This is a genomic window from Adhaeribacter pallidiroseus, assembly GCF_003340495.1.
Lineage (GTDB): Bacteria > Bacteroidota > Bacteroidia > Cytophagales > Hymenobacteraceae > Adhaeribacter > Adhaeribacter pallidiroseus.
Map to the genome: position 1 here is coordinate 4,727,014 of NZ_QASA01000001.1, position 115,343 is coordinate 4,842,356.

General features: G+C 44.3%; 108 protein-coding genes and 1 pseudogene (2 of these 109 only partly in view). 52 read left to right on the plus strand and 57 right to left on the minus strand.

The window, feature by feature from the left end:
* The 4 genes from AHMF7616_RS18840 to AHMF7616_RS18855 form a co-directional block, all read left to right on the plus strand.
* On the plus strand, nt 1-1,125 hold the 3' portion of the coding sequence (locus AHMF7616_RS18840) for an O-acetylhomoserine aminocarboxypropyltransferase/cysteine synthase family protein (RefSeq protein ID WP_115374288.1). 264 nt of this gene lie to the left of the window's left edge; 1,125 of the gene's 1,389 nt are visible here — the last part of the coding sequence; its start codon lies off the left edge, out of view; the stop codon is at nt 1,123-1,125.
* Between the two features lie 256 nt (nt 1,126-1,381).
* Nucleotides 1,382-2,902: an alpha/beta fold hydrolase gene (locus tag AHMF7616_RS18845; RefSeq protein ID WP_115375691.1), complete on the plus strand. Its 1,521-nt coding sequence runs from the start codon at nt 1,382-1,384 to the stop codon at nt 2,900-2,902.
* Nucleotides 2,903-3,132: 230 nt separating this feature from the next.
* Nucleotides 3,133-4,386: a homoserine dehydrogenase gene (locus tag AHMF7616_RS18850; RefSeq protein ID WP_115374289.1), complete on the plus strand. Its 1,254-nt coding sequence runs from the start codon at nt 3,133-3,135 to the stop codon at nt 4,384-4,386.
* A gap of 90 nt (nt 4,387-4,476) precedes the next feature.
* Nucleotides 4,477-5,382 (plus strand): S66 peptidase family protein, encoded by a 906-nt coding sequence (locus tag AHMF7616_RS18855; RefSeq protein WP_115374290.1) that lies wholly within the window; start codon nt 4,477-4,479, stop codon nt 5,380-5,382.
* Nucleotides 5,383-5,592: 210 nt separating this feature from the next.
* On the opposite strand, the gene cysS is transcribed toward AHMF7616_RS18855, so the two are convergent.
* Nucleotides 5,593-7,074 carry a cysteine--tRNA ligase gene (gene cysS / locus AHMF7616_RS18860; protein WP_115374291.1) on the minus strand — a complete coding sequence of 494 codons (1,482 nt, stop codon included), beginning with the start codon at nt 7,072-7,074 and terminating at the stop codon, nt 5,593-5,595.
* Between the two features lie 139 nt (nt 7,075-7,213).
* Complete coding sequence (locus AHMF7616_RS18865; protein ID WP_115374292.1) at nt 7,214-8,248, minus strand: endonuclease/exonuclease/phosphatase family protein; 1,035 nt, start codon at nt 8,246-8,248, stop codon at nt 7,214-7,216.
* A gap of 403 nt (nt 8,249-8,651) precedes the next feature.
* Between AHMF7616_RS18865 and AHMF7616_RS18870 the strand changes: the two genes are divergently transcribed.
* The 5 genes from AHMF7616_RS18870 to AHMF7616_RS18890 all read left to right on the plus strand — a co-directional run bounded on the left by AHMF7616_RS18870 (nt 8,652) and on the right by AHMF7616_RS18890 (nt 15,748).
* Nucleotides 8,652-9,095, plus strand: a complete 444-nt coding sequence (locus tag AHMF7616_RS18870) for a ribosome maturation factor RimP (RefSeq protein ID WP_115374293.1) — start codon at nt 8,652-8,654, stop codon at nt 9,093-9,095.
* An 8-nt stretch (nt 9,096-9,103) separates the two neighbouring features.
* On the plus strand, nt 9,104-10,357 hold the full coding sequence (gene nusA / locus AHMF7616_RS18875) for a transcription termination factor NusA (RefSeq protein WP_115374294.1): 1,254 nt from the start codon (nt 9,104-9,106) through the stop codon (nt 10,355-10,357).
* A 197-nt stretch (nt 10,358-10,554) separates the two neighbouring features.
* Nucleotides 10,555-13,716 (plus strand): translation initiation factor IF-2, encoded by a 3,162-nt coding sequence (infB, locus tag AHMF7616_RS18880; protein ID WP_115374295.1) that lies wholly within the window; start codon nt 10,555-10,557, stop codon nt 13,714-13,716.
* A 201-nt stretch (nt 13,717-13,917) separates the two neighbouring features.
* Nucleotides 13,918-14,685, plus strand: a complete 768-nt coding sequence (locus AHMF7616_RS18885) for a segregation and condensation protein A (RefSeq protein ID WP_115375692.1) — start codon at nt 13,918-13,920, stop codon at nt 14,683-14,685.
* Nucleotides 14,672-15,748 (plus strand): lysylphosphatidylglycerol synthase transmembrane domain-containing protein, encoded by a 1,077-nt coding sequence (locus AHMF7616_RS18890; protein WP_115374296.1) that lies wholly within the window; start codon nt 14,672-14,674, stop codon nt 15,746-15,748. Before AHMF7616_RS18885 ends, AHMF7616_RS18890 begins: the two co-directional genes overlap by 14 nt.
* A 143-nt stretch (nt 15,749-15,891) precedes the next feature.
* Here AHMF7616_RS18890 and AHMF7616_RS18895 read toward each other — a convergent pair whose 3' ends face one another.
* The gene (locus tag AHMF7616_RS18895; RefSeq protein ID WP_115374297.1) at nt 15,892-16,311 is read right to left on the minus strand and encodes a nucleoside-diphosphate kinase; all 420 of its coding nucleotides are present in this window, start codon (nt 16,309-16,311) and stop codon (nt 15,892-15,894) included.
* A gap of 357 nt (nt 16,312-16,668) precedes the next feature.
* On the opposite strand from AHMF7616_RS18895, the gene AHMF7616_RS18900 reads away from it, so the two are divergent.
* The 4 genes from AHMF7616_RS18900 (at nt 16,669) to AHMF7616_RS18915 (ending at nt 19,949) form a co-directional block, all read left to right on the plus strand.
* Nucleotides 16,669-17,688: a DHH family phosphoesterase gene (locus tag AHMF7616_RS18900; protein ID WP_115374298.1), complete on the plus strand. Its 1,020-nt coding sequence runs from the start codon at nt 16,669-16,671 to the stop codon at nt 17,686-17,688.
* Between the two features lie 20 nt (nt 17,689-17,708).
* The gene (locus AHMF7616_RS18905; protein ID WP_115374299.1) at nt 17,709-18,650 is read left to right on the plus strand and encodes an FKBP-type peptidyl-prolyl cis-trans isomerase; all 942 of its coding nucleotides are present in this window, start codon (nt 17,709-17,711) and stop codon (nt 18,648-18,650) included.
* 180 nt (nt 18,651-18,830) lie between these two features.
* Entirely contained in the window at nt 18,831-19,415 is a 585-nt protein-coding gene (locus AHMF7616_RS18910; protein ID WP_115374300.1) for an FKBP-type peptidyl-prolyl cis-trans isomerase, read from the plus strand.
* Nucleotides 19,416-19,424: 9 nt separating this feature from the next.
* Nucleotides 19,425-19,949, plus strand: a complete 525-nt coding sequence (locus AHMF7616_RS18915; protein WP_115374301.1) for an FKBP-type peptidyl-prolyl cis-trans isomerase — start codon at nt 19,425-19,427, stop codon at nt 19,947-19,949.
* Nucleotides 19,950-20,088: 139 nt separating this feature from the next.
* On the opposite strand, the gene recO is transcribed toward AHMF7616_RS18915, so the two are convergent.
* The 5 genes from recO to AHMF7616_RS18940 form a co-directional block, all read right to left on the minus strand.
* Nucleotides 20,089-20,796: a DNA repair protein RecO gene (gene recO / locus AHMF7616_RS18920; protein WP_115375693.1), complete on the minus strand. Its 708-nt coding sequence runs from the start codon at nt 20,794-20,796 to the stop codon at nt 20,089-20,091.
* A 254-nt stretch (nt 20,797-21,050) separates the two neighbouring features.
* Nucleotides 21,051-23,357 carry a type IX secretion system anionic LPS delivery protein PorZ gene (gene porZ, locus AHMF7616_RS18925; protein WP_115374302.1) on the minus strand — a complete coding sequence of 769 codons (2,307 nt, stop codon included), beginning with the start codon at nt 23,355-23,357 and terminating at the stop codon, nt 21,051-21,053.
* Between the two features lie 57 nt (nt 23,358-23,414).
* The gene (locus AHMF7616_RS18930; protein ID WP_115374303.1) at nt 23,415-23,696 is read right to left on the minus strand and encodes a hypothetical protein; all 282 of its coding nucleotides are present in this window, start codon (nt 23,694-23,696) and stop codon (nt 23,415-23,417) included.
* Nucleotides 23,697-23,788: 92 nt separating this feature from the next.
* The gene (locus tag AHMF7616_RS18935; RefSeq protein ID WP_115374304.1) at nt 23,789-24,388 is read right to left on the minus strand and encodes a thymidine kinase; all 600 of its coding nucleotides are present in this window, start codon (nt 24,386-24,388) and stop codon (nt 23,789-23,791) included.
* A gap of 87 nt (nt 24,389-24,475) precedes the next feature.
* On the minus strand, nt 24,476-24,799 hold the full coding sequence (locus tag AHMF7616_RS18940; RefSeq protein WP_115374305.1) for a 2Fe-2S iron-sulfur cluster-binding protein: 324 nt from the start codon (nt 24,797-24,799) through the stop codon (nt 24,476-24,478).
* Between the two features lie 39 nt (nt 24,800-24,838).
* Here AHMF7616_RS18940 and AHMF7616_RS18945 point away from each other — a divergent pair, with 39 nt between their 5' ends.
* The gene (locus AHMF7616_RS18945) at nt 24,839-25,972 is read left to right on the plus strand and encodes a hypothetical protein (protein ID WP_115374306.1); all 1,134 of its coding nucleotides are present in this window, start codon (nt 24,839-24,841) and stop codon (nt 25,970-25,972) included.
* A 74-nt stretch (nt 25,973-26,046) separates the two neighbouring features.
* Here AHMF7616_RS18945 and rodA read toward each other — a convergent pair whose 3' ends face one another.
* From rodA to purN, 7 genes and pseudogenes are all read right to left on the minus strand, one after another.
* The gene (gene rodA / locus AHMF7616_RS18950; protein WP_115374307.1) at nt 26,047-27,321 is read right to left on the minus strand and encodes a rod shape-determining protein RodA; all 1,275 of its coding nucleotides are present in this window, start codon (nt 27,319-27,321) and stop codon (nt 26,047-26,049) included.
* Nucleotides 27,322-27,324: 3 nt separating this feature from the next.
* Nucleotides 27,325-29,166: a penicillin-binding protein 2 gene (gene mrdA / locus AHMF7616_RS18955; protein WP_115374308.1), complete on the minus strand. Its 1,842-nt coding sequence runs from the start codon at nt 29,164-29,166 to the stop codon at nt 27,325-27,327.
* 404 nt (nt 29,167-29,570) lie between these two features.
* Nucleotides 29,571-30,095: a hypothetical protein gene (locus tag AHMF7616_RS18960; RefSeq protein ID WP_115374309.1), complete on the minus strand. Its 525-nt coding sequence runs from the start codon at nt 30,093-30,095 to the stop codon at nt 29,571-29,573.
* Complete coding sequence (mreC, locus tag AHMF7616_RS18965; RefSeq protein WP_115374310.1) at nt 30,088-30,987, minus strand: rod shape-determining protein MreC; 900 nt, start codon at nt 30,985-30,987, stop codon at nt 30,088-30,090. The genes AHMF7616_RS18960 and mreC overlap by 8 nt, the downstream gene beginning before the upstream one ends.
* A gap of 8 nt (nt 30,988-30,995) precedes the next feature.
* A pseudogene (locus AHMF7616_RS18970) lies at nt 30,996-32,020 on the minus strand (rod shape-determining protein).
* Nucleotides 32,021-32,362: 342 nt separating this feature from the next.
* Nucleotides 32,363-33,880 carry a bifunctional phosphoribosylaminoimidazolecarboxamide formyltransferase/IMP cyclohydrolase gene (gene purH, locus AHMF7616_RS18975; protein ID WP_115374311.1) on the minus strand — a complete coding sequence of 506 codons (1,518 nt, stop codon included), beginning with the start codon at nt 33,878-33,880 and terminating at the stop codon, nt 32,363-32,365.
* A 178-nt stretch (nt 33,881-34,058) separates the two neighbouring features.
* A complete protein-coding gene (gene purN / locus AHMF7616_RS18980) occupies nt 34,059-34,640 on the minus strand; it encodes a phosphoribosylglycinamide formyltransferase (RefSeq protein WP_233507646.1) in 582 nt (193 codons plus the stop codon).
* A gap of 301 nt (nt 34,641-34,941) precedes the next feature.
* On the opposite strand from purN, the gene AHMF7616_RS18985 reads away from it, so the two are divergent.
* Nucleotides 34,942-36,177, plus strand: a complete 1,236-nt coding sequence (locus tag AHMF7616_RS18985) for a DUF2264 domain-containing protein (protein ID WP_115374313.1) — start codon at nt 34,942-34,944, stop codon at nt 36,175-36,177.
* 152 nt (nt 36,178-36,329) lie between these two features.
* Here AHMF7616_RS18985 and AHMF7616_RS27230 read toward each other — a convergent pair whose 3' ends face one another.
* From AHMF7616_RS27230 to AHMF7616_RS19030, 12 genes are all read right to left on the minus strand, one after another.
* A complete protein-coding gene (locus AHMF7616_RS27230) occupies nt 36,330-36,473 on the minus strand; it encodes a hypothetical protein (protein ID WP_233507648.1) in 144 nt (47 codons plus the stop codon).
* Nucleotides 36,473-37,183 (minus strand): geranylgeranylglycerol-phosphate geranylgeranyltransferase, encoded by a 711-nt coding sequence (locus tag AHMF7616_RS18990; RefSeq protein ID WP_233507649.1) that lies wholly within the window; start codon nt 37,181-37,183, stop codon nt 36,473-36,475. Before AHMF7616_RS18990 ends, AHMF7616_RS27230 begins: the two co-directional genes overlap by 1 nt.
* A gap of 127 nt (nt 37,184-37,310) precedes the next feature.
* A complete protein-coding gene (locus AHMF7616_RS18995; RefSeq protein WP_106932708.1) occupies nt 37,311-37,505 on the minus strand; it encodes a cold-shock protein in 195 nt (64 codons plus the stop codon).
* 109 nt (nt 37,506-37,614) lie between these two features.
* On the minus strand, nt 37,615-38,109 hold the full coding sequence (locus tag AHMF7616_RS19000) for a KdsC family phosphatase (protein ID WP_115374314.1): 495 nt from the start codon (nt 38,107-38,109) through the stop codon (nt 37,615-37,617).
* A 91-nt stretch (nt 38,110-38,200) separates the two neighbouring features.
* Nucleotides 38,201-39,010, minus strand: coding sequence for a Rossmann-like and DUF2520 domain-containing protein (locus tag AHMF7616_RS19005; RefSeq protein ID WP_115374315.1), 810 nt, complete (start codon nt 39,008-39,010; stop codon nt 38,201-38,203).
* Nucleotides 39,011-39,096: 86 nt separating this feature from the next.
* Entirely contained in the window at nt 39,097-39,690 is a 594-nt protein-coding gene (locus AHMF7616_RS27770) for a hypothetical protein (protein ID WP_317047614.1), read from the minus strand.
* A gap of 8 nt (nt 39,691-39,698) precedes the next feature.
* On the minus strand, nt 39,699-40,982 hold the full coding sequence (gene ccsA / locus AHMF7616_RS27775; protein ID WP_317047615.1) for a cytochrome c biogenesis protein CcsA: 1,284 nt from the start codon (nt 40,980-40,982) through the stop codon (nt 39,699-39,701).
* Nucleotides 40,961-41,686: a cytochrome c biogenesis protein CcsA gene (ccsA, locus tag AHMF7616_RS27780; RefSeq protein WP_317047616.1), complete on the minus strand. Its 726-nt coding sequence runs from the start codon at nt 41,684-41,686 to the stop codon at nt 40,961-40,963. Before ccsA (AHMF7616_RS27780) ends, ccsA (AHMF7616_RS27775) begins: the two co-directional genes overlap by 22 nt.
* 142 nt (nt 41,687-41,828) lie before the next feature.
* The gene (locus AHMF7616_RS19015) at nt 41,829-42,251 is read right to left on the minus strand and encodes a cytochrome c maturation protein CcmE domain-containing protein (RefSeq protein ID WP_115374316.1); all 423 of its coding nucleotides are present in this window, start codon (nt 42,249-42,251) and stop codon (nt 41,829-41,831) included.
* Between the two features lie 85 nt (nt 42,252-42,336).
* Complete coding sequence (locus AHMF7616_RS19020) at nt 42,337-42,612, minus strand: CcmD family protein (protein ID WP_233507650.1); 276 nt, start codon at nt 42,610-42,612, stop codon at nt 42,337-42,339.
* Nucleotides 42,596-43,264 (minus strand): cytochrome c biogenesis protein CcsA, encoded by a 669-nt coding sequence (ccsA, locus tag AHMF7616_RS19025; RefSeq protein ID WP_115374318.1) that lies wholly within the window; start codon nt 43,262-43,264, stop codon nt 42,596-42,598. The genes AHMF7616_RS19020 and ccsA (AHMF7616_RS19025) overlap by 17 nt, the downstream gene beginning before the upstream one ends.
* Nucleotides 43,265-43,415: 151 nt before the next feature.
* Nucleotides 43,416-44,081: a heme exporter protein CcmB gene (locus AHMF7616_RS19030; RefSeq protein WP_115374319.1), complete on the minus strand. Its 666-nt coding sequence runs from the start codon at nt 44,079-44,081 to the stop codon at nt 43,416-43,418.
* A gap of 290 nt (nt 44,082-44,371) precedes the next feature.
* Between AHMF7616_RS19030 and AHMF7616_RS19035 the strand changes: the two genes are divergently transcribed.
* From AHMF7616_RS19035 to AHMF7616_RS19045, 3 genes are all read left to right on the plus strand, one after another.
* Nucleotides 44,372-47,200 (plus strand): TonB-dependent receptor, encoded by a 2,829-nt coding sequence (locus AHMF7616_RS19035; protein ID WP_115374320.1) that lies wholly within the window; start codon nt 44,372-44,374, stop codon nt 47,198-47,200.
* 51 nt (nt 47,201-47,251) lie between these two features.
* Entirely contained in the window at nt 47,252-48,643 is a 1,392-nt protein-coding gene (locus AHMF7616_RS19040) for a T9SS C-terminal target domain-containing protein (protein WP_115374321.1), read from the plus strand.
* Between the two features lie 310 nt (nt 48,644-48,953).
* Nucleotides 48,954-49,451 (plus strand): GNAT family N-acetyltransferase, encoded by a 498-nt coding sequence (locus AHMF7616_RS19045; protein WP_115374322.1) that lies wholly within the window; start codon nt 48,954-48,956, stop codon nt 49,449-49,451.
* Nucleotides 49,452-49,542: 91 nt separating this feature from the next.
* Here AHMF7616_RS19045 and AHMF7616_RS19050 read toward each other — a convergent pair whose 3' ends face one another.
* From AHMF7616_RS19050 to AHMF7616_RS19060, 3 genes are read right to left on the minus strand one after another with little or no spacing between them, the layout of a single operon-like run.
* Nucleotides 49,543-49,971, minus strand: coding sequence for an arsenate reductase ArsC (locus AHMF7616_RS19050; RefSeq protein ID WP_115374323.1), 429 nt, complete (start codon nt 49,969-49,971; stop codon nt 49,543-49,545).
* A gap of 44 nt (nt 49,972-50,015) precedes the next feature.
* A complete protein-coding gene (locus AHMF7616_RS19055) occupies nt 50,016-50,585 on the minus strand; it encodes a DUF6428 family protein (RefSeq protein WP_115374324.1) in 570 nt (189 codons plus the stop codon).
* 37 nt (nt 50,586-50,622) lie between these two features.
* Nucleotides 50,623-50,955, minus strand: coding sequence for an ArsR/SmtB family transcription factor (locus AHMF7616_RS19060; protein ID WP_115375694.1), 333 nt, complete (start codon nt 50,953-50,955; stop codon nt 50,623-50,625).
* Between the two features lie 703 nt (nt 50,956-51,658).
* Here AHMF7616_RS19060 and AHMF7616_RS19065 point away from each other — a divergent pair.
* The 6 genes from AHMF7616_RS19065 to AHMF7616_RS19090 are packed head-to-tail and all read left to right on the plus strand — an operon-like array spanning nt 51,659 to nt 56,254.
* Nucleotides 51,659-52,942 (plus strand): hypothetical protein, encoded by a 1,284-nt coding sequence (locus AHMF7616_RS19065; RefSeq protein WP_115374325.1) that lies wholly within the window; start codon nt 51,659-51,661, stop codon nt 52,940-52,942.
* The gene (locus AHMF7616_RS19070) at nt 52,905-53,189 is read left to right on the plus strand and encodes a hypothetical protein (RefSeq protein WP_115374326.1); all 285 of its coding nucleotides are present in this window, start codon (nt 52,905-52,907) and stop codon (nt 53,187-53,189) included. The genes AHMF7616_RS19065 and AHMF7616_RS19070 overlap by 38 nt, the downstream gene beginning before the upstream one ends.
* On the plus strand, nt 53,150-53,620 hold the full coding sequence (locus tag AHMF7616_RS19075; RefSeq protein ID WP_115374327.1) for a hypothetical protein: 471 nt from the start codon (nt 53,150-53,152) through the stop codon (nt 53,618-53,620). The genes AHMF7616_RS19070 and AHMF7616_RS19075 overlap by 40 nt, the downstream gene beginning before the upstream one ends.
* Nucleotides 53,569-55,101, plus strand: coding sequence for a PQQ-binding-like beta-propeller repeat protein (locus AHMF7616_RS19080; protein WP_115374328.1), 1,533 nt, complete (start codon nt 53,569-53,571; stop codon nt 55,099-55,101). Before AHMF7616_RS19075 ends, AHMF7616_RS19080 begins: the two co-directional genes overlap by 52 nt.
* On the plus strand, nt 55,053-55,919 hold the full coding sequence (locus AHMF7616_RS19085) for a hypothetical protein (RefSeq protein ID WP_147275729.1): 867 nt from the start codon (nt 55,053-55,055) through the stop codon (nt 55,917-55,919). Before AHMF7616_RS19080 ends, AHMF7616_RS19085 begins: the two co-directional genes overlap by 49 nt.
* The gene (locus AHMF7616_RS19090; RefSeq protein ID WP_115374330.1) at nt 55,919-56,254 is read left to right on the plus strand and encodes a T9SS type A sorting domain-containing protein; all 336 of its coding nucleotides are present in this window, start codon (nt 55,919-55,921) and stop codon (nt 56,252-56,254) included. Before AHMF7616_RS19085 ends, AHMF7616_RS19090 begins: the two co-directional genes overlap by 1 nt.
* Before the next feature lie 263 nt (nt 56,255-56,517).
* On the opposite strand, the gene AHMF7616_RS19095 is transcribed toward AHMF7616_RS19090, so the two are convergent.
* A complete protein-coding gene (locus AHMF7616_RS19095) occupies nt 56,518-57,513 on the minus strand; it encodes an AAA family ATPase (RefSeq protein ID WP_115374331.1) in 996 nt (331 codons plus the stop codon).
* A gap of 56 nt (nt 57,514-57,569) precedes the next feature.
* Complete coding sequence (locus AHMF7616_RS19100; RefSeq protein ID WP_115374332.1) at nt 57,570-57,941, minus strand: DMT family protein; 372 nt, start codon at nt 57,939-57,941, stop codon at nt 57,570-57,572.
* Nucleotides 57,942-58,354: 413 nt separating this feature from the next.
* Here AHMF7616_RS19100 and AHMF7616_RS19105 point away from each other — a divergent pair, with 413 nt between their 5' ends.
* Nucleotides 58,355-58,903 (plus strand): DUF2911 domain-containing protein, encoded by a 549-nt coding sequence (locus AHMF7616_RS19105; protein ID WP_115374333.1) that lies wholly within the window; start codon nt 58,355-58,357, stop codon nt 58,901-58,903.
* 354 nt (nt 58,904-59,257) lie between these two features.
* Here AHMF7616_RS19105 and AHMF7616_RS19110 read toward each other — a convergent pair whose 3' ends face one another.
* Together AHMF7616_RS19110 and AHMF7616_RS19115 are read right to left on the minus strand one after the other, a co-directional pair.
* Nucleotides 59,258-59,761: an MOSC domain-containing protein gene (locus tag AHMF7616_RS19110; RefSeq protein WP_115374334.1), complete on the minus strand. Its 504-nt coding sequence runs from the start codon at nt 59,759-59,761 to the stop codon at nt 59,258-59,260.
* Nucleotides 59,762-59,808: 47 nt separating this feature from the next.
* The gene (locus tag AHMF7616_RS19115; RefSeq protein ID WP_115374335.1) at nt 59,809-61,341 is read right to left on the minus strand and encodes a gluconokinase; all 1,533 of its coding nucleotides are present in this window, start codon (nt 61,339-61,341) and stop codon (nt 59,809-59,811) included.
* Nucleotides 61,342-61,717: 376 nt separating this feature from the next.
* Between AHMF7616_RS19115 and AHMF7616_RS19120 the strand changes: the two genes are divergently transcribed.
* The 7 genes from AHMF7616_RS19120 to AHMF7616_RS19150 all read left to right on the plus strand — a co-directional run bounded on the left by AHMF7616_RS19120 (nt 61,718) and on the right by AHMF7616_RS19150 (nt 66,378).
* Nucleotides 61,718-62,941, plus strand: coding sequence for a nucleoside permease (locus AHMF7616_RS19120; RefSeq protein ID WP_115374336.1), 1,224 nt, complete (start codon nt 61,718-61,720; stop codon nt 62,939-62,941).
* A gap of 180 nt (nt 62,942-63,121) precedes the next feature.
* The gene (locus tag AHMF7616_RS19125) at nt 63,122-63,484 is read left to right on the plus strand and encodes a hypothetical protein (RefSeq protein WP_115374337.1); all 363 of its coding nucleotides are present in this window, start codon (nt 63,122-63,124) and stop codon (nt 63,482-63,484) included.
* Between the two features lie 73 nt (nt 63,485-63,557).
* Entirely contained in the window at nt 63,558-64,049 is a 492-nt protein-coding gene (locus AHMF7616_RS19130) for a hypothetical protein (protein WP_115374338.1), read from the plus strand.
* 48 nt (nt 64,050-64,097) lie between these two features.
* Nucleotides 64,098-64,343, plus strand: coding sequence for an AbrB/MazE/SpoVT family DNA-binding domain-containing protein (locus AHMF7616_RS19135; protein ID WP_115374339.1), 246 nt, complete (start codon nt 64,098-64,100; stop codon nt 64,341-64,343).
* Complete coding sequence (locus AHMF7616_RS27235) at nt 64,334-64,474, plus strand: type II toxin-antitoxin system PemK/MazF family toxin (protein ID WP_233507651.1); 141 nt, start codon at nt 64,334-64,336, stop codon at nt 64,472-64,474. Before AHMF7616_RS19135 ends, AHMF7616_RS27235 begins: the two co-directional genes overlap by 10 nt.
* A 213-nt stretch (nt 64,475-64,687) precedes the next feature.
* The gene (locus AHMF7616_RS19145) at nt 64,688-65,662 is read left to right on the plus strand and encodes a Gfo/Idh/MocA family protein (RefSeq protein WP_115374340.1); all 975 of its coding nucleotides are present in this window, start codon (nt 64,688-64,690) and stop codon (nt 65,660-65,662) included.
* A 197-nt stretch (nt 65,663-65,859) separates the two neighbouring features.
* A complete protein-coding gene (locus AHMF7616_RS19150) occupies nt 65,860-66,378 on the plus strand; it encodes a hypothetical protein (protein ID WP_115374341.1) in 519 nt (172 codons plus the stop codon).
* 55 nt (nt 66,379-66,433) lie between these two features.
* On the opposite strand, the gene AHMF7616_RS19155 is transcribed toward AHMF7616_RS19150, so the two are convergent.
* Entirely contained in the window at nt 66,434-66,769 is a 336-nt protein-coding gene (locus AHMF7616_RS19155) for a DUF6249 domain-containing protein (protein WP_115374342.1), read from the minus strand.
* Between the two features lie 341 nt (nt 66,770-67,110).
* Between AHMF7616_RS19155 and AHMF7616_RS19160 the strand changes: the two genes are divergently transcribed.
* Genes AHMF7616_RS19160 through AHMF7616_RS19175 form a run of 4 tightly spaced genes read left to right on the plus strand, consistent with a single transcriptional unit; the run spans nt 67,111 to nt 68,872 of the window.
* Nucleotides 67,111-67,689, plus strand: a complete 579-nt coding sequence (locus tag AHMF7616_RS19160; protein WP_115374343.1) for an RNA polymerase sigma factor — start codon at nt 67,111-67,113, stop codon at nt 67,687-67,689.
* Nucleotides 67,686-68,093: a hypothetical protein gene (locus AHMF7616_RS19165; RefSeq protein WP_115374344.1), complete on the plus strand. Its 408-nt coding sequence runs from the start codon at nt 67,686-67,688 to the stop codon at nt 68,091-68,093. Before AHMF7616_RS19160 ends, AHMF7616_RS19165 begins: the two co-directional genes overlap by 4 nt.
* 12 nt (nt 68,094-68,105) lie before the next feature.
* Nucleotides 68,106-68,423 (plus strand): hypothetical protein, encoded by a 318-nt coding sequence (locus tag AHMF7616_RS19170; RefSeq protein ID WP_115374345.1) that lies wholly within the window; start codon nt 68,106-68,108, stop codon nt 68,421-68,423.
* Between the two features lie 56 nt (nt 68,424-68,479).
* A complete protein-coding gene (locus AHMF7616_RS19175; RefSeq protein ID WP_115374346.1) occupies nt 68,480-68,872 on the plus strand; it encodes a hypothetical protein in 393 nt (130 codons plus the stop codon).
* A gap of 156 nt (nt 68,873-69,028) precedes the next feature.
* On the opposite strand, the gene AHMF7616_RS19180 is transcribed toward AHMF7616_RS19175, so the two are convergent.
* The 5 genes from AHMF7616_RS19180 to AHMF7616_RS27245 all read right to left on the minus strand — a co-directional run bounded on the left by AHMF7616_RS19180 (nt 69,029) and on the right by AHMF7616_RS27245 (nt 73,161).
* The gene (locus AHMF7616_RS19180; protein ID WP_115374347.1) at nt 69,029-70,024 is read right to left on the minus strand and encodes a Hint domain-containing protein; all 996 of its coding nucleotides are present in this window, start codon (nt 70,022-70,024) and stop codon (nt 69,029-69,031) included.
* 360 nt (nt 70,025-70,384) lie between these two features.
* Complete coding sequence (locus AHMF7616_RS19185; RefSeq protein ID WP_262511730.1) at nt 70,385-71,002, minus strand: pyridoxal phosphate-dependent aminotransferase; 618 nt, start codon at nt 71,000-71,002, stop codon at nt 70,385-70,387.
* 17 nt (nt 71,003-71,019) lie between these two features.
* Complete coding sequence (locus AHMF7616_RS27565) at nt 71,020-71,550, minus strand: aminotransferase class I/II-fold pyridoxal phosphate-dependent enzyme (RefSeq protein ID WP_262511731.1); 531 nt, start codon at nt 71,548-71,550, stop codon at nt 71,020-71,022.
* Nucleotides 71,551-71,614: 64 nt separating this feature from the next.
* Nucleotides 71,615-72,454, minus strand: coding sequence for a flavin monoamine oxidase family protein (locus AHMF7616_RS27240; protein ID WP_233507652.1), 840 nt, complete (start codon nt 72,452-72,454; stop codon nt 71,615-71,617).
* Between the two features lie 38 nt (nt 72,455-72,492).
* The gene (locus AHMF7616_RS27245; RefSeq protein ID WP_233507653.1) at nt 72,493-73,161 is read right to left on the minus strand and encodes a flavin monoamine oxidase family protein; all 669 of its coding nucleotides are present in this window, start codon (nt 73,159-73,161) and stop codon (nt 72,493-72,495) included.
* A gap of 336 nt (nt 73,162-73,497) precedes the next feature.
* On the opposite strand from AHMF7616_RS27245, the gene AHMF7616_RS19195 reads away from it, so the two are divergent.
* Nucleotides 73,498-73,962: a RidA family protein gene (locus tag AHMF7616_RS19195; RefSeq protein WP_115374348.1), complete on the plus strand. Its 465-nt coding sequence runs from the start codon at nt 73,498-73,500 to the stop codon at nt 73,960-73,962.
* Between the two features lie 379 nt (nt 73,963-74,341).
* On the opposite strand, the gene AHMF7616_RS19200 is transcribed toward AHMF7616_RS19195, so the two are convergent.
* The 5 genes from AHMF7616_RS19200 to AHMF7616_RS19220 form a co-directional block, all read right to left on the minus strand.
* Nucleotides 74,342-75,673, minus strand: a complete 1,332-nt coding sequence (locus tag AHMF7616_RS19200; RefSeq protein ID WP_115374349.1) for an aminotransferase class V-fold PLP-dependent enzyme — start codon at nt 75,671-75,673, stop codon at nt 74,342-74,344.
* 763 nt (nt 75,674-76,436) lie between these two features.
* Nucleotides 76,437-77,561 (minus strand): FAD-dependent oxidoreductase, encoded by a 1,125-nt coding sequence (locus AHMF7616_RS19205; protein WP_115374350.1) that lies wholly within the window; start codon nt 77,559-77,561, stop codon nt 76,437-76,439.
* Between the two features lie 20 nt (nt 77,562-77,581).
* Nucleotides 77,582-78,022, minus strand: a complete 441-nt coding sequence (locus tag AHMF7616_RS19210; RefSeq protein ID WP_233507655.1) for a hypothetical protein — start codon at nt 78,020-78,022, stop codon at nt 77,582-77,584.
* Nucleotides 78,023-78,069: 47 nt separating this feature from the next.
* Nucleotides 78,070-79,539: a SusD/RagB family nutrient-binding outer membrane lipoprotein gene (locus tag AHMF7616_RS19215; RefSeq protein ID WP_115374351.1), complete on the minus strand. Its 1,470-nt coding sequence runs from the start codon at nt 79,537-79,539 to the stop codon at nt 78,070-78,072.
* Between the two features lie 151 nt (nt 79,540-79,690).
* Nucleotides 79,691-82,888, minus strand: coding sequence for a SusC/RagA family TonB-linked outer membrane protein (locus AHMF7616_RS19220; protein ID WP_115374352.1), 3,198 nt, complete (start codon nt 82,886-82,888; stop codon nt 79,691-79,693).
* 1,346 nt (nt 82,889-84,234) lie between these two features.
* Between AHMF7616_RS19220 and AHMF7616_RS19225 the strand changes: the two genes are divergently transcribed.
* The 3 genes from AHMF7616_RS19225 (at nt 84,235) to AHMF7616_RS19235 (ending at nt 87,792) form a co-directional block, all read left to right on the plus strand.
* Nucleotides 84,235-85,089 (plus strand): UDP-2,3-diacylglucosamine diphosphatase, encoded by an 855-nt coding sequence (locus AHMF7616_RS19225; RefSeq protein ID WP_115374353.1) that lies wholly within the window; start codon nt 84,235-84,237, stop codon nt 85,087-85,089.
* Nucleotides 85,086-86,096 carry a glycosyltransferase family protein gene (locus tag AHMF7616_RS19230; protein ID WP_115374354.1) on the plus strand — a complete coding sequence of 337 codons (1,011 nt, stop codon included), beginning with the start codon at nt 85,086-85,088 and terminating at the stop codon, nt 86,094-86,096. Before AHMF7616_RS19225 ends, AHMF7616_RS19230 begins: the two co-directional genes overlap by 4 nt.
* A 340-nt stretch (nt 86,097-86,436) precedes the next feature.
* On the plus strand, nt 86,437-87,792 hold the full coding sequence (locus AHMF7616_RS19235) for a GH1 family beta-glucosidase (protein ID WP_115374355.1): 1,356 nt from the start codon (nt 86,437-86,439) through the stop codon (nt 87,790-87,792).
* A gap of 381 nt (nt 87,793-88,173) precedes the next feature.
* Here AHMF7616_RS19235 and AHMF7616_RS19240 read toward each other — a convergent pair whose 3' ends face one another.
* Nucleotides 88,174-88,566, minus strand: coding sequence for an endonuclease domain-containing protein (locus AHMF7616_RS19240; RefSeq protein WP_233507657.1), 393 nt, complete (start codon nt 88,564-88,566; stop codon nt 88,174-88,176).
* A gap of 287 nt (nt 88,567-88,853) precedes the next feature.
* Between AHMF7616_RS19240 and AHMF7616_RS19245 the strand changes: the two genes are divergently transcribed.
* The 4 genes from AHMF7616_RS19245 to AHMF7616_RS19260 all read left to right on the plus strand — a co-directional run bounded on the left by AHMF7616_RS19245 (nt 88,854) and on the right by AHMF7616_RS19260 (nt 92,674).
* Nucleotides 88,854-89,414: an RNA polymerase sigma factor gene (locus AHMF7616_RS19245; protein ID WP_233507659.1), complete on the plus strand. Its 561-nt coding sequence runs from the start codon at nt 88,854-88,856 to the stop codon at nt 89,412-89,414.
* A complete protein-coding gene (locus AHMF7616_RS19250; protein WP_115374356.1) occupies nt 89,411-90,217 on the plus strand; it encodes a HEAT repeat domain-containing protein in 807 nt (268 codons plus the stop codon). Before AHMF7616_RS19245 ends, AHMF7616_RS19250 begins: the two co-directional genes overlap by 4 nt.
* 12 nt (nt 90,218-90,229) lie before the next feature.
* Nucleotides 90,230-91,096, plus strand: coding sequence for a DUF4097 family beta strand repeat-containing protein (locus tag AHMF7616_RS19255; protein ID WP_115374357.1), 867 nt, complete (start codon nt 90,230-90,232; stop codon nt 91,094-91,096).
* 747 nt (nt 91,097-91,843) lie between these two features.
* Complete coding sequence (locus AHMF7616_RS19260) at nt 91,844-92,674, plus strand: DUF4097 family beta strand repeat-containing protein (protein ID WP_115374358.1); 831 nt, start codon at nt 91,844-91,846, stop codon at nt 92,672-92,674.
* A gap of 152 nt (nt 92,675-92,826) precedes the next feature.
* On the opposite strand, the gene AHMF7616_RS19265 is transcribed toward AHMF7616_RS19260, so the two are convergent.
* The 4 genes from AHMF7616_RS19265 to AHMF7616_RS19280 form a co-directional block, all read right to left on the minus strand.
* Nucleotides 92,827-93,180, minus strand: a complete 354-nt coding sequence (locus tag AHMF7616_RS19265) for a DUF1572 family protein (protein WP_233507661.1) — start codon at nt 93,178-93,180, stop codon at nt 92,827-92,829.
* Between the two features lie 412 nt (nt 93,181-93,592).
* The gene (locus tag AHMF7616_RS19270) at nt 93,593-94,483 is read right to left on the minus strand and encodes a hydroxypyruvate isomerase family protein (RefSeq protein ID WP_115374359.1); all 891 of its coding nucleotides are present in this window, start codon (nt 94,481-94,483) and stop codon (nt 93,593-93,595) included.
* 286 nt (nt 94,484-94,769) lie between these two features.
* Nucleotides 94,770-95,936 carry an MFS transporter gene (locus AHMF7616_RS19275; RefSeq protein WP_115374360.1) on the minus strand — a complete coding sequence of 389 codons (1,167 nt, stop codon included), beginning with the start codon at nt 95,934-95,936 and terminating at the stop codon, nt 94,770-94,772.
* Nucleotides 95,937-96,248: 312 nt separating this feature from the next.
* Nucleotides 96,249-96,935: a class I SAM-dependent methyltransferase gene (locus AHMF7616_RS19280; RefSeq protein WP_115374361.1), complete on the minus strand. Its 687-nt coding sequence runs from the start codon at nt 96,933-96,935 to the stop codon at nt 96,249-96,251.
* Nucleotides 96,936-97,162: 227 nt separating this feature from the next.
* Between AHMF7616_RS19280 and AHMF7616_RS19285 the strand changes: the two genes are divergently transcribed.
* The 5 genes from AHMF7616_RS19285 to AHMF7616_RS19305 all read left to right on the plus strand — a co-directional run bounded on the left by AHMF7616_RS19285 (nt 97,163) and on the right by AHMF7616_RS19305 (nt 103,758).
* Nucleotides 97,163-97,630 (plus strand): NfeD family protein, encoded by a 468-nt coding sequence (locus tag AHMF7616_RS19285; protein ID WP_115374362.1) that lies wholly within the window; start codon nt 97,163-97,165, stop codon nt 97,628-97,630.
* 125 nt (nt 97,631-97,755) lie between these two features.
* The gene (gene floA, locus AHMF7616_RS19290) at nt 97,756-98,760 is read left to right on the plus strand and encodes a flotillin-like protein FloA (protein ID WP_115374363.1); all 1,005 of its coding nucleotides are present in this window, start codon (nt 97,756-97,758) and stop codon (nt 98,758-98,760) included.
* Nucleotides 98,761-98,812: 52 nt separating this feature from the next.
* Nucleotides 98,813-99,958, plus strand: a complete 1,146-nt coding sequence (locus AHMF7616_RS19295; RefSeq protein ID WP_115374364.1) for a helix-turn-helix domain-containing protein — start codon at nt 98,813-98,815, stop codon at nt 99,956-99,958.
* A 74-nt stretch (nt 99,959-100,032) separates the two neighbouring features.
* Nucleotides 100,033-102,930 (plus strand): M1 family aminopeptidase, encoded by a 2,898-nt coding sequence (locus tag AHMF7616_RS19300; RefSeq protein WP_115374365.1) that lies wholly within the window; start codon nt 100,033-100,035, stop codon nt 102,928-102,930.
* Between the two features lie 150 nt (nt 102,931-103,080).
* Entirely contained in the window at nt 103,081-103,758 is a 678-nt protein-coding gene (locus AHMF7616_RS19305; RefSeq protein ID WP_158546206.1) for a transposase, read from the plus strand.
* A gap of 42 nt (nt 103,759-103,800) precedes the next feature.
* Here AHMF7616_RS19305 and AHMF7616_RS19310 read toward each other — a convergent pair whose 3' ends face one another.
* On the minus strand, nt 103,801-104,232 hold the full coding sequence (locus tag AHMF7616_RS19310) for an OsmC family protein (protein WP_115374367.1): 432 nt from the start codon (nt 104,230-104,232) through the stop codon (nt 103,801-103,803).
* A gap of 154 nt (nt 104,233-104,386) precedes the next feature.
* Nucleotides 104,387-104,908, minus strand: a complete 522-nt coding sequence (locus AHMF7616_RS19315) for a 3-hydroxyanthranilate 3,4-dioxygenase (RefSeq protein WP_115374368.1) — start codon at nt 104,906-104,908, stop codon at nt 104,387-104,389.
* Between the two features lie 242 nt (nt 104,909-105,150).
* On the opposite strand from AHMF7616_RS19315, the gene AHMF7616_RS19320 reads away from it, so the two are divergent.
* The gene (locus tag AHMF7616_RS19320) at nt 105,151-105,615 is read left to right on the plus strand and encodes a GyrI-like domain-containing protein (protein WP_115374369.1); all 465 of its coding nucleotides are present in this window, start codon (nt 105,151-105,153) and stop codon (nt 105,613-105,615) included.
* Between the two features lie 35 nt (nt 105,616-105,650).
* The gene (locus AHMF7616_RS19325; RefSeq protein WP_115374370.1) at nt 105,651-106,439 is read left to right on the plus strand and encodes an SDR family oxidoreductase; all 789 of its coding nucleotides are present in this window, start codon (nt 105,651-105,653) and stop codon (nt 106,437-106,439) included.
* Here AHMF7616_RS19325 and AHMF7616_RS19330 read toward each other — a convergent pair.
* The 3 genes from AHMF7616_RS19330 to AHMF7616_RS19340 all read right to left on the minus strand — a co-directional run bounded on the left by AHMF7616_RS19330 (nt 106,434) and on the right by AHMF7616_RS19340 (nt 111,271).
* The gene (locus tag AHMF7616_RS19330; protein ID WP_115374371.1) at nt 106,434-107,909 is read right to left on the minus strand and encodes a DUF2079 domain-containing protein; all 1,476 of its coding nucleotides are present in this window, start codon (nt 107,907-107,909) and stop codon (nt 106,434-106,436) included. The two genes, AHMF7616_RS19325 and AHMF7616_RS19330, sit on opposite strands and share 6 nt — an antisense overlap.
* A 140-nt stretch (nt 107,910-108,049) precedes the next feature.
* A complete protein-coding gene (locus AHMF7616_RS19335) occupies nt 108,050-108,838 on the minus strand; it encodes an IS5 family transposase (RefSeq protein WP_115373737.1) in 789 nt (262 codons plus the stop codon).
* A 222-nt stretch (nt 108,839-109,060) separates the two neighbouring features.
* On the minus strand, nt 109,061-111,271 hold the full coding sequence (locus tag AHMF7616_RS19340; protein WP_115374372.1) for a S9 family peptidase: 2,211 nt from the start codon (nt 111,269-111,271) through the stop codon (nt 109,061-109,063).
* 183 nt (nt 111,272-111,454) lie between these two features.
* Here AHMF7616_RS19340 and AHMF7616_RS19345 point away from each other — a divergent pair, with 183 nt between their 5' ends.
* On the plus strand, nt 111,455-112,345 hold the full coding sequence (locus tag AHMF7616_RS19345; protein WP_115374373.1) for a hypothetical protein: 891 nt from the start codon (nt 111,455-111,457) through the stop codon (nt 112,343-112,345).
* Nucleotides 112,346-112,506: 161 nt separating this feature from the next.
* Here AHMF7616_RS19345 and AHMF7616_RS19350 read toward each other — a convergent pair whose 3' ends face one another.
* Nucleotides 112,507-114,030 carry an OmpP1/FadL family transporter gene (locus AHMF7616_RS19350; RefSeq protein WP_115374374.1) on the minus strand — a complete coding sequence of 508 codons (1,524 nt, stop codon included), beginning with the start codon at nt 114,028-114,030 and terminating at the stop codon, nt 112,507-112,509.
* A 17-nt stretch (nt 114,031-114,047) separates the two neighbouring features.
* Nucleotides 114,048-115,343, minus strand: the 3' portion of a protein-coding gene (locus AHMF7616_RS19355) for a hypothetical protein (protein WP_115374375.1). It continues 18 nt past the right edge of the window; 1,296 of the gene's 1,314 nt are visible here — the last part of the coding sequence; its start codon lies beyond the right edge, outside the window — the gene reads right to left on this strand; the stop codon is at nt 114,048-114,050.

A 115,343-nucleotide genomic window follows, 5' to 3' on the forward strand; every position in this document is an offset into this window, starting at 1 on the left:
GCCTCACAGTTTATTGCGCTTAACAATATCATGCAGGCCGGCGACAATTTTGTGAGTTCGCCTTTTTTGTACGGTGGCACTTACAATCAATTTAAGGTTGCTTTTAAACGGATTGGCATTGAAGTACGCTTTGCCGATGGCGATAGTCCGGAAAGCTTTGAGAAATTAATTGACGATAAAACCAAAGCGCTTTACCTCGAAACCATTGGCAACCCGGGTTTTAACATTCCGGATTTTGAAGCGATTGCGGATATTGCCGAAAAGCATGAATTGCCGTTAATTGTAGATAATACTTTTGGCGCGGGTGGTTATTTGTTTCGGCCGTTAGAACACGGCGCGCACATTGTGGTGGAATCAGCTACTAAATGGATTGGCGGCCACGGCACCAGCATTGGCGGCGTAATTATAGACGGTGGTAAATATAACTTTAACAACGGCAAGTATCCGCAATTCTCGGAGCCTGCCGAAGGCTACCACGGCTTAGTATTTGGCGATGTTTTTGGGCCTACTGGCCCCTTTGGCAATATTCAATTTATTATCCGGGCGCGGGTAGAAGGCTTACGGGATTTTGGTCCGGCTATCAGCCCGTTTAACTCATTTCTATTATTACAAGGTCTGGAAACTTTATCGTTACGCGTAGAGCGCCACGTACAAAATGCCCTGGAACTAGCCCAATGGCTGGAGCAACATCCGCAGGTAGAAAGCGTGAATTACCCCGGCTTACCGAGCAGCCCGTATCACCAGTTAGCTACTAAATATTTAAAAAAAGGCTTCGGTGGCGTACTTTCGTTTAACATTAAAGGCAGCAAAGAAAGCGCTACTAAATTTATTGACAACTTAAAGCTCACCAGCCATTTGGCCAACGTGGGCGATGCGAAAACGCTTATTATTCAACCATCGGCTACTACGCACCAGCAATTATCGGAAGAAGAGCAAAAAGCAGCGGGAGTTTCGGCTACGTCTCTGCGGGTATCGGTAGGCATCGAGCACATCGATGATATTAAAGCCGACTTTGAACAAGCTTTTGCCCAAATAAACACAGGCGGAGGTTCCGGCAGTTCGGATCTTACTGATGCGGATGGTCCGGCGTCGGAAGTTACCGACAAAATAATTGAATCTGTTTAAATATTGATTGCAAGTTGCAAGTTACAAGTTGTAAGTTTATAAACTATTATCTATCAATAACTTGCAACCTGTAACTTGCAACCTATTACAATCTATAATTATCCGTGAAAAGAAGTAAAAATCAGAGAATATCCGGGCTTGGCGTCGGCAAAAACCAGTGTGGTTGTTGTTTCACCCAGCGGTTTACTCCGGCGGGTAGCGCGAATTCTCCGGCTATAAATTTGGTTTTTATATCTTTGCGGAAATAATGCAGCGCATGAGTCAGGAAATTTTACATTACCCGCAGCCTTTTTTACTGGAATGCGGGAAAACCTTACCCCAACTTCAGATTACCTATCATACTTACGGGACCTATAATCCCGAAAAAAATAATGTTATTTGGGTGTGCCATGCGCTTACGGCCAACGCCGATGTATTTGACTGGTGGAAAGGTTTATTCGGGTCGGGTTGTTTATTTAATCCCGACGACTATTTTATTGTTTGCGCCAATATTTTAGGTTCTTGTTACGGCACCACCGGTCCGCTCGCCGAAAATATCGCTACCGGCGCGGCTTACTTCCAGCTTTTTCCGGACATTTCTATTCGCGACATGGTGGCGGCGCACGAAATTCTGCGGCAGCATTTAGGAATTTTTAAAATTTACAGCTTGATCGGTGGTTCGCTGGGCGGCCAACAAGCGCTGGAGTGGTCTATTCAATATCCTGACCTGATTGAGAATTTACTCATTGTGGCTACCAATGCCAGCCATTCGCCGTGGGGCATTGCTTTTAACGAAGCCCAACGCATGGCCATCCGGGCCGATGAAACCTATAATTTAAACGTGCCAGAAGGAGGTCGCAAAGGTTTAAAAGCCGCTCGGGCCGTGGCTCTACTCAGTTACCGCACCTACCATACCTACGGGCGAACGCAATGCGAAACCGATTTAAACAAAACCGATAATTTTAAAGCCAGCTCCTACCAGAATTACCAGGGCGATAAACTGGTGAATCGCTTTAACGCCTATTCTTACGTATCGCTCAGCAAAACCATGGATTCGCACAACGTGGGGCGCAATCAGCCCAGCATTGAGCAAGCTTTGCAGCAAATAAAGGCCAAAACTTTAGTAATTGGTATTAGCTCCGATTTGTTGTTTCCACCGCAAGAGCAGCAATATTTAACCGAGCACATACCCGGTGCCGTTTACCACGAAATTGACTCTTTTTACGGCCACGACGGTTTTCTAATTGAAACCGAAAAATTAACGCAATTAATCGAAACGTTTTTAGCTGTACCGATTACTCCACAATTAAAATTAGATAAAATGATTTCACAAATAGTAAAAGAAGAATTTTATTTTCGTGGTGCGTTCATGTCTTTATTCATTGACATAGAATTCCTTTTAGGTGATACTATTGCCACCATATTAACAGGCGATAATGAATTGAAGTTAAACTTAATAGAGTTCGTGAACCCAAAATTGATGCTTGAGCCTAAGCTTTCATTACTACATAAGATTCTCAATCAAAAGTACTTTGATTTGTATAGTAAGAAGTATAAGGACGGCATAAATGAACTTAGAAAATTCACAGATTTAAGAAATAGTTTTGCGCACAAACGCATAAGTATCGACAATGGAAATAAAAAACTAAATTTTATTGTAATGGACAATGGTAAGTTGATAGATAACAGCTTTACTTTTGAAAATTTAGAAACTAAATTCACTGAACTTAAAGCTCTTTTGACTTTAGTAAACACTTTACATGATGAAATTGTCAAAAGTCAAACTGATAAGGCTTGAGATATTTCAATAAAATAGTTATTGAAGCATAATGAATGTCGTGCTCTTAAAAACGACTGTGGCTAACAATATTCAACCGTCAGGTAGGTTTTCTTACTGCGGAAGTTATATTACTTTGGATTCAGTCGATATGTACTGCATAGAAATCCCTTAGAAATTATTTAACCAATTCCATTATACCAAGTTGTGTACTTACTACTTACAACTTAGTACATATTACTTAATTAATAATGACAAAAATTCAAAAAATAGGCTTATTCGGATTTGGCTGCGTAGGCCAGGGTCTATATGATGTACTGGCTAATAGCCGGGGCATTAAAGCCAGCATCGAAAAAATTTGCGTGAAAGACCGTAACAAAAAACGCAAACTACCGGCCTCTTACTTCACTTTCGAAAAAGACGAAGTACTGAATAATCCGGAAATTGATCTGATTGTAGAGCTGATTGACAATGCCGACGAAGCTTTTGAGATTGTAGCTACGGCTTTAAAACAAGGTAAAAACGTGGTAACGGCCAACAAGAAAATGGTAGCCCAACACTTAGAAGAGTTGGTAGAGTTACAACACGAACACCAGGTATCTTTATTGTACGAAGCCTCTTGCTGCGGTTCTATTCCCATTATCCGGACCTTGGAAGAATACTACGACAATGAATTGCTATACGCCGTTAGCGGCATTTTTAACGGCTCTTCGAACTACATTTTGTCGAAGATTTTTAATGAAAACCTGGATTACGATCTGGCTCTGAAACAAGCCCAGGATTTAGGTTTTGCCGAAACCGACCCTACCCTCGATGTAGGTGGCTTCGATCCGAAATATAAACTGATCATTATTGCGGCGCATGCTTTTGGCTTATTTTTAAATCCGGACACCATTTTTAACGTGGGCATCCAAAATTTATCGAAATACGACATTCAGTACGCCCGCGAAAAAGATTATAAAATTAAACTGGTACCGCACGTAAGTAAAGTAGACGAAGCAACGGTTACCTTGTTTGTAATGCCGCAATTTATAAGCCGCACCCACCCGCTTTACAACGTAGATAATGAGTACAACGGCGTAATTGTAGAAGCCGCTTTTTCCGAAAAGCAATTTTTCTCGGGGAAAGGTGCGGGCGGTTACCCTACCGGCTCAGCGGTTTTATCTGATATTTCAGCACTGACTTACGGGTATAAATACGAGTACAAAAAACACCTGCAACACATCGAAGTAAATTCTACGAACAACATTGAAGTAGAAGTTTATTTGCGTTACTCGAACAAAGAATTATTAAAAAAACTGCAGTTCGAAAGCATTTCGGAGAAGTTTATTGCCCAGAATTTCAAATATGTGATTGGTTATGTGCGTCTCGACCATTTGTTGCAGCACATTCAGGAAATCCGCGAATTTGATGCTTTTCTGGTGAGTACTGGTAACTTTCAGGCCAGCGCCGCTACTCCGGCCAGCGTACGCGAAACCGCCACCGAAGAATTCGAATTAATTTAAGTTAGCTATCTTCATATAAAAGGTTGTGCCCATAATACGGCTCAACCTTTTTTGTTTATTTATTATTAAAACTACGGTTAATCTCTCCGCATGATTTTTCCTCCGCGCCTGCAACCCGGCGATAAAATTGCCATTTGTGCCTTAGCCCGCAAAATCACTTTAGTTGAAATTCAATCGGCGGTAGATATTCTTACTTCCTGGGGTTTAGAAGTGGTAATTGGCGAGAGCTTAGCCGGCGATTTTCACCAGTTTGCCGGCAACGATGCATTGCGCTTGCGCGACCTGCAAACCATGCTGGATAATCCCGAAATAAAAGCCATCATTTCGGCCCGGGGTGGCTACGGCACTACCCGCCTGCTGGACCAGCTAAATTTTGAAAAATTTAAAAAATCGCCCAAATGGCTCATTGGCTTTAGCGATATTACCGCTTTGCTCTGCCATGTATTAGGAATGGGTTACGCTGGTATTCACAGCATTATGCCCTCGCTTTTTAGCCGTTCTGGTAGCGAAGCAGCCATTGAAAGTTTAAGAAAGGTTTTATTTGGCGAGCCCATTACCTACCAAACTTCGGCGCATGCCTTTAACCGGCTGGGCGCAGCTCAAGGCATATTATTCGGGGGTAATATTAGTTTACTCAATACTATTATCGGCACGGCTTCGGATATAGATTATACTGGCAAAATCTTGTTTGTAGAAGAAATTGACGAGTACCTGTACAACCTCGACCGCATGTTGGTGCAATTAAAACGCAGCGGCAAATTATCCTGTTTAACCGGTTTAATCGTGGGCCACATGACCGATATGCGCGACAACCCCGTTCCGTTTGGTAAAACCGCTTACGAAATTATTCAGGAACACACAGCCGCCTACTCCTACCCTGTTTGTTACGATTTTCCCACGGGCCACGAACCCCACAATTTAGCTTTAATTTGCGGGGCGCAAGTACGATTAGAAGTATCGGGCACCGGTAGCTTTTTGGAATACGTACCGGAGTAATTTTTTAAATTTTTCTTTATAAAACGACGTAAAACTGCTCCAGAATTTAAAATTCTTGGCTTTGAGAATTAAAAATAAACCCCAGCTAATTCTAGAATTAGCTGGGGTTTATTTTTGCTACCATCGTTTGTGTCTTCACAAACGACTTTATGTGCTATTTGCTAAAGTCCTGATATTTATCTTTTCAGGTTGTAAAGGTATAAGCCTTAATTACTCTTCGTAAGCCCAATCAATACCGGTTTTCATGTCTTTAATTACGATACCCAATTTCTTAAACTCAGCCCGGATTTCGTCTACTTTCGCGTAATCTTTCACGTCTTTGGCGTCTTTGTAGAACTTCAGCAGCAAAGCCAGCATCTGATCCAGGTTGTCCGGACGTTCTTCGGTTAAGCCTAAAACTTCGGTTACCAGAGTACGATAGGTATTTTTTAAATTTTGGAACATGCTGCTGCTTAAACTGGTTACCGGTACCTGCCCCATGTACAGGCTGTTGATCTTCTTTAAAACGTTGAACAAAGAAGCAATGGCTTTCGCGGTATTCAAGTCGTCGTTTAAACTGCGGTAGCAATCAGCGAGCAATTTCTCCATTTCCAGGTCTTGGGCACCGGTTTCTTCAGCATCCGAAGGGTAGTTAATTTTATCCAGTACTTTTAAGCCGTTCATTAACTTTAAATAACCTTTACGCGCCGCCAGTAACGCTTCGTTCGAAAAATCTAAAGTGCTGCGGTAATGGGCCTGTAACACAAAAAACCGGATCGTCATGGGGCTGTAAGCGGTTTGCAGCAAATCGTGCTCGCCCGAAAACAACTCGCGAAGCGTAATAAAATTACCCAGCGATTTCCCCATTTTCTGGCCGTTAATGGTAATCAGGTTGTTATGCACCCAATACTTGGCGGCATCGGTATGATTGCTAGCCTGGCTTTGGGCAATTTCGCATTCGTGGTGCGGGAACATCAAGTCCAAACCGCCTCCGTGGATATCAAACTCTGGCCCTAAATACTTGCGGCTCATGGCCGAGCACTCTAAATGCCAACCCGGAAAACCCTCGCTCCACGGTGATGGCCAACGCATAATATGGCTCTCGGAAGCCTTTTTCCACAAAGCAAAATCCAGCGGGGAGCGTTTTTCCTGCTGCCCATCCAGGCCGCGGGTATTAGCCAGTAAATCTTCCACAATCCGGCCCGACAATTTCCCATAACGCTGGTGCTGGTTATAAGCCGGCACATCAAAATACACCGATCCGTTTACCTCATAAGCCAAGCCGTTAGCTATAATTTCCTCAATTAGGGCAATCTGCTCGATCATGTGGCCGGAGGCGCGGGGCTCAATGCTCGGCGATAACACATTGAGTTGCTGCATATCCTGGTGGTAACGAATGGTGTAATGCTGCACCACTTCCATGGGCTCTAATTGCGCCAAACGGGCCTGCTTGGCAATTTTATCTTCTCCTTCGTCGGCGTCGTTTACCAGGTGGCCCACATCGGTAATGTTCCGCACGTAGCGCACTTTGTAGCCAATGTGCATTAAGTACCGGAATAAGATATCAAAAGTAATGGCGGCTCGGCTATGACCTAAATGCGCCTCGCCGTAAACGGTTGGTCCGCACACGTACATGCCCACAAAAGGCGCGTGCAAGGGTTCAAATACTTCTTTTTTACGGGTAAGGGTATTATAAAGAGCTAACGGTTGCATGGGCGCAAAGGTAGTAGATTTAGTTAATAGTCCATAAACGACAGTCCATAGTCTACAAAGTTGAATTACTCAATTATTTTTAAAAAGTCAGCGCGCACGATAAACTATCACCTGTGGACGGTTGACCACGGACTATCGTCTATCGACTAATTTTATAAGTGGCTGTTAGCGGGAAATGATCGGAGAAAGTTACATCGCGGTGCACGGTAAAGTTGCTCACCTCTAAACTTGGGCTAAAAAATTGATTATCAATTCGGAGAAGCGGTAAAATGCCGTTATACGTGCTGCCGATTCCCCAACCGGCGGCGGTATGAGCGTTATTTAATTTGCGGTTCAGCTTTTGGTAGGTATAACTATAGGGCACATCGTTTAAATCGCCGCATACAATTACCGGGTAAGGCGATTCTTTTAAATGGTCGTAGAGGGTGTTTACCTGGTAACTCCGTTTTATAAAACCATTTTTTAACCGCCGGACCAAGTTTTGTAAATCTTTCCCAAAAATATTCTGTTCTTGGTACGTTTTAATAATATCCTGCTCCTCAATACTCATTGATTGCAAATGGAAATTATACACGCGCACGGTATCGCTTTTAATTTTTAAATCGGCGAACATGGCGTGGTTCTGCGTGAGCTTTTCGAACTTAATGGTGCCTTTATTGAGAATCGGATACTTGGAAATAATGGCCATTCCAAACTGGCCATTAGCGCGGTTAATTAAAGTATTAGATATAAAATAATGCTTATCGTATTTTTTTACAATTTTCCGTACCGAGTTGTAAATCGATGAATGCGGCTCGTTGTAAAACTCTTGCAAACAAAACACATCCGCGGGGTTTTCGGCTACCCATTTAATCATGTTCCGGGAGTTAGTATATTCTTTGTCGTGCAAGTGAGCATACGTGTTAAAAATCCGCACATTATAGCTTAATACATCTAAATTGGTTTCTCCGGGTAAGTTTTTGGCGACAGCGTCCCGGGTACTTTCATTATAATGAAATGTAAAACCACGTTCGTAATAAGTCCAGGTAAATACTATTACCAGTATGGGAGCTATAACCCGCCAGGATCGCTGCCAACCCCAGCTGAACAGGAAAAAAAAATTAAGCAATAACGGAATGGGCGTTGTAAAAAGAAAAAAGCCGGTCGGCCAGAAGTAGTAAGATGGAATACGCATTGTTACGATTGCCAGTAGTAACCATATCACGATAAGATAATAAACTGTAACCGAAAATTTTCTACGCACGCTTTAGTAAATCTACAATAACAAACTTACGAATTAAGCCTTAATGTCGGTAATACCCATCTTAATAAAATCAGGTTTTAACCTCCGGAAATCAGTAAATAAATATTATAGATGAAAGCATAACCAGTATTTACGTTTCTTTTTTTCTCTTTAAAAAATTATTATCAAACTATTTATTGGTAAAATATTAAATGAAAAAACCAGCTAAGTTGTTTGCAACATAATTTTTTCGTACATTTGTGCAATTAATTAGATGATCAGGGGGACAGGCGTCCCCTATTTTGTTTGTTAGAAACCAGAATTAATGAGCCTGACTGCCGAAAATATAAGAACAATGATACCCAGTTGCTTGCCTACGGATGATTTATTCGTAGTGAAAGTACAGGTGTCAGATAATCCGGCTAAGCCTAAAGTTACGGTAATACTGGATGGTGATAACGGCATTGGCATAGATGAATGCGCCTTGGTTAGCCGGCGGTTGGCTAATCGCATAGAGGCTGCTTTCGGTGAAGAAGTAAGTTATGTACTGGAAGTAACCTCACCGGGTGCCGATCAGCCCTTAACGTCTAACCGGCAATATAAACGTCACATTGGCCGTAAACTGAAACTGGTTTTAAAAGATGGTTCGGAGAAAATTGGTACTCTGGACGAAGTTACCCCCGAGGGCATAACCATAACCGAAGAAACAAAAGAAAAAAGCAAGAAAGTTACCTTAGCCCCGGCTCAGGTAAACTTTACTGACATAGCGAAGACGAATATTGTAATATCTTTTAAATAAAAAGAAAAATGAACAGTTCAGTCCTGATAGAATCATTTGCGGAGTTCGCCAATCTTAAACATATCGATCGTCCCACCATGATGCGGATTCTGGAAGATGTATTCCGGACCATGATTCGTAAAAGATGGGGCACGGATGAAAATTTTGACATTATCCTGAACGTAGAAAAAGGCGATTTAGAAATTTGGCGTAACCGCGAAATTGTGGACGATAATTCCGAAGATATTTGGGATCACGACAAAATTGCTTTATCCGATGCCCAAAAAATTGAACCGGATTTTGAAGTAGGCGAAGAAGTTTCGGAAGAAATAAAACTAGAAGATTTTGGCCGGCGGGCTGTATTAACGGCTCGGCAAACTTTAATCCAGCGGGTAAAAGATCTGGAGAAAGATTTAATGTACCAGAAATACAAAGATCTGGTGGGTGAAATTATTTCGGGCGAAGTATACCAGGTATGGAACCGCGAAGTAATGCTCGTGGACCAGGACGATAACGAATTAATTATTCCGAAGTCCGAGCAAATACCAAAAGACCGGTATCGCAAAGGCGATGTAGTACGAGCCGTAGTGCATCGCGTAGAAATACACAACGGAACCCCTAAAATTATTTTATCGCGCACGGCACCGGCTTTTTTAGAACGTTTATTCGAGAACGAAGTACCGGAAATTTACGATGGTTTAATATCCATTAAAAATATTGTGCGCGAACCCGGTGAGCGAGCTAAAGTGGCCGTAGAATCTTATGATGACCGCATTGACCCGGTTGGAGCTTGCGTGGGTATGAAAGGCTCCCGTATTCATTCCATTGTACGGGAACTGGAAAATGAAAACATCGACGTTATCAACTATACCGATAACGTTGAGCTATACATTCAACGTTCGTTAAGTCCGGCTAAAATTAGCAGTATCCGGATTAACGAAGAAGAAGGACGGGCTTCGGTGTTCCTCAAGCCCGATCAGGTTTCGTTAGCAATAGGAAAAGGCGGTCAGAATATTAAATTAGCTAGTCGCTTAGTAGGCCTGGAAATTGATGTTTTCCGGGAGCAAGAAGAATACGAAGAAGATATTTCACTCGACGAATTCTCCGACGAAATTGAAGCTTGGGTAATTGATGAACTCAAGCGGATTGGTTTAGATACCGCGAAAAGTGTACTGGCGGTAACACGTGAAGATTTAATTCGCCGGACCGAGCTGGAAGAAGAAACCGTTGATGATTTACTAGCCGTTATCCGTCAGGAGTTTGATACGGATAGCAACGGCTAGTATTTAAACTTGGCTCACTGGAAGAGGAACGAACAATAGCTGTTTCATTGTTACATTATTTAATGACAGTTACCTAATATTTTTTGATTACGCAAAATTTGATAACAGAAACGCTTAATTTAACCTAATTTAGCGCGCAAATTACGGCGATTCAACCGATTACCAATAATTATTAAAAAAGACAGCATATTCCAAGCATGGCAGAAGAAAAAACGATGCGGCTAAAACAGGTAGCAACAACCTTAAACATCAGTACGTCTACGGTGGTAGATTTTCTGGCGGCAAAAGGTTTTGATATCGAAAACAAACCTACTTCCAAGATTACCTCCAAGCAATTCGAGGTGCTAATGAGCGCATTTGAATCGTCGGTTCAGGCCAAAATTGAGGCTGAAAAACTGAATATTGGCAAAAAACCAGCTGCTGCTGTCTTGCCCGAAGTACCCGTTCAGCCAAAAAAACCCGAAATTGTTAATATTCCATCCGAAACTAATAATATACCAAAGCCAGCTCCAGTTTCTCCCGTGGTTTCTCAAACAAATACAGTTACAGAACAACCTTCCGTTGAAACTGGTGTTAAGTTACCAGGTATTAAGGTTGTGGGCAAAATAGATTTAAATGCCCCCAGAATATCAGTTACTAAGCCAGTAGACGTTCCGCAGGAACCCGAAAGTTTTACGGAAGAACCTTTAATACAGGCTGCAAAAGAAGAAAACCCTGAAGTTACTACTCCAGAATCACCCACTCCGGTAGCGGAAGAACGGCAGCCAGAACCCATTATTGTTCCGGAACCAGAAGTAGTAGCGCCTCAGCCTACAACTTTGCCAGAACCAGTTACAGCGATAGTCGATAATTTAGCAGAAGAGGTGCAGCCTCCGGAAAAACAACCTGAGCCTGAACCGCTTGTAGCTGCTACACCTTCTGCTCCAGTACCAGCCCCTGTAGTTAATGAAGTGCCGGAGGTTACCCCTGCAAACAATTCTGTTGCACCAGAGGCTCGAGAATTAACGGATGCTGACGCAGATGAGCCGGAAGTGATTATTCCGGGTAAGGCAGATCCATTAAAAGGTTTAACAGTTCTGGGTAAAATAGAATTACCGAAAGATTTTCCCCGTAAAAAAGGCGGTAAACCGGTTCCGGAAACCAGAAATAGACCGGCCAATGTACCAGTAGCAGGTAACCAAAACCAACCCGCTCCGGCTAATGCGGGTGGTGGTAATGCTAATAACAACAACTCTAACAATAAGAAAAAACGGAAGCGGATTATTGTTCAAAATAATGCTGCTGCGCCGGATACTTCAGATCGTCCGGTAGTAACCAGAGGCGAACGTAAAGATTTTAGTCAGCCTCGGTCGAACCAACCTGGTAATAATAACCGACCTAATAATCGGCCTGGCGGACCAGGAGCTGGTCAAAACAATCGGCCACCTATGGCTGGTGGACCCAAGCCAGAAGTTTCGGATAAGCAGATCCAGGATCAAATTAAAGCTACTTTAGCTCGTTTAAGCGGTAATAAAAATACGCAAACGAACCGGGCTAAATATCGCCGCGAAAAACGTTCGGCCATTGCCGATGCCACTGAAGAAAGAAGACAACAAGAACAATCAGATGCTAAAATTTTAAAATTAACCGAATTTATCTCGGCTAATGATTTAGCCTCTTTGATGAACGTGTCGGTGAATGATGTTATCAAAGTTTGTATGGCTTTAGGCATGTTCGTTTCTATTAACCAGCGCTTAGATGCCGAAGCGATTACCATTATCTCGGATGAGTTTGGCTACGATGTAGAGTTCTTATCGGCCGAAGACGAAGAAGTAGTGGTGGAAGAAGAAGAGGATGCCGATGCTTTAGCCGATCGGGCGCCTATTGTTACGATCATGGGTCACGTGGATCATGGTAAAACGTCCTTACTCGATTACATCCGGAGTTCTAAGGTAACGGCTGGTGAGGCTGGCGGTATTACCCAGCACATTGGTGCTTACGACGTACTAACCGATACGGGCAAACGCATTACCTTTTTAGATACGCCTGGGCACGAAGCGTTTACAGCGATGCGGGCTCGGGGTGCTAAAATAACCGACGTTGTAATTATTGTAGTGGCGGCCGATGATGATGTGATGCCACAAACGAAGGAGGCGCTCAATCACGCGCAAGCGGCAGGCGTGCCTATTGTCATTGCGATTAATAAGATCGATAAGCCATCTGCTAACCCGGAACGCATTCGGGAGCAACTAGCGGCGATTAATGTACTCGTGGAAGACTGGGGTGGTAAATACCAGTGCCAGGAGATCTCGGCTAAATCAGGAGTAGGTATTCCGGATTTATTGGAAAAAGTTTTACTGGAAGCAGAATTACTAGAATTAAAAGCCAATCCGGACCGGAATGCAGTTGGAGCCATTATAGAAGCTTCCCTGGATAAAGGACGGGGTTATGTAACTACGGTTCTGGTACAAACCGGTTCCTTGCACGTGGGCGATGTGATGTTGGCTGGTTCACACTTTGGTCGGGTACGCGCCATGACCGATCACCGGGGTAAGAAAATGAAGGTGGCCGGTCCGTCAACGCCAGTACAGGTGCTTGGTTTAGATGGAGCGCCGCAGGCCGGTGATAAGTTTGTAGTGTACGATACGGAACGCGAAGCTCGCGAAATTGCTTCCAGCCGCCAGCAATTGCAACGTGAGCAAAGCCTACGTACCAAGAAACACATTACCCTGGATGAGATTGGCCGTCGTTTGGCCATTGGTTCGTTTAAAGAACTGAACGTAATTGTAAAAGGTGACGTGGATGGTTCGGTAGAAGCGCTTTCCGACTCTTTACTAAAATTATCTACCAACGAAGTTCAGGTTAATATTTTAAATAAAGGCGTTGGTCAGATTTCTGAATCCGATGTGTTACTCGCTTCAGCTTCTGATGCTATTATTATTGGTTTCCAGGTACGGCCATCGGCTAATGCCCGCAAACTGGCGGAGCAGGAACAAATTGATATTCGGCTTTACTCTATTATTTACAATGCCATTAATGAACTGAAAGATGCGATGGAAGGTATGTTGGCCCCAACCATGCAAGAAGTGGTTATGGCGAACGTAGAGGTGCGGGAAGTATTCCGGATTACCAAAGTAGGTACTATTGCGGGTTGTATGGTTACTGATGGTACCATTACCCGTAACAGCCGGGTACGGTTAGTACGCGATGGTATTGTAGTATTCTCCGGTGAAATACTTGCCTTGAAACGATTTAAAGACGATGTAGCAGAAGTAAGACAAGGTTACGAGTGCGGTATCAGTATCAAAAACTTTAATGATATTGAACAAGGCGATATTATTGAAGCTTACGAAGAACGCGAAGTAAAACGAACCTTATAATTTTAAATTTTTAATCAATAAAAAGAAAGCCTGCTCCTTCAGCAGGCTTCTTTTTTTAAATTTTATCTATGCTGGCCGTAAATTAATGGTTTTTAATAACGTAACTGTTCCTTCACAAATCATTAATGGCACCGTTACTTATTGCTGCATATTTTACCTAATTTTGCAACTAATTTAAAACCAGCTAATTCGTACAAAGGAGTGAGTTTCGAGATAAAATTATCGCTTTTTGAGGGGCCTTTTGATCTGCTGCTATTTTTTATTGAGCGCGACGAACTGGATATTCATGATATTCCGATCTATAAAATCACGAATGATTTTATGACTTACATCACACGTCTGGAACAGTTAAACATGGATGTAGCCAGCGAGTTTATTTTAACGGCAGCAACGCTCATGCGTATCAAAGCTAAAATGTTGCTGCCCCGCACCGAAAAAGACGAACACGGCAACGAGATTGACCCGCGCAAAGAGTTGGTACAGCACCTGCTCGAATACAAAAGATATAAAGCCGTTATTACCGATCTATCGGATATGGAAGACCGGCGCCTGTTACAGGAGACTCGCGGTAATATAGATGATGAACTACAACTAATTGCCAAAAAAAGTAAACTCGACTACGAATTGCAGGATTTAAGCTTGTATAAGCTGATGCGGGTTTTTGAAAAAGTAATTAATCGTTACGAAGAAGAACAAAACCGACCGAAACATACCGTTTATACGTACCCTTATACGATTGAGCAGCAGCGGCATTTTATTCAAACTAAATTACAAACCGTTGGTTCTATTTCTTTCACCGAGCTAATGACAGCATTTCCGGATAAAATTGGCATTATTTTTAATTTTCTGGCCATACTGGATATGCTGCAACTGCAAGTAATCAGCGTTATTATCGACGAAGGCTTTAACAATTTCCGGATTAAAGAATTCGATGAATCTTTACGGGTAGCTATTGATGGATTTGAATAGAAAAAAATTACTGGAAAACTTTTCGACGAAACGAATTTTAATACCAGTATTTATTGGCTTGACGGTAATCGGCTACATGTTTTACCGGAATAATAATCTGGCCAATTTACAACATTTAAAAAATGCCAAACCTTTCTGGTTAGTAATGACCATGGTGGTGCTGGTGGTGCGCGATGCGGGCTACATTTACCGGATCCGGCATATCACCGAGAAAGTACTAACCTGGCGCAAAAGTCTGGATGTGATAATGCTGTGGGAGTTTGCTTCTTGCGTGCTACCGTCAGTTGCCGGGGGTTCTACGGTAGCAGCCTTTATCATTAACAAAGAAGGTATCCCTTTGGGTAAATCGCTGGCCTATGTCATGGTAACGGCCATGCTCGACAATCTATTTTTTTTAATAGCGGTGCCCTTGGTGTTATTATTTACCCAAGGCGAAGTTTTTCCGGATGTAGAAGCCTTGCCCGAATCATTAAAAGCCGGCTTAGAAGTTGCCTTTACCATTAGTTATGTGCTGATTGCTTTTTATGCTTCCTTAATGTGGTATGCCTTGTTCCGGAACCCGAAAGCAGTAAAACGTTTGTTTCTGCGGGTTACCTCGGTTGGTTTTTTAAAAAAATGGCGAGCTGCTGCTTATAAACACGGTACGGAATTAGTATGGGCTTCGCGGCAATTAAAAGGTTATTCTTTTGGCTACTGGAGCCGGGCTTGTTTATCTACTATTTTCGTCTGGACAGCCCGTTACTACGTAATCAATTGCTTAATTGCGGCTTTTACCAATATCGGCTTCCAAGACCACATGCTGATTTTTTCGCGAAACCTTATTTACAAGGTGGTGCTGCTAGTGGCCATTACGCCGGGTGGTGCCGGCTTTGCCGAAATTGCTTTCCCTACATTTTTTGGGAAATGGTTGGGCAGCTTTACTACTGTAATTGTATTGCTTTACCGCATTGCCACCTATTACTTGTATTTAATTTTTGGTTCTATTTTCTTGCCTCGCTGGGTAGCCCGGGTATTTGGTGCGCAGGTAAAACCAGAACTGGAACCAGAACTATCAGCCAAATAGATCCCGGATTACACAGATTAGAATTCTAATAGTCGAGAAAATCTAAAAAAAGAGGCCAACAGATTAAGATTGGCCTCTTTTTTTAAATTTTCTACATTCTTTATGATATTCTTCTGGATAAAAAATCCGCCTAAATATGCGATCTAGAAACGCTCGTCGATGTCAAAGAAAAAGTCACCTTCAATCTGGGCATTTTCATCGGAGTCAGAACCATGAACGGCATTGGCTTCCATTGATTTAGCGAATTTTTTCCGGATAGTGCCTTCTTCGGCGTTAGCGGGGTTGGTAGCGCCAATTAACTTCCGGAAATCCGCTACGGCATTTTCTTTCTCCAAAATCATAGCCACAATAGGGCCGGAACTCATGTATTTTACCAAGTCATTATAAAACGGACGTTCTTTATGCACGGCATAAAATTCGCCGGCTCGCTCCGGCGTTAAGCGTGTTTTTTTCAAAGATACAATCCGGAAGCCGTCCGCTTCCATCATTTGGGTAATACCGCCAATGTGGTTATCCTGCACCGCATCGGGCTTAATCATTGTAAAAGTTTGGTTAGTAGCCATGTATATAATTTTGTTTTTAATCGATAGTCAAAATAGCTCTTAGACGAAAGCCAACAGAGCACATGTTATTAGTGTTAATAGCGGAATTTTTAGATTGTTGTATTGTTTTAAATTTTTTCAACGTAGCAGGTAAAACAACTTTCCAACCTTTTAACCTTTCAACTTTAAACCCACTTGTAACCCAAGAAGCCGGCGCAAAATTAGCAGAGTTCTGCTAAATAAAGCTAATAATTAGTTAGTTTAAACGTTAATTAAGTATGCAGGAGACTGCTGGAATAATTTTTTTGTTTTGAATTATTTTATACCGAATTTTGTGTCTTGCACCTAAATTTTTAAAAAGGAGCTTTTAAGCTAAGAATGCAACAAATTACTGCTCTGAAGGATCTGCTTCAGGAACCAAAAGAGATTCTGATCACCACTCACCATAAACCCGATGCCGATGCATTAGGTTCTTCGCTGGGTTTAGCCGGATACTTGAAAAAGAAAGGCCATGTAGTTACAGTAGTTACACCCTCCGATTATCCGGACTTTTTAAATTGGATGAACGGCAACAACGATGTAATAACCTACGATACAGCTACAAACGACGAACTGGTTAAAAAATTAATAAATCAAGCCGAAGTTATATTTTGCCTCGATTTCTCGTCTTTAAGCCGAATTAACGAAATGGGGCCTTACGTGCAGGAAGCATCCGCTACGAAAGTACTCGTCGATCATCACCTGGACCCCGAAGACTTCGCCCAATTAATTTTCTCTGATACCCGAGCCGCCGCTACGGCCGAGATCGTTTTTGAGCTGATCCGGGATTTAGGTGATCAAGCCTTAATTGATGTGCACATTGGCGAATGTTTATACGCCGGCATCATGACCGATACCGGATCGTTCCGGCACCCGAGTACTTCGCGTAATGTGCATTTAATTATTGCGGAATTATTGCAGGTGGGCGTTAATACTTCCAACATTCACCGGCTTATTTACGATAGCCACACCGAAACCCGCCTCCGTTTTCTGGGTTACGTGTTAAAAGATAAATTAACGGTACTCCGCGAATTCCGAACGGCCTACATTGCCATTACTGCCGAAGAATTAAAAAAATACGATTCTAAAACCGGTGATACCGAAGGTCTCGTAAATTTTGCGTTGTCGATTGAGGGAGTGGTTTTTGCGGCTTTAATCATCGATCGGGTCAACGCCGTTAAAATGTCCTTCCGTTCGGTAGGCAATTTTTCGGTAAATGATTTTGCCCGCAAACATTTTCAAGGAGGCGGCCACCGCAATGCGGCCGGGGGTATTGCGTTTGAACCACTTGCCGCTACTTTATCCCGTTTTCTGCAAATTTTACCGGAGTATCAAGACCAACTATTAAAAGATAATTAATTCGTAAACCTAAATTTAAAATGTTAAAAAAAGTAAACTTTTTCGTACCGGTAATTGCCGGTTTTTGCTTGCTACAGGCCTGTAATAAAAAATCTGTAGATTTTAAGAAAGCTGATAATGGCGTTGAATATAAGTTATTTGCAAAAGATAAATCCGGGAAATTTGAACCTAAAACGGCTCCTGCTAAAACCGACACGGTGGGTAAACCAAAAGAAGGCCAGGTACTTACCATGGAAATGAAGTATTTTACTCAGACGAAAGCAGGTAAAGACACTATATTGTTTGATACCCGCAAAAACGGCTTCCCGGTGCAGATCCCAATTATGAAATCTACTTTTAAAGGTGGTTTAGAAGATGCTTTCTCGTTGGTCAGACCGGGTGATAGCGCCGTTTTCCGGATTAGTGCCGATTCGTTGTTCGCCAAAACCTTCCAACAACCTATGCCGCCGTTTATTAAAAAAGGCTCGCAGTTAACCTTCCATGTGCTGGCGCAAAAAGTACAATCGCAGCAAGAGGCCATGATGGATCAGCAGAAAATGATGATGGAATTCATGGAGAAGCAAAACAAAAAAGATGAAAAAGTTATCCAGGATTACGTTAAAAAAGAAGGCTTACAAGCCCAAAAGACTGCTTCGGGCTTATATTATGTTGTAACCCAACCGGGTTCCGGAGCTCCGGCTAAAGCCGGCCAAACAGTAGCCGTTAAATACAAAGGCACTTTATTAGATGGAACCGTATTTGATACCAGCGATAACCCGCAGTTAGGTGGCAAACCTTTTGAATTTACTTTAGGCCAGCAACAAGTAATCCGGGGCTGGGACGAGGGTATTGCCTTATTAAATAAAGGCGCTAAAGGTACTTTACTCGTTCCCTCTACTATGGCTTACGGTCCGCAAGCACAAGGCAAAATTCCGGCTAACTCGGTGCTGCGTTTCGACGTTGAACTAGTAGACGTTAAATAATTGTTTGTTCTAATAGGATAGTGTAAGATACTGATCCCGAAACAGTTAAAACCTGAGATAAGTTAAATTCAGAATAGGTTGCCGCAATAAACAAATTACACGGCCGTTTTGGATTTAGCTTAAATCCTGCTAAAAGACCGGGGAATTAAATCCTATTTTTAACAAAACCTTATTACATTTATGAACCTTAAAAACACCTTCACCACCTTTACTAGTAATCGTTTACTAACGACTATTTTTATCTTTTTAAGTGTTACCGCTTTTTACAGTTGTAACAACAATAATGAACTGGAAGACGAAGCCCGTCGCCAGGAAGAAGCGTATAAACGCCAATTAGGCATTGATACAGTTTTAATTCAGAGCTATGTGGCTAGTAAAGGCATCCCTAATGTGCAACGTACTCCTTACCAAGGGTTATACTATGCGGTGCAAACGCCCGGTACCGGCGACAAAGCCGAAATCAATAAAACGGTAGTTACCCATTACACTTTAACTAATTTTAAAGGCGACACCTTGGATACCTCCCGCAAAGCTCGTACAGATCCAAGTACTGGTCAAAAAGTTATTCAGCCATTAACTTTTTTACTGAGTCCAAACACCAACATTCTTACTGGTTTTCAACAAGGTGTTTCGCTGATGCGGGTGGGAGAAAAATCTAAATTCTTTTTATCGTCTGGCCTGGCTTACGGAGCACAAGGAAGTGGCAATACTATTCCACCAAACACAAACCTGATTTTTGATATTGAGTTACTGCAAGTAAAATAATCTGATTGTATGCTCCAGACCTTTAAATTTGCCTGGCCTAGTCCGGTGTTTGTTTTACTTGTATTACTCAGCCTGGCGGGTTGTAAAAGTAAAGATCCTTACGAAGAATACGAAAAAAGACAACGGGAGCAAGACGACCTGTTCATTCAGGAATACTTAACCGGTAATAAAATCACAAATTTTACCAAATCTACTACTGGTTTATATTATTTGCCTCAGCAAGTTGGTACCGGTGCTAAAATACAGCTGGGCAATTCCGTTACGATGCATTACATCGGCCGGTTTTTAAATGGTCAGAAATTTGAATCGTCTTACGATACGGGAGTACCCCTTACTTTTACGGTAGGCGGAAATGTGGCTTCTAACGGCACTCCTGTACTGAAGGGAATGAATGAAGGAATTGTTTTAATGAATAATCTGGAAAAGTCTACCCTTATTATTCCTTCGCATTTAGGTTATGGCCGCTCGAATTATGGTTATGTGCCTGCCGGAACCGTGCTAGTTTATGAGCTGACGATATTAGATGTAAAGTAACGAATAACTTCTTATGATTTGAAAGCGCGCTATCTTGCAGAAGGTAGCGTGTTCTTTTAAAATTTGTTGTATCAGAAGAGCTTTATCGATTAAAAGTAATCCAGCGGTTTTATCCTGGTTTTCCGTAGCAGCAGTTAATTTAATCCGAAAGTACTTCGGAGAGTACTTGCAAGGATTTGATTTCGCCGAGTTTTTCTACGTGTAGCTGGTAGTAGCGGATTAAAATCAACAGCAACTCTTTCCGGACTTTGCTGTTCATAAACACCTCCTCGGAGCTCTGCATTAAGGCATCGAAGTAGGCTTCAAACATTTGGAAGTGCAGCACTGAGCCCCGGCTTTGAGTAGCGGCACCCGCCGAAAAAGCTACCTGCGACGTGATATCGGCTCCTGATGTTGGGCCAAAACCTAAATAATGTGATAACTGCAACAAAAAGAATAAATGAAAATTACCAAAACTTTGCTCCTGCCGATCGAAGTAGATAATTGAATCGTATAAAAAGTTAAACAAAGGGGGATTTTCTTCTTCTTCCTGAATGGTGTGGGCCAGCATTTCCGATAAAAACAAAACCATACTGCTTTTAAAAGTATTGAACGGAATGCTGGCAAACGGATAACTGCACTTATACTCCGAGATGCGGGTAATACCTCCTTTGGGGGAAGTATATACCACCATATCCAGCAAAGTAAAAGGTTGGAACAAAGCAATCCGGGCACCAGGTCCTTTCTTCCGGACACTGTTCACAATGTAGGTTTGCAAACCCAATTGTTCGGTATATACTCGCGCAATAATAGAGGTTTCCCGAAATTTTATAAAATTCAGAACAATACCACGGGTTTTTACCAGCACCGTTTGGGAGTTTAGAGTTATAAGTTTAAAGTTATAAGTTAAACGTGTAGTAACCCAGAAGGATTTTACCAAACCAACCTGCTGATACAGCTTTTAGCTAAACTCAGCTTAATTGTAATGAATCGCGTCTTCATTATTACTATACTTAACACTCTATTATTATTTAAAATTTAAATAAATGTTGGGGTAGGAACCAAGCGAAATAATAATCTTTCAATTTTCAAATTTGTAACTTGTAACCTGTAACCTGTAACTCAATCTATCACGGCTATTTTACTTACGCAGCTTTGGCTGCCGTCGGGCGTAGAGCTAAACACGATGTATATCCCGGATTTTACGCGTTTACCCGCCACGTTGCGGGTATTCCAGGCCACGGTACCGCCCGCGGCTTTGGTTTCGTAAACCAGACGGCCAGCACTATCGGTTATTTTAACGTGCGCATTGTTGGGCAATCCCGAAATACCTACCACGCCATCGTACTCGGGTCGCACCGGATTCGGGAAAACCGAAGCACAATCTGGCTTACCTGCTGTAACGGTAGCGCTGCCCCGGTAACTTACCAAACCCGCATCGGTAGCAACAAATACTTCTCCGGTTTTGTGATTAATGCTGATATCCTGGATTTTGTCGGATAGCAAAGGGCTATTTTGTGTGTTAAAGTTAGCCAGCAACTTATCGGCTTCTTCATTAAACAGCCACAAGCCGGCATCGGTACCTACCCATTTGCGGTTTCCGCCATCTACGGCAATTGCCCGCACAATTTGGCCTTCCAGGGCTGGCCGGCCGTTTATAATGGGTAATGTGGCTACAAAATCACTGCTAAAAGCTTGCGCCGGATCATAAAAACCAGCGATTCCGTTATTGGTTCCCACCCAGATGGCATTGTTGCGGTCCCTGGCCAGAGTGTATACGTCCAGACCGGGTAAGTTAACATTGCCGGGAGTCAGGTGTTTAAAATTGTTCGTGGTTTCGTCGAATACCAGCAAGCCTTTTACACTCGTGCCGTTTTTACTCAAAGCCAGCCATTTAAAGTTATTATCATCAATAACAATCCGCTCCAGGTTGCTGCCATCGGCAAACCCCGGAAAAGAAAAAGATTGCCAGGTGTTATCGGGTTTTAGTACGTGCAAACCCGGTAAGTTCGGAAACTGGTGCCGGTTAATAACCCAAGTATTTCCCGAAGCATCGACGGCTACATCCGGCACGCGGGTAAAGTTATTGTTGGTATTAAGCGAGCTAAGTAAAGGACTGTTCGTGGGGTTGTAAATTTTAAAATTTCCCAAACCGCTCCATTCCACTAAGCCGCCGCCGTAAGAGCCCAGGTATAATTTGTTATTTACAGGATTGCGCACAGCTCGGGTTAAATCCGTAAGGGTCGGAAATTGATTCGGATCGGTTTGCACCCAGGCGGTATAGTTGGTCCATTGGCCGTTGGTGTACTCGTAAAAGCCGGCTTTGGCGCCCCGTTGTTCGTACGATTGGTTATAACCGCCTTCTAATACAAAAGTGGATGTATTATCGGAATACACGCTAAAGGCCTGATTCGAGAACGGACCCGCCGGTACGTGGGCCGTATACGTATTATTTTGCAACTGAATTAAGCCGCGGCTAAAATCGGCAAACCAATAGGTTTGACCGGTACTTTGCAGGGCAGCCCGGGGTTGCGCCAGCAACGGATCGTCATACATTTGCACGTTATTAGCCGCATCCAGTAAGAGCACATTAACCGAAGTAGAAATAAGCAAATGATCGGCACTGGCGTTTAACTGAAAAGCTTCCGTTCCAGTAAGGCTAGCTGCCGTGGGCAGCCATTTTTTGCCACTAAATTTTAAAATTTTATCTTGGTTAAGGCCCGCGTAAATGCTACCGGCAAAGGTAGCAATGGTTTTACTGGTGAATGTTTCGGGTAGTCCAGCATCTGTTTTAAAAATACGCCAGCTTTGGTAGTTCAAGAGATTGGTGCCTGTTAAAGCCGCTCCCATTAGGCCATTAGACGTCGCTAAATAAATGCTGTCGTTGAGAGTAGTACTAGCGTACACGTTTAAAATTTGCCCAGCCGGCCCCAGGTTGCTGTAGGTTTCTTTAATTTCCAGTTTTTGCAAATCCAATACTACCACACCAAAAGTGCTGGCCAGATAAGCGAACTTATCTCGAAAAGCAATTTGATGAATAATTTTTTCGCCGGTGATGGGTTTACGGGCAATATCGGTAATGGGGAGTATCTCACCGTTACGTATTAAATCCAGGTGGGCATCTTCGTAGGCGATTACCAGGGTTTGGGTGCTGGGTTCGTAGGCCAGGGTACTAATATTGATGTCATGAAAGCCATCGGATTTGGAAAGGGTTTTTAATTCATTAAATGCGGGATCGAAAGAAAAAAAGCCGTCTTCGGTGGCGCAGTAGATAACTCCATCTGCTTCGGCAATGGCCTTGGCGCGGTTATAAGGCACGTGCACCTGCCATTGCCCAATTTCTAAGGTACTTTGCTGCGCCCCAGCATTTTGGCAAAAAAGCAAACTTAGCACGATCCAGACAAAATATTTACCTCCCTGATTGATCATGCGCTAAAAGCTTCTGGCACTTGGTATAAATTTAAATCAGATAAATAGTATGAGGCCTTAATCTCCCGGAGAAATAAACTGAATTCCGCCAATCCGGCCATCTTTTAAAATATCCAGCACAAACATACCGCGATCGGCATCTTCCAAAATCAAATTTTCTTTAAACTGCCACTCCGAGCCGGGTAAATCCGGATTTTTCGTGTTCACGAAATAGATATAATCTTTTTTCTCCCACACGCCCCGGGTGCATTGCCCGGCCGCTTCTATAATTTCGGGTTTTTCGGGTAGTTGTTCTTCTAACAAAGTAACCAACCAATTCGGGTTATATTTTACCCACATACGTTTTTAAACCTAATAATTACCAACAGCTATTTAAACCTATTCAGGGCTATTTAGTAGCCGCTAACTTTCTTTTTTAAAATTTTTACTTTTTACAACAGCAAACCCTGCTGCTGCATGCCTTCCAGGAAACAATTGCGGCAACGGGCTTCGTAGGCGTCGGTTTCACCGAGTAGTATTTTTTCTTTGGAAGCCGCCACCCGGAAAGAATACGAGGCAATATCGCCGCAGCAAACGCATACCGCGTGCACTTTGGTAACGTATTCGGCTATGGCCATTAAAGCGGGCATCGGGCCAAAAGGTTTACCTAAATAATCCATATCTAAGCCGGCCGCAATTACCCGGATACCCCGATTGGCCAGGTTGTCGCATACTTCAATCAAACCTTCGTCGAAAAACTGCGCCTCATCGATGCCTACCACGTCGCAGCTGCTGCCGAGCAGCAACATATCGTGGGCAAACTGCACCGGCGTAGACCGAATGGTGGTGGCATTATGCGAGACTACATTCTCCCGATGATAACGGGTATCCACCACCGGTTTAAAAATTTCCACGCGTTGCCGGGCAATGGTGGCTCTATTCAGCCGGCGAATCAGTTCCTCGGTTTTCCCCGAGAACATGGCCCCGCAAATTACTTCAATCCATCCGCGTTTAATACTTAGCTTTACTCCAACCCGTGGCTCTATAAACACCTTCTCACTTTTAAATGAATACTTATTCCCAGCTGTTTTAATTAAAATTTTAAAAAAAAATTAACCTAGCCGACTAGCACATCTTTTTTATTGTGAATAACTTATGTGCGGAAACTTGGTTTGCTCGGGGATGTAGCCGCTTACTTCTCCGCCGGGCAACATACACTGGCAAAGCAACCGTTCGTTATCTTTTAACCGGTTTTGATTTCGAAATTTATGCTCTGCAGCAGTTAATGCTGTGAAATGCGCCTCGCCAGCGGTAATTACTAACCGGCAAGTGGTGCAACGGCCTTTTGCCCCGCAAGCGTGCATCCAATCAAGGCCGCTTTCCAGAATGGCTTGCAAAACTGTTTGACCACTAGCTACGTTTATGCCTTTGCCAAACAGGTTTTGTATCCTTAGTATCGGCATTCTTTTTTATCTTTACCAGCCAAACCTAGTCTAGTTGTAATGAAAGACAAATATAATCAAATAAGTGTAGAGCGGTATAGTCGGCAATTAGCAAAAGTCTTCTCGGATCATTACTTCAGTGCTTCCGAAACCGTTAACGGGCAGCAACTTATTCATTTTTCGCCCATTAAACAGGTAAACCTATTTTTAATAAAAGAGTTGTTGCAGCAGTGGAACAATGAGATGGCCAACCTCAAAAGTCCTTATTTCGATTTTGAAAATGAGGACGTAAAAGAAGCGTTGGTGCAGTTTATGAATGTGCTTTCGCGCAAAATATTAATCCGGCGGCCGCATTTTGAGCCGTTACTGGTCAAATCCATCGCCGATACTTTTTACTGGGTTCTGGATCCGGTAACAACCTTTGAACAAAAGTTTTTGCAAACGCCGGATGCCTTATCTTCTGATACGCTTATCTCGCAGATTAAATACCTGAGTCTTGATAAAGAATTAATCCGGGGTTTTATTAATACGCTACCCAAGAAATCAAAAAGCAAGGAATACATTATTAAAGAATTTGAGGAGTACCTGGAGAACCACGCGACCGAAAGAACCAAACTGGAAGTCTTACTCACCGAGTTTAATGCTTTACTGGCCATAAAAGCCGAAGATATTCTGATTGAAACCCCGGCACCGGCCGTACCCACCACTACCCGCACCGTGGATGAAATTACCGTATCGCCGGAGCGTTTTACCCCGCAGCCCCCAGCCGCCGTACCCGTAAGTCAGCCTAAAGCTCCGGAAACCGTGCCGGTTTCGTCGGTTAGCCGGGCCAACGGAGTGGCGGAAGGTAATTTAAACGAACGGTACAAAGCCGAACGCGCTACGCCTACTTTAAACGATCAATTTTTAAAACCCGAGGTGGCGAACATTGCTACCAATCAGATGAGCAAAAAAATTGAATCCTTAAAAGATTCGATCTCGATTAATCAGCGGTTTAGTTTTATAAATGAGTTATTTAACGGCGAAAACATGGAATACTACCAGGCCATACAAGCCTTGGATAAGTTGGAAGACGCTTCGCAGGCTAAAAATTTCGTTACCCAGGATCTGGCCAGCCGCTACAATTGGACCCGTAAAGAAGAACACGTGAACAAATTGCTGCGCCTGATCGACCGGAAATTTGCCGATGCTTAAACAATAAAAATTTAAAAAAAAGAGGTCGAAGATTACCTTCGGCCTCTTTTTTTTAAATTTTTAACAGACTTCTACTAAACCGCCCGCCCTAAATCTTGTTTACGGTGAGTATCCAGCGCTAAAAGTATAAAAAGCAAAATAGTAAACGACCACAGCGAAGAACCCCCGTAACTAAAAAAAGGCAAAGGAATACCTACCACGGGCGCTAAACCAATAGTCATACCGACGTTCACCAGAAAGTGAAAGAAAATAATAGAAGCTACGCAGTACCCGTAACTTCGGCCAAATACCGATTTTTGCCGCTCGGCAATAAAAATTATCCGGGTAAGTAAGGCCATAAACAAAAAAATCAGCAGCATGCTGCCCAGCCAGCCGTGCTCCTCCCCGATGGTACAAAATATAAAATCGGTACTTTGTTCCGGTACAAAATCAAACTTGGTTTGCGTGCCTTGTAAAAACCCTTTGCCTAACATGCCGCCAGAACCAATCGCAATCTTAGATTGAATTACGTTCCAGCCATCGCCCAGCGGATCAGCCTCCGGGTTGATAAAGGCGTTAATGCGGCTCTGCTGGTGCGGTTGCAACACATTGTTCACCATAAAATCAACGCTCAGAATAATTCCTACCGTGGCCGCGTACAACAAACCAATTAATTTAATTTTACGCAGCAACCGTTGGTTTAACCACAAGTAAGTTCCCAGCAACAAAGTAATTACCCCGATAAGGTAAAACTTAGGAAAGATTAAGGTTAAGATAAAAATAGCGCCGGTTACGGCCACCACAATTAATATTAACGGCGACATGCCTTCGCGGAAAAAAGCCAGCAGAAAAGCGCCAAACACCAAGGCCGAACCGGTTTCGTTTGATAAAATAATGAGCAAGGGCGGCAACAACGTAATAGCCGATAATTTGGCGTGATCGCGCCAGTTTTGCTGCTGCAAATCCACGCTGCTCATAAACTTGGACACCGCCAGCGCCGTTGCAAATTTGGCAAACTCAGCGGGTTGCAAACGCAGCTCCCCAATAACCAGCCACGAGCGCGAGCCTTTTATAGGAGTTGCCAGCACCAGCGTAACCAGCAGCATAAATATGGTGAAGGCGTAAATTAAATAAGCAAACGAATCGTACGCTTTGTAATCCACTACCAACAACACCACAATTAAAATTAAGGCGGCGCCAATCCACAGCAACTGTTTACCCGAGTTTATGGTGAAATCAAAAATACTCAAGTGGTTTTCCGGATTGTAAACGGCGGCGTACACATTTATCCAGCCCAAAACTACCAGGGCGGCGTACAAGCTTACGGTCACCCAATCAATGTTGCGCGATATTTTATCTCCCTGCCGCATTTTCTAGTGTTTGGAATGTAAATAGCCTTGGTTAATAATATTTTGTTCCCACCAGGCCCAGTGATTACCGGCAATTTTACCGGTTAAGTATTTCTGAATCATTAAACTAGCCAATGGCGCGGAAGAAGTAGAACCAAAACCGGCATTTTCGATGTAAACCGCAATGGCAATTTTAGGATTTTCCCGCGGGGCAAAAGCGACAAAAACCGCGTGGTCGCGGCCTTTTGCGTTTTGCACCGTACCCGTTTTTCCGCAAACTGCAATGCCAATATCGCTTAAATTGGCATACCACCCGGTTCCCCACCGTGAAGTCATTACCTGCGACATGCCTTGGATGACTGGTTCAAAATGCTTAGGGTTAATGGCCACGTGGTGTTTCTCCTGAAACTCAGGTTGTACCTGATTTTTTTCGCCAATGCCTTTAATTATATGCGGCGTAACGTAGTACCCTTTATTGGCGATAATAGCCATTAAATTAACCATTTGTAAAGGAGTGGCTTCTGCTTCTCCTTGCCCAATACTTAAGGAGTAAATAGTTTTGTACTTCCAGTGATTTTTGCCGTACCGCCGGTCGTAAAAGCTGGAGGCCGGAATATTGCCCCGGGTTTCGTAAGGCAAATCCACTCCTAATCTATTCGCAAAACCAAAGGATAACACTTCGTTGCGCCAATCATCTAAACCTAAGCGCGTATCCGCAAAAATATTGCGGGCTTGCCCCCGGTTTACCAAATTTTTAAAAACCATGTAAAAGTAAGGGTTACACGAATTTTCGATGCCAATAGCTAAATTACTTGGTCGCGGATGATTGTGCGCGCATTTAACCAAGGATTGATTACACGGAAAACCGGTATCGGGCGTAATAACGCCTTTCTCTAAGGCAATCAGGGCTTGTACTAATTTAAAAATAGAACCCGGCGGGTACTTAGAACTTTGCGGACGGTTGAGCAAAGGTTTTTCCGGATTTTTCAACAGGCTCATGTAATTCTTGCCCAGCTCTTTCCCGGTTAGTAGATTGGGGTCGTAAAACGGTGCCGAGATAAAAGATAAAATTTCGCCGGTAGCTGGCTCAATGGCCACTACCGTACCGCGTTTACCGGCCATTAATTTTTCGCCGTATTGCTGCAAGTCTAAATCAATGGTGCTTACCAAATCTCGTCCCGCTACGGCTAAGGTATCGTACTCGCCATTGCGGAAAGGGCCTTTATCAATACCGCGTACGTTCACCATTTTATACTTTACGCCTTTTTTACCCATTAAATACTTTTCGTACTTCAGCTCGATGCCACTTTTGCCAATGTAATCGCCGGGCGTGTAGTCGGCGTATTCGGGTTTGGCCAATTGCGTAGGACTTACCTCGCCAATGTAACCTAAAGCGTGCGATAAACTTTGGTGCGAATAGCCGCGCACGGTACGGGCATTTATGTAAAAACCCGGAAACTCAATTAAGTTATCCTGGATGGCGGCAAATTCCTGGGTAGTAAGCTTGGGTAAAAAAGGCGAAGGTTTTACGTACGAATACGTTTTGGCTTCTTTTATTTTCTGCCGGAAATCTTCGATGGTTATCCGGAATAACTGGCAAAACCGGAGTGTATCAATGCCTTTGATTTCTTTCGGGATAACCATTAAATCGTAAACCGGAATGTTTTGCACCAGCAACTTGCCTTTGCGGTCGTAGATTAAACCCCGGAAAGGATACTGCACAATTTTCTGGATGGCATTATTTTCGGCGGCAAGTTTATACTTGGGATTTAATACCTGGATGTAAAACAACTTAAGCGCAAACACAATCCCTACCGTAAAGAATATTGCCTGAATTACATACTTGCGACTTTCTAAGTATCTCAATTTTTAAAATATTACTCCGATTAGTTATAAAACGTAGCTGCTTTGGCCATAAAACACGCCTGTTTTTATTTAAGTGCAAAGATACTTATCATTTGGTTACAAGTTACAAGTTGCAGGTTGCAAGTTGGGTTAAAAGTTGGAAGGTTAAAACGTTGCAGGTTGGCAAGTTGAAAGGTTGAAAAGTTAAAAAGTTATTTCTAAGTTTTAGGTTGTTATTAATACGATTAAAAACAGTTCACAGAACTACTTACCCCTTAAAATTTAAAAAAGAGCTACCATCTATAGATCATTAGCTATGGATTAAACATCAATCTAAAATTTTCCAAACTTTCAACTTGCCAACCTGCAACGTTTTAACCTTTCAACTTGCCAACCTGCAACTTGCAACCTGCAACCTGTAACACCTACCGACTGGAACGACGGCGCGCAAAGAAAAGCAGTTGAATAATAATCATGACGATACCGGTAAATAAGGTACTGACTATAATTTTGAGTAGCGTGAATCCGATGAGTTTAATACCGGCCAGTTCTAAGAAAAAGAAGGTAAGGTGATGCAGAAAAATTAAAATAAAGCTGTACACCAAAAACCAACGCCAACCCATCATGTGCAGATTTACGGAGTCGTTTTGGTCGTAGCCGTCGCGCGGGGTGAGCAGGAGCAGAATGTAGGGCCGCAGGTAAGCCAGCAACACCGTAGCCGCTGCGTGAATGCCTCCCGTATCGTAAAAAATATCCAGAGAAAAACCGGTTACAAAGGCGAGCAATAGCAGCAATACCGGCGGCATTTGAATCGGCAAAAACAGTAAAAAAGCCAGGTAAATAAAGCAAAAACCCGTATCGAACAGCACCAAACTATGCATAAACAATACCTGCATGGCCATAATAACAACAAAACGGAAAGCATGACCAATGATGCGGATACTATTCATCGTGTTTCATCCCGCTGTTAAGTTCCAAGGAATCCTGTTCGGCCTGGTATTTATTTTTTACCACGTACACAAAAGATAAGCGCGTAAAATCAACCGCTAACCGTAGTTTAATCGTGTAAAAACTTTTATCCGGGTCCCGGCTCGCCGAAATAATGGTCCCGATCATAACGCCTTCGGGGTAAACGGCATTATACCCCGATGAAATAACCGTATCGCCTTTTACTATTTTCTTGTCCAGGGGCACGTACTCCAAAAAGCCAATCCGGGGATTATCGCCGTCCCACTTTACGGTGCCAATGGTATTGTTGGTACCCGGTAAACGGCTTTTTATTTTAGCAGCCACCAGCATCTTGCTGTGCAGCAACGAAGTAACCGTAGCAAAATGCGGCGACACAGTTTTTACCCGGCCAATTAATCCTTCGTTCGAGATAACGCCCATACCCGGACTAACACTATCGGCTGCGCCTACATTTAAGGTTAAAAAATTGTTTAGCTGGCGGGTAGAATTATTGATAACCTTGGCCGGAATATAGGTATGCGCCAGACGAATCTTTAACGAATCGAACGTCGGAATGCTATCTGTTTGAATAAAAACGGAATCGGAGAAAGCCGGAAGGCTGTCGTTTGCCCGAACTGTTTGCAAACGGTAAAGTTGCTGCCGGAGCTGCGTATTTTCCTGCACCAGCGTTTGGTTTACCTGCACCAACCGGAAATAATCGTATACCCGGCTCCGGAAAGCCAGTACTTGCCCCGCGTAGAAGTTAGCCGAATTAAAAAAAGCCGCATTGTGGTATTTATTGTTCCGGATGATCAGGTATACGCTCCCGATTTCCAGTAAAACAAAAACCAGAAAGGCCCGGTAGCGATATATGAACGCAAATAAATTACGCATTCAAGGGTTTAGGTGAGCAACACGTTTTTAAACCCGTTTATATTTTTAATGGCGGCCCCGGTTCCCCGTACTACCGCGCGCAAAGGGTCTTCGGCAATATGGATAGGTAATTTTGTTTTAGCGGCCAGGCGTTTATCCAGGCCCCGCAACATCGCCCCGCCCCCGGTCAGGTGAATGCCGTTGTCGTAAATATCCGCGGAGAGCTCGGGCGGCGCTATCTCTAAAGCTTTGAGTACGGCTTCCTCAATTTTAGAAACCGATTTATCCAGGGCAATCGCAATTTCGGTGTAGGTAACTTTTATAACTTTGGGAATGCCGGTCATTAAGTCGCGGCCGCGAATTTCGTAATCGGCGGGGGAATTTCTAGGTCGGTTAAGGCGGCCCCTACTTCAATTTTAATTTTTTCGGCGGAGCGTTCGCCGATTAACAAATTATGTTGCCGCCGCATGTGGTCCAGAATGTCTTTGTTAAACACATCGCCGGCTACCCGGATGGACTGGTCGCATACAATACCCGATAGGGCAATAACGGCAATTTCGGTAGTACCGCCGCCAATATCCACGATCATGGTACCAATGGGCTGCTCTACGTCAATGCCAATGCCTATGGCGGCGGCCATCGGTTCCTGAATCATCCACACTTCTTTGGCGCCGGCGTGTTCGGCAGAGTCGCGTACGGCCCGTTTTTCTACTTCGGTAATGCCCGACGGAATGCAGATTACCATGCGGTGCGAGGGTTGAAACAACCGGTTTCCGGTATCAATCATTTTAATCAGGCCCCGGATCATTTCTTCGGCCGCGTGGAAGTCGGCAATAACCCCGTCTTTTAAGGGGCGAATGGTTTTAATATTATCGTGGGTTTTTTCGTGCATTTGCATGGCACTGCGCCCCACGGCTAAAACTTTATTGGTAGTGCGATCGATGGCAATAATCGAAGGCTCATCGATCACAATTTTATCGTTATGAATAATAAGGGTATTGGCCGTACCCAAATCAATGGCTATATCACTAGTTAAAAAATTGAATAATCCCATGTTATTATCAGCTACGCGAGGTAGCGGCAGTTAAAATTTTTGGCACACCCGTTTTACCCGGCGTTATTGGCTGCGAAATTAAACAATTTTTAATCAATACTGCGAATCTGTTTTATATCCTGCGGATTAAATTAGAATTTCCGCTATAAAAATTTAAAAATCGCGGTATTCTCCCTGCTATCTGGTTAAAGTTAATAATATACCTTTTATATATTAAAAGAAAGCTATTATAGTAATTTACCGAGAATAACCGCCGGAATAAACAAAGTACTCTTTTTAGCAAAAAAGGCGGGAAGCTCCCGGGAGTTTCTCGCCTTTTTTAAAATGTAACATTGCGTTTGATTAATGCAGGAAGTGGCGCACGCCAGTAAACACCATGGCCATATTCTGCGAATCGCAGTAATCAATGGAATCCTGATCTTTCACGGAACCACCGGGCTGCACTACCGCCGCAATACCCACTTTCGAAGCAATCTCGACACAATCCGGGAAGGGAAAAAACGCATCGGAAGCCATTACGGCTCCGTTTAAACTAAACCCAAAGCTTTCCGCTTTTTCAATGGCTTGCCGCAAGGCATCTACCCGCGACGTTTGCCCTACGCCGCTCGCCAGTAACTGATTCGCCCGCGCCAGCACAATGGTGTTGGACTTGGTGTGTTTACATACTTTGGCCGCAAAAACCAGCGCCTGGTTTTCTTCGGGAGTAGTTGCGCGTTTGGTTACTACTTTAAAATCAGCTTCCGTTTCGGTTTTTAAATCTTTGTCTTGTTCAATAATCCCATTTAACAAGGTTTTAATTTGCTTTTCGGGGAGCGCCATATTTTTACGGCGCAGCAAAATGCGGTTCTTTTTACCTTGCAGCACCGTTAAGGCTTCCGGTTCAAACTCGGGCGCAATTAATACTTCAAAAAACAATTTATGCAGTTCTTCGGCAGTTGCTTTATCGATGGGTTTGTTCGCCACAATAACGCCGCCAAATGCTGATACCGGATCGCAGGCCAGAGCGTTTAAATACGCTTGTTCAATGGTTGGCGCTACCGCTACCCCGCAGGCGTTGGTGTGTTTGATTATCGCTACGGCAGGCTCATCGGTAAATTCGCTGATTAAATTTACGGCCGCATCTACGTCTACTAAATTATTATACGATAGCTGCTTGCCGTGTAACTGATCGAACAAGGCAGTTAAGTCGCCGTAAAAAGCGCCTTGCTGGTGCGGGTTCTCGCCGTAACGCAAGGGCGTACGCTGGCGCAGACTGGCTTTGAACACCGGTGTTTCGCCGGCGTTTAAATAATTAAAAATATGCGTATCGTAGTGCGACGAAATGTCGAATGCTTTTGCGGCAAAACGCTTACGATCTTCCAGGTCGGTAGCGCCTTCTTTCTGTGTTAATAGCTCGGCTACCTCGGTGTATTGTTCCCGCGACGATACGACCAGTACATCTTTAAAATTTTTCGCTGCCGCCCGGATGAGCGAAATACCACCAATATCAATTTTCTCGATCGTATCTTCTTCGCTGGCTCCGGAAGCCACGGTTTCTTCGAACGGGTATAAATCCACGATTACCAAATCAATGGCCGGAATTTCGTAACGTTCGGTTTCGGCTAAATCCGTTTCGTGATCCCGGCGATGCAGAATGCCGCCAAAAACTTTAGGATGTAAGGTTTTTACCCGTCCGCCAAAAATAGCCGGATACTGGGTTAAGTCTTCGACAGCCGTAACCTGAGCGCCTTGCCCCTCCAGGAACGTTTGGGTACCACCCGTGGAATACAACTGCACGTTATACTGTTTTAACAAAGCGACAAGTGGCTCCAGCTTATCTTTGTAATAAACCGAAATTAAAGCTGATTTTATTTTTTTCATTTTTGATATAGTTGCAAGTTACAAGTTGCTTTAATAGTTAAAAGGTTGGAAAGTTGAAAGGTTTGAAGGTTACAGGTTACAAGTGGTAAGTTATTTTAGGTTTTACATGCTCCTGGTAATTCTACATTTGAACTATTCAACCATTTAACAATCTAATCTATGTTCTATTGATTATCGTCTATCGGCTAGATAACAGCAAATCTTCTATTACTTTCGGCAGATACGTATGCTCCAGTTCCAATACCCGGGCGGCTAGTTGCTCAGGAGTATCGTTAGGATTTACCGGGCAGGTATGCTGGTAAATACTGGCGCCTTGGTCATAATGCTCGTTTACGTAGTGGATGGTAATGCCCGACTCTTTTTCCTGAGCTTCAATTACCGCTTGGTGCACGTGCAAACCGTGCATGCCTTTGCCGCCGTATTTGGGTAGTAAAGCCGGATGAATGTTGATGATCTTGTTCGGGAAAGCTTGCAGAAAATCTAAAGGTATAAGCCACAAGAAACCCGCCAGTACCAGCAAATCAGGTTGATACGATTGCACTTGCTGCAGCAAAGTACCGTTTTGGTATTCTTCGCGAGTAAACGAAAACGCCGGAATTTTAAAATTTTCGGCACGTTTAAGAGCATAAGCATCCGCTTTATTCGAAAACAGTGCCACCACTTTTATGTGCGAATGGTCTTGGAAATACGCCATAATTTGCTGGGCATTGCTGCCGGAGCCGGAGGCGAAAAGAACAATATGCTTTTTGTTATCAGCCAAACCAAGTTGTTTTTTAACGCCGCAAATATAGCTGATTATTCAGGGAGTTAAGAAGGCAAAAGTAAATTTTCTATCCCCATACTGCAGTCAGTGATCTACCGCAGGTTGAATTGGTAAACCGACATTTTTTAAGAAACTACTGCTATTACTCTGGTTCAGGCTTAAGCTGTTCCGGGCTTATAACTTGTCCGAAATTTATTGCTGTTATTAAAGCGACTCCGGTAAGTTTTTGATCTAAAATCACGTTCTACTCCGCTTAATTTTTATATTTGATACTGGTCCTAATTTTAAATAACAGTGTATGTTCCGGCGCGATTTTCTTAAAAATTCCTTTTTAGCGGGAGTAAGTACCTCCGTTTTGTCCCCTTCCCTAGCGGCGACTGTTCGGAAGCCAGAACTAAACGACCGTGCCTATTGGATACAAACCCTTACCCGAATTGCCGACCCGGTACTGACCAACTTGAGTCAGGGCAAGTTAAAAGCCACCATGCCGGTAGAATCGACGAAAGGACAGGACAAAGAACGGCCTAAATATACGCATCTCGAAGCTTTTGGCCGTTTACTGGCCGGCATGGCACCCTGGCTGGAATTAGGGGCTGAGAATTCCCCGGAAGGGAAAACCCGGCAAAAATATTTGGACTTGGCGCAGCAATCTTTAGCCATGGCGGTAGACCCTAAATCGCCGGATTTTTTAAATTTTAATCAGGGAGGCCAACCTGTGGTGGATGCTGCTTTCCTGAGTCATGCGCTCATCCGGGCGCCCAAACAACTACGGGATAAAATAGCTCCGGAAACCCGCACGCATTTGATAAAAGCGCTGCAAGCGAGCAGAGTTATTAAACCTTATTATAGCAATTGGCTTTTGTTTAGCGCGATGGTAGAAATGGCTTTGCTGAGTTTAGGCGAGCCCTGGGATGCCATGCGCGTAGATTATGCTTTAAGAGAACACCAGAATTGGTACAAAGGCGATGGCATTTACGGCGATGGCCCAGAATTTCATTACGATTATTACAACAGCTACGTGATTCACCCGATGTTGGTGGATATTACCAAAACGCTGCGCGACCACGACCCCCAGTACGAAGAGTTACACCAAACCATTTTGCGTCGGGCGCAACGTTACGCCGCTATTCAGGAACGGTTAATTTCGCCGGAAGGGACTTTCCCGCCGGTAGGGCGTTCGTTGGCTTACCGGTTTGGCGCGTTTCAGGCTTTAGCGCAAATAGCATACATGCAGAAGTTAAGCGAAGGCATAAAGCCCGCGCAAGTACGCAGTGCGCTTACCGCCGTTATTAAAAAAACCATGGCAGCTCCGAATACTTTTGATAAAAATGGCTGGTTGCAGATTGGTTTTTGCGGCCATCAGCCCAGCATCGGCGAAACGTATATTTCTACGGGCAGTTTGTATTTGTGCACTACCGGTCTGTTGCCCTTAGGCTTACCCGCTACCAATGAGTTCTGGACCGGCCCGGCCCAGGACTGGACCGCCAAAAAAGCCTGGTCTGGTCAGGATCTCCCCACCGATCATGCGATTTAGCTGCAGGTTGGTTGGAAGTTGCAGGTTGCAAGTTACAGGTTGGAAAGTAAAAAGTTAGAAAGTTATTTTGGGTTTTACGTGATACGTAGTGTAGTACGTTTTCCAGACCATTCAGCAACTTAACCATTCAACTTGTAACCTGCAAACTGTAACTAAGTATACCGGAATAATAGCATGGAGAGCATACCAGATAACATAATCCATTTTACCAACCGGCTTAAGTGGGTAAAATCTTTTTTCCGATCGGCTTCGTAAATGCGGTACGTTAAGTAGCCCATCGGTAAAATTATAAACATTAAGATGTAGGTGGTAAAATACACTTCCTGAACCCGGTAAATAACCCCGCCAGTAGCGTAATGGCAAAGGCCAGAATAAAAAAGTACAGAAACCACTTAGCGCCGGCAATCCCCATCACAATGGGCAACGTGCGGCAATCAAAGGTAGCATCGCCTTTTAAATCTTCCATATCCTTAATAATCTCGCGCACAATCGTGATTAAAAATACGAAAGCGCCGTAGGCCCAAACCGCTTTATTATCTACTTTTTCAAAAACAGCTACCACCAACACCATGGTGGCCGAAAGCAGGGCAATGGTGGTATTGCCAATTAAAAAAGTTTGTTTTAAACGGGCCGAATAGCCCCATAATAACAAAGCTGACCCAAGGTGAATGAAGCCGATGGGCAGGCTTAGATAAAAACCAATGATTACTCCTATTCCGGATAAAAGCAAATGCGCCAGCATGGCTTTGCGGCGATTTACGAATTTGCCTACCACTACCCTTTTGGGTTTGTTAATCGCATCGATTTTAATGTCGTAATAATCGTTGATAATGTAACCGGCGGCGGCAATGCAGAGAGTAGAAAAAACCAGAAGCGCAAATGGCCCATCCAATAAAACCCGCGACCAAGGCTGATGCGGTAAAAGCAGGCAGGCCCGTACCAACAACTGGCACAAAGCCACCATGAGTAAATTTGTAAACCGGATAAGTCTAAGAAAAGTTTTCACGCGCTACAACCGGTTATACTGTAAAAAAAGGCTAAAGTCGGGCAAAGTACGCAAAACTGCCTCACATAAAAAAAGCCTCTTACCAGAAGAGGCTTTTAAAAATTACCAGGATACCTAAATATCTTGTTTATACCTTTTTCACGTTTACCGCATTTACGCCTTTTTTGCCCTCTTGCGTATCAAATTCAACCTTATCGTTCTGCTGAATCTGACCACCGCTTAATCCGGTGACGTGGACAAAGAAGTCTTCTTTGCTTAGATCATCAGTAATAAACCCGTAACCTTTGGATTCATTAAAGAATTTTACTGTTCCTGTTTTCATAAAAATTTAAAGAATTTGAATTAAATGATTTCGTAAAGATAAAAGTATTTTACAAAAACGCAAGTTTTGAACCCTTTAAATAAATAATTTTTCTAATATTTTTAATAATTCACCATTTACTATGTCTCTTCAATACAATTTCAATTAAATCGCGCACAGCGCCCTTTCCACCGGGTATTTCAGACACATAATGGCAAACCGCCAATACATCCGCTGCCGCATCGGCAGGACATGCGGCTAAACCACATTGTTGTATTACCCCTAGATCGGGTACGTCGTCGCCCATATAAGCAATTTGCTCCGGGACTAAATTTTGCTCCTGCAAAAAAGCCTGGAAAACTTCGTCTTTATTCTCTACCCCCAGGTAAATATGCTGCACATCTAAGGACTGCAAACGCTTGTAAACGCCTTCTTCTTTTCGCCCCGAAATAATAGCCACCACATAGCCTTTTTTAATGGCATGCCGGATCGCAAAACCATCTTTAATGTTAAACGCCCGCACCTGCTCGCCACTTGCCAGGCACAGCAAAGAACCATCGGTTAACACCCCATCCACATCAAAAATAAAAGCTTTAATTCGGGAAAAGTCTGGTTGTTCGTTCATAGTTGTTGATTGTGCACATTCTGCTTATAAATTAAAACTGAATAACCAGTTGGCAAAATTAGTAAACTTGTCTTTGTAGGGAAACTGAACCTTATTCCTTATTTAGCATAGTTATTTCCTGAGCCTTCTTCTGAATACTTTCCGTTAGCATCGTATAAATAGCGGCATAATCTGGTTTATCCTGAAGTAATTGCTGGTGTTGCGCCAATATATTCTGATCAAAGCGTACGGCTGGCCCGGTTTGCACCCGAAAAGGCGCGTGTGCAAATGCTTTTTGCACGGTTTCGATTACCAAAGGTTGTAATATGGTAAAATCTATTTGTTGCTGCGTGAGTAGGTCGTGGCTAATGCCTAGTAAATGGTTCGTAAAATTACAAGCAAATACGGCCGCTAAATGAATTATTTTACGAGTTTCGGTTGGTAGATCGATTACCTTTTCGCTAATGCTGGCAGCCAGATTTTTTAAAAAAAGGACATCTTCGGGATTACTGGCTTCTACGCCGATAGGCGTTTTCTGAAAATCAATGGCTACTGCTTTACTAAAAGTTTGCACCAGGTAAAAAACGCCTCCTCTTATGTTAGCCTGAACCTTAAAAACAGAGATCGGTAAACTACCGGAAGTATGCACCACCAAACTATTCTTCGGGAAAATGGCTCTTTGTAAAACTTCGGCTACTACATCATCCTTTAAGGCTACAATAAAAATAGTTGCTGGCACGAGGCTAAAATCCAGTTCTTGAGTCGGATGCGCCTGCAATAAAGTTTCGGCTAAAAACTCGGCTTTAACCAGGGTGCGACTGTAAACCAAAACAATTTGATGGCCGGCTTGCTCGAATGCCCGACCTAAGTGCCAGGCTACGTTACCGGCACCAATTAACGCAATAGATACTGGAGAAGTCATATGCAGTTACCTATTAAAACACGTAAAAATAAAAAAGCGGAGATTACTCCGCTTTTCTTTTAAACTACTGATTTTTTAAATTTTTCTTAAGCTAGCTGCTTGTTACGCACTGCGCGCTTCTTAGAACTACCCGTTTCCGGGTTAACAACGATTTTGGCTTCTTTATAACGTTTTACAATAGCCATGCCCATACCAATAGCCATCACCAGGGTACCAATCCACAGAATATTGATAAATGGTTTTTCTACGGCTGCCAGAATAACATAGTCTTTCTGGGTAGTGTTTACGCCAATCTTAAACTTGTTATTCTTGGTATCAATATTCACGAAGGTTAAACGCAAACCTAAATCATCTACTTCGTCCGGAATACGGCCTACCAGGTTATCTTTGATTACAAACACCGGGTGCGCGTGGTAATCTTTGTCTTCGCCCGAAATAATAAAATCAGCTTGTACGGCTACGTCATTAGCCGCTAAGTTTATGCCTTTTACCTGGCGGGTAGGCTCAATATTTTTTAATACCGCAAAGTAATCGTTCAGGTACAAGGTATCGCCAATAGCCAAATCCTGTTCTTTTAACTCGCTCCATTGTTTATCTTCTTCCGAAGCCGCTACCCGCACGTGGGTGTACAAATCTTTGTCCGAAAACATTTTAATATCCGGCGAGGCGATAAAGCCCATTTCGGGATTTACCTGTGCCCGGGGTATAACGTAAAAGCCTTACCCGTTTCCCGATTTTTAAATTCTATCTGGTAATAGGTATTTTCCGGATAAACATCAACTGTATCACCGGTTTTAAAGTGCACCTTATCTTTATACTTAATATCGGCCCGGGCAATCGCCTGGTGTACATCGTCCAATTGAAAAAGCAATTGCTTGTTCACGTACTCCGGAAAACCTTTCACTTCGAAATAACGACCACGGTAAGACACATCGTAGGCTCCCATTTTTACTTTATCGTTCCGGAACAACAACACGTTATCGCGGTTAATATCATCCGGAAAATCGCGGGAGTACAGTAAGCCCGAAGTATTTTTAGAAATAATATTGGAGTAACCCGATGAGAATAACATCCCGAACAACATCAGCGCTATCCCAATGTGCGAAATGGCGCCACCTGATAAATTTACTTTGCGCCGGATTAGCGTAAACACCATGCTCAGATTAGCGAAAATAGCAAACACGGTTACGAACAACAGCACAAAATAAGGGAAAGTATCTACCTTAGGAATAAAGTCAATTTTGCCGAGCATATAAACCAGGCTCACGAAGAGGAAAGTTAAAATAAGCGGTACAGACAAAGCATTAACCACTTTAGTTTTATCGTTCTTTTGGTACCAAAGCAACTGCGCCAATCCCGACAATAAGGCAATACCTACGCCCATCCATAACTGAAACTTAGTATAATGCGCAATCTGATCAGCGGGCAGCGCCATATTTGATTTAATCCCGATAAAGCCCAGAAACGAATTATACACCGGAATGGAAGTAGTTACCAGCACCTGGAAGGCACCTAAACACAAAACCACCACACCAATAAATACCCAGAATTCGCTGTTATAAGTAGTCAGTTCTTTTTCGGTAGCCGGAATAGCTTTCCAATGACGAACTAATAAAAGAATTGATAAAATCACGAAAGCCGCCAGATACGCAAATAACTGTCCGGACAAACCTAAATCAGTGAACGAGTGTACCGAGGCATTGCCTAAAATACCACTCCGGGTTAAGAAAGTAGCGTACAGTACCAGTAAGAAAGTGGTAATTACCAGAATAAACGAAGTTCGTAACGCGTGCTTGCTGCGCTTATAAACCACCATGGTATGCAAGCCGGCAATCAGCACTAACCACGGAATATAAACCGCGTTTTCTACCGGGTCCCAGTTCCAGTAACCACCAAAGTTCAAAGTTTCGTAGGCCCAATAAGCACCCATCATAATACCTACTCCTAGCACTAAACCCCCGAACAAGCCCAAGGCAAAGCGGGTTTAATCCAGGTGATGTAATCTTTTTTCCAGAGGCCAGCAATGGCAAACGCAAACGGAACTAAGGTAATGGCAAAGCCCAAAAACAAGGTAGGCGGGTGAATCACCATCCAGTAGTTTTGCAACAATGGATTCAGGCCGGTACCGTCTTTCGGAATAAAGTTCGGGTTGAGTTTAAATACCGGCGCATCGGTCATAAAATCGCGCAGCAAAATAAATGGCGACGAACCAATTTTTAAATCGCCGATAACCACCCCCAAAATCATGGAAGTTAAAAATAATTGCACAAAGGCAAAAACCGCCATGGTAGGCGCTTCCCACTTTTTATTGAACCAGATAATGGCTAAACCCAGCAACGTGTGCCAGAAAATCCAGAGTAAAAAGCTGCCTTCCTGCCCTTCCCAGAAACACGAAATCATAAAGTGCGTGGGCAGATAGTTAGAGGAGTGGCTCCAGGCGTAATAATATTCATAGCGGTGGTTATAAATAATATTAAACAAACTGAAAATAATGCTGAATACCGCAATGGTATGCACATAAAAGGCACCGCGGCCCAGGTTGCGCCAGTTAATATCTGTTTCGCCGAGCGGTTTACCCTGAGCGGCCATAAAATAAGCCAAGGCCGCCACAATGGCCGCCACAAAAGCTACAATTATACTCGCATGTCCCAGATCACCAATGAACGTATTTATCATTTTTTAAAGTTGAAAGTTACAGGTTGCAAGTTACAGGTTATAAAGTTGAAAGATTTAAAAGATTATTTTTGTTTCTGATAACAGTTCGCAAACAAGAAATAAAAATATAACTTGAAACCTGAAACTTGTAACCTGCAACTAATTAAAGACTTGCTGTTTGTTTAATTTCTTTTTCGACGTATTTCGACGGACACTTGAGCAATATCTTATCGGCCACAAAAGAATCTTTCTGCATGTTGCCCATAATCACTACTTGCTCCGACCGTTCGAAATCCTGTGGTTTTGGTTGGAAGTAAACTACTTTCTGCTCATTGTGCAGCGTGTCTACCAGTACAAAAGTAAAATAATTCGGGTCGAGAACCGGGTTATAATCCATACCCACAATATGACCTTGGGCATCTTTCTTCAAGCGACCTACTACGTGTACCTTACTCGTTTTACCTTCCGAAGCCAGTTCACGAGCTTCTTTAAACGACACGTACATACTGGCATCACCCGCCGAAGAAATAATAATACCGATAGCCGAAGCAATAATACCAATGGCAACAATATGCGATCTTTTCATTTGTTTATTTTAGATTCGAGAAAGCAGGATTCTCTTTTTAACACGTAATTACTATTATAAGATTCCAGTAGACGCCTGATTTATATCAGCTTTTCAGTTGTTGTTCCAGCTTGCTTACTTTGCGGTCCAGCCGAATTAAGTACAAAATTAATCCGGCTAAAACAGTAACGATTACCGCTACTACCACATAAATTTTACCATCCCGGCGTAAGGTATCGGCCATTTCTACATCGGAGGCACTGCCCGCATCGCTGGTGGCTTGCACTGTAGTCTGGTCAGTAGCCTGGGCCATGGTGTTGGGCATGGGTACTACCGAAATCAGCATAAAAAATATAAATAAGTACTTAAGCATGTTGTTCATGTAATTTGTATTGAAGAAGTTCCAGACGCGATTTTACGTTTACCATCCATACGCCCAGTAAAGTCCAGGCGATTACGGCGGGGTAGAAAACCATGCGCATGTTATTGTCTAAATCATAAGAGCTAAAACCCGGATTACCGCCGTTGCCCGGGTGCAGCGAATCGGTTAAACGAGGCAAAATAAACAGCAAGGGAATAAGCGCCGCAAAAGCAAATATATTGTAAACCGCACTAATACGCGCGCGTTGCTGCTGCTCGGCAAAAGAACTGCGCAACACTAAATAGGCAAAGTAAATCAGCAAACCAATAGCCGAAGCATTTTGCTTGGGATCGTTGCTCCAGTACTCACCCCAGGTAAAACGCGCCCACTCCATGCCGGTGATAATACCCAACACCCCTAATAAAACGCCTACTTTAGCGGCCGATTCCGCAATAATATCGTTTTCCACGGAAGGCTTGCGCAGGTACTTAATGGAGTAGATAACCGAAACCGTTAAAATAATGATCATCCCGAACCACATGGGCACGTGAAAGTAAATATTCCGAATGGTTTCGTTAAGAATGGCCAGATGCGGCACCTTGTTTAATAAACCGGCGACTATTGTGTACAACAACAGCACTACCGTTAAGACTTTCCACCAAGTTAATTTCATGGTATTTATATATAAACCAAAGTTTTTATTCCTAATAATGTAACAAAATAGCGGGGTATTTTATTAAATTTTAAAATAATTTATTTTGATACTTCCGTACTCTATTTTTTTAAATTTTGCACCTGTTTGGATAGCCCGAATGCCTAAATACTTAACTGCGCCATAAGTACGGGAATAAAATATACGACACACTCACGACAATCAGATTTATCGCCAGTAAGGTTAACAATTCATCCAAGCTTACCGAGCGGTCTAAACCATCAATCGCGTTTTTTGATAGTTTCATGAGCATGAGCAGCATGGGAATAATAACCGGAAAGCTTAACACGGCCATTAAGGTACTGCTGTTAGCAGCTTTGGCCGCAATACTCGAAATCATGGTTAAGGAAGTAGAAAAGCCTAAAGCCCCTAATAAAATGGTCAGTAGAAAAAGTGCATCGTCCTGCACCGGGTTACCCAGCACTACCGCATAAAAAACGTAACAAATAAGTGCCAGCACCAGCATAAGTACCGTGTTATACACGATCTTCGCCAGGATAATCCCTTGCGGACTTACCAAGGAATAATAATACAGCAAGCGGCCTCGGTTTTCCTGAATAAAGCTTTTGGCAATGGCGTTTACCGAGGTAAACAATAAGATAATCCAGAATAAGGCATTCCAAACGGGCACTTCTAAATTCGCGAACCGCAACCGGAAACTCAGATAACACACAAAAACCGTACTGCCCACGTACAACAACATGCCATTAAAGGCATATTTCTGCCGGAGTTCCAGCAAAAAGTCTTTTTGTACTAAGTAGGCTACCTCTTTAAACAACTTATAATATTTTCGGGCAAATTTACAATAGAAAAAGCTGGAATGATAATAAAATCCGGAATATTACCAGCACTAACCTAGTATTATGCTTTAAATACTGGTTTAAGTTATTTTTTAAATTTTGTACAGCTTACCAGTTATTCATAAGACAGCTATATAGCAACTTAACAATTAGGTAACAAAACAGCTTTTAAGATAACAATAACATAACATCGCGATAATTTTAGCATAAACTGGGCAGAGTACTTTTGCAGCCGAGACTAATACGCACTATCTACCCATTCAAGTTTATGAAGAAAATTCTATTCCTACTCACTTTGTTGAGTACCAGCCTTTTTGCGTTTGCCCAAAACGGAATAATTAAAGGCACCATTAAAGATTCTAAAACCCAAGAAGCCGTTATTGGTGCCAGCGTTGCAGTTACCGGATCATCTAATGGAGCTGTAACAGATGTGGAAGGCAACTTTATTATCCCTAAAGTGCCAACCGGAACGCATAACTTATCTATTTCCTTTATTTCTTACAAAACCAAGACAATTGAAGGAATATCCGTTCAGGCGGATAAAACGACCTTAATTAATACCTCTCTTGATCCGGATATAGGGCAATTAGCCGAGGTAGTAGTTACGGCAGCCCGCCAAAGAAACACAGAAATAGCGGTTATAACCGAAATTAAAGAAGCTTTGCAAGTGGTAAGTGGCGTATCGGCAGAGCAAGTGGTAAAAACCCAAGACCGCGATGTGTCGGAAGTTATCAAGCGGATACCTGGCGTTACCGTAATGGAAAACCGCTTTGTAATGGTGCGCGGCCTTAGCGAACGCTACAATGCGGTTATGCTAAATGATGCGCTTACCCCAAGTACCGAAAATGATGTAAAAGCTTTTTCTTTCGATTTAATTCCCAGCGGCATGCTGGATCGCTTATTAATTTATAAATCAGCTGCTCCGGAATTACCCGGCGAATTTGCCGGCGGTGTGATTAAGATTTACACCAAAGCTCCTATTAATAATACCTTCTCGGTTGCTTATTCTTCTTCTTTCCGCCCGGGCACCACCTTTAACAAATTTCATTCTCAAGAACGAGGCAGCAAAGACTGGTTAGGTTACGATGATGGCACCCGGGAGTTACCCAATAATTTTCCAGCGAATGTGCGGAATCTCACCAATTCAGCGGAGTTAGAAAGCGCTTCTAAAGCGGTACCTAACAACTGGTCCAATTCAGAATCTACCGCTATGCCGGATCAAAGACTCTCCGTAAACTTTACGAAGATGTTTGGGGTAGGCGATAATATAAAATTAGGCAATGTTACTTCGGTAAATTATACCAACGCGTATCAGCACTATCGCGCTTCCCGGTTTAACTTTAATACCTATGACCCGGTTTCTCAATCAGCCGGGCAGATTTATCAGTACGAAGACGACACCTATACCAACAATGTTCGCGTGGGGGTATTGCACAATTGGTCGGCTATAATTAAAGGAAACCATAAAATTGAATTCCGGAATTTATTTAACCAGATAGGCTCTTCGCAAAATACGTTACGTACCGGTCAGGAATTTGAAAGTGGCAATGATCTGCGCGGTTATGGTTACCGCTACGAAAGTCGCCGCATTTACATGGGGCAGTTTCACGGCGAACATAGCTTTAGCAACGAAAAATCAAAGTTAACCTGGGCGGCCGGTTACGCCAATACCAACCGCCAGGAACCGGATTTTAGAAGAGCTAACGAAAGAAGACCGATAAATTCTCCTTCGGACCGCTCGTATACTGTTACTTTACCGCCCGATGCTAGTAATACCGATGCCAGCCGTTTTTACTCAGAAGCCAATGAGAACCTGTACATGGCCAGTGCTGATTGGGAACAAAAGCTTTCTTTAGGCAACGACTCTACTGCTGAAAATTTACCCGTTATCAGGGCCGGTTTTTATGCCGAGCAGAAAGACCGCGATTTCGCGGCCCGCTGGATGGCCTACAGCAAAGCCCAACAAGGCAACTTCAACGAAAGTATTTCTCATTTACCAATAGAAGAAATTTTTGCTCCTCAAAATATTAATGCCGTAACGGGTTTGGTTTTACGCGAAGGCACTAACCCCAGCGACCGGTATGCTGCCTCTAACTTACTATTGGCGGGATACGTGGGCACTACTATTCCCTACCAAAAATTCATCTTTTCCGGCGGAGCACGGGTAGAACAAAATAATCAGCAACTAAACAGTGCTTCTCAACTGGGCAATAAAGTAACCGTAGATAACAATATTTTAAGAGTATTACCATCGGCTAACATAGCTTACAACTTCTCTAAAAAATCGCTGGTACGGTTAGCTTATTACCGCACTTTAAACCGGCCCGAATTCCGGGAATTAGCGCCTTTTGCGTATTATGATTTTAACTTTAATAACGTAGTTTCTGGCAACCCAAATCTAAAAACGCCTTCCATCGATAACTTCGATGCCCGGTACGAAGTGTATCCGGAAGCTGGCGAAACAGTTTCTTTCGGCATATTTTACAAAAGATTTACGAACCCTATTGAATCTTATTTTTCACCAGGAGCTGGCTCCGGAGGTACCCGTAATTTTACTTTTGATAATGCCGATAATTCTACAAGCGCCGGGGCCGAAGTAGAAGCGCGTAAGACTTTGCGCGGTTTAACCAGTTCTTCTTTCCTGGATAACATCTCGGTTCTTTTAAACGCCTCTTTTATTTACAGCCGCGTGGAACTAGGTACCCGCGCCATTGGCCAGGATCAATCGCGGCCCATGATGGGGCAATCGCCTTACGCAATTAACGCCGGCGTTTACTACAACAACGAAGACCGGGGTATACAAGCCAACGTGCTTTATAATGTAATTGGTAAACGCGTGTTTGCGGTCGGAACCATTGGTACTCCCAACATTTACGAAATGCCGCGTAACGTACTGGATGTAACAATAACCAAACGCTTAACCAATTTTGTGGATTTGCGCCTGGGAGTTCAAGATCTGTTAAACAATACCTACCGCTTACGCCAGGACACCAACGAAGACGATGAATTAACCAATAATTCTAAAGGCGACGACAATATTTTAAGCTACAAACGAGGCAGCTATTTTACGGTTGGCTTCTTATTTAATCTCCGCTAATTATCACACCATTTTAAAAATTAAAACCAACCAGATTATTTAAAATTTTTTATGAAAAACTTGCAAAAAATTACGTGGTTCTTCCTTGCCCTCTTGCTGGCATTTACGGCCTGCGATGATAACGACAATGACAATGACGGCGGAACAGACCCGAATCCAGTAGATCCAACTGCTTTTGCTATTACGGCTAATGCCACCACTAATTTAAACGAGATCACCGGTGATTTAAAAACGGGCACTATCACTTTAGAAGCTTCTAAGAAGTACTTGTTAAAAGGGTTTGTTAAGATTGGGGATGGCGCTACTTTAACTATTCCGGCCGGCACTATTATTAAAGGTGATTTTGCTTCGAAAGGAACGCTTATTATTGAAAGAGGCGGTAAGATTATGGCGGAAGGCACCGCGGCGCAACCTATTGTTTTTACTTCTAATGCGGCAAAAGGATCGCGTGGTCCTAGTAACTGGGGTGGTATTGTAATTGCGGGTAAAGCTCCTATAAACCAAGCAGGTGGCGAGGCTGAATTTGAAGGAGGTTACAAAGTAAAATTTGGCGGTACCGAGCCTAACGATAACTCCGGAAAATTAAAATACGTGCGCATTGAATTTGGTGGTATTGCTTTATTACCCAACCAGGAAATTAACGGTTTAACTATGGGAGGTGTTGGTGCTGGTACCGAAATTGATTATGTGCAGGTTTCTTATTCCGGTGATGATGCTTTTGAATGGTTTGGAGGTACCGTAAATGCCAAACATTTAATTGCATACCGCACGTTAGATGATGATTTTGATTCGGATTTCGGCTACAGTGGTAAAATACAGTATGCCGTAGCCTCCCGTGATCCGTTAAATGCAGACCAATCTGGTTCCAATGGTTTTGAATCAGATAACGACCCAACGGGTACAGATGCTACGCCTAAAACCTCGGTTATGTTTTCTAATGTGAGCTTGTTTGGCCCTTACAAAACAACCGGCATGTCCATTGATCCTAACTTTAAGACGGGTGTTCATATCCGCAGAAACTCCGCGATGTCTTTATTAAACAGTGTGGTTGCGGGTTATCCTACCGGCCTGTTAATTGATGATGCCAAATCAGAAGCAAATGCTACGGCTAATGCCTTACAGATTAAAAACACGATTATTGCGGCGGCTACTACACCTCTGGCAGTTAAGAGTGGCAGCACTTGGGATATTAACACCTGGTTTAATACCGCCGGGTTTGGTAATTCTATTGTAACTGCTAACGCCGATTTAATGATGGCGGGTGACCCCTATGGCTTAACAACTCCTAACTTTCAACCGGCTGCTGGTTCGCCATTATTAACCGGCGCTAGCTTTACCGGCTTAACCGGATTTGACGCAGTTACTTACCGGGGTGCATTTGACGGTACCACCGACTGGACGGCCGGCTGGGCTAACTTTAACCCCCAAAACACCGACTATTAATAACTAAAGATATGGTGGTGCATCGGAATGGGTGAGAATATGATGTTACCATCTATTGCTAAAGCAGCTTAGTCTCCTGCTTTAGCGGCCTAAAGCCTGCCGAATTCGGCAGGCTTTTTTGTTTGTAAATATGGTGTACTAATCGCAGGCGTTTTACAAAACAAAAATTGGTAAGCATTGAATTACTTTATCTTTTTAAATCAAAAGGATTGCTTAAGTAGCCTGTACATATGTAAATACAAGAAAGATCTGCTGATTTAAATCATTTTTTTAAATTTAGAGCATTCTTGCACCTTTAAGCATTACGTACATGAGTACTTTAATTACCCCCATGCGGGAACAAGATTGGCCGGCAGTAGCCACTATTTACCGCGAAGGAATGGCAACCGGTAATGCTACTTTTCAAAAAGAAGTACCTACCTGGCCGGAATGGGATAAAAGCCACGTGCCGGATTGCCGCTTTGTGGCTAAATTAGACGAGGAAGTAGTAGGTTGGGCAGCGCTTTCGCCAATTTCTTCGCGTTGCGTGTACGGGGGCGTAGCGGAGGTAAGCGTATACATTAAACAAAATAACCGGGGTCAGCGCATCGGCGAAAATTTGCTGAAGCACTTGGTAACGGCCAGTGAATTGACCGGCTTCTGGACTTTACAAGCCAGCATCTTTCCAGAAAATACGGCCAGTATCCGGATTCACGAAAAAGCTGGGTTTAGTGTGGTGGGCCGGCGGGAGCGAATTGGTAAAATGGACGATACCTGGCGGGATACCATCCTTTTAGAAAGACGCAGCGCTACTGTAGGCATAGATTAGGAGTTTTTAAAACCCAAAATAAAAAGTTCTTGTTACCTCATAAGAACTTCCATTCCACTATTTAGGCTCTCCCCGAAGTTTCCGGGAGCTTTCAGTAGTCTCTTTTTTTTAAATTTTTTACTACAAACTGCTCACAATAAGCTTTAATCTGCTCCCGCACTTTTCTAAAGGCAGCGTTTACTTCTTCTTCGGTTCCGGTTGCTTGAGCAGGGTCCGGAAAATTCTGATGCAGCCGGGTAGCATTTGCTGGGAAATAAGGGCAATTCTCCTGCGCATGGTCGCACACTGTAATTACGTAATCAAAAGAAATTTCCCGGTATTCATCGATGTGATTAGAGGTTTGCTGGGAAATATCAAGGCCATCTTCGGCCATGGTGGCAATAGCTCGCGGATTAACGCCGTGAGTTTGAATACCCGCACTGTAGATCGTGGCCTCGCCCGGGGCAAAATGCCGCAAATACCCTTCTGCAATTTGGCTGCGACAAGAATTGCCGGTGCAAAGTACCAGTATGCTTTTCATAGAAGTACACTTTTGGTTTCAATTTATTTTAAAAAATCAAGTCCTTAGCAGCAACCTGAACCAAGGGCACAACTGTTAGCATCCATATTAATTAATGGCATTTTTATTTTCTGTGGCTTTACTTCGGCAACAGAAGCGCAGCACTCCTCTCCTTTATGGCTGGTTCCGCAACTTCCGCCGCGTTCCATGGCTTTACATTGCACCAGGTCTGGACTCAGGTTTACAATTAAATTATTTTCCGAAACCAGAAACGCACCGGGGTCCATTTGGCGGGTATCGAATTGCGAATTGCCAAACTCAATTTTAACAATGCCCAACGGATTTAAAGGCAATACTTTTTCCACAACCGCAATAATCGACCATGCTTTACTTACAAGCATGGCCTCTTTACCAGTATTCAGTTCCGGTTCCCAGAGTTGCACGATAATTTCGGTCCAGGAATTCATAACGCCGCCACAATCCACCGAAACAATGGGAGCTTGTTTAATTTCGGTAATATGGTAAGAGGCATCCACTAAGTTTTCGGCGGTATACTGAAACTGCAGGTGCAAATCCGGATGTTGCAGTAAGGTATTTTTAAAATTTTGCCAGGTTACATGATTTGTCTGGTTCATAACATCGGTATTTTACGATTAATTACTCTAAATTTTTTTAACAACAATTATTTGTGTGCGCTACTTTGCCCGTAAACAAAAGCAAGAAAGTAGCTCTTACTTCTTCCCACTTTTCATGATCAATGCAATAACACACACTGGTACCCTCCACGTTGCCTTTAATTAAACCTACAGCTTTTAGTTCTTTCAGGTGCTGCGATATGGTAGCTTGGGCCAAGGGTAATTCTTCTACTAAATTGCTGCAAATACAAGTCTGCTGTTTTAATAAATACTGCAGAATAGCTATTCTGGCCGGATGGGCCAAAGCTTTGGCGTAATTAGCCAATTGATTTTGCGCTTCGGTAAAGTGTTGTGCTTTTGTAGCTCCCATAAAATATTTAATAACCATCGCAATATTACGATTAATACTTAAAAAAGTAAACCCGCAATGCCATATTAATTTTATTTAACTATTAAATTCTAACAACTACTAACCCGAAGTACTCCGGAATTTAAAAAAGAAGAAAAAGAGATGTTACCCTATTTTTTAAAAATTAACTATCTTTTACTCACTTAAAAAATTTCAAACTACTACCCCTATCCCGGTTAAGCAAGCAAAAGCCAAACTGGCCTTTTAGGTTAATCTGTTTCCGCCTCGTCCGGAACAGGCGTTGTATTTTATCCTTACGATAAAGGAACTTGCGAAATTTGGCCGATAACTCGGTACAGTCATTAGCTACCAGCATTATAGTTAGGCCGCAATTAGAGCGGGCTGGCCGCTGTTTAACAGAAGTGTACTTATCAGGACCAGAATGAATGGCTACTGGAACAGGACAGGTATTAAAAAATGCTATACGTCAGTTCAACACGCCGTATAGTACACACTATTATCCATTAAGTGCAATTATTTCTATCATAATAACTATTAAATAACAAAATATAGAAATAAATACCTAAGATTAGGTATTGTACGAAGATTTCAGAAGCCCTACCTTCAGCTAATTTAAACGGCAACCATTACATCCAGTTTCCTGCTGGCTAAAGTCTGTACTTTATATTATCTATAAAATTCTGCTTCTACAACTAACTAGTTCATGCAAAACAAATTTACTCCTATCATTCATTATCTACTTTATTCGTTTATAAACAACCTGTACTGGCTTTCTAGTGCTCTTATTTTCCTGTTAATTTTTGGTTTCAACAACCTGGCTACCGCTCAGAATATTATTTGGGATAAAACCATTGGCGGGGCAGATGATGAGGAATTAGCAACCATACAGCCAACCCGTGATGGCGGCTATATCTTGGGCGGCTTTTCCGAATCTGGTAAAACCGGGGATAAAACCAGTACTTCCAAAGGTGATTATGATTATTGGGTAGTTAAATTAAATGCCGATGGCAGTAAAGCCTGGGACAAATCTTATGGCGGGAAAGGACGTGATTTTTTAATGACAGTGCTACAAACCCAGGATGGCGGCTATATTCTCGGGGGTACTTCTGAGTCCGGAAAGAGCGGCGATAAAACGGGCGATCCTAAAGCATCAGCAAATACTGATGGAAAATATCCTCCTGATTTCTGGATTGTAAAAATAAGTGCCAATGGTACCCAGGAATGGGATAAAACATTAGGCACCACGGGATACGACTACTTTTTTGCTAATTTAGTGCAAACCCCAGATGGTGGCTATCTGCTGGGAGCAAATACGGAATTAGGTATTTCGGGGGATAAAACGCAAGCCAGTAAAGGATCAACGGATATCTGGTTGATCAAGTTAAATGCCATGGGCCACAAGCTTTGGGATAAAACCATTGGCGGCAGTGGCCCCGATCATATAGCCGACTTGCAGGTAACTCCAGACGGCGGGTATTTAATTGGAGGAAGCTCTAATTCCGGTATTTCCGGGGATAAATCACAGGCCAGCAAAGGGTTTTCTGATTTCTGGCTAGTAAAGTTAAAAGCCGATGGCAGCAAACTTTGGGATAAAACCATTGGCGGTAACCTGGATGATGGAATAGGTGTCGTTCAACAGACAAACGATGGGGGCTACCTGCTAGCGGGTTCTTCTAGTTCCGGCATCAGTGGTAACAAGTCGGAAGCCAATTTAGGAAAGCCGGATACCTATGATATATGGGTAGTGAAGTTAAAAGCTAATGGCACCAAAGAATGGGATAATACCATTGGCGGGAATGGGAGAGAATACGTATCTTCTCTGCAATTAACTCAGGATAGCGGCTATATTCTCGGGGTACTTCGGACTCCGACGTTTCCGGAGATAAAACCGCACCTAACCTGGAGCCGACGATTCAGAGTGAATACCCCGGGTAGAGGATTATTGGGTAGTGAAACTGAAAGCAGACGGCAGCAAACAATGGGATAAAACCTTAGGCGGTACCGATACGGACCGGTTAACTTCGGTTCTACCAACCAGCGACGGCAGCTTTGTGGTAGGGGGCACTTCTATGTCCGGCGCTAGCCTCGATAAATCCGGAGCCTTAAAAGGGGGCAGATTTTATGGCGATATCTGGGTAGTAAAACTAGATAACGCTATCGGCAATCGCAAAGAACAAATTATAACTTTTAACCCTTGGTTAATCAGAATGTTCGAGATTCTCCCATTACCCTAAAAGCTACTTCCACCTCGGGCTTACCCGTAAGTTTTAGCGTAGTATCGGGCCCCGCCACAATAAAAAACAACCAACTTACCCTAACGGGTACCCGAATGGTTACTATTAAAGCGTTCCAGGCAGGCGATGCTACGTATGGTCCGGCAGCCGTTAGCCAACGCTTTCTGGTGTACAATTCCCCGGTAAGCCAGGTTTGGAATAAAACTTACGGCGGGGTAGTAACCGATGAAAATCCGGATTCGCCCTGCGTGGAGGAATACCAAGATCTGTACGGCGCGTCCACTTTACGGGCCATGGTGCGTACTCCCGATGGGGGTTACCTCTTGGGGGCACCTCTGATTCCCGGCAAGGAAACGACAAAAGTACTACTTACCGGGGAGTGCTTACCGATGGTTGTTATGGGAAGAATGCTATCAAAGATTACTGGATAATAAAAATCGATGCTAATGGCAAAAAGCTTTGGGATAAAACGTTTGGAGGTGATCAGGAAGAGATTCTAACTTCCCTGATCGCGACCCGGGATGGAGGTTACTTATTAGGGGGTATTTCGCAGTCAGGCAAGAGTGGGGATAAGAGTGAGCCGGCCCTAGCGAATGGCGATTACGACTACTGGCTGGTAAAAATAGATGCCGCCGGCAACAAGGTTTGGGATAAAACATTAGGTACTACTAATGCTGATTTTCTTACCTCCCTGATCGCTGCCCCAGACGGTGGTTATTTACTGGGTGATAATAATTTTTCGGTAACCAAGATTGATGCTACCGGGAAACTAACCTGGAAAAAAAGCTTTCTTAGCGCTACCAATTCTTTTAGTCCTAACCTGAAAGCTTTACTTCTTACCTCAGATGGAAACTATTTACTAGGTGGTGGTTCTTACATTAAGACTAATTATAATTATCGGGTACTTAAACTAGATACCAACGGCGATCTAGTGTGGGATAAAAGCTACGGCGGCGCTTCCTCCGATCAATTGGAAGCGCTAGTGGCTGCTCCGGATGGTGGCTACCTCCTGGGCGGCACCTCTAATTCTACTGCAACTGGCGATAAAACGGATAATCCCAGAGGAACAGCCGGACAATCGGATTACTGGATTTTAAAAATTGATTCTAATGGTACTAAGGAGTGGGATCAAACTTTAGGAGGAGCACAAGCCGATGAACTAGCTGATCTGATTTCCACTCCGGATGGCGGCTATTTACTGGGAGGTACGTCCACTTCTTCTAATAATGCTTTTAATATGTACGAAAAAAGTGAGCCTTTACGGGGGTATCGCGATTATTGGGTAGTAAAAGTAGATGGGCAAGGAAAAAAAGAGTGGGATAAAACAGCGGGCAGTTACCTACCCGACCTTCTTTCTACTATTATTGTTGATGCGAAAGGGGATTACCTGTTAGGGGGAACTTCGTATTCGGATATCGGCGGCGATAAAAGTGAAGCCCGTAAAGGATTACAAGATTACTGGGTGATTAAGCTCCAAGATAAAACACCGCTGGTTACTACTACCTGGGACATGCGTTACGGGGGTTACGGCACGGATAACTTGAGCTCGCTGATCCAAACGGCGGATGGGGGTTACTTGAGCGGGGGGTACACCAACTCGGGCGCGACGGGGGATAAAAGCCAACCCAGCCAGGGCAAGAACGACTACTGGATCGTTAAATCCGATAAGAAGGGGCAAAAAGAATGGGATAAACGCTACGGCGGTTACTCGGATGATTACTTGAACCAGGTGCTCCAGACCCCGGATGGCGGGTACCTTTTGGCCGGTTCTTCTTACTCCCAGCAGAGTGGAGATAAAAGCCAGGCCAGTAGAGGCGACCGGGATTACTGGATCGTGAAAACCGATAAGTGGGGGCAGAAAGAATGGGACCAACGCTACGGGGGCACGGGGAAGATGAACTCCAGAAAGTGATCCCGCTGGCCTCGGGGCACTACCTCTTAGCCGGCAGCAGCAACTCGCCCCAGAGCGGCGACAAGAGCCAGGATAGCCGGGGTGGGCAGGATTACTGGGTTCTCCAGATCAACCCGGCTGGGCAGAAAGTCTGGGATCGGCGTTACGGGGGCAGCCAAGATGACGTACTCGCAGACGTAGCCTTAGCTCCGGATGGCCATCTGCTGCTGGGCGGCAGTTCTTTCTCCAGCTCGGGAGGGGACCGCACGCAAGGGAGCCGGGGAGGGAGTGATTTCTGGGTGGTCCGCCTGGATGGAAACGGGGAGAAAGGGTGGGACCGGCGTTTTGGCGGTTCCCGGGAAGATAAGCTGACGGTGCTGGGGACTACGCCTACCGGTAACCTGTACCTGGCGGGTACGACGGCTTCCCAGTCCGGGGGCGATCTCACCTACCGCAGTAGAGGCTTTACGGATTATTGGTTTATAGAAATAACGAACAGCGGCACCAAAGTATGGGACAGGCTATTCGGCAGTAGCCAGCAGGAAGAACTGCGCGCCGTGCAGGTCACCCGGGATGGAAACTATTTACTGGCGGGCTCTTCTAGCTCCGGAGCTCATTTAGATAAAACCCAGCCGAGCCAGGGCGGCAGTGATTACTGGGTAGTGAAAATGAACCGTCCTTATGTGATCTGGGACAGGCGCTACGGGGGCAGCGCAGACGAGGAACTCCGGGCCATGGTACTTAATAATGATGGGAGCTTTTTGTTAGCCGGCCGCTCGAGTTCGGGGGGAGTGGCGATCGGAGCCAGCCGCGGCAAGGTGGTCCAGATTACTGGTTAATAAAGGGCCGTGAGCAAGCGGGTGCCAGGACCGTTGCCCGTACGGCCACCTCAGAGCCGGTTGCGGTTGCGCCACCCGCTACCTGGCAGGCTTATCCCAATCCCTTCCGGGAGCAAGTAACCGTTCGCTTTACCTTAGCCGAAACGCAGGCCGTTACCGTGCGGGTACTCGATAGCCAAGGGCGCGCCATCACCACCTTAGGGCAAGAGGAAGCACAAGCCAATCAGCCCTACGAGCTGGAATGGCAAGCGGGTAAGCAACCAGCCGGCATGTACTTGTTGCAGTTACAAACTCCTACCCACCAATACACCCAAAAACTACTCTTAACCAAGTGATTTTTTTTAAAATTTTTCAGAAATTAAAAGCCGCCTGATGCTTAAAAGTATCAGGCGGCTTTTAATTAGCTATTCTTGCCTTATTCTGAAATAAGCTGATAAAATTTATCGAGGGAAATAGCTCTTTGTAAGGTAGAATCAAGCCCTCTAAAAAAAGTTTTTTCTTCTAGAAACCATCCCAAATGCTTATTTTGCCGGGTATGTTGTAGATAACGTTCGTGAGACCAAGATGGCATTAGCAACTCTCCGATTATTAAACTAATCTAGCTGATTGGTACTTTGCGCAGAATGGCTTCGATGAAATCTTTGGTTTTAATATCGTCGGCTTCGGCCTCGTAATTTAAAATTATACGGTGGTTAAGCACATCGGAGGCTACTTCTTTAATATCTTCAGGTAATACGTAATCGCGTTCGTCGAAAAATGCCATGGCTTTGGCAGCCAGGTTTAAAGCAATGCTGGCCCGCGGCGACACCCCAAACTGAATGTAATCGGCAAATTCATTTAAATCGTACTCCGCCGGTCGGCGGGTGGCAAATACCAGTTCGATGATGTACTTTTCGAGCACTTCGGAAATTTGCACCTGGTTTATCTCGTTGCGAATAGCAAAAATATCTTCTTTGGTTAAAATAGTATTTACCGCCCCGGCAAACGACATATTAGCCATGCGGCGCATGACTTCTAACTCATCCGATTTTTTTAAATAATTCACGTAAACCTTCATCATAAAACGGTCTACCTGCGCTTCGGGCAAGGGGTAAGTACCTTCGTGCTCCACGGGGTTTTGCGTAGCCAGTACCAGAAAAGGCAGATCCAGTTTAAAGGTATGCTCGCCAATAGTTACCTGTTTTTCCTGCATCGCTTCCAGCAGCGCCGATTGCACTTTGGCCGGCGACCGGTTTACCTCATCAGCCAGAATTAAATTCGCGAAAATAGGGCCTTTTTTTACCTCGAACGCCGACGAATTCTGATTATAAATCATCGTGCCGATTAAATCAGAAGGCAGTAAATCGGGCGTAAATTGGATGCGTTGGAAATTTAAGTGCAATACCCGGCTTAAGGTATTAATGGTTAACGTTTTAGCCAACCCTGGCACGCCTTCGAGTAAAATATGGCCGCCGGTAAATAAGCCAATTAACAGGCGGTTTACCATGTATTGCTGGCCCACCACTACTTTACCTACCTCGGCAAAAACCTGTTTAATCTTATTTTGATGTTCCTGGATGCGCTCCTGGTACGTTATCTGCGATTCAATTTCCATTACAAGACAGTAATTTTTAAATTTTAACGATGAAACGGAAACTACTGGTGTTTAGCCTACCATTTTTTAAAAATAAAATAAACAGCCAGCACCATCAATAAAAACCCAATGATATGGTTCCAGGCCAGCTTATCGGTCCGGAAAATAAAAACGGTGATTAAAGTAAAAACTACCAGCGAAATCACTTCCTGAATAATTTTGAGTTCGAACATGGAAAAAGGCCCGCCGTTTTCTTCGAATCCAATTTTGTTGGCCGGTACCTGAAAAATATATTCAAAAAGCGCCAAGCCCCAACTAATAAGTATTACGCCTACTAAGCCTACCTGCTGCAGCCAGCTTATTTTTTTAAATTGTAGGTGCCCGTACCAGGCAAACGTCATAAATACGTTAGACAGCATCAGCAAAATAGTAGTGTATATTCCTTTCACGGAGCCTCTGAATTTATTTAGTGTTAAAATTACATAAAAACTCGGGAATATAACCAGCGTTTACGATAACGTTCTCAATAACTCGTTAACGAGTAGTTTTCGAGGTTGGCTGTTCAAGGTTCGATATTTAATTAATACCAGGGCTTACGCCAAAGTGGCCGTGCGAATATGCCCCTGGAACAGTGCCGTTGGTAATGTCCGCACATACAACTTTCGGTTTTTTAAATGTTAGAACATTTTAAAGAACAAATTATTAAACGGGATTCTCGAACAACGAACAACGAACATCAAATATCGAATATCAAAGTTGGCAATTTCCGGAAAGTATAAGCGTTAACCTTGATAAAGTCGGCAAATTAATGCATTTTAGCGTATCCTTATACATTCACTTTAACTAACCAAGAACTATGATAATGAAACAATTAAGAGCAAGTCTGTTGCTGTGCTTATTTTTAGCGGTTACTACCCTCGCCTTTGGCCAGGATGATAAAGCCCAACGGCCAAGTCCGCCCGCTACGGCTTCGGGTAAAATTGGAGCAGCCCAGGTTACCATTAACTACAGTTCTCCGGCGGTAAAAGGCCGCAAAATGCTCGGCGAGAAAGAGCCTTACGGCAAAGTATGGCGCACCGGCGCCAACGAAGCTACTACTATTACCTTCGATAAAGACGTAATGATTGAAGGACAAACGTTAAAAGCCGGAACTTATGCATTGTTCACCATTCCGAACCAAACCGAATGGACCGTTATTTTTAACAAAACCGCCGAGCAGTGGGGTGCTTTTAAATACGACGAAGCGCAAGATGCTTTGCGCGTGAAAGTAAAACCAATAGCCAGCAAGGCATTAACCGAACGCCTGAAATTTGAAGTAACTCCCAAAGGGAAAAATGCCGGCGTGGTTACCATGAAATGGGAAAACGTAGAGGTGCCGGTCCGGATTAAAACGGATGGCGCTTCGGCCTAGTTATTTTTAAAAAATTAAAAAAAAGCGGCTTTGGTTTAGTTAACCAAAGCCGCTTTTTTGTGGCTTGAATTAACCCCTCCGCCTGCGGCACCTCCCCTAAAAACAGGGGAGGAGATGAAGCTGTTACTTCCTTCTTCCTTTCCTTGCTCTGGTGCGGAATGCCTCGTGCCGCGGCACGTTCCCACAGGAAAGGCAGGATAGCGAGGGCGGAAGATCCAAACGAGGCCCGCCGGCCAGGAGGCAAAACTTGAAAGTAGCAAGTTAAATAGCACCAACGCTTGGAGGCGGAAACCGACTCCAAAGAACAGCTGTAAATTGCCGCAATTAGTCTATCTAAATAGTAAAGGCATCTGGCTATAAATTAATTCTAACCACGTCGCCTACGTGCAAATGCCCTCCTTGCAGAATCTGCGCAGTTAAGCCACCGTGGCCGCGCATGGCATTGTAGCCACCCGGCCCCAAATTCGTTTCCATGCGGGAACAAGGATGGCACAAACCCGTGGTTTGCAGTAAAACTTCGCCTACCCAGAATTGCTGATCTTTCAAGGCCAGCAAATTAATGCCCCGTACCACCAGATTCCGCCGGAGTAATCCTGGGTCTATTTGGGGTGAATGCAACATAGAAGCCACTGCTGCAATATGCTCCGCTTGAATAAGGGTTATTTGCCGTTTGCTCCCCGGTTTACCGTTAAAATGATCGCCAGCTAAACCCTGGTCGGTGACTGCTTCTACCGAGTCCAGGGATTGCAGCGGCGTCAAACGGGCGGGCCGGACACCAATCCAGGTAAGCGTGCCGGTCTGAGGCAAAGTACGAAGCAGATGCCCCAACTGAGAATCTTTAGATCTGAAAAAAGCCATTTATTTCAACCAGAATGCAACTACCGAGGTCTGTTTTTTAAATTTTTCTATTTCTGCAAGGCCGTAATGGCCGCAAAATCTTGTTTTAGCTTGGGGTATAATCCTTCGTAAATTTCGTATAGTTGCTGGTACGTCGCGTGATGCTCCGGTTTTGGGTGATACGTGCGGGCCACTGGTACCAACTTTTCTATCCCTTCAAAATCCGGGATTATTTTTAACGCCAGCATGCCCATCATGGCGGCGCCCAGAGCCGAACTTTCGACACTCTCGGTTACCCTGATTTCCTGATTAAACATATCGGACAGCATTTGCACCCAGAAATCACCTTTGGCAAAACCACCGTTGGCGTAAATGACATCAATAGGGCCGGTAACCTGCATTAAAGCATTCGCCACACTGTACAGGCCAAACAAAACTCCTTCGAGTAAAGCGCGCAGCATATGCGCCCGGGTATGCGTTACATTTAAGCCAAAGTACACGCCGCGAGCATCCGCATCCCAAATAGGTGCCCGCTCGCCGAGCAGGTACGGTAAAAACAACAAGCCATCCGATCCGGCCGGTATGGTAGCCGCTTTTTGCAAAAGCAACTCGTACGTATCCGCCGATAAATCGTGGGCTAACTGCGTTTCGGAGGCGCCGAACTGGTCGCGGAACCAGCGCAGCAAAATAGCCCCGTTGCTTACGGCCCCACCCAGCACATAATGTTCCGGAGTAAGAATATAACTAAAAATGCGTTCCTGCGAATCGGTGGCGGGTTCGGCGGAAATTACCCGGATGGCTCCGCTGGTGCCAATAGTCAGAGCCGCATGGCCCGGCCGGATGGCGCCACTGCCCAGGTTAGCCAAACAGCCATCGCCCCCGCCCAGAATAAACGGCACCTGCGGGTCAACGCCCAGGTAGCTGGCCGCCTCCAATGGTAATCCCTGCACCATATGCGTTCCCGGTACCGGGGTTGATAAATGAGCCTCGGTAATACCAGCCAGTTGCAAAGCCGGAGCAAACCATTGCAACGTAAAAATATCAAATAAGCCGGTAGCCGAAGCAACCGAATAATCAATAACGTACTGCCCGAAAAGCCGGAAAAACACGTATTCTTTAATTGAAATAAATTTATAGGTTTGCTTGACTAAGTCGGGCTGCTCGGCTTGCAGCCATACCAGTTTGCACAACGGCGACATCGGGTGAATAGGCGTACCGGTGCGGCGGTAAATATTATGACCAGCCGCACTGTTTTTAATTTGCGCGGCCTGCGCATTACTCCGCGTATCGGCCCAGGTAATGCTGTTGGTAAGCAGATTGCCCGCTTCATCTACCGCTATTAAACTATGCATGGCACTGCTGAAGCTAATACCCGCTAAGCCGGCCACCGTAAAACCGGTAGTGCGCATTGTAGATACTACCGCTTTAACGGTATCGCGTACGGCCAGTAATACTTCATCGGGGTTTTGCTCGCTGTACGCAGGTTGCGGCGTTAATAAAGGATACTCCGCGGCTTTTTCGGCCAGCACTTGGCCTTGTAAATTAAAAGCTACGGCTTTTGTGCTGGTAGTGCCCATATCAACTCCGATGATGTAATGCATAGGTTTGGTTGGTTCAGTAAAAATTAAACCGAAATATCGGAGTTATTACCGATAACTGGATAGTAAGTTTTAATTTAAAAAGTAATTTTTCGCCTAAGTTTCAGGTAAGCGGCTACCCCTGGCATTCTTCTTTTTTTGGGTAGTTTATCCGTAACCACTAACAACAAATATTTTAAAAATCGCCCTGATTTTCATTCAAAATCAGGGCAGATCGGGCAAGATCAGTTTCGGAAGTATTTACCCGGCGCCAAAGCAAAAATTTTATCTCACTCCGCTTACCCGGGATAAATAATTGTCGAAACATTTTACTTGGCGGTGGCTCTTGCTTTGCTCCGATAATACTAGTATGTTGTTTCTCAAATAAATTTAATAACCTATGACTGGATGGGTGCGCGGGCAGCTTTCTGCCATGATGTTTCTGCAATTTTTTATTTGGGGCGCCTGGTACGTAACCATGGGCACGTATCTGGCCAATGCTTTACAAGCCGACGGCGTAGCTATCGGCGATGCGTACAGCGCTATGTCCATTGCTACCATTATTTCGCCATTTTTTGTGGGTATGATTGCCGACCGCTTTTTTGCCGCGCAACGTTTGCTAGGAATTTTACATTTGTTGGGCGCTGCCGTTTTGTATTATCTCACTACCATCCAGGACCCGGATATCTTTTATTGGTTTATCTTGCTGTATTCCCTGATGTACGCCCCTACTCTGGCGCTGGCTAACGCTATTTCGTTTAACCAGATGCGGGAACCAGGCAAGCAGTTCGCCGCCGTGCGGGTGTGGGGCACAGTAGGTTGGATCGCTACGGGTTGGCTCATCGACCAGGTTTTTCACGTTACACCCTCCGATTTAGGTATTACTTTTAAAATGGCCGCCATTGCCTCAGTTGCTTTAGCGGTTCTGAGTCTTTTCTTACCCAACACCCCGCCTAAAGCCAAAGATGCCACGGTGCGTACTTCCGAAATTATCGGCGCCGAAGCTTTTGTTTTATTAAAAAACCGGCCTTTCCTGGTGTTTTTCCTGGCCTCGATTTTAATTTGCATTCCGCTTTCGTTTTATTACAGCCAAACCAACCAGTTTCTGGTAGAATCGGGCATGGAACACGCTACCCGCAACATGACTTTCGGGCAAATTTCCGAAGCGCTTTTTATACTGGCTATTCCGTTTTTCTTCCGGCGGTTCGGGGTGAAGTACATGATTTTAATTGGTATGCTTACCTGGGTAATTCGGTTTTTACTGTTTGGCTTCGGCGGCCCCGACCAGATGTGGATGTTGTTTGGTGGCATTATCCTGCACGGCGTTTGCTTCGATTTCTTTTTTGTAACCGGCCAGATTTACACCGACCACAAAGCCGGCGAAAAAATAAAAAGTTCGGCTCAGGGCATGATTACCATGGCCACCTACGGCATTGGCATGTGGATCGGCACCAAATTATCGGGTTACGTGGCCAAAAACTACACCATCTCGCCCACGGAACATTACTGGCAGGAAATCTGGCTGGTTCCGGCCGCTATTGCGGCCGTGGTATTTGTGCTATTCGCCGTATTTTTCCGCGAAAAACAGCTCGACCGGAAACAAGTTGCTGCGGCGGTGCATTAAATAGTTGTTCGTTGTTCGTTATTAGTTGTTCGGCTAGCAAACATTTATTAATTAGCAAAATGCAGGAAGTCATCATTAAAACTAGTTCTGCTTAAGCACTTGGTTTTAATTATTTCTTTTACCTGCCATGATCTCACCGATTTAGTATGTACCATTTTTTAAATTTTTACCCTGACGCTTATGCAATTTCAAGAAATCTACGACCGGGTACTGCCGTTGTGGGGCGATACCATCGATTTTTCGGATGGATACATTATTCAACCCGAGAAAAAATTTAAAAATTTAAAGAAAGAAGCGGATAACAGCGATTACTTCTATTCGAAGAAACTAAGCAACCAGTGGAATGCCCTGGAAGCCGAAATAGCCGAAGAAGATGCGGAAGGCCGGTTAATGCTCTGGACCATGTTTCAGATATACCAGCAACACGCCCGTCAGAAATTCGAACAAAACGTACTGGCCTTTGCTCCGCAGGAAATCGATAAAGCAGAAATTGAAGAACAGTTTTTGAAAAATGTAAAGGAAGAAGAATGGGAAGATGAGTAATGTTTCTACTAGCACATACCATCTTAAGATTTAATGATTGGTTGTCTCTATTATTTTAATACTATAAACCAAAATGAAAAGACTAATACTTCTAATAATTGGACTTTTAAACTTCGCCGTTTGCCAAGGACAGTCGGATTATGTAATTTTAAAAGACCAGTCTATAATTCATGACCTGATATCTACTTACAAAATTTTGCCTGAAGCAATGTTAGCTACAGAACTGTCCGAAGCAGAATTTAATTTGGCTAAGAAAATCTCATTAAAGACTATCGAAGATTATAATACTAAAGTAAATGAAGGCTTTAAGAAACGCGGAGAAAGCAGAAGATACGCTAAAATGTATCAAATTCGAGATTTAAAAAATTATAAGATCCAATACGTTCCTTATCTAAATGAAAAAAGAGAAAAGGAAATCTGGATTAATGGATTTTGTGATAGTTTTAACAAGGATTGGAGGAAAGAAATTATTCACGTATTTGATGGTGGAAATTGTTATTTTACAATACGCTTAAATCTTTTAACTGGCGAATGCATAGCAGTCGGAACAAACGGATATGCATAAAACTTACTGTTAACCAAAATTTTACGCTCGATTACGACCGTAACAGAAATGGAAGTAGCAATCATTCAAATAGGAAATTCAAAAGGGCTTCGCTTAACCAAGTCTATCCTGGACCGATATAACATTAAAGATAAAGTAGAACTGATTTTGGAAGAAGGGCAAATTATTCTGAAACCAGTAGAGCAGCCCAGAAAAGGCTGGGACAAAGCTTTTCAGAAGATGTATGAAAACGGCGACGATCAATTTCTAATGGATGATGTATTTGGTGAAGAAGATTTTGAGGAATGGAAATAAACCAGTACGATATAGTGTTGGTAAACTTAGATCCGACTATCGGCAGCGAAATCCCAAAAACTAGGCCTTGTGCGGTTGTATCGCCTAACGAAATCAATCATAACCTACGAACTGTAGTAATTGCCCCATGACTATCAAAAGCCGCCATTATCCAACCCGCATTAAAGTAAGCCATAATAACCAAACGGGCTGGGTAGTAATAGATCAGAACAGTTGATAAAACCCGAATTATAAAAGTTTTAGGAAGTCTGAACCCAGCAGAGGTAGTTGCCTGCAAAAAAGTAATAAAGGAAACATTTGTTGATTAAAATCAACTTACGCCATAACACAATACTTAAGAAACTATGCAAACCATCCGTTGGGGAATAATTGGCTGCGGCGACGTAACCGAAGTAAAAAGCGGTCCGGCTTTTAATAAAATACCAAATTCAAAGCTGGTAGCGGTCATGCGCCGCGATGCTGCCAAAGCCGAAGATTATGCCCGTCGGCACAACGTACCCAAGTGGTATGCCGATGCTACCGCGCTCATTAACGACCCCGAAGTAGATGCCGTTTACATTGCCACGCCGCCCGGTTCGCACCACGATTATACCTTGCAGGTAGCCGCCGCGGGCAAACCTGTTTACGTAGAAAAACCCATGGCCCGCACCTACGCCGAATGCCAGGAAATGATCGCGGCCTGCGAAAAAGCGCAACTGCCTTTATTTGTGGCGTTTTACCGCCGTCGTTTGCCTTCTTTTTTAAAAGTAAAAGAACTGGTAGATACCGGGGCTATCGGCGAGGTGCGGTTCGTAAACATCCAATTGTATCATCCTTTACAAAATAATTTAGAAAAAGATAATCTGCCCTGGCGCGTACAGCCGGATATTGCCGGCGGCGGTTTGTTCTTTGACCTGGCTCCGCACCAACTCGATATTCTGGATTACATCTTAGGCCCCATTGCCTCGGCTTCAGGGCAAACTGCCAATCAGGCGAACCAGTACCCCGCCGAAGATATCGTAACAGCGCAATACCGTTTTGCTTCGGGCGTGTTAGGCAGCGGCACCTGGTGCTTTACCGTAGCCGACAACCAACGCACCGACCGCATGGAGCTATTTGGCAGCCAAGGGAAAATTACGTTTGCGGCTTTCGATAAAGTGCCGGTTTTACTGGAGACGGCTGCGGGCAAACAAGAATTTGATTTGCCGCCGCCGCCGCATATTCAGCAGCCGTTCATTCAAACCATCGTGGAGCAACTAACCGGCCAAGGAGAATGCCCTAGCACCGGCGTTACCGCCGCCCGCACCGCCTGGGTAATGGACCAGATTGTAGGTAGGTAAAATCCAGACACTAGTTGTGTGAAATTATATAAGGTTTTGATATGCTCCCTAATTTAGATTTTAGTTAATGCAATTTGTGTTTATTACTATAGCTATACCTTGTCATCAATACAGCTCTATATTTTTAAAAAAGTATAATTGCATACTACCTCTTGTTTTCTCATTTCTCATTTCTCATTGTTTCTTGTGATTTTCACATGGAGAAGGTTCCTGTAGGAATTGATGTGGCTAAAAATATAAATAGATCTAAAGAATTAGGAATATTTATCAGTGAATTCTCGCCCAAAGAAGTTGTATTAAATGATAGCTTAAAATTTGAAATTGTAAGTGCTTGGGTAGAATATAATATTTACTCTACAGATGTTGAACATCAATTCCAGAAAGCTAAAAATTGGTCTGAAGGAAATCAATGGAAGCTAAAAGAAGACTTTGATCCAATAAATAAAGGTCATTTTTCTTTTTTAGTGAAAGGTCACTTTAAAGAAAGATTTAAAGACTATGGGGGAAATTGGAAGTTTGACTATTGTCAACTAATTGGAACTAGCGATACTACTATTTCAAATAATTACACTTATTTTAAAACTTACGGTCCAGTAAGCTATGATAGTTTAACAACAAAAATTAAGTTAAATTTTGAGTACTACATACATGCACAGGATACCACAAAGTATGGAAAATGGGTTGATTTTGGAGAGTTTTATTTAACCAAAAAATAACTACACACAATACAGTACATGATCAAAGCTGCTTAAGGTATGTGTTTTAAAAATTTCAGGCTTCATCCTGCTTACCTAGCCGTTTGTCAATAATAAAGTAATACAAAATCAAACTTAAACCTCCGAGCATTACGCCCAGCGGCACTCCAATCGCGTATCGCCAAGGTATGAAATCCCCGATAGTCATACCCAAAACCACCGAGAAAATAACCATGCCGTACTTGAGGGCTGTGCGGCGCGGCCGGAAAAAGTTCGGGTCCAAGCCTCGTTCTACCAAAGCCAATCGTTCGCGGGTGCGGGAAGTAAAATACAAATAACAAATACCGAAGATGGTGCCGAAGAATAAAATGGCAACAATAACGATGAGCACGGGGCCGAACATGTTTTGCATAACTTTTAGATTTAAGTTTTATGCCCCTTGGACGCCGTGAAGTAACAGGCGGTTACAACTTATTCTGAGTAAATTTTAAATTATCGCTAAGGGTACCTTAACTAACCAAAACCTAAAAAACTCAGCCACAATCTATATGCGCAAATAAATAAACCTACATTATTCCGTCATTCAGGAGGAAACTATTTAGCTACGTTGCCAGATAGTTTCCTCCTGAATGACGCTTTTAAAAAACTGCGGATTTTTTTAAATTAATGCTAGCCCTTTACCGAATACTTTTCACTTAAAATCTACAATTTACTTGTAACCGCTTCTAAAGCAATGGCGTCTAATCGGCACACATGGAAAAGCAGCCTGATAACTACTACGTTCAGCAAGTGCTCCGCGGAAATACGGCGGCGTTTACCTTTTTGGTAGATAAGTATAAAAGTCTGGCTGCTGCGATTGCTTATAAAATTACCGGCAATGCGCAGGATGCCGAAGAAGTGGCCCAAGATGCTTTTGTGAAAGCGTACCGGGCTTTACCAGGTTTTAAAGCTGAAGCTAAGTTTTCGACGTGGTTGTACCGCATTGTGTACAATACCGCCATATCTAAAACCCGCCGCAAAGTATTTTTTGCCATATCTCTGGAAGATGCCGAACTAACCGAAACCAACCTGGAACAAACCGGCTACCAGTTGCTAAACTTACAAGCCGCCGAACAAACCAAGTACTTGGATTTGGCACTAGCGCAATTGCCTCCCGATGAAAATTTATTGTTAACCTTGTTTTATTTGCACGAAAAATCGGTGGAAGAAATCCAGGAGATTACCAGCTTAACCAAAGCCAATATTAAAGTAAAGTTGTTTCGGGCGCGGCAGAAAATGTATAGTTACCTGCAAGGCCTGTTAAAACAAGAATGGAAGGAAATAATCGGATGAAAAAGGAAACAGAAGTAACCCGCGACCCGCTGACGCAACAGCTAATTACCAAAGCTACTCCGTTGCCGGAGCTTAAAGTCGATTTTACCGCCCAGGTTATGGCGCAAATAGAAGTGCAAACACAAGCGCAACGGGCTAAAATATACGAGCCATTAATCCCTGCTCAAGTTTGGCGTTGGATCGTGATTGCCTTGAGCAGTATGGTTTTGTTAGTATTGGCTTTAAGTGCACTGGCTTTTAGGCCAACAGTAAGTTTTGGCTTTGGAAATGCGTTTAATTCTAGCTTAAAAGAGTTTCTGAGCTTTAGCCAATTAAGCTACTTACCTCAATTAATCCTAGCCGGCGTAATTTGTTTTTGCTGGTTGCTCCTAGATTATTTATACGGCCAGTTAAGAAAGAGCTAGTTAGCACTCATTATGGAAGAATTAACTGAAGAACAAATAAGGTTAGGATTTTGGTACTGGAACAGAGAACCAGACTTTCCTCCTGAATCTATAACAAAAGTCGAAAACTATCACCCAAGATTAAGGCTGAACCTCTTTATCACACAATTAGATAAAACTCCTAAAGAGCAAAATAAGATTGTCGACCAATGGTGCGAACTTCTGCCGACTTTACAGGATATAAAATATTTATGGTTCTGCAGTAAAGTTAACCAGAAAATTTTGACGCAGCTTGCAAAGTGCCTACTTTGGAAGGGCTATACATTAAATGGAGCGGAATCAAGAACATAACTAACCTAAGCCAGTTAAAATCTTTAAAGCATCTGCATTTAGGTAGCTCTTCCCAAATGGAAAGCATCGACGTATTAAATGGATTAAGTAATTTAAGGACGCTTAATCTTGAGCAACTTAATAAAATTAGTAACTTCAGCCAACTTTCCAGTTTAGTCAATCTTCAAGGCCTCGGCATTAATGGAGGAGTGTGGACGGCCCAGAAGATTGCCTCGCTCAAGCCAATCGGAAGTTTAACAAAACTGAAGTATCTAACCTTAATCAATACAAGAGCACAGGACAAATCTTTTGAGCCAATAATGCATCTTAAAGAATTGGTTCGTTTTAATTCCTCGTGGAATTACCCAGAAGCTGAATTCAAAAAACTTAAATCATTGCCTAACTTAAAATATGGCAATGTGGAAACAAGTTTGAAGGAAATAAAGGAAAGTTTCCAGCGGCAACTGTAAAAAAATAACGTGTGCTAACATTGCGCATAAGCCATGCCGCAGCCAACGACATCGCACGACTCATGCACGAGACCGAAAATAACAGAACTAGCCAGCTCCCATTTACCGGAATTGGCTAGTTCTGTTGCTAAATCTAAATATCCAGAAAGGTAAGCCTTACTTCTGCAATACCATTACGTCGTTCATCATGAAGGTAGTACCGGCGGCAGCTTCAATGTTGTATACTTTTTGCACGCCACCCGCGTATTCGGCTTTGTTTAATACCGTGAATGGTTCGTATTTGCCGGTTTTGCTGTTGTAGCACAATACTTCTTCCCCCAGGTTTATTTCGCCCATTTTGCGTTTTCCTTCGCGGGTTTGCATCGGGTGATTTGGAGTAGCTTCCAGCACTTTGCTGCTTAAGCTTACCTCTTTGCCCAGTTTACTCGTTTTTTCGGAAGCGCTGGCTACCAGTAAACGGGTGATGGCGTAGTTTTTAGCTTCGTGCGACACCAGTTCTTTTACCAGTACCGTCGTTGATTTTTTAGTAGCCGGGTCAATGGTTAAAACCTGATCGCCGGCTTTTACTTCTTTCAATAATTTTTGCTGGCCGTTGGCCATGGCTACCAACTGGTCGCCGGGGAAGCAGATATCATTGCCGTAGGTAGCCGATTCCGCTTTTAAATCTTTGCCCTGGTTTAAAGCTTTGTATTGCTGAAACGCCAGTTCTTTCGACAACACGTAAGACAGCTTCAGCACAAAATTTTTTTCTTCTTTATCAATGGCGTGAATATCTTCGAAATAGTTTTCCCACACCTTGCCATCGGTAGTGAAGTTAGGCAACAGAGCTTTGTATAATTTGCCTTTTTCGTTGGTGTAAAATACCAGGGTACCGAGTTCCTGCATGCCTTCTTTGCTTACCAAGCGGTACAGATCCATGCGTTTTTTCAGGCCATCGTCGCCGGTAATAAAGTAGGGTTTGCGGCCTTCGTACCGGTCCAGGATATAAGCGTTTTCAATTTTAACGTAGGTATCGTTATCTAAATCTTTTACCGCAAAAGTTTTGGCTTTCTGGTATTCGGCCATGGTTAAAGGCCGCGATGTGCCGTTGCTTTGGGCGTGCGCCACGTACATGTTACCAATGAGTGCAAACGATAAGAATATTTTACGCATAATTGTGAATGTTAAAATTTAAGATTTTTTAAAAAATGAAGCCTTCCCCTAAGTCATGATGCCTTTTTAAATCTTAAAATCAGCATAGGGCAGCGGACGCTTTTTGATATTGTTTTGTTTTTGTTTCAGGTAGTTTGCCCGGTTTCCGAGCAGGTTTGATTTGGGTTATTTTAAATACTTATCTGACGTAGCCTTTAACCGCTAGTGCGAGCTTGCAGCTCGTACCTTAATTCGACTATACTAATAATGTGGTACAAGCTACAAGCCCCCACCTGCGAAGGCCTAAATCGAAGTAAAATTTAAAAAATTATAGCCTAAGCTCCCCTTCTCCCTAAAGAGAAGGGGCTGGGGGTTGAGGTCTTAAGATATCTGGCGGAAGGCATCGGCAAACGCCTGCATTTCTTCCATGCGGCCAATGCTGATGCGGCACCACTCCTGGTTATTAAACTTCCAGTTACGTACGCCTACACCGCGTTTCATTAATTCGGCGACAAACTTTTCGCCTTCCATTTTTAGGGGGAACATCACGAAGTTACTCGACGACGGAATGTATTCGTAGCCTTCTTTCTTCAGTACATCGTACAAAAAGTTTTTAGAAGCCATGGTTTTCTTTAAAGCATCCTGCAAAAAGGCTTTATCCTGATAAGCAGCTAAAGCAGCTTGTACCGAAGGAGCCGAAATGCTCATGCCACCGGCGGCATATTTGCTTAATTCTTTTACTACCTCGGGCTGGGCAATAATGTACCCTACGCGCAAGCCGGCAAAGCCATAAAGTTTCGAGAAAGTACGGGCAATAATTACGTTTTGTCCTTTATTCACGCAGTCCATCATCGAAGCGGCTTTGGGGTCTGGTAAATAATCAATGTAGGCCTCATCAATAAATACAGGCACTTTTTTAGAAACTCTTTCGCAGAAAGCCCGGAGCTTACCCGAATCTACTACAGTACCGGTAGGGTTATTCGGGTTACAGATGTACATCAGCGACGTGCTGGCATCTACCTTTTTTCCATGGCGTCCAGGTCTAACTTGTAGTCCGCGGTTAAGGGCACTTTGTTCCAGGTAGTGTTAAAATCAGAAGCGTCGCGGGGTAAGCTGGCGTAGGTGGGGTCGCCGGAAACAATATTAGAACCTTCTTTTTTGCTGTAATACATGGCGGCGGCCAACAACAAAGGTCCGGAACCGGCATCCATTAATACATTCTCTAGCTTTACGCCTTCGTAATCCGCAATTTTCTGGGCCAACTCCCGGGTATATTTCATGGGGTATTGGTAGCTGGTGTTCAGGGCATCCATGGCGGCTTTTTTAGCCTTTTCCGAAGGTCCGAAAGGATTTTCGTTGGCATTCAGGCGAGCTTTTAGTTCGGCCGGAGCACCCAGAATAATACTTTCTTCCGTAACTTTCTTCTCGAGGGTACGGGCAACCGGCTTAGCTACCAGCTGATTGATTGAGCCGGAAAAGAAAGTAATTCCTCCAGCTAAAAAAGCACTGGACTTGAGCCAGTTACGTCTGTTCATTGATTTTTCCATGAGAGTAAAAGTGCGTATAAGTGTAAATTAAAGTTGAAAGTTTATTTTTGATTAAGAGAGAATTTTAGCCTTTAGAAGTAACTGGGTATTGTACCCGTTGCTCCGCTAACCGGGAGTGAATGGAAGCTACCACGCTGCGGGCCGATTCAAAAGCGCCGGCCATCCAGGCGGTTAAATAGGTAGTGTGTTCGCCGGCGAAGTACACGTTTTGGTCGGGTTTGAGCAGCGCCGGATATAAGGTTTTGCGGGCTTCGCTGTTGTACACGGCCCAGCCGCCCAGGTTGTATTTGGTTTTGTGCCAGCTTACCGAAAACGAGGTTTCAAATTCTTGTTTGTACTGCGGATGAATAAGGCTGCCTTTTTCCAGGGCCAGTTTTTCCCGGTCAGCCATGGATAAATCGCCGACCATTTTGGCTTTCTCGTTAAAGTTATAATACCCCAGCAGAATGCCTTTTTTACTTAGGTAATCGTACGACGGGTAAAAAATCTGGGTAAGCTCGTTGTTGGTGTGCGTAATGCCGCCGTAAATCTGCTCGTCTTCTTCCCAGAAGCGCCGTTTAAACTGTAAGCCTATTTTGCCGGTTTGGATGTAAGGCACAAAATCAATGGCGCGGCTCACATCCGAAGCAAAATTATGATCAATGTTACTGAGCACCGGTAAGGGCAAAGTGCAAATGCATATATCGCCGGTTAACTCGTGCTCGCCTTGTTTATCTTTATAAATAACTTTTACGCCGGTGGGCACATTTTGCACGGTTTTTACCTCGGCTCCAAGCTTTAGGGAACCCGCCACTTTCTTTTCCAGGGCTTTGGCAATATTATCCATGCCGCCTACGGCCTGGAACATGGTCATTTGCAGCTCATAGGTGTACTCGGCTACATTATAAAAATCCGGGTCCAGCAAACCAGATTGGATAATATCAGCCAGTTTATGTGGGTCACCTACTTTCCCGGACTTTTCACCGGCCCCGGCGATTCCAGGTAACCCCGGCGTGCGGAAGCTTTGTATAACTTATCTATATCCAGGCCGCCTTCGGCGCGCAAGTATTCCAGCACTTTGGCGGCGTCTTCCTTATTTAAAGCTAAATCCAGTTTATCCTGGTCCAGGGCTTTGGCGAGCAGCTCGGTCATGTAGCCGCGCATGTCGTTGTGGATTTCGCGGGCGCGTACTTTTTTATTCGATAAAGCGCCTTTGCCTTCGCTGAAGTAATAAGTGCCTTCGTTTACATTATTATATACCTCCAGCGGTACGCCTAACTCTTTACAATAATGCATGGTGAGCTGGTGGTGATGCGGAATACGCGACGGGCCGGCATTATAATATAAGCCATTGTCGAAATTAGCAGTTTGCACCGGTCCGTCTCCTTCCTGGTGGGTAGATCCTTTCCGGACACTAAATACGCGACCGCCGGCCCGGGTTCGGGCTTCCAGAATAGTAGTGCGGTAACCTAATTTATTTAACTCGTAAGCAGCCGTCATGCCGGCTAAACCACCACCCAAAATCAGGACGTGTTTGCCTTTACCATCACCGGATAAATTAAAAGCATGCGCCGGAGCACCGGGCAATAAACCGAGCGCCATCATAGCCGGATAAGCACTTCCGGCAAGCATTGCGCTCTTACTTAAAAAAGCTCTTCGGGATAGATGTTTCAAATTAATTATATTTAAATTTTACTAAAACTCCATGTCTAAAGGTAAAAATTTTATAGTATATTGCCGAAAAAACAAGTGTAAATTTCAACATATACCTAAAATTTACACTTGTTTCAATGAAAAACATGTATTTTTTACTTAAGTGCCTTAAAATTTAAACTGTTTATAATAAAACCATCTGTTTTTACCAGATCGTTGTTTAATTTAAATCGTACAATCTGGTGCAGCAGCTTAAAAAATGATTAATTCTTTTACTTTTCTTATAGAGTCGTTACCTTTTAACCTGATTTATCCATGAAAAAGTGTTTTTACCTATCCTGCGCTGTTGTTTTGTTATCGGCTACGGCCAGCTTTGGACAAACCGCGGGCACCCAGCCCGAAAAGAAAATTATTAAAACCGACCAAGCTCCTCTACCAGTAGGGCCTTACAGCCAGGGCGTATTAGTAGATGGTTTTTTGTTTGTAGCGGGGCAAGTGGGCGTTAATCCGCAAACCCGCCAGTTAGCGTCGCAAAGTTTTGAAGCCGAAACCGACCAGGTGCTTAAAAATTTACAGGCGATATTAAAAGGAGCCGGCATGGATTTCCGGCACGTCGTTAAAACTACTATTTACTTAAAAGACATGGGCCAGTTCGCGAAAGTAAACGAGGTGTATGGTAAGTACTTTACCGTAGAGCCGCCCGCTCGTGAAACAGTGCAAGTATCTAATTTACCCAGCAACGCCAACGTAGAAATCTCGGTTATTGCCGCTATGCATTAGTTGTTAGTCCATGGTCGATGGTCGATAAACCATAGTCTACAGTTGTAACAGAGCGTATGTTTGTTAATTTTAAATTAAGAAACGCTTCATAAATCTAAACTGGCGCCAGTCTTAGCGTAGCGAGACTGGTGACTAATGAACAAATGCCAGTCTCCGGACTGGCGAAAGTATCTGATAATATGTTTACGGAAGTCAGGAGACTTCCTTTTGTCTATCAAGCACCAGTGACGCTTCGCTTAACACTGGCGCTAGTTGCTTTAGTTAGTAGTTCTTAAAATAAACCGGCCTGCCTTTCTTCCTTAACATATTGGTTAGGAAGAAAAGCAGGCCGGTTTTTAAATTTTACTGGGCTAAGCTCCGATAAATCCTTTGCTATAATTTATTTGCTGCTGGTGCGGTTAGCGGCGGTCACGTTTTCTTTGGCAATGGCGTGAATGGTATCTACTAAGCGGTCTAAATCTTTAATGGGAGTATATATGTGCGGGGTAATGCGCACACCACTAATATTTTCCCAAACCGTGGCCGACGTATGAATGCGGGCGCGTTTAAATAATTCGCTGGCTACCTGCCCGGGCTCCATGCCTTTTAAGGCGAAAGTACATAAAGCTCCCGAAAACTCGGGTTTTAGGGAAGTTTGCGTGGAAAAACCCGGTACGTTCAGACATTTCTCTACCCAGTAATTTTTTAAAAAATGCAGCCGTTTCTGCTTGCGCTCGTTCCCGATGGTGTTGTGAAAATTGATGGCATGGCCAATCGCCATTTCGGTCGGGAAAGAGCGGGTACCCAGCCGTTCGAACTTGCGAATATCGGGGCTTTGCGGATCTTCGGGCGCCAGGAGCGGCCATAAGTCCTTGATACGAGCTTGCTTTACGTACAACATGCCGGTGCCAAACGGCGAGCAAAGCCATTTGTGTAAGCTGGTGCCGTAGTAATCGCCTTCTAAATCCGGAATTTTGTAATTAATATGGGCAAAAGAATGTGCCCCATCGATTATTACTTGAATGGTCGGACTGTGTTTTTTAGCGGCCCGGCTAATCAAAGCCGCCGGTAAAATTTGCCCCGACCAGTTCATCAGGTGCGTAATCATGACGGCTTTAGTTTGGGGCGTAAAAGCTGCTTTAAATTTGCTAACAATCAATTGATTATCCTCGATGGGTAAGTCCAGGGAGATAAATTTTAAAATTATGCCGTCGCGCTTTTCGCGTTGCTTCCAGGCGTTAATCACGTTGGGGTAGTCTTGCTTAGTCAGGACCACTTCGTCGCCGCGTTGCAGGTTTATGCCGAAAATAATAGTTTCCAGAGCTTCGCTGGCGTTGCGGTTAATGGCAATTTCTTCGGGCGAGCAACCACCCAGATCGGCTAATTTCATCCGGACTGCTTCGCGGGCTTCGTCTAAGGTGCGCCACATGTAATAGCTGGGGGCTTCGTTGCTCAGGCGGTTATACCGGTCGAGGGCATCCTGCACCACAATAGGCTGTGGACTTACCCCACCGTTGTTCAGGTTAATAATGTTGGGCGAAACCGAATAGGCTTGCTGAATAAAACTCCAGTAATCTTCGTCGCGGGTTACATCTTCGGCCGCGGCAACTTCCGGAATAATTAAACCCGTTTCGGTTTTCCAGGCTACCAACGCCGGACTAACGCTCAGCAAACCAGCCAAACCACCTATTTTTCGAACAAAGTTTCTTCTGGAATTTGAGTTATCCGGCATGAGAATTACTGATTTTTAGTGGTAGGTTTTCCGTTTTAAAAATGATTTTTATTATAATTCAACTGCTCAAAGCCTCAGCTATACTTCTTCTTACATTAATATAAAAATAATTTGCTACAATAACGACTAGTTATCTAATTAGAAGGGAAATCAACTACACCAACCCTTCCTTATCTAAGGCGGGGAGCTTTTTTTCAGATGCCATTTACTAGAGTAAGTTTGTGGAAGTTATCCTCCCCCTACCCCTTCCGAAGCGGAACTAGTACGTTCTAATTCTATCGCGAGCGTCCTCGCTCGTGATGACCATCGTTCGGCCTCTGGCCGGTGGTAAGTTTAGGTTGTTAGCCTTTTATTCAAGTTTATCGGTTTGCCCGGCCAGAGGCCTCCTACATAGTAAGACACGAGCGAGGACGCTCGCGCCAGCGTGGATTAGTATGGCAGCAATTAGTTTTTTAAAATTGTGCTAGCTAGCTATGCAACATACAGCCTAAGCCCGGTGCAAAAGAATGACGCTAAACTGTTCGAGCGTTCAGCGAGTTTTTAGCGTCTTGACTTTTTTGGTTCTTTTTGTGTCAAGACAAAAAGAACAAATACCTAAACTATGAAACAACATCACTAGGATACCAATGCTACAGTCTCCGCTATGCGAACAATGATTTTAGATTTATCTGCCTTGATCTGATTTAAAAGTCACGGAAGTAACTTCCGCGCCATAGTATGCTATACTTTGCTTTATCTCTTAAAGAAGTTTAAGGCTAACGACTTAACTCCGCATTCCCATCATCGCATCATTTAATGCAGCAATTACAATCTTAGTTTGCTCCGGATTAGGAGTCGTGTTCCAGTTATTGCGAATCGCATTGCCGCCCAGCACTAAACCATCTTTCCGGGGAATAATATACCCGTTGGGCGTGCTTAAGCGGTAATTGATTTCGGGTTGCGGAATCAGGAAAGATAATTGACCCGAAATAGGCATTAAGTTTTGGTCGTTGAACAAGGTTTTGGCACCTAGGCCGGTGCAGTTTACGACGCAATCTTCCCACAAAGCATCCACCTCTTCCAGGGTTTTAAACTCCTGCACTTGAATTTTGCCGCCAAATTTTAAAAAATCATCGGTGAGCAGGCGCAGGTAAGCCGGAATGTTGAAAACCATGTTGGGTTGGTTCACCACTTCTTTGGCCCGGAACGGGTGTTCACGGCGGGTTAGCTCGATGGGTTCTGGCAATTGTCCTTTAATGTGCAGTTTAGGTTCTTCTTTGTGCGTGCGACCGCCAATGATAAAATGATCGATCCAGGTAACAATATCGCCTAAACCCAACAGGTTTTGGTACGTCCGGAAAGAATAGGTGCAGGCTTGCTCCCACAAAGCTTTAAATTCTGGAGTAACGTGCTCGTCCTCGCAGAGCAAATGCGCCGGCGACCAGGTGCCGGTAGCCATGCTGGACGTAACTTTTGGCCATAATTCTTTGTCGTAAATGGTGACAGTTTTGCCTTGTTCTTGGAGCAAACGGGCGGTAGTTAACCCCACAATGCCACAGCCAATTACCGCAATTTCTTTTTTACCGGTAGCCGCAGCGTTATTGGCGGCAATCTGGCCGGTGCCCCAGGAAAGCGAGAAGCCGCTGCCGCCGTGCCCGTAATTATGCACAATGGTTTTGTTACCCAGCATTTCTACGTCCAACCGGGGACCCAGAAGCCGGTAAGGCCGCAGCCCTACCGTTTCTTTCACGACCCGGTCCGGCGAAATCCGGACGCGCGGCAAGCGCCGGGAGCCCGCACTGGTGGCGCTACCGCGGTAAAGATTATTGGCCGGCGCACAAGAACCAGCCCCCATGGCCAAAGCCAGCCCGAGTGCCCCGGATTTTAACAGAAAATCTCTTCTATGCATGTTGGGTAGCGTTTTTTAAATTATTTTACTACTACCCGACTTGTTTTGGTAAAAGCCTGTCCTTTGTGCGAACCCGACCATTCCAGCACTAGGAATTTACCGGCTGTGGGAGCAGCTAATCCCAGTTCGGCCCAGGTTTTTTCCATGCTTACCTGACCCGCTGCATCGGTGGTTAGCTCGGTAATGGCCGCATTATTCAGCATTACTTTCACAGCTAAACCAGTTACCGGGATAGTATCGATGCCTACCTTGTTATCCAGAATGCCACTTTTATCTAGTTCGTAAATGCCCGTGGTTACTTTTACCGGCTCGGTAGCCAAAAAGCTGGACCCAGATACGGTAACTAATACCGGCGATACTACCCGGTCTACTACCAGTTCGTCTTCTTTTTCGCAGCTCATTAAGAAAAAGCTCAGGGCAAAAAGCAGGGTATAAAATTTATGCAGATGATTTATTTTCATGATTGATACGCTTAGAATTTAAAATTTTTAAATTTTTACCAGGCTAACTACTCTACCCACCACATTTTGGTTTTTTTGTCGTCGGCGCCGCCGTTTAAAGAAATGCCGGCATCTAACTGAGATTTGTTCAGCGAGTATTCGGTAGATGGATACTGCAAACGGGTAGGCAATACCCCATCGTTCAGGAAGATAGCCCGGGTATCGGGGTTAGGCAGAACCGGGTAACCGGTGCGGCGGTATTCGGTCCAAGCCTCAATACCTTGACCAAACAGCGCAATCCATTTTTGAGTGAGAATGTTTTCTTTGGTGGCCGATCCGGCCGTTGCCAAATAATCGGCGGGCATGGTTAAACCGTACTGATTAAAGGAAGCGGCAATAGCTTGTTCGTAATACATCTGAGCATCACCGGTAATGTCGCCGTCAACGGCAGCTTCGGCCAGGGTAAAGAGCAATTCGGAATAGCTCATGATAACACTGGGCGTGGTAGTCTGCAAGAAGTACGTTCCAATCTTGGCGCTGGTAGCCAGGTAAGTGGTGGCAATCGCATCGGGCAAACCGTTCGGGATGCCAATGTATTGGTTATTCACCGGCTGGCCGTAAACCGCTAAGCGCGGATCGTTCAAGGCTTGCAGTTTATCTACCAAGGTTTTGCTCAAGTTCCAGTCAGTACGGCTTTCCTGAATCATTACCTGGTTCCACTCGTTGTTGCTGGGTAAACCGTTGGCGTTTTTCAGCACTGCGTAATCGGCGTTGCTGGAGAAAATCGGGTATTTGGCCGGATCGCCTAAAATTTCGGCCATAATAGCCCGCGACTCGGCTGGCTTTTTGGCAGCTTGCCGGTTGGCTAGTTTTAAACGCAGCGAGTTGGCAAACTTCTTCCACATGTCAATTTTGCCGCCGAACATAATGTCTCCCGAAATAGCCGGACCACCAACCGTTAACTTTTCGTTGGCAATTTTTAAAGCTTCCAGCAAACCGGCATAAACCGCTTCCTGCGAATCGTACTTCGGTGTGTAAATCGGGGTTTCGGCGGTACCTTGTAAAGCTTCGGTATAAGGAATAGCGCCGTAAATATCGGTTAATAACGAAAATACCCAGGAACGCATTACCAAGGCGGCGCCTTCGTAGTTGGCATTCGGTGCGGTTCCTTCCGGGCCGGATTGCACAATAATCCGCTGGAAGTTTTGCAGGGCGTCGTTGTAAAAGCCTTTCCAGTTATTGGTGTAATAAGCCGGGCTCATGTTGTAGTTATCGCCTTCGTCGGAGTAAATATTGCGGGCCAGGTACTGCACCCACAGCATGCCGCCATCCAGGTTGATGCGCTCAAAACGCGCCCGGTGTCCCCAGTAACGGTCCACGCTCGACTCAATGCCGTTGGGCAGCAATACCGCCGAACTTACCGCCGAGGGTTTGTTGGGGCTCACGTTCATGGATTCGAAGTCTTTGGTACAGGCACTCGCCATAAAAGCTCCGGCAACTACGTACGAGGCTATTTTGATTTTGGAATATATTTTCATCGGATCTGTCTTTTTAAAATATTTAGATTTTAATGGTAGAAGGTGTTGGCCCCACCCTAAATCCCTCCCCGGTGGAGAGGGACTTGAAAAAGCTCCTTGGCTGGCACCCCTTCTCTACCGGAGAAGGGGCCGGGGGATGAGGCTGCCATTTCTAGAATTTCACATCCAGGCTCATCCCGAAGCTGCGGCTATTTGGCAACTGGCCGTAAGTAAAACCTTGCGCGTTACCACCTTGTGAATCTACTTCCGGATCAATGTGCGGGGTATTCTTGAACAAAATAGCCAGGTTACGACCAACGAACGAGATACGGGCAGATTGCGCTCTAATGGATTTAGTTAGGAATGCCGGCAGTTGGTAGCCTAAGCTTACTTCGCGTAATTTCACGTAGCTGGCATCAAAAATCGCGGATTCGTGGTAGGTACGCGGATTGTTGTAGCTGTAGAAAAGTTTGGCATCGGCAATTACATCGTTGGGCACGTAAACCGGAGCATCGGCAGTTCCTACGTTTTTCACACCTTTACCAATTACGCCTTCTTCGCGACCTACGGCCGTTTCGGCATATTGGCCGGTCCAGCGGGCAGTGCCGGTTCCTTCGTCGTAAATATCACCGCCTTTCCGAACATCAATTAAAGCGCTTAGCGTAACACCTTTAAAAGTGAACGAGTTAGAAAGACCACCAATCCAATCCGGCTGAATGTTGCCCAGTACTTTTTGACCTGGCGCTACTAAGGGCGTACCGCGTTCTTTGTCATATACAATCTGGCCATCGGGAGAGCGTAAAAACGCGGTGCCGTAGAAAGTACCGTAAGGCTGACCAACCCGGGCTTCGGTAGAAAGTCCGCGGGTGGTGTAAAGCGTGTAAGTGGTTAAACCTTCGGCCAGTTCTACTACTTCGCTGCGGTTACGGGCGTAGTTTACCGAAACATCCCACTGGAAGCTGTTGGCTAATTGCACCGGCGTACCGCTTAACATTAATTCGACGCCTTTGTTGGTAACCTCACCGGCATTTAAAAAGCGACGGTTATAACCGGTAGCCTTGGAAATTTCTACCCCTAAAATCTGGTCTTTGGTGCTCTTAGTGTAGTAAGTCGCGTCTAAGCTAATTTTGCCTCCTAAGAAACGAAGATCCGCCCCTATTTCCTGACCGGTCGTAATTTCGGGTTTTAATGCGGCGTTGTTAATATCAGTGCTTTCGCCAAAGCTCGGCACAGCGCCGTTCCACGGCGATTTTGCATCGTATACCTGGTACAACTGGTACGGATCAGCATCGTTCCCTACCTGCGCCCAGCTGGCTCGTACTTTCGCAAAAGATAAAGCCTTGCCGCTGATACCCAGTAAATCGGTAACTACCGCGCTCACCGACACGGATGGATAGAAGAAGGAATTTTTGTTGATGGGTAGGGTACTCGACCAATCGTTACGGCCGGTTACATCCAGGAACAAAGAGTTACGGAAGCCAAACTGAGCCGCGGCAAAAAGGCTTTGTACGTTAAACTCCTGCGTTTCGCTTTGATTAGTATTAGGGCTAGCATTATTGTTGAGCGTATACAGCCGATCGATTACTAATTGCTCTACTTGCGCAAAGCTTCGTTTGTAGAAATTGCTGCGGTAAATACCGCCCACCTGGCCATTAAACGAGAAATCTGGTCCAAAATCTTGCTTGTAAGTCAGCATAGCATCGTGGTTGGTTTCCTGGCTGCGCAGCACTTCTTCGTTAAATTGGCCAGCCCGGAAGTTGCCACCCGAAATCCGTTCGAAGCGAGTAACATTGGTTCGGGTATCGCTCCAGAAGTCCGTACCGCTTCTAATCATCAAGCTAAATTTATCGTTGAAATCATACGAAATAGACATATTCCCCCGTATTCTGTCTTTGTCGTTGGCATAGGTAAGAAACTCCTCGTTGTAAAAGGGATTAACAAAAAAAGTATGTTGCCAGTTAGGCGGCAGGTTATCGCCGGGTAATTGGTTATGCACCCCCACGTAATCGCGCCAGTTCTTCAACTGATCCCAGGAAACGGAGCGGTGCGCCCAAATAAAATCCTGACTCGACTGAAAAGATCTATTATCAGATCCTGATTTGATATACTCGGCACTAACAGTAGCCTTTAATTTAGAAGTGAGATTATAAGAAGAGTTCAGGTTAATATTGTTTCTTTTAAAATCGTTGTTAAACATTATACCCTTTTGATCCAGGCGACCTATTGACAAACGAAAGCTGCCTTTATCGTTGCCTCCGACCAGGGCTACTGAATTAAAAAACGTCTTTCCAGTTTCCCAATATTCTTCCCAGTTATCGGGATGCGGCGTTAAAGGGGCTACATTATCACCGGTCCACCATTGGCGCACCAAGCGGCCATCCATGGGCGCTCCCCAGCTTTCGTCGGTACCTTCGGTACCGTTCAATGGGGCATTGGGGCCATAAGCGGCGCGGTATTGCTCTATTTCCAAAGGATCGGTGATAGCACCGCTGCGGCCATTGTTAAACCACGTGCGGTAGCCATTACCACCTCCATAAGTATCCTGAAAATCTGGCTTTACTAAGGGTCGCTCGAAGGTGGCGCTGGAGCTAATTTCTACCCCAATGCCTTTGGTACCCGCTCCGTTTTTAGTTGTAATTAAAATAACACCGTTGGCCGCCCGGGAGCCATATAAAGCCGCCGCATTAGGCCCTTTCAGGATAGACATGGAAGCAATGTTTTCCGGGTTAACTTCCGAGATACCACCCCCAAAGCGGCTTTCATTTCTGGTGCGCTGTCCGGTTGTTGGATCAACTCCTAACGTATTAGCTTGTTGAATAGGCACCCCATCTACAACCACTAACGGCTGGTTGTTGCGGCTTACTGAGCCCATACCCCGAATAACGATATTCGAACTGCTTCCCGGTCCGCCATTGCTGTTTACCTGTACCCCGGCCACCCGGCCCGATAGATTATTTACCACATTAGAAGATTTTACTTCGGCCAGTTTACTGCCGCTCACTTCCTGAATGGTATAACCCAAGGCTTTTTTCTCTCTTTCGATACCAAAGGCAGTTACTACTACTTCGCCTAATTGGGTAGCATCGGTAGCTAGGCTTACGTTAATGCTAGTTTTACCACCAACGGCAATTTCCTGGGACGTATACCCAATAAAAGAAAATACTAAGGTGCTGGTAGGCGGGCATTCTAAAGAATACATTCCTTCTGCGTTACTAACGGTTCCGGTGGTAGTACCTTTTACCAACACGGTTACTCCTGGTAAGGGTAAATCAGCATCTACTATTTTACCGGTGACTTTAATGGGCTGCTGCGCCAGTACCGGCGACAGGGCTAGGGTAACAAGGGCATACAAGAGTAGTAATCGCTTCATAAATCTTAATTTTAATGATGGGTGTTGTTTTTGTGTAGACAAGTAATTAATGGCAATGCGTAAACCGCACTCCTTTCCAGCGAAAGGCTTTAAAACATAGGTTGGCATCCGGGTTATGGCGTATTACAATGGGCAAAAATTATCTGACTCCCGACAAAAGCTGCCTGAGAATAGGAAATAACCGGAAACGTGGCGCGTAAAAATCAGGACTGAATCAACTCCGGATAACAGAATTGTTCAAAATAGCACGAAACTGTTTGTACCGGACAAGAACCAAATTAACCTTCAGGTTAACAGTTCTTAATAATAGATATTAGTAGCTTTTTACAAGATTTATTTTTCAAATCAATTCAAGGATTTTACCATTTTTGTTAATAGATCTAAAATTTACTTTTAGTATCAGGTCCTTGTCTGCTTCGGGTTTTACAAAGCTACTGCTTTTTTGTTTTTACGGCTGGCTCGCCGGCCAGCATAAGAAGATTTGTACTTGTCTCTCCATAATTTTCTCCCGGAAATAAAACTTTTTTTAATTTTTTAAAAAATCTGCCATAAACCACTCAGGTATAAAAAGCATCAACGTTGGCCAGACACAAAAGCTTTTCAGAGTTCTTAATAATTAAACAAATGTTTTATTGTTAATTATTGATTTGATACTATGCATAGTTACAAATAATTAATTAAAGTGAAAATATCATTGAAAAATTTACAAATCATCCAACTAACAGCTATAAAATTCTGACTTTAAAGTCCTTCGTTCATTATATTTCAGAAAACCCTTTAAAATCCAGCCCTATTTTTGAAATAATTCAAAAACATTCAACATTATATATTTTAAAATTATCGAAATACACCTTAAAATTTAAGGCCACTTACCTGATTTTTAATGTTTATTCATAAATAACACACAAAATTTAAAGTGTATTTTATAAAATATATATGTTTACTTGATAGAATACTTAAAAAACAAATCATTACTTACTGATTTTTATCTATAAGTATCATTACCCTGTCAAATAATAAAGCACTTCCGGTTTTTTTAGTTTTTTACTGGTGTTTACCTAAACTTAACTTAGGGGTAATATTCGGCTAATACTTCCTTCGTAGTTTTAAATGTTGAGAAATACAGCTGTTACGGTGTTCTGTTTGATCTCTTTTAAATCAAGCTTGTAATGGTAGAGCAGTTTCTTAATCAAAATTTAAAAATCGGAAGTACTATGAAAGCATTCACCCGTTTATTCCGGCAATTAGTAGATCAATTTGTTCTGTATCGGCTCCATTCTTTTTATTCGGCGCTCAAGTCCGATCAAACCGGTCAACCAACTACCTAAGGCTTTTACCCGATTATTATGGGCTTAAAAAAAAGACCAGTAGAAGTAGTGGTTATTTCGGATGTGCATTTAGGCACTTACGGCTGCCACGCCAAAGAACTTCTGCGTTACCTGAAAAGCATTAAACCCAAAAAAATTATCCTGAACGGCGATATTATTGATATCTGGCAGTTTAGTAAAAGTTATTGGCCCAAAGCGCACATGCAGGTAGTGAAGTACCTGACCGGTTTAATCGCCAAAGGCGTGAAAGTGCAGTACATTACCGGCAACCACGACGAAATGCTGCGCAAGTTTGTGGGGTTTAAAATGGGTTCGTTTACCATCCAGAACAAATTATTACTCGAGCTCGACGGCCGCCAGGCCTGGATTTTCCACGGCGACGTGTTCGACGTTACCATGCAGCATTCCCGCTGGCTCGCCAAACTGGGTGCCGCAGGTTACGATTTATTGATTTTGATTAATCGCTTCGTTAACTTTTTTTCGGTAAAGCTCAACGGCAACAAAATATCCTTATCCCGAAGTATTAAAAACCGGGTGAAAAGTGCAGTAGCTTTTATTAACAACTTCGAAGAAACCGCCGCTAATATTGCCATCGATAATGGCTACGATTACGTAGTTTGCGGCCACATTCATCAACCCGAAATAAAAGCCATTACTACCGAGGCCGGCTCGGTTACCTACCTGAACTCCGGCGACTGGATTGAAAACTTAACCGCTCTGGAATACTACGGTGGCCAATGGCATTTGTACCGCTACCACGATGATGCCACCATGGCGCACCCAGAAGAACTCCCCGACACGGCATCGGAAGTACTTAATTACCCGGAGCTCATGCAAAACTTAATGCAGGAATTTAAATTAAAAGGCGCTTGAAAATACTATACGCCGTACAGGGCACCGGCAACGGTCATTTAAGCCGGGCACGGGATATTATCCCCATTTTACAACAACGCGGTGAAGTAGATATTCTGGTAAGCGGCTGCCAGGCCGATGTATCTTTGCCTTACCCGGTGCAGCACCAGTTTGGTGGCTTAAGTTTTATTTTCGGCAAAAAAGGCGGGGTTGATTTTGTAAAAACCTTCGGAAAGTTAAACTCCCGGGCTTTTTACCAGCAAATGCGGCAATTGCCCATTGAGTCGTATGATTTAGTGCTGAACGATTTTGAGCCGGTCTCGGCCTGGGCTTGTTACTTTAAAAAGAAGCCTTGCGTGGCGTTAAGTCACCAAAGCGCAGTTTTGGCACCGCAAGCCCCGCAACCCAAAAAAGAAGATGTTTTCGGTAAGTTTATTTTAAAAAATTACGCGCCGGCCACCCACCACTGCGGCTTTCACTTCGATCGTTTTGGCGAAAATATTTTTACGCCGGTAATCCGGTCGCAGGTACGCGAACTTACCCCGGACAACCTGGGCCACATTACGGTTTACCTGCCCGCCTACGACGACTGGAAGTTAATTGACCATCTGAAAAATTTTAAAAATACGGATTGGCAGGTGTTCTCGAAGCATAACAAAACACCTTTCCGGCACAAAAACATTCAGGTAAACCCGATTCAAAACGAAGCCTTCGTGAAAAGCATGGCTACCAGCGCGGGCGTGTTGTGCGGCGCTGGTTTCGAAACACCGGCAGAAGCTTTGTACCTGGGGAAAAAGTTACTGGCCATTCCCATGAAAAGTCAGTACGAACAACAATGCAACGCGGCGGCTTTAAAACGGATGGGCGTACCGGTTATCCCGTCACTCAAAACCAAGCATTTGCCGGTTATTCAGGAGTGGCTCGAAAACGGCGCGGTGATACCGGTAAATTACCCGAACGAAACCGAACAAATTATTGATCAGATTTTGCAGGAACACGCCGCGGATAAGTACCAGTCGGTGGTTTAGTATTTCAGAAACGGATGGTTCAAGAGTTAAGCGCAGCGTCTCTTGGACCAATAGACAAGAGCCAGTCTCCGGACTGGCGAAGTACCAGCTAGTTGGGATACGGAAGTCAGGAGACTTCCTCCTGTCTATAAAACACAAGTGTCGCTTCGCTGAACACTTGCGCTAGTTAGGCTGATACCAAAAATTAAAAAATTTAAAAAAACAGAAACGCTGGAAGCTTACTTCCGGCGTTTTGAGTAAATAACCAGATGCAGCAAACTTTTTTAAAAAATACTACGGCCAATGAGGCGCGCACCAGCGAACAACCTTTAACCCGGGCGGCTTTCGGCGAAACGTTTCAGTGGGGGTATCTACAGCGGCGCACCAGATCGAAGGCGCGCATACCGCCGACGGCAAAGGCCCTTCTATCTGGGACACATTTTCGGGCATTAAAGGCAAAATCCAATCGGGCCACCACGCCAACCATTCCTGCGATTTTTACAACCGCTACGGCGAGGATATTTGCCTCATGGACCAGATGAATATCCCGAACTTTCGATTTTCGCTAGCCTGGTCGCGCATTTTGCCAAAAGGCCACGGCCAGGCCAACCAAAAAGGCATAGATTATTATAACCGATTAATTGATGGTTGCCTGGAACGCAACATTGAGCCCTGGGTAACCCTTTACCACTGGGATTTACCCCAGGAACTCGAACACCGCGGCGGTTGGACCAACCGCGACATTGTTTCCTGGTTTCAGGAATACGCGCATTTGTGCGCCAGCCAATTCGGGGACCGTATTAAACACTGGATGGTACTGAACGAACCCATGGTTTTTGTGGGAGCCGGTTATTTTTTAGGCGTACACGCGCCCGGCCGACGCGGCATTAAATCTTTCTTAGCGGCTACCCACCACGCCGCCCTTTGCCAGGCCGAAGGTGGCCGGATTTTAAGAAATGCTTTGCCCCACGCCGAAATTGGCACTACCTATTCCTGCTCCCACCTGGAACCGTTTCGCCCTACGCTTATCCGCGACCACGGCGCTACCCGACGGGTAGATGCTATTCTCAACCGTTTGTTCATCGAACCCGGCCTGGGTCTGGGTTATCCCATCGCCGACGTACCTTATTTGCGCCGCATCCAGGAATTTATGCGCCCCGGCGACGAGGCTTTGCTGCCCTTTGAATTTGACTTTATCGGCATTCAGAACTACACCCGCGAAATGGTGAAATACGCTTTTTTCACGCCTTTTCTGCAGGCCGCCTTGGTGCCGCCTAAAAAACGCGGGGTAGCTTCCACCGTGATGAACTGGGAAGTATACCCGCCCGCGATCTATCACATTCTGCACAAGTACAACAAGTACCCGCAAATCAAGAAATTAATCATCACCGAAAACGGCGCTGCTTTCCCGGACCAGGTCGTAAACGGCGAAGTAAACGATACGCAACGGTTGCATTATATTCAGGAACATTTAAAGCAAGTACTAAAAGCCAAGCAAGAAGGCGTAAAAGTAGACGGCTATTTCGTGTGGTCGTTCACGGATAATTTTGAATGGGCCGAGGGCTACCACCCCCGGTTTGGCCTCGTGTACGTCGATTTTGAAACCCAGCAACGTATTGTAAAAGCTTCGGGCAAGTGGTATACGGAGTTTTTGAACCCCTCCCCCTTCTGGACCTCCCCTAAAAACAGGGGAGGAGATGCAGCGGCTGCTTTGTAGTAAGCTAGTTACTAACTGAGGTAAAAACCTATTTTTTTAAATTTTAGTTATTGCTATGGCGCGGATTTATTTCCGTGCTTTTCTCGCATCTCCGAGTAGTCGATTTCGAATGGGGATAACTTTAAAATCTGAGAAGCGCCAATCAGAAATTGATCGCACAAAAGGTACTTAGAGCACTTAGTTATGCGTAGAGTTCGCGAAGCGGTCTCTACGCATTTTCTGGAAAGCCAATCTCCCGATTGGCATTTACTAGTGTTTACATGCCAATCAGAGATTGGCGGCACAAAAAGTACTTAGAGCGCTACGCTAACTCTAAGCACAACAAAAACAAAAAAACTAGCGAATGTAGAATTTTGTTTTCTGATTCACAGAAATTAGTAATTACTCTTGCCTAAAATGACTTTTTATTGTAGCTAATACCTTTTCTAAGTCTTTTATTATAGCAGAGTTGTCAAATCTTAAAACAATAAACCCCAGCTGCTTTAATCGAACATCCCGTTCCTGGTCGTTTAAGGTAATATCTTTTTGTTGATGCATCAATCCATCTAGTTCAATAATGAGCTTTTCCGAAGGGCAATAAAAATCGACAATGTAATCCTCGATACTATGTTGCCGACGAAATTTCCGACCTACTAATTTATTTCCTCGCAAAGCTTGCCATAACCGGGCTTCCGCCGAAGTTAAATTTTGCCGTAACTGTTTCCTGTTCTCCAATAAATAATCAACCGAATGAATTTGCCCTTGCCGCATTTTCCAAAATATTAAAAAAATCATCTTAGAAAGTTTAATGCCAAAGCGAAATCAACTAAGAAAACTTTTATTATTTTATTACCTTCAAAATTAACTTCTAAAATGTAACATACTGAATACAAAACTCTTACAGCAATAATTATTTAAGCTAGTTAGTTGTAATACCCGCTGCTACGAAGCTTTACCAGCATCTCCTCCCCTGTTTTTAGGGGAGGTGCCGCAGGCGGAGGGGTAATTTAAAATTTTTTTGTAACCATTCCCCAAACCCGCAGTTTCCCTTTCTGAATCTGAAAAACAAAACGCTGTTTCGCTTGGACGCACTTGCCGATAATGCTTTAATGCTGAAAGTTAAATCCGGAGACGTAGATCGGCTGGGATTGCTGTTCGACCGGTACCACCGGGTACTGTACAGCTTTTTCTACCAGTTTACATCGAGCAAAATGGTGAGCGAAGATTTGGTGCAGAACGTATTTATGCGCATCCTTAAGTACAAACACACGTTTACCGGCGACGGCAAATTTACGACCTGGATGTACCACTTAGCGCGCAACGTATACGCCGACCATTACCGCCGAGACAGCCGCCTGGGTTTTTCCGATGATTTTACTACCGTGGAAAACAGTTTGCACAATTCGTATAATATAGAGGAGCAAACCAAAAAAGACGAAGAAATACAGCTGTTACAAAAGGCCTTGAACCAGCTGAGTCACGATAAAAAAGAGGTGTTGATTTTGAGCCGGTACCAGGATTTAAAATACAAAGAAATTGCCGAGATACTGTGCTGCTCCGAGGCGGCAGTTAAAGTAAAAGTATTTCGGGCGATGCAGGATTTAAAAAATATTTATACCCAATTAGAGCGGCAAGAGATATGATGGATGAGAAGTACATAGATTTAGTAACCGGTCACCTGGAAGGCACCTTAACCCTGCAGCAGGAAGCCGAACTACAGGATTACCTGGAACAAGGCCATATAAAAGCCACCGAAATCCAGGAATTTAAAAATTTATATTGCCAACTAAGCGACATACCCGCTCCGGCTCCCAGCCCTTTTATGAAAGCGGATTTTCAGGAGATGCTGGCGGATTATAAAAAAGAAAACCCGCAGCGCGCCCCTAAAGGCAGTTTCTTTGGCAGTTGGTTGGCGCAGTGGAGCGTACCGCAGGTATTCGGACAAATGGTTTTCGGGGTAATGGTGTTGGCCCTTGGCGTAGGCATCGGCTTTCGGCTGACACCTGCGAAAACCTACGAAAAAGAACTAAGCCACTTAACCGGCGAAGTACAAACCATGCGCGAAGTGATGATGTTGACTTTACTCAAGCAATCGTCGGCTACGGAGCGCCTGAAAGCCGTGAACCTGACCGGCGATCTGGAAACGGCTGATGCCAAAGTAATCCGGGCTTTGCTGCAAACCTTAAACAACGACCCGAACGTGAACGTGCGGTTAGCCACCATCGAGGCCTTGTACCAACACGCCAGCAACCCCGCGGTGCGCGCAGGCTTAATTGCCGCCATCAGTCAGCAAGATTCGCCGCTGGTACAAATTGCGCTCGCCGATATTATGCTGAGCTTACAGGAGAAAAAATCGGTAGGGGAACTGCAAAAACTCTTGCGCAAAAAAGACTTAAATCAGGCGGTAGAAGCTAAAGTAAAACAAACCATCAACGTACTTATCTAATCCATCAATCTTATGAAAAAAATGTTACTTAGCCTGGCGGTACTCACGTACAGCGGGCTAACCCAGAATGCTTTTGCCCAGAAATTAACCGAAAACATATCGCGCAGCGTCAGCTATAACACGCCTACCGGTACGCACGTGCTCTACGTGCAGAATATCCAGGGCGATGTAAAAGTAGAAGGTTCTACCGGCGACAAAGTAGAGCTTACCGCCGAAAAAACCATTACGGCCAAAACCCAGGCCGATGCCGAAAAAGGCATGCGCGAAGTGCAGTTAAAAACCGAAGCCTCCGGCGACACCGTGTACGTTTACCTCGAAGCCCCATTTATTTACCGCCGCAAAGGCCGCATGCGCAGCATGAACATCGACCGCGACGAAGACGATTACAATTTCGCTTTTAATATTACCGTAAAGGTGCCCCGCAAAACCAACCTGGAAGTATCCACCGTCAACGACGGCGAAGTAACGGTAGCTAACACCCAGGGAACCGTTAAAGCCCACAACGTCAACGGTCCGATTAAAATCAGCAACATCGAAGGTACCACCAAAGCTAACACTGTAAACGGCGACGTAGACGTAACCTACACCAAAAACCCCACCGGCGATTCTGACTTCCGGACGATTAACGGCAAGCTGAACGTGGTGTTCAAACCAAACTTATCCGCTGATTTTACTTTTAAAACCATGCACGGCGAGTTCTACAGCGATTTCGACAACCTGAAAACTTTACCCGCGCAAACCATCCAAAACACCAAAAACAAAGGCTCGGGTACCATATACAAAGTAGATAACCGCCAGGCCATGCGCCTCGGCAAAGGTGGCCCCACCTTTAGCTTCGAAACCCTCAACGGCAACGTCTACGTGCGGCAAGGGAAGTGAGGGTTGAGGTTGGAAGTTGCAAGTTACAGGTTGAAAAGTTGGAAGGTTTGAAAGTTGCAAAGTTTAAAGGTTGTTAAAAATTTAAAAAATTCCTGCTGGCGCGAGCGTCCACGCTCGTGGCTACCATGTGGGAGGCTTCTGGCCGGGCGAACTGAAAGGCCTTAAAGTAAGGAATAACAATAATGGTACTAGTGCAAAAACCGAAATACGGTTAATCTACCACCAGCCAGAGGCCGGACGATAATCATCACGAGCGAAGCGTGCTCGCGATATAACCGGAACGTAATAGCTTTAATTTAAAAGAAAGAAAATTAACATGTAAACTTACGGAAAGGCTTATACTGATTGAACCTGTTCTGCTGTGTAGGTAAATAGGTTCTTCCTGAATGACAAAATTTTAAAATTTTACTATTAATAACAAGGAACACTTAGTTGCTATAGAACAGTTAACCCTAGCCAGATGCAAGGATTGACGCTAAACTGTTCTGTTGTTCAGCGAGTTTTTAGCGTCTTGATTTTCGTTGGTTCTTTTTGTATCAAGACAAAAAGAACCAATACCTCAGCCATGAAACAACTGCACTTAGAAACTAAAACATTAACCGCAGCTATGCCAACAAATCTAATTAGAAAGTCACGGAAGTAAATCTGTGCCATAGTAGACTATAATCCTAGAAGCTTGCAGCTATGTCAATCAGAATATCCGAATTAAAAAACTAAAATTTTAAAAATATTTAAATTATCTACATCATGAAACGATTATTCTACATTCTAGCCTTTGCCTTACCCATTATCATAAACCCGAAACCCGTTGCGGCCCAAAACAATAATAAAAACTTAGTAGTTAATTTAACCAAACCCGGCCAGCCCGGTAGCCTGAAAGTAGATTTAATGAGCGGCTCCATTAAAGTAAGCGCCCATTCCGGTAAGGACGTGATTATCGGCTATTCCGGTCGGGGCGACGACAACGACCGCCGGAGAGAACGCCACAACGATGCCGCGGCTAGTGGCCTGCGCCGGATTCCGAACAACAGCATTGGCCTGGAAGCCAGCGAAGACAATAACCGCGTTGTAGTAAGAACCAACGCCATGAACCGCGACGTAGATCTGGACATAAAAGTACCCCGCGATTTCTCGATGAAACTAAGCGCCATGAATAACGGAAAAATTATTGTGGAAGGCGTAAACGGCGACCTGGAAATTAGCAACCTGAATGACGACATTAAACTAACCGATGTTTCCGGCTCGGTAGTAGCCAATACTTTAAACGGTGATTTGGAAGTAAGTTTAAGAAAAATCACCCCCAATGTGCCCATGGCTTTCAGCAGCATGAATGGCAAAATAGACGTAGCCCTCCCCGCCTCCGCTAAGTTCTCTACCAAAATGAAAGCCGATAATGGCGAAATCTACAGCGATTTTGAAATGAACTTTAACAAAGGCGGCGATAAAGAAATGATGAAAGTAGGCGGCGGCAAAAGCGTAAAACTGGATAAATGGCTCTACGGTTCGGTAAATGGCGGCGGCCCGGAGTTTATGTTCAAAAACTTTAACGGCAATATCTACATCCGAAAAGTGAAATAACTAGTATGCTAAAAAAGTATTCACTTGCATGGAATAACCGTTACATTTTATTTAGTTTTTGAAATCTGTTTCCAATATCCGGCGCAAGTAATTGATCTGCCCTAAATGATACGAAAGATGCGCCGCTAAATGAATCAGGAAAAATCCGGTGGTCATAGGATAGCCCAAAGTTTCTTCGGGTAAGTGTTGGCTAATTGCGCGTTATCTAATTTTTGCAGTGCTGCTGCTACTACTTGCCGGGTTTCTTCTATTTGCTGGATTAATTTTTCTTGCGGTACGTTTTTTAAACTAAACTCCGCCTCCCGATCGCGTACATACGCATTATTACCCAGGTTTTTGCCAATGTACGTTTTCAGGTTGCCGACCAGGTGCAAGCCCAGGTTTCCGGCGGTATTTGTTACCTGACCGGTAATTCGCCACAAATTTGCTGCGGGCGTAAAAGCCTGGATTTCGTTTTTAAGCCGAATAAGGTCTCGGTCGTAGATAACAATAAAGTCAGCCAGCATAGGTAGCCCTTGAAAGATAAATGGTTTAGTAATTCGAAAGCCTATTCTCTACTTAGTTGTTGTTTTGTTTAAAATGTAATCATCCCGACAAACCAAAGCAACTGTTGAATTGTACCACTTTCGTTGAAGCAGCCATTTACAACAGCAACCTAAACCGGAATTTCTGTTTGGCTTTACCGGAAACGGACTAGATATAACCACTAAATTCTAAGAATTTTGATTTATCTCCAAGCTAAGTAGTTGGTCGTTTTTAGTTGTTCGTTGTTCGATCGTTAATAATTTTATCATCAAGTACTTAAACTTTGGTTTTTATCAATTTAATTTTGTCCTGTTACTTATCTTCTTACATTAGAAAAGTAAATTTTAAAAAAGCAGGCCATTGAGCCTGCTTTTTTAAAATTTACTTTTCTAGTTACGCAACATCGCAAATGCGTACCCCTTGATCCAGAGAGGCCAGAACATCGGTGCGTTTCGGGATAAACTCCTGCGCCACAAAACCTTTGAAACCGGTTTCTACAATGGCTTTCATAATGGCTGGGTAATTTAACTCCTGCGTTTCGTCGATTTCGTTCCGACCGGGCACCCCGCCGGTGTGGTAATGCGAAATGTAGGGATGGAATTTTTTAATAGTAGCAATAACGTCGCCTTCCATGATTTGCATGTGGTAAATGTCGTAGAGCAATTTAAACCGCTCGGAACCTACTTGCTGGCATAAGGCGGCGCCCCAAGCCGTATGATCGCACATGTAATCTTTGTGGTTTACTTTGCTGTTAAGCAGCTCCATTACCATGGTAACTTTGTACTTCTCGGCAGTGGGCATTAAACGTTTTAAGCCTACGGCACAATTTTTCAGACCTTCCTCATCCGACATGCCGCGGCGATTGCCCGAAAAACATATAATCTGGTTATAACCGGCGGCCGCTACTAGCGGAATCACTTCTTCGTAGCTTTTTACCAGTTCGTCGTGCAGTTTAGGATCGTTAAAGCCTTGCTCAATGCCTTTACCTGCACCGTTAGGCATGGCACAAGTTAAACCGTATTTTTTAAGCGTAGGCCACTCTTTAGGGCCTAGCAATTCAATGGATTTAAGACCAATTTTTTTGGCCTCCTGGCAGAATTGGTCGAGTGGTACTTTATCGTAGCACCACTTACAAACCGAGTGGTTAATTTTTCCTTTTAATTCCGTTCCCATAGCTTGTTCAGCGGCAGCTACCCGGGCAGATAGCGTAGAGCCTACCGTAACGAGAGCGGCACTACCAGCGATTTTTTTTAACGCGGCGCGCCGAGAAGATGCTTGTTTCATAATGATACGTTAAAATTTAGGGGTAAAAACCTGTACTGGCTGGAATGTCTGACAAATCCGCCGATACGCAATGTAGCAAATACTTTGCTTAAACCGCTACACTTCGGCCAATATTTCGGCCCGCCGAAACAACTGCTTCTGGAAAACAGGCACCGGAACAACTCTCTTAATCAGATGTAAAATAAAAATCCAGACAGCATTATAGCTGTCTGGATGCAAGAGAGTTACTTCTATAAATGCCAAATAACGGCAGTTTTTAAATTTTATACTTGGCGGGAGTAAAAGCTTAATTTTCCAGCTTAGCCCGGGTAGCGAACACCGAAACGCACAGGCCCATAATCGCAATAATAAAGAAAGACACGCGTAAGCTGGTAGCACCGGCCACTAACCCGATTAACGGCGGTCCCAGCAGAAAACCTAAAAAGCCAATAGTGGAAACCGCTGCTAGAGCAACGCCCGGCGATAATACTTTAGATTTACCAGCCGCACTGTACACCAACGGAATTACCGACGATACGCCGGCCCCTACGAGTAAAAAGCCCGCAATGGCGGTTCCCAAACCAGGCAAAAGTACCGCGATTAGTAAACCAGCCGCAATTAAAACGCCGCTGAGCTGCAAGGTTTGCTTTAAACCAAATTTACTCGTAAACCAATCCGCTACAAACCGGCCCGAGGCCATGGTGGCCATAAACGCGGTATAACCCGCGCCTACCCAGGCCTGATCGGCTTGCACCACTTTCTGGAAATAAACCCCGCTCCAATCAAACATGGCGCCTTCGCAAATCATGGTACAGAAAGCAATAATACCCAGCATGAGCAACGACTTATCGGGTTTCGCGAAAATAGGTTGGTCGGCTTGCCGGTTCGGATCTTCGGAAAGGGTAAAACGTGTACTTATCAGGGCGGCTAGCACTACAAAAACAGTAATAATTAAAAAATGCTGCACCGGCGCAATGCCTTCCCCAATCATCAGGGTACCCAGGGCTGCGCCGGTAAAGCCGGCTAAACTCCACATACCGTGGAACATACCCATAATCGGTTTTTTGTACAACGACTCTACCCCTACCGCCTGCGTATTTACGCCAATATTCATGAAATTGCCGCCGAAGCCAAACAATAACAAGTAGCTAATCAATTGAAAGGTATTCTGGGCCATTCCCAGCGTTATTAAGGTTAAGCTGTATAAAAAAACACCCAGCGTCACTACTTTTTTACTGCCAAATTTGGCTACCAGCCAGCCCGTAATGGGCAGCGAAATCATGGAACCTACAGGAATAGCTAATAATACCGCGCCGAGTTGCGCTTCGGATAGATGTAGTGTTTTTTGAATAGTAGGAATACGCGATGCCCAACTGGCAAAACATAAACCCTGCAAAAAGAATAAGGTACTAACGGCCCACCGGTGCACCTTTTTAGAAACAGGTAAACTGGAGGATAAACTAAGGGAAATCATAACAAAATATTTTAATGAAAAAGATTACTATTTACATGTACCACGAGGAGGTGTACAATTTTTATTCCAAAACAGAAGTTTGGTTGAAGATATTTTTATATAACGCAAATATAATTGAATATTTTTAAATTTAAAGGCATTAACGATGATAAATTTTTATTGTTTCATTGGTTTCATTAAATTATCCTTAATCCAAAAGTAGCTCCAAGCCTTTTTACCTTTGATTGAGCTTAATTACCGAGTGAATTACCGAAAGATGTATGCTGTTGTAGCGACCAGCGGTAGAAAAAGCAGTTGCATTTACCGCGGGCTTTATGCTAAAATTAACCGCGCCAAATACTGGTCTTGCTCATCCTGGTATTGAATAATGGTGAGCCAACCTTCCTCGCCGGCTATTTCGGCTAAGGTATCCTGGTCGATGTACAGCCAACGGAACCACGGGCCTTTTTTGCCTTGATATTCATACTGGTAAGCTATCTCGCCGTAGTATTGCTCCCGGTCCGGCAAATTGCCTTCGTACAGGTAAGTAATGTCGGATGAATCGAACATGAGCTGGCCATTGGGGTTGAGCAGTTTTTTGGCATGTTGTAAAAATTGCCGCAAACCCGCCACATCACCCACCAAGCCAATACCGTTCATGAGCAAAAGTAAAGTGTCGTAGGTATCCTGAGAATAAGTAAATATATCCTGGTTAATGCTCTTTTTAACGCCGCGCTGCTGCATAATTTCCGCGGCCAGCGGCGAAATTTCTAAAGCCGTTACGTCTAAATCCAGTTCCTGCAAAGCCAGGGCGTGGCTGCCTACCCCGGCGCCAATATCCAGTACTTTGCCGTAACAGCAATTTAAAGCCTCTAACTCTACCTCCGACATTTCTTCTTCGTCCCGGAAAAATATATCCAAAGGCATTTCTTCCGGCTCGCCATAACTGGTGTGCAGCAGCAGTTTTTGGGTAAAATTATCCCGGTAAAAATCCCGTAGCGCTTCGCCAAATACATCCATTATCGTCGGATTTTAAAATTTGCGGGGCAAAAGTAGCTTTTCTTCCGCAGGTCACCAAGCCTCATCTCGAATCATCTGTTTTTACGCTCGCCCATGGGCATTCTTCCCCCATAATTAAGCAGGTTTTTTAAAAAATTACCGGCAAAAACCAGTACCTTTAAGAAGTAGCCACTTTATTAACATATTAATGAGTAGCTACTAACGAAGCAGGTTTAAAATTTAAAAATATGGATTTAATAACCGTTTTAATTTTAGTTTTTATTGGCCTGGTGCTCTTATTGGTCGAGCTGATTTTTTTACCGGGTACTACTTTCGTGGGTATTTTGGGTTTTCTGGTACTGGCCGGTGGCGTGTGGCTGGGCTACGAAAAGATGGGCGCGGCTAACGGCCATATTATTTTGAGTGTAGCGTTGGTGTTGAGCGTGGCGATTGTGGTATTTAGTTTCAAAGCCGATGTATGGTCGAAGTTTGCTTTAAAAGAGGTAAACCACAGCCGGGTAAACGAAAACGTAAGACCGCAATTGCAGGAAGGCGAAACGGGCAGTGCCTTATCGGCCCTTCGGCCTTCGGGCACCGCTATGTTCCACGACCAACATTACGAAGTGCACACCAACGGCGAATTCCTGAATGCCGGTACGCCCGTTGTTATTACCCGTATCAATCATCATAAAGTAATTGTAAAGCCGGTAAGTTAGAATTAGTACAAAGGCTTCTGACACCAGATTTTTTAAATTTTATAATTAACTACCCGTCAGATTTTCTAACCTTTTATCTCTTCTTATTTACCAGCAACTAATAACTAACAACCAATAACCAAATCATGGAGTTATCGCCTCTTTTTCTTCTCGTCGGTGGATTTATATTACTGCTGGTATTTCTGTATTTCGTACCCATTAACCTTTGGATAACCGCTTTATTTTCCGGCGTGAAGATAAATTTATTTGAATTAGTTTTTATGCGCATCCGGAAAGTACCGCCCAGTTTAATCGTTAATTCTTTGATTACGGCTACCAAAGCGGGTTTGCAAATAACCGGCAGCGAACTCGAAACCCACTATTTAGCTGGTGGCAACGTACCCACGGTTATTAAAGCTTTAATTTCGGCGGATAAAGCCAATATTCCGCTTACGTTTAAGCAAGCCACCGCCATTGATTTAGCTGGCCGCGATGTATTTGAAGCCGTTACTACTTCGGTAAACCCCAAGGTCATTAATACGCCTAACGTAGCCGCCGTGGCCCAGGACGGTATTCAGCTAATTGCCAAAGCCCGGGTTACCGTGAGAGCCAATATTGCGCAGTTAGTAGGGGGTGCCGGCGAAGAAACCATTCTGGCCCGGGTAGGCGAAGGCATTGTAACCTCTATTGGTTCGTCCTTATCGCACAAAGAAGTACTCGAAAATCCGGATAAAATTTCAAAATTAGTTTTACAAAAAGGCTTGGATGCCGGTACCGCTTACGAAATTTTATCCATTGATATTGCCGACGTAGACATTGGCGAAAACATTGGCGCCAAACTGCAAATTGACCAGGCCAACGCCGATTTAAAAGTAGCCGAAGCCCGCGCCGAAGAACGCCGCGCCATGGCCGTGGCGGTAGAACAGGAAATGCGCGCCCGCACCCAGGAAGCCAAAGCCTTGGTAGTGCAAGCCGAAGCCGAAATTCCCAAAGCCATGGCCGAAGCTTTCCGGTCGGGAAACTTAGGAATTATGGATTACTACAAAATGCGTAACATTCAGGCTGATACGGATATGCGCGACTCGATTGCGAATCCGAACACCGGTAATACCAGCAGCCGCGCGGGCCGCGACGAAACGAAACTTTCTTAAAAAAACCAGCCCAATGTAGGCACGCGCCGCGCCGCGTGCCTACCAGATAACCATGAACATTGCTCCTTTAGACCTGATCTTATTACTCGGCAGCTTGCAAGGCATCATCTTGTTCTTTCTGTTGTGGTATAACCCGAAAGGCCCGCGTTTGCCCAACAAATTATTGGCTTCCCTGATGGGCTTAATGGGATTGATGAGTTTTGCGGTGGGTGTTCCGGTAGCCAATATCTGGATCAGCCACATGCTGGATTTGCTGCCGTTTATTGTAGCCATGCCGTTGGGGCCACTCCTCTATTTCTACGCAAAAGCTTTGCTGCAACCCGATTTTCAGATGGGGCGCCGGGAGAAGTACCACTTTTACCCCGTGGTTATTGATTTTGGCGCGAAGCTAATCGGCTGGACTTTTATATTCGGCGTTTTGCTGGGTGCGTTTGATCCGCAAAATAGTTTGCCCTGGGCCAACGCCATGGATGCCTACAATACCTATTCCGATATTCCGCGTTGGATTTCGTTGACTACTTACCTGTGGTTTACGCACCGCTTGCTGTCGCGCCAAACCAAAACCGACGAGAACCTGCCCGAAGAACAGCAACACCACATTGGCTGGCTGAAACCTTTGGTGCGCGTTTTCTTTGTTTTTCAGTTGATCTGGTTGGTGCATTTAATTCCGTACATTATTCCGGCTACCCGCAACGGCTTACTCGACACTTTTGGCTGGTACCCGATTTACATTCCGATAACTATTTTAATTTATTGGATTGGTTTACGAGGCTATTTTCATACCCAGAAAAATTTTACAGCCAACAACCGCAAAGTTCCGGCTACTCTTTTACCCGCCGAAACGGCTAACGAAACCATTCACTTATTACAAAAAGCCATGGCCACCGACCAGTTGTACCTGGACCCCGAGCTAACCGTAGAAAAATTAGGGCGTCACGTGGGTATTCCGGCTAAAATTATTTCGGCGGTTTTAAACCAGCACCTGCAAAAAAGCTTTAACACCTTCGTGAACGGGTACCGGGTGGCCGAAATAAAAAAGCGTTTACTCGACCCGGTAAATCAATCCTCAACTTTGGTGGGCATTGCCTTTGATTGCGGCTTTAACTCCCAGGCAACTTTCCAACGCGCCTTCCGGAGCGAAACCAACCAATCGCCCAAAGAATTTATCGCGGGGCAGCTCCAAAATTTAAAAAATTAGCGCTCAAATCCGGATTTGAGTCGCTTTGCAGGGCCTAATTCGCGTGTATTGCTACCATAAGCAGTCCACGCATCATGAAAAAGATTTTCCAACTCCCTTTTCTATTCACCTTTATTTTCCTGTATTACCTGGCTCCGCCCACCGTTGCGCAGGAAGCAAGCTTAACGCTTACCGGCAAAATTGTAAACGGCGAAACCAACGAGCCTGTTCCCTTTGCCAGCATCAGCATCGGGAAGAGTGGAACCGGCACCAGTTCCAACGCGGAAGGTAAATTTACGGTTAAAATACCGGCGGCCCGGCAACAAGATACTTTGCTGATAACTTACGTCGGCTATACCGTATTTCGGCAAGCCATCCCGAAAATTAAAAATCAACCCTTACTCCTGAAATTAAAACCAGCGGGTATCACCTTAACCGAAGTAGTTATCAATGGGAAACAGAAAACGGCATTAGATATCTTACGCGAAGCCATTGCGGCCATTCCCCTAAATTACGATACTACCTCGGTGCAACTCACCGCCTTTTACCGCGAAGATGTAAAACTCGAAGATTACCCGATTGCTTATAACGAGTCGGTGCTCGATGTGCGCAAACCGCCATACCATACCTTAACCGAACAAGAACAGGTAAGAATGATTAAAGGCCGCAAAAAACAGTATGATCATTCCCGTTTAAGGCTGCACGGCTATTTAGATATGCCGAACGGCATGCACCGTTTATTACGCGATGATTTTGTAAAATACCAAATGGGTGCAGGCCCAGGTTCCTTTACAGGTAAAATTGCCCTGAAAGCCTATGCGTATAAACTACTCGGAATTGTTCCGGAAGGCAACCGGCGGGTATATGTGATTGAGATTATTCCGCGTAAAAACGCCCGCCATGCCCATATAGCCGGAAAGGTTTACATTGATGTGAACACCCTGGCGTTTACCAAGGCGGAGTGGGTGCTGACGCAAAGAGGGATTGACTATGATAATAACCGTAATTTTTTGTTAAAACAGTTAAGTTACAAAGTAGCCAAACTGAGCCATAAACTAACTTATTTAAAAGAAACCACTACTTACAGCTACCATAACAATAAATGGTACCTGAAAGATAAGCACCGCCACTACGAAATGCGGGTAAACAGCAAATCGCGCGGCATCCACAACCAACTATGGACGGCTGATACCGATATTACCATTACCAACATTGGCCCGAAAAACATACCGCCCTTCACCGAAGGCGATATTTATCAAACCCAAAACTCCCTGAACGGCTTAATCCAAAATGACGACGACCCGGCTTTTTGGGAAAACTATAATATCGTACAGCCTGCCGCGGATACTATTTTCAGGGAGAAAGCGGAAGAAAAAACTACGGTGACATCCGCCAATATTCCCGCTATCAGAGTTTCCAACCGCACCAATGGCTTTACCAGGGCCGATACTTTACGCGGCAAACTTACTACCTTGCGTAGCTACGACGTTCTGTTTTACCATTTAGAGGTAGCCGTAGATATCCCGAATAAATCGATCCGCGGCAGTAACAAAATCCGGTTCCGGGTAACCGAACCCTTAGCTAAAATGCAGGTAGATTTATACGCCAACATGAACATCCATGCGGTAAAATACCGTGGAATGGAACTGAAATATACCCGCGAGTTTGATGCCGTATTTATTCAATTACCAGAAACCTTACCGGCCAATTCGCAGCACGAAGTAGAAATAGCTTATTCCGGACAGCCGCAGGTACCGAATTTTAAAATTCCGATGCACGGTGGCTTCTTGTGGGAGCAAGACCGCAACGGCCACCCGTGGGTGCAGGTAGCTTGTCAGGGTTCCGGCGCTAGTTTGTGGTGGCCCAACAAAGACCACCTCTCCGACGAACCCGACAGCATGCGCATCAGCGTAACGGTACCCAGTGATTTAACGGAAATCTCGAATGGTCGCTTGCTCCGAAAAGTACCCTTGGCCAACAACCAAACCCGCTACGAGTGGTACGTGAGCTATCCCATTAACAATTACAACGTTACCTTAAACATCGGCAAATACACGCACCTGCAAGATACTTACGGTAACAGCCCTGCTTTAACCTTAGATTATTACGCCAAAACCGAACACCTGGATAAAGCCCGTTGGGTATTTAGCCAGGTAAAACCCATGCTGGCCACCCTCGAAAAACACTATGGCAAATACCCCTTCCCGCGCGATGGCTTTACCTTAATGGAATCGTTGCACCCCATGGAACACCAGAGCGCCGTTACCTTCGGCCGTTTGCCCGACGGAGAACTGGACTCCGTAAATACGATGAAATTAGTGTGGCACGAGGTGTCGCATGAGTGGTGGGGCAATAACGTAACTTGTAAAGATGTAGCGGATATGTGGCTCCACGAAGCCTTTGCTACCTACACCGAAGGAGTATTTTTTAAAAATAAATTCGGGAAAGACGCGGAGTTAGGTTATGCGCAAAGCTTGCAGGAACAAGCCGTAAACCAGGAACCTATCATTGGCCAGTACGACGTGAACCATATTTTTTATAACATCGAAGACATGTACAGCAAAGGTGCTTTAATGCTGCATACTTTCCGAAATGTACTAAACAATGATGATCTTTGGTTCGCGATCCTGCGCGGCATACAGCAGGAGTTTAGCTATAAAACGGTTACCTCCGCAGATATAATCCGGTACATTAACCAGCAAACCAAAACCGATTACAACTACTTTTTTAACCAATATTTAAAATTTACGAACATTCCTACTTTACAAGTAAAATTCGGGGCGCAAGGGCAAACTTTAGTGCTCCATTACCGGTGGCAAACGGATGTTCCCAATTTTAAAATGCCGGTAAAAGTTACCAAAGCTGCGGGGAAGTATAGCTTTATTTTTCCTACAACTGCCTGGCAAACCATGCGCTTGCCTAACCTATCTCCGGAAGATTTTGAAGTAGACCAGAACCGGTTTTACATAAAAGTAGCACAAGAAGAAATGTAGGAACGCGCCGCGGCGCGTTCTTTCCGGACCATGCGTTCTCACCAGACCAAAGCGCGTTTTTTGGGGTCACGCAAGAACGCAGCGCGGCGCGTTCCTACATTTTTAACCGTGTGGCACAGTTTCATATTTTATAATCCATATATTTACTTTATGGTTTATAAGGAACACAAACAATACCGTTTACCAGGATATAAATACGACGCTACCGGTATTTATTTTGTAACTATTTGTGTAAAAGATCGCCTACCTGTTTTATCCACCGTAGGAACGTGCCGCGGCACGTTCCTACCAAGCCGCGGCATGTTCTCCCATGACCGCACGTTATTACCTGAAAATAACATTGCGCTCTCAACCTGTAAAACGTTGCTGCCGGATAATTACCAAGATCAAAATGCTATCGAATTAATCTTATCTCCCATCGGCGAGGTAGCTCAGCATTTCTGGCAGGAAATTCCAAACCGTTTCCCAGCGGCAAGTCTGGATGAATGGGTAATTATGCCGGATCATGTGCATGGCTTAATTCAATTGGGTGATGGGTTAGAAACCGGTAAAAAAGAGAATGCGGAGAACGTTCCGCAGGGTGAGCACGCGCCACGGCGCGTGCCTACAGAAAAAGGCCTACAACCTTTGAAACGTGGCTCTTTGTCTTCCATTGTTAACCATTTTAAGGGCAATGTAAAAAGATGGTGCAATCAAAATGGGTACGAAGAATTTGCCTGGCAGCCGCGGTTCTACGATCATATCGTGCGAAACGATCAGGATCTTATTCGTATCCGGGAATACATCCGGCAAAATCCGGAACGATGGCTTATAAAAGATAATCCGTAGGAACGCGCCGGGGCGCGTTCCCACAAGAGCCGGGGCGCGTTCTTACACCTCTACCGAAACGGCGTTAATGGAAAAGGTATACGAAATTTGCGCGGTTTTATTTAAAATAGCCGTAACCGAGCAGTATTTGTCCATCGACAAATCAATGGCGCGTTTTACTTTTTGCTCATCCAGGTTACCCGACAAGGCATAATGAATGCGGATGTTGGTGAAAACCGCCGGCGTAGCGTTGGCCTCCCGGTCACCATCAATGTGAATGCGGAAGTCCGTAATTTCCTGCTTTTGTTTTTTTAAAATCAGGGTAATATCAATGGCGCTGCAACCACCTAAACCCATCAAAATCATTTCCATGGGACGGGCACCGGCATTGTTTCCGCCAACTTCGGGGTTAGCATCTATATTTACGGGTACGCCCGCTGCACCTACTGCCTCAAAATGGAAGGCATTATCGACGCGTTTTAATTCAACTTTCATTTTATTTAGCTATAAGTATCAGGACAAAGGTATCAGAATCAAAACATCCGGACATTAACCAGTGTACCTGCATTTCTTAACAATAATTACACCCAGTGGTTTTAGTCTTAAAACCCGGACACTTTGGCTCAACGCTAACGCTTACTGCCTGATCTTAACTGCTTTTTACCGGCGGCTCCATAACGGTACCGCAGTTTTTACAGGTCCGGTGTTCTTCGTTGGCAAAGAAATTATTCATCACTACCGGCAGTTGTTGCACAATATCGGTTACCACTAAATACTCCTCGTAGAGCTTATTGCCGCAATTCTCGCAGAACCACAGGAAGCCGTCCTGTTCCCCTTCGCGGCGGTAACGTTCCATTACCAAGCCCACCGTGTTGGCCGGTCGGCGCGGGGAATGCGGTGTACCGCCAGGTAACAAAAATATTTCGCCTTCCCGGATCGGAATATCCACGGGTTTGCCGTCTTCTATTACTTTGAGTACAATATCGCCTTCAAGCTGGTAAAAAAACTCTTCGCCTTCGTTGTAATGATAATCTTTGCGGGCATTGGGGCCACCCACTACCATTACAATAAAATCTTTATTATCCCGGAATACCTGGGCATTGCCAACCGGTGGTTTTAACAAATGGCGGTGCTCCTCAATCCAGGTATGAAAATTCAACGGTCTGATCATAGGTGTTAGTCGTTATTAGATATTCGCTGCAGGTAATCTACGAAAAAAATCAGCTTGCAGTAATTTACAACTAAGATAACAGCTCCTTTTAAACTATCCAATTACCGGTTAGTAGCTTGCTTACTGGTTGGTAGGATTATTCTTAAACAAAATAAGAAGCACTGCTGGCGGATAACCTAAAATAAAGCGCTTTTAACTACCTTGCTGCTTCTATAAAAATCGAAAATTTAAAAAATTGGTACATGCCGTTGGAAACTATCGCACTTGATGAACTTTATATAATAGGCATTTCGGTTAGAACTTCTAACGCCAACGGGCAGGCCCAAACCGATATTGGCGAACTCTGGAGTCGGTTCTTCCGCCAGAATGTCATAAACCAGATTGCGGATAAAATCAGCCCGGATCTTTATTGCGTTTACACCGACTACGAGAGCGACCATACCGGACCCTACAACACGGTTTTAGGTTGTAAAGTACCTAACTTACAGGATATTCCAGCTGGATTAACCGGGATCACCATACCGGCGGCTAATTACCAGATTTATACTTCGCAGGGCAAATTACCCGATTGTGTGGGAGAAACCTGGCAGTCTATCTGGCAAAACGCCCAAAACCGAAGATACGCCGCCGATTTTGATGTATACGGTCCGGAAGCGCAAAATCCCGAATCGGCTATTGTAAAAACGTACCTTTCGGTTGTTACTTAGCTATCAAATTTTTAAAAATTTCCGTATAACCGGCCATGGATTTAAACTTAAGTCAAAAAAGAGCGATTGTGTGTGGCAGCACGCAGGGCATCGGCAAAGCCATTGCGTTGGAACTGGCCCAAATGGGCGCTTCAGTTACCTTAATAGCCCGCAACGAAGAAAAGCTACGAGCTACTTTACCGGAACTAGATCAAGCAGCTGGTCAGCAGCACGATTATATCTGCGCCGATTTCGCGAACCCCGATGATTTAGCTGTTAAAATAAAAGCCTACGTGGCCACTCAACCGTCAATCCATATTTTAATCAATAACACGGGTGGCCCCAGCGGCGGACCCATTATAGAGGCGGGTTTAGATGAGTTTAAACAAGCTTTTTCCAACCATTTAATTTGTAATCATATTTTGGTGCAGGCCGTGGTGCCACTCATGCAGCAAGCGCAATACGGGCGTATTATTAATATTATTTCTACGTCCGTAAAGCAGCCCTTGCCGGGCTTGGGCGTTTCTAATACTATCCGGGGAGCGGTGGCGAATTGGGCCAAAACGTTATCGTTGGAATTAGCGCCCTTTGGCATTACCGTAAATAATGTTTTACCTGGGGCTACGGTTACGGCCCGCCATACGTCGCTCATCCAGACCAAGGCCGAAAAAACCGGCCAAAGCATTGAGCAAATAGAATCAGAAATGCTGGCAGGCATCCCGGCTAAACGCTTCGGCAGTTCCGCGGAAGTAGCGGCCGCGGCCGCTTTTTTGGCTAGCCCGGCGGCGGCTTACATTAATGGCATTAATATTCCGGTAGATGGCGGCCGAACCGGTAATTTATAGCAACTTTCTCTTGAATATGATTATCTGGGAATCTTCAAGAATTACCTTAAAAGCAAAGTTCTGCCGGAGTTCCGCTATTTTTTGGGAGTATTCAGCGGGGCTGAGCGGATACGTACCTTCTTCGGTATTTTTAACCAACAAAATAAACAAAGCATCGCGGATTACCGGAAAGTGATACAGCTTTTCACGGTTTACTAAACGTGGAGTGAGGCACGAGGAAGCGCTAACCGGTACCTGGCCGGGAACTGCTTTTAAGATGTCATGCAGCTTCTCCCGTTCAAAAAGCGACCGGTAATGCATGGGCCGTTGAAACTGAACCAACGGTTTCATAAACCATTTTGATTTTCGTTTTACCAAGGTAACGCTGGTAGCGGCCAGCGTTAACCCTAAACATAGGAGTAAAAACCTCTTCTGCATTTTAGGTTTAAATTGGCTGGATAAATCAAAAGTAGCTAGGGCCAGTACGGGCGCAAACTCAATGGAATATTGGTAATTAATGCCCCAGAGCATAAAATCGTGCGTTAGTAATTTTTGGGCAAAAACCGGCAATAGCATAAACAAATACCAGGGCCGGAACAGTAAAGCCACTCCCCCCGAAAGCAAAATCATCCCGTATAACTCAGCTTTAATAAAATTAAACTGCGGGTTGCCAGTTGTATTTAAAAATAAATGCGGAATTAATACTTGCGGGTGCTGCACGATATATTGCACAATACTACCCATAGATTTGCCTAAATGTTGGTACCGGATTAACTGCGCAAACTGGTGGTGTGTGGTATTTAGTTGGGGCATAATTACCGACGTAACTACGATAAAATAGCCAGTGCTGAAAATGGCCAATCCGAATGCCACCTTGCGGGCAGATTGATCGGAGTAGTATTTACCCAGACAAGCTACCGCGATAAAAATGCCCCACAAGGCCATGTTCTCTTTGCTGATTACCAACAACACAAAATAAACCAGCGCCTTCCGGTATTTCTGCCGACCGAAGTAATGTAAAAACCAAGGTAAAAACATAGCACCCACCACGTTATCGTGGTAATCATAAGCTAAGGCCGAATAAATGCCCCACATCAGATAAAATTGGGCCGTGACCACTAAAGGCAACCACGATAAGGTGGTTCGGTGCTGACAATAGACGTAAATGCCTATTCCGCCGAACAATACCGCCATAATCTGCACCAGCAGCATGGTGTACGACCCAAACAACCAATACAAGGGGGAGAATAAAACAGGCAATAAAGTAAAATGCGATCCCAGAAAGTTCATGGGTGCTGCATCTAACAAAAGCGTGGAGTAATTTACCCGGAAGTGCGCGTAATCGTAAATAGCATGATTTACCAACCCCAGATCAAGCGCATAGGTACGGAAGTTATAATGATTTACCAGCGAAATTAGCCCGTAGATAATCCCGAATACGATCAGGAGCAGCAATAAACTTTTGTGGCTTTTAAGTGCCGGAGCAATCATTTTTAAAAAAATAGACCGTAGTAATTGGTAATAAAACGTTGTAAAGATAAGGTTTGAATCCGGAGTTCTATTTTTTAAATTTTCATCTTACTTGTTCTTACTTAGAGCTGGTTTCTGTTTCTAAGAGTATGTTTAAAAATTTAGTTAGGTACTCTTGCCAAAAGCATATCAATAAAAGCCAGCTGCAGAAAGCAGAGGGAAGAAGCGGTAGTTTTCTCATAATCCTTGCTCAAACGGCGAAAGAAGTTTAACCAAGCGAAACTTCTTTCTACCTGCCATCTGCCTTTCTGGGGCACAAATCCCCTTTGACTTTCCGGCTTTTGCGTGATCTCTACTGACCACTCATAAAGCTGGGCACAGTCTTTAAAGTAGCCGCTATAAGCTTGGTCAGCTCGAATCAAGGTGAGCCGATTAGAAGCTTGCTCCAGCTGCCAGAGCAGTTCCACCCCTGCTTGCCCATCGTGCTCTTGGGCCGAAGAAACATGTAGGGCCAGCGGTAAGCCCAACGTGTCCACGGCTAGATGCCGTTTGCGCCCATTCACGTTTTTACCGCCATCTATCCCTGTTTCCAGGGAAATAAAACTGGCTTTCTTCACGCTCTGACTATCCACGGCCACGGCCGAGGCTTGCTCCTCTCGTTTTTGCCTTTGGCGCTCCTTTCTCACCAAGGCGGTTAACACTTGGGCCCAAGTACCATCGGCTTGCCACTTGCGAAAGTAGTAATACACTACTGGCCAGGGCGGATAAGCTCCTTCCAAGTTCCGCCATTGCAGGCCAGTACGGGTAATCCGTAGAATGGCTTGCACTACCTCCAACAAATTATGTTTACGTTTCCGGCCATTGTCAATAATTTCTTTTATAACTTGCCTTTGGGCAGTAGTCAACGCACAGAAGTGCTGACGGGTAAACTTTAGTTTCTTCTTCGGCATCGTAACTCGGATTTAGACACCCTTTGTTACTCGACTACTGCCTTTTTTGATTTTATAATTCTGTTAAATTCCCCTTCCCTAATTTTTAAACATATTCTAAGCTAACGATTTAAATTACCATTTAAACAGAAAAGCCATTCCGGGAACAAACTTGTAATTGCTCCCGGAATGGCTTTCCCATTGTGAAACAGCTTTAAAATTTAAAAAATTTGCCGTTCCTACTTACAAATTCTTCAGCAGGAAATTAGTCATCATAGTGTATAAATGCAGGCGGGTGTTGCCGCCGGAAATGCCGTGGTTGCGATTGGGGTAATAAAACGACTCGAACTGTTTGTTGGCTTTAATCAGGGCATCTTCCATGGCTACCGCATTCTGGAAATGCACGTTGTCGTCGCCGGTACCGTGAATGAGCAGGTACTTGCCTTTTAGTTTATCCACGTGCGTAACCGGTGAATTTTCGTCGTAGCCAGCAGCGTTTTCCTGCGGACGCTTTAAATAGCGCTCGGTGTAAATATTATCGTAGTAGCGCCAGTTAGTAACGGGGGCCACGGCAATGGCGGTTTTAAAATAATCAGCGCCTTTGGTTAAGGCCAGCGACGACATATACCCGCCGAAGCTCCAGCCCCAGATGCCTATCCGGCTTTTATCCACGTAAGGTAAGCTCCCAAAATATTTGGCGCCTTCTATCTGGTCGATGGTTTCGTAATGGCCCAAGTTGGCGTACGTAATTTTCCGGAAAGCCGCTCCCCGTCCGCCCGTACCCCGGTTATCCACGCAGGCTACGATGTAACCTCGTTGCGCCAGCATCTGAAACCAAAAATAATTGCCGCTGTTCCACGAGTCGAGCACTTGTTGGCTCCCCGGCCCGCCGTACACAAATAGCAGAACCGGATATTTTTTAGCAGCATCAAAATTGCTGGGCTTAATTACATACGCATTCAGTTTCACGTTTTCGGTGGTGTTAAACGAGATAAACTGCAACGGCGACAAATTAAACTGCTTTAGTTTAGCCTGCAGTTGGGTATTTTCTTCCAGGTTTTTCACCAGTTTCCCGCTCGGCGCGGCGTGCAAACTTACATTGGTGGGAGTATTGGCGGTGCTCTGGTAATCGAGGTAGTACGTAAAATCCGGATTCATGCTGATTCGGTGCGTGCCTTTCGCTTCGGTTAACCGTTTTTTATTACTACCTTTCAGGTTTACGCTGTACAACTGCTTTTCCATCGGCGACACCTCGGCGGCTAAATAATAGACCAAACCTTGCTTTTCGTTGATGCCAACTACATCGGTTACATCCCAGTTGCCTTTGGTAAGTTGCTGTAATTGTTTGCCTTGTAAATCGTATAAATACAAATGGTTGTAGCCGTCTTTGTCGCTGGAAATAACAAACTGCTTCCCGTTTTTTAAATATTTTAGATCGTCGGTTATTTCAATGTAGGCTTTATCGGTCAGGCGTAACGCTACGTTTGTTTTACCGGTGTTCACGTCAGCGTGCAGAATTTCCAGGGTATTTTGCAAACGGTTCATCCGCTGTATCCAGAGCAAGTCTTTGGTTTCAGTCCAGCCAATACGCGGAATGTAAATGTCGGTTTCGGTGCCAATATCCTGACGGGTAGTTTTGTTGGTGTTTAAATCTACTACCGAAATGCTTACTACCGAATTGGCTTCGCCGGCTTTCGGGTATTTAAAAGTATAATTTTGCGGATACAAAGGCCCCCACATTTGCAAGGTATATTGCTTTACCTGGCTTTCGTCGAAAGTATAGAAAGCAATCTTGGCCCCGTCCGGCGACCAGAAAAAGGCTTGTGCAAAACTAAATTCTTCTTCGTACACCCAATCGGTACCGCCGTTTATGATTTTGTTGCGCTCGCCGTTGGTGGTAATTTGCTTTTCCTGGTTGCTGGCTAAATCCACGTAAAACAAGTTATTATCGCGCACAAAGGCTACCCGGCTCCCATCCGGCGAGAACGTAGCGAACATTTGTTTGCCTTTGGTGCTTAAAAGCCGGAGAGTTTTGGTTTTTACGTCGTATACATAGTACTGCGAACGCGAAGAATGCCGGTAAATAGGCTCGGTTTCGGTAGAGAACAAGATTCTCTGCTCGTCGGCACTGAAGGTGTATTCTTCAAAATCAATGGGCTTATCGCTACCCGCTATTTTTAAATCCTGCCCAGCTACTACGGTAGCTACCGGTTGGCCCGTGGTAACGTTGTAACGGATAATATCGGTAGCGTTGGATTGGTTGTTGGCCACCATGGAGGTATAATACCGGCCATCCTGCGCCCAATCTACCCCGCTTACGGTTTTAGCGGCAAAGGTATTTTTCTGCCAGATGTCTTCTAAGGTAATTTTTTGTTTTTGTTGGGCCTTTACAGCGCCGGAAAACAGACAAACCAGAAGTAAAAAATGGAAAATTTTAAAAAAAAGTGTCCGCATAAGAAAGTTAAAAATTCACGACGCAAAGTTACCGGTTTTAAACGAAACTATTCCGTCTCCCCATTTAGTAGAAACCAGAACGCCCAACCAAATATTAAATTATAATTCCGGTTAGTATCAAATCGTATACAGAATAACTAATTTTGATTCGTTCTAAGAATAAATATTTTGCCGGGTACTTTCATGACAAAGCTTTCTTCTGCGTTTGCACCTTTTTTATTCATTTTCTTTACTGTTTTAGTCACCGCCTGTAACAACGATTCGGAAGCACCCACCGTGTTGCAATTGGTTTCCAGTACGGGCCAGGACTACGTCTCGGAGAACCGCACTGTACTGGGTGGCACCAGGGTAATTACGGGCGTATACGCGCAGGCACCCACTGAAAATGTAAGCTTAACTAAATTTGTGGTTACATTCAATCATGATAGCTTAGATAAACAAACCCCAATCGTTTTCTTAGATTCTACGTTAGCGACAGATACAAAAACTTTTGCCATGCAGGTAGCATATACCCCGCGTAACTTAGCCAATAAGGAAATTTGGCGATTCACTATTACGGATAGTAATAGTAAAACCTATCAGAAAGAGATACGAATTAAAACAACTTCTACCGTAAACACGGCGAAATCTAATTACTACACTTACACCAATGTAGTACTTAGCCGATTAAAAAACCCGAAAAAGCCTTTCATAGATTCAACAGGGCTGTTTGGTTTTGCTTCGGCAACAGGCACATCTTTTCCGGCCTATGCTGTCAAGCAGCCCGGCGTTGCTACGCAAATAGATTTGCTTTTTAATGACTTCAGAGCACAAAAACCCAGCTTAAGCACTGTAAACAGCAATACGCTCGTAAATACTACTTTAACTACTGGCAGATTTGATTCTATTACGAATGTCACTATGTTAACAAATGCCTATCCTGTTAACGCACCAACAGTTATCAAGCTGGAAAATTTAAAAACTAATCAAGTCTTAGCTTTTAAATCTGTTTCCAATAAAGTGGGATTGTTACGCATTGTAAAGGCTCACAAAACTCTTGATTCATTAACAATCAACGTGAAAGTAGAAAAGTAAAAGTAGCAAATTATATAATGTGCTTTATACGCCTGTATAATCAAGGATAGAACAAATACTAAATGCCGGGTATTTTTTATGTTCTCACATTCAGGTTTAAAGCAAAAAAGCGGGATCTTGTTTAAACAAGATCCCGCCTGGATATTTTTTTAAATTTTTTGCTAAAAATTAAACCCAACCGTAAACAGCACGCTGTTCGTCGTGTTTTTAGTAGAAACTACCGGTTGCAGATTATCGAGCAGTGAATAAGGAGCATACACACTGTTATAACGGAAGTTTACCACGGCTATATCAAAAAAGGTATTTTCTTGTTTAATGCCAACTCCGGCGGTCAGGTATCTTTTATCCCGATCGTAAGCACTGCTTTTATACGGATCGCCGTACAAGGCATAACCAGCGCGTAACCGAAAAATGTTATACCGGTACTCGCCGCCTACCCGGAAATTTAAAGCAGATTGGTACGTATCTTTAATAATATCGTTAGTACCAGAGAAAGTATCTGCCCCGTCGTTGTTGCCTAAACGAGCACCACCGTAATTTACGTATTCTACATCCGCCGATATAAAACCATTCTTCCCGGCAAAAAAAGCGACTCCCCCATTGGCACGCAGCGGCGTAGTTAAAGTATATTCAAAATCGCCAGGAGTTAAGCTTTTATCATAATTACCTGGAGCAGAACCCCCAAAGGTAGTTGCCATAGAAGTAGTATACTGGTCGCGTAAGGTATAGAACGTTGGCGTTTGTACCGACACTCCAATGCGTACCGCATCAACCGGCCGCACAATTACCCCTACTTTTAAGTTAACTCCGGAACCAGTAGTGGTAAACTCATCACTTAAAGTTAAATTCTGGAAATCAGTAGTAGGATCAGCATCTACTTCCTGGTAAACCCGAGCTTGATTGTAGCGAACAGTAGTCAGGCCAACCGAAGCTCCCAAATACAACTTATCGCGGTAACTGGCGCCATACGAAAAATCCCACTGGTTCTGAGCGCCTTTGCTGGTAACAGTTTCATTTTGGGTTAAATTACCCTGGGATTCTACATAAATTTCCTCCCGGATCGGGGAGTTCGGATTATTAGGTTCCGTCGGGATTTTATTTACGCCAATTAAATAAGTAGAATAAGCTAGCCCTTCCAGAGTCTCAATCCCATTATCGTATTCTGCATCTAAGTCCGCTTCGGTGCGCTGGTTAGCAATAGCCGTTTCGCCTAAAGATTGCACCAAAGATTCCGTTTGATTTACTGAACCACCGTACCTGAAACGATTTTGAAAATTATTTAAACGAGTTAAGCCAATGCCGAATGCACCCGAGCGCCAATCACTCTCATCGGTATCTGCTTTACGTTTCGTAAAAACAATACCTAAACTGGGTATATTAATAATATTTCGTTGATCCGTAGCACTGCTATTGTTATTTAACTTGCTTTCGGTACCAGATAAGCTAATACCCGGCGAAAAAGAAATCTCGGATCGGCGATATAACCCCAAACCAGCCGGGTTGCCCGACAAAGTGGAAATATCGGCTCCCAGCGCGGTTTGCGCGCCAGCCATACCCTGTATGCGGGCGGAGCCACCAAAATCGGTGCGGGAGTATCGGAGGGCATCGACCTCAGTTTGGGCCGATACCTCTCCTGTCCAGCTTAAAAAGACTAAGCCGGCTATTAAAAATTTATATTGATTCATAATAAGTCTAAAGAAATTTAATTACGTCTGGGTCTGCCACCGCCACTGCTGCCACCACCATTATTAGACGGAGCAGGCGAAGAAGAACGGCTAGGCTGACTCCAGGAATCATTGCGTTGCGGAGCTGGCTGCGACCGGAAAATATCCTGACTACGGCTTTCGCGGCGAGGCGCTTCGTAACGAGGGGTTGTTTCAAAAGTCCGCGGCTGTGATTCAATTACCCGCGCTGGCCGGCTTTGACGTTGGGTCTCAGTTGGGAAGCTAGGCGGGGTTGGAGTTGCCGCATCATTGGAAATAGTTCCTTCAAACCGACGTACCGGGCGAGTAGATGGCCGATAACCGGAATTATCAGTACTAACCCGGGCCGGCTGATTGGTATTCGGAGAAATTACTGTACCAGCATCTACGGGATTAACAACCGCCGTACGGGCACCACGTACCGCACGACCTGATGTACCTCCTACATTACCCGGGTTTATTACACCACCGGCATTACCTGTACTTGGGGCAACTACTCCACCACCATTTACAATCCGGGCCGGACGACCACCATTCGCATCAATTACCCGGTTACCACCCGTACCAGGAGCTATACGACCACCCGCATTATTGCGATCGGTAGGCACTACGCTACGCTCTGGGCGCGGACCGTAATTACGCGGCCGATAGTTAGTAGGATAACGATCATAGTTGCCGCCATTGGCATAATAGCCGTTATAGAAGCCGTTGTAATAACCATTGTTAAAACCATTACGATAACCAAAAAGCCCGCCGCCATAGCTGTAAGGGCTGTAAAAACCACCATAACCGGCATAAGGCGAGAAAAACGGATTACCCCAACCTAAGCCAATAGAAAGACCGGTATAGAAACCCGGACGGTAAAATCCGGAACCATAAGAGAACGGATCGTAGAACGGATTATAAGCATTAAACCCGGAACCGTACCAATACGGATCGGTATAAGCAAAATCATAATATGACATGCCGCGGTACGGGCTGTTAAAACGGCGAATACGCGAAGCATAGGTATAATCTTCGGAGTAATAATCATAATCGCTGTACGAATCATCGTTATTGCTCCGGTTGTTTTTAGTAGTACCCGAATATTCCGGATTCGCTACTTCGTCCGGATTTAGATTAGAACTAGACTCGTTAGCAACGTTATTTTCGGTTACAGCCGCCGTGGGCTTGCTGGCAAATACGGTTTTATCCGTAGAAGCATAGTATAAATCATCGGTTTCGGTAGATGACTGAATGGCAGTAGGACCACTGCAACCTGCCAGCAGGAGGGTTGCCAATGGCACTAATGAGAG

What these genes read in the sequence shown, in the direction of transcription:
- AHMF7616_RS18845 (WP_115375691.1), top strand. Translation starts at nt 1,382, where the DNA reads ATGAGTCAGGAAATTTTACATTACCCGCAGCCTTTTTTACTGGAATGC.
- AHMF7616_RS18850 (WP_115374289.1), top strand. Translation starts at nt 3,133, where the DNA reads ATGACAAAAATTCAAAAAATAGGCTTATTCGGATTTGGCTGCGTAGGC.
- AHMF7616_RS18855 (WP_115374290.1), top strand. Translation starts at nt 4,477, where the DNA reads ATGATTTTTCCTCCGCGCCTGCAACCCGGCGATAAAATTGCCATTTGT.
- cysS (WP_115374291.1), bottom strand. Translation starts at nt 7,074, where the DNA reads ATGCAACCGTTAGCTCTTTATAATACCCTTACCCGTAAAAAAGAAGTA.
- AHMF7616_RS18865 (WP_115374292.1), bottom strand. Translation starts at nt 8,248, where the DNA reads ATGCGTATTCCATCTTACTACTTCTGGCCGACCGGCTTTTTTCTTTTT.
- AHMF7616_RS18870 (WP_115374293.1), top strand. Translation starts at nt 8,652, where the DNA reads ATGATACCCAGTTGCTTGCCTACGGATGATTTATTCGTAGTGAAAGTA.
- nusA (WP_115374294.1), top strand. Translation starts at nt 9,104, where the DNA reads ATGAACAGTTCAGTCCTGATAGAATCATTTGCGGAGTTCGCCAATCTT.
- infB (WP_115374295.1), top strand. Translation starts at nt 10,555, where the DNA reads ATGGCAGAAGAAAAAACGATGCGGCTAAAACAGGTAGCAACAACCTTA.
- AHMF7616_RS18890 (WP_115374296.1), top strand. Translation starts at nt 14,672, where the DNA reads ATGGATTTGAATAGAAAAAAATTACTGGAAAACTTTTCGACGAAACGA.
- AHMF7616_RS18895 (WP_115374297.1), bottom strand. Translation starts at nt 16,311, where the DNA reads ATGGCTACTAACCAAACTTTTACAATGATTAAGCCCGATGCGGTGCAG.
- AHMF7616_RS18900 (WP_115374298.1), top strand. Translation starts at nt 16,669, where the DNA reads ATGCAACAAATTACTGCTCTGAAGGATCTGCTTCAGGAACCAAAAGAG.
- AHMF7616_RS18905 (WP_115374299.1), top strand. Translation starts at nt 17,709, where the DNA reads ATGTTAAAAAAAGTAAACTTTTTCGTACCGGTAATTGCCGGTTTTTGC.
- AHMF7616_RS18910 (WP_115374300.1), top strand. Translation starts at nt 18,831, where the DNA reads ATGAACCTTAAAAACACCTTCACCACCTTTACTAGTAATCGTTTACTA.
- AHMF7616_RS18915 (WP_115374301.1), top strand. Translation starts at nt 19,425, where the DNA reads ATGCTCCAGACCTTTAAATTTGCCTGGCCTAGTCCGGTGTTTGTTTTA.
- porZ (WP_115374302.1), bottom strand. Translation starts at nt 23,357, where the DNA reads ATGATCAATCAGGGAGGTAAATATTTTGTCTGGATCGTGCTAAGTTTG.
- AHMF7616_RS18930 (WP_115374303.1), bottom strand. Translation starts at nt 23,696, where the DNA reads ATGTGGGTAAAATATAACCCGAATTGGTTGGTTACTTTGTTAGAAGAA.
- AHMF7616_RS18940 (WP_115374305.1), bottom strand. Translation starts at nt 24,799, where the DNA reads ATGCCGATACTAAGGATACAAAACCTGTTTGGCAAAGGCATAAACGTA.
- AHMF7616_RS18945 (WP_115374306.1), top strand. Translation starts at nt 24,839, where the DNA reads ATGAAAGACAAATATAATCAAATAAGTGTAGAGCGGTATAGTCGGCAA.
- rodA (WP_115374307.1), bottom strand. Translation starts at nt 27,321, where the DNA reads ATGCGGCAGGGAGATAAAATATCGCGCAACATTGATTGGGTGACCGTA.
- AHMF7616_RS18960 (WP_115374309.1), bottom strand. Translation starts at nt 30,095, where the DNA reads ATGAATAGTATCCGCATCATTGGTCATGCTTTCCGTTTTGTTGTTATT.
- mreC (WP_115374310.1), bottom strand. Translation starts at nt 30,987, where the DNA reads ATGCGTAATTTATTTGCGTTCATATATCGCTACCGGGCCTTTCTGGTT.
- purH (WP_115374311.1), bottom strand. Translation starts at nt 33,880, where the DNA reads ATGAAAAAAATAAAATCAGCTTTAATTTCGGTTTATTACAAAGATAAG.
- AHMF7616_RS18985 (WP_115374313.1), top strand. Translation starts at nt 34,942, where the DNA reads ATGTTCCGGCGCGATTTTCTTAAAAATTCCTTTTTAGCGGGAGTAAGT.
- AHMF7616_RS27230 (WP_233507648.1), bottom strand. Translation starts at nt 36,473, where the DNA reads ATGTTTATAATTTTACCGATGGGCTACTTAACGTACCGCATTTACGAA.
- AHMF7616_RS18995 (WP_106932708.1), bottom strand. Translation starts at nt 37,505, where the DNA reads ATGAAAACAGGAACAGTAAAATTCTTTAATGAATCCAAAGGTTACGGG.
- AHMF7616_RS19000 (WP_115374314.1), bottom strand. Translation starts at nt 38,109, where the DNA reads ATGAACGAACAACCAGACTTTTCCCGAATTAAAGCTTTTATTTTTGAT.
- AHMF7616_RS19005 (WP_115374315.1), bottom strand. Translation starts at nt 39,010, where the DNA reads ATGACTTCTCCAGTATCTATTGCGTTAATTGGTGCCGGTAACGTAGCC.
- AHMF7616_RS27770 (WP_317047614.1), bottom strand. Translation starts at nt 39,690, where the DNA reads ATGGGCTTTATCGCCTCGCCGGATATTAAAATGTTTTCGGACAAAGAT.
- ccsA (WP_317047616.1), bottom strand. Translation starts at nt 41,686, where the DNA reads ATGATAAATACGTTCATTGGTGATCTGGGACATGCGAGTATAATTGTA.
- AHMF7616_RS19015 (WP_115374316.1), bottom strand. Translation starts at nt 42,251, where the DNA reads ATGAAAAGATCGCATATTGTTGCCATTGGTATTATTGCTTCGGCTATC.
- AHMF7616_RS19020 (WP_233507650.1), bottom strand. Translation starts at nt 42,612, where the DNA reads ATGAACAACATGCTTAAGTACTTATTTATATTTTTTATGCTGATTTCG.
- ccsA (WP_115374318.1), bottom strand. Translation starts at nt 43,264, where the DNA reads ATGAAATTAACTTGGTGGAAAGTCTTAACGGTAGTGCTGTTGTTGTAC.
- AHMF7616_RS19035 (WP_115374320.1), top strand. Translation starts at nt 44,372, where the DNA reads ATGAAGAAAATTCTATTCCTACTCACTTTGTTGAGTACCAGCCTTTTT.
- AHMF7616_RS19040 (WP_115374321.1), top strand. Translation starts at nt 47,252, where the DNA reads ATGAAAAACTTGCAAAAAATTACGTGGTTCTTCCTTGCCCTCTTGCTG.
- AHMF7616_RS19045 (WP_115374322.1), top strand. Translation starts at nt 48,954, where the DNA reads ATGAGTACTTTAATTACCCCCATGCGGGAACAAGATTGGCCGGCAGTA.
- AHMF7616_RS19050 (WP_115374323.1), bottom strand. Translation starts at nt 49,971, where the DNA reads ATGAAAAGCATACTGGTACTTTGCACCGGCAATTCTTGTCGCAGCCAA.
- AHMF7616_RS19055 (WP_115374324.1), bottom strand. Translation starts at nt 50,585, where the DNA reads ATGAACCAGACAAATCATGTAACCTGGCAAAATTTTAAAAATACCTTA.
- AHMF7616_RS19060 (WP_115375694.1), bottom strand. Translation starts at nt 50,955, where the DNA reads ATGGGAGCTACAAAAGCACAACACTTTACCGAAGCGCAAAATCAATTG.
- AHMF7616_RS19065 (WP_115374325.1), top strand. Translation starts at nt 51,659, where the DNA reads ATGCAAAACAAATTTACTCCTATCATTCATTATCTACTTTATTCGTTT.
- AHMF7616_RS19085 (WP_147275729.1), top strand. Translation starts at nt 55,053, where the DNA reads ATGGGACCAACGCTACGGGGGCACGGGGAAGATGAACTCCAGAAAGTG.
- AHMF7616_RS19095 (WP_115374331.1), bottom strand. Translation starts at nt 57,513, where the DNA reads ATGGAAATTGAATCGCAGATAACGTACCAGGAGCGCATCCAGGAACAT.
- AHMF7616_RS19105 (WP_115374333.1), top strand. Translation starts at nt 58,355, where the DNA reads ATGAAACAATTAAGAGCAAGTCTGTTGCTGTGCTTATTTTTAGCGGTT.
- AHMF7616_RS19110 (WP_115374334.1), bottom strand. Translation starts at nt 59,761, where the DNA reads ATGGCTTTTTTCAGATCTAAAGATTCTCAGTTGGGGCATCTGCTTCGT.
- AHMF7616_RS19115 (WP_115374335.1), bottom strand. Translation starts at nt 61,341, where the DNA reads ATGCATTACATCATCGGAGTTGATATGGGCACTACCAGCACAAAAGCC.
- AHMF7616_RS19120 (WP_115374336.1), top strand. Translation starts at nt 61,718, where the DNA reads ATGACTGGATGGGTGCGCGGGCAGCTTTCTGCCATGATGTTTCTGCAA.
- AHMF7616_RS19125 (WP_115374337.1), top strand. Translation starts at nt 63,122, where the DNA reads ATGCAATTTCAAGAAATCTACGACCGGGTACTGCCGTTGTGGGGCGAT.
- AHMF7616_RS19130 (WP_115374338.1), top strand. Translation starts at nt 63,558, where the DNA reads ATGAAAAGACTAATACTTCTAATAATTGGACTTTTAAACTTCGCCGTT.
- AHMF7616_RS19135 (WP_115374339.1), top strand. Translation starts at nt 64,098, where the DNA reads ATGGAAGTAGCAATCATTCAAATAGGAAATTCAAAAGGGCTTCGCTTA.
- AHMF7616_RS27235 (WP_233507651.1), top strand. Translation starts at nt 64,334, where the DNA reads ATGGAAATAAACCAGTACGATATAGTGTTGGTAAACTTAGATCCGACT.
- AHMF7616_RS19145 (WP_115374340.1), top strand. Translation starts at nt 64,688, where the DNA reads ATGCAAACCATCCGTTGGGGAATAATTGGCTGCGGCGACGTAACCGAA.
- AHMF7616_RS19150 (WP_115374341.1), top strand. Translation starts at nt 65,860, where the DNA reads ATGGAGAAGGTTCCTGTAGGAATTGATGTGGCTAAAAATATAAATAGA.
- AHMF7616_RS19155 (WP_115374342.1), bottom strand. Translation starts at nt 66,769, where the DNA reads ATGCAAAACATGTTCGGCCCCGTGCTCATCGTTATTGTTGCCATTTTA.
- AHMF7616_RS19160 (WP_115374343.1), top strand. Translation starts at nt 67,111, where the DNA reads ATGGAAAAGCAGCCTGATAACTACTACGTTCAGCAAGTGCTCCGCGGA.
- AHMF7616_RS19165 (WP_115374344.1), top strand. Translation starts at nt 67,686, where the DNA reads ATGAAAAAGGAAACAGAAGTAACCCGCGACCCGCTGACGCAACAGCTA.
- AHMF7616_RS19170 (WP_115374345.1), top strand. Translation starts at nt 68,106, where the DNA reads ATGGAAGAATTAACTGAAGAACAAATAAGGTTAGGATTTTGGTACTGG.
- AHMF7616_RS19175 (WP_115374346.1), top strand. Translation starts at nt 68,480, where the DNA reads ATGGAAAGCATCGACGTATTAAATGGATTAAGTAATTTAAGGACGCTT.
- AHMF7616_RS19180 (WP_115374347.1), bottom strand. Translation starts at nt 70,024, where the DNA reads ATGCGTAAAATATTCTTATCGTTTGCACTCATTGGTAACATGTACGTG.
- AHMF7616_RS19185 (WP_262511730.1), bottom strand. Translation starts at nt 71,002, where the DNA reads ATGTACATCTGTAACCCGAATAACCCTACCGGTACTGTAGTAGATTCG.
- AHMF7616_RS27565 (WP_262511731.1), bottom strand. Translation starts at nt 71,550, where the DNA reads ATGGAAAAATCAATGAACAGACGTAACTGGCTCAAGTCCAGTGCTTTT.
- AHMF7616_RS27245 (WP_233507653.1), bottom strand. Translation starts at nt 73,161, where the DNA reads ATGCTTGCCGGAAGTGCTTATCCGGCTATGATGGCGCTCGGTTTATTG.
- AHMF7616_RS19195 (WP_115374348.1), top strand. Translation starts at nt 73,498, where the DNA reads ATGAAAAAGTGTTTTTACCTATCCTGCGCTGTTGTTTTGTTATCGGCT.
- AHMF7616_RS19200 (WP_115374349.1), bottom strand. Translation starts at nt 75,673, where the DNA reads ATGCCGGATAACTCAAATTCCAGAAGAAACTTTGTTCGAAAAATAGGT.
- AHMF7616_RS19205 (WP_115374350.1), bottom strand. Translation starts at nt 77,561, where the DNA reads ATGCATAGAAGAGATTTTCTGTTAAAATCCGGGGCACTCGGGCTGGCT.
- AHMF7616_RS19210 (WP_233507655.1), bottom strand. Translation starts at nt 78,022, where the DNA reads ATGAAAATAAATCATCTGCATAAATTTTATACCCTGCTTTTTGCCCTG.
- AHMF7616_RS19215 (WP_115374351.1), bottom strand. Translation starts at nt 79,539, where the DNA reads ATGAAAATATATTCCAAAATCAAAATAGCCTCGTACGTAGTTGCCGGA.
- AHMF7616_RS19220 (WP_115374352.1), bottom strand. Translation starts at nt 82,888, where the DNA reads ATGAAGCGATTACTACTCTTGTATGCCCTTGTTACCCTAGCCCTGTCG.
- AHMF7616_RS19225 (WP_115374353.1), top strand. Translation starts at nt 84,235, where the DNA reads ATGGGCTTAAAAAAAAGACCAGTAGAAGTAGTGGTTATTTCGGATGTG.
- AHMF7616_RS19240 (WP_233507657.1), bottom strand. Translation starts at nt 88,566, where the DNA reads ATGATTTTTTTAATATTTTGGAAAATGCGGCAAGGGCAAATTCATTCG.
- AHMF7616_RS19250 (WP_115374356.1), top strand. Translation starts at nt 89,411, where the DNA reads ATGATGGATGAGAAGTACATAGATTTAGTAACCGGTCACCTGGAAGGC.
- AHMF7616_RS19255 (WP_115374357.1), top strand. Translation starts at nt 90,230, where the DNA reads ATGAAAAAAATGTTACTTAGCCTGGCGGTACTCACGTACAGCGGGCTA.
- AHMF7616_RS19260 (WP_115374358.1), top strand. Translation starts at nt 91,844, where the DNA reads ATGAAACGATTATTCTACATTCTAGCCTTTGCCTTACCCATTATCATA.
- AHMF7616_RS19265 (WP_233507661.1), bottom strand. Translation starts at nt 93,180, where the DNA reads ATGCTGGCTGACTTTATTGTTATCTACGACCGAGACCTTATTCGGCTT.
- AHMF7616_RS19270 (WP_115374359.1), bottom strand. Translation starts at nt 94,483, where the DNA reads ATGAAACAAGCATCTTCTCGGCGCGCCGCGTTAAAAAAAATCGCTGGT.
- AHMF7616_RS19275 (WP_115374360.1), bottom strand. Translation starts at nt 95,936, where the DNA reads ATGATTTCCCTTAGTTTATCCTCCAGTTTACCTGTTTCTAAAAAGGTG.
- AHMF7616_RS19280 (WP_115374361.1), bottom strand. Translation starts at nt 96,935, where the DNA reads ATGGATGTATTTGGCGAAGCGCTACGGGATTTTTACCGGGATAATTTT.
- AHMF7616_RS19285 (WP_115374362.1), top strand. Translation starts at nt 97,163, where the DNA reads ATGGATTTAATAACCGTTTTAATTTTAGTTTTTATTGGCCTGGTGCTC.
- floA (WP_115374363.1), top strand. Translation starts at nt 97,756, where the DNA reads ATGGAGTTATCGCCTCTTTTTCTTCTCGTCGGTGGATTTATATTACTG.
- AHMF7616_RS19295 (WP_115374364.1), top strand. Translation starts at nt 98,813, where the DNA reads ATGAACATTGCTCCTTTAGACCTGATCTTATTACTCGGCAGCTTGCAA.
- AHMF7616_RS19300 (WP_115374365.1), top strand. Translation starts at nt 100,033, where the DNA reads ATGAAAAAGATTTTCCAACTCCCTTTTCTATTCACCTTTATTTTCCTG.
- AHMF7616_RS19305 (WP_158546206.1), top strand. Translation starts at nt 103,081, where the DNA reads ATGGTTTATAAGGAACACAAACAATACCGTTTACCAGGATATAAATAC.
- AHMF7616_RS19310 (WP_115374367.1), bottom strand. Translation starts at nt 104,232, where the DNA reads ATGAAAGTTGAATTAAAACGCGTCGATAATGCCTTCCATTTTGAGGCA.
- AHMF7616_RS19315 (WP_115374368.1), bottom strand. Translation starts at nt 104,908, where the DNA reads ATGATCAGACCGTTGAATTTTCATACCTGGATTGAGGAGCACCGCCAT.
- AHMF7616_RS19320 (WP_115374369.1), top strand. Translation starts at nt 105,151, where the DNA reads ATGCCGTTGGAAACTATCGCACTTGATGAACTTTATATAATAGGCATT.
- AHMF7616_RS19325 (WP_115374370.1), top strand. Translation starts at nt 105,651, where the DNA reads ATGGATTTAAACTTAAGTCAAAAAAGAGCGATTGTGTGTGGCAGCACG.
- AHMF7616_RS19330 (WP_115374371.1), bottom strand. Translation starts at nt 107,909, where the DNA reads ATGATTGCTCCGGCACTTAAAAGCCACAAAAGTTTATTGCTGCTCCTG.
- AHMF7616_RS19335 (WP_115373737.1), bottom strand. Translation starts at nt 108,838, where the DNA reads ATGCCGAAGAAGAAACTAAAGTTTACCCGTCAGCACTTCTGTGCGTTG.
- AHMF7616_RS19340 (WP_115374372.1), bottom strand. Translation starts at nt 111,271, where the DNA reads ATGCGGACACTTTTTTTTAAAATTTTCCATTTTTTACTTCTGGTTTGT.
- AHMF7616_RS19345 (WP_115374373.1), top strand. Translation starts at nt 111,455, where the DNA reads ATGACAAAGCTTTCTTCTGCGTTTGCACCTTTTTTATTCATTTTCTTT.
- AHMF7616_RS19350 (WP_115374374.1), bottom strand. Translation starts at nt 114,030, where the DNA reads ATGAATCAATATAAATTTTTAATAGCCGGCTTAGTCTTTTTAAGCTGG.